The 81,023-nt window shown below is 42.8% G+C and carries 82 protein-coding genes, 3 tRNA genes, 1 rRNA gene, 1 other RNA gene, 2 riboswitches and 1 other annotated feature; of the genes, 7 read left to right on the top strand and 80 right to left on the bottom strand.

What is annotated here, in order from left to right; all coding sequences use genetic code 11:
• The 11 genes from BM195_RS15565 to BM195_RS15515 all read right to left on the bottom strand — a co-directional run.
• A 16S ribosomal RNA gene (locus tag BM195_RS15565) occupies positions 1 to 154 on the bottom strand; the annotation flags it as partial.
• 552 nt (positions 155 to 706) lie between these two features.
• Entirely contained in the window at positions 707 to 2,188 is a 1,482-nt protein-coding gene (lysS, locus tag BM195_RS15560) for a lysine--tRNA ligase (RefSeq protein WP_090240628.1), read from the bottom strand.
• A gap of 147 nt (positions 2,189 to 2,335) precedes the next feature.
• Complete coding sequence (gene dusB, locus BM195_RS15555; RefSeq protein WP_090240626.1) at positions 2,336 to 3,325, bottom strand: tRNA dihydrouridine synthase DusB; 990 nt, start codon at positions 3,323 to 3,325, stop codon at positions 2,336 to 2,338.
• 3 nt (positions 3,326 to 3,328) lie between these two features.
• Positions 3,329 to 3,556 carry a helix-turn-helix domain-containing protein gene (locus tag BM195_RS15550; RefSeq protein WP_090240624.1) on the bottom strand — a complete coding sequence of 76 codons (228 nt, stop codon included), beginning with the start codon at positions 3,554 to 3,556 and terminating at the stop codon, positions 3,329 to 3,331.
• Entirely contained in the window at positions 3,526 to 4,038 is a 513-nt protein-coding gene (gene folK, locus BM195_RS15545; protein WP_090240621.1) for a 2-amino-4-hydroxy-6-hydroxymethyldihydropteridine diphosphokinase, read from the bottom strand. The genes BM195_RS15550 and folK overlap by 31 nt, the downstream gene beginning before the upstream one ends.
• A complete protein-coding gene (folB, locus tag BM195_RS15540; protein WP_090240619.1) occupies positions 4,035 to 4,400 on the bottom strand; it encodes a dihydroneopterin aldolase in 366 nt (121 codons plus the stop codon). Before folB ends, folK begins: the two co-directional genes overlap by 4 nt.
• Positions 4,393 to 5,226, bottom strand: a complete 834-nt coding sequence (gene folP, locus BM195_RS15535; RefSeq protein WP_090240616.1) for a dihydropteroate synthase — start codon at positions 5,224 to 5,226, stop codon at positions 4,393 to 4,395. Before folP ends, folB begins: the two co-directional genes overlap by 8 nt.
• Before the next feature lie 101 nt (positions 5,227 to 5,327).
• Positions 5,328 to 6,254: a cysteine synthase A gene (gene cysK, locus BM195_RS15530; protein ID WP_090240614.1), complete on the bottom strand. Its 927-nt coding sequence runs from the start codon at positions 6,252 to 6,254 to the stop codon at positions 5,328 to 5,330.
• A 93-nt stretch (positions 6,255 to 6,347) separates the two neighbouring features.
• Positions 6,348 to 7,256 carry a peptidylprolyl isomerase gene (locus tag BM195_RS15525; RefSeq protein ID WP_090240612.1) on the bottom strand — a complete coding sequence of 303 codons (909 nt, stop codon included), beginning with the start codon at positions 7,254 to 7,256 and terminating at the stop codon, positions 6,348 to 6,350.
• 71 nt (positions 7,257 to 7,327) lie between these two features.
• On the bottom strand, positions 7,328 to 8,215 hold the full coding sequence (gene hslO, locus BM195_RS15520; RefSeq protein WP_090240610.1) for an Hsp33 family molecular chaperone HslO: 888 nt from the start codon (positions 8,213 to 8,215) through the stop codon (positions 7,328 to 7,330).
• A 34-nt stretch (positions 8,216 to 8,249) separates the two neighbouring features.
• Positions 8,250 to 9,032: a type III pantothenate kinase gene (locus tag BM195_RS15515; RefSeq protein WP_090240609.1), complete on the bottom strand. Its 783-nt coding sequence runs from the start codon at positions 9,030 to 9,032 to the stop codon at positions 8,250 to 8,252.
• A 162-nt stretch (positions 9,033 to 9,194) separates the two neighbouring features.
• Between BM195_RS15515 and BM195_RS18915 the strand changes: the two genes are divergently transcribed.
• A complete protein-coding gene (locus BM195_RS18915) occupies positions 9,195 to 9,323 on the top strand; it encodes a DUF3967 domain-containing protein (protein WP_139224013.1) in 129 nt (42 codons plus the stop codon).
• Between the two features lie 83 nt (positions 9,324 to 9,406).
• Here BM195_RS18915 and ftsH read toward each other — a convergent pair whose 3' ends face one another.
• The 6 genes from ftsH to spoIIE form a co-directional block, all read right to left on the bottom strand.
• Positions 9,407 to 11,443, bottom strand: coding sequence for an ATP-dependent zinc metalloprotease FtsH (ftsH, locus tag BM195_RS15510; protein WP_090240608.1), 2,037 nt, complete (start codon positions 11,441 to 11,443; stop codon positions 9,407 to 9,409).
• Between the two features lie 187 nt (positions 11,444 to 11,630).
• On the bottom strand, positions 11,631 to 12,179 hold the full coding sequence (gene hpt / locus BM195_RS15505) for a hypoxanthine phosphoribosyltransferase (protein ID WP_090240606.1): 549 nt from the start codon (positions 12,177 to 12,179) through the stop codon (positions 11,631 to 11,633).
• Between the two features lie 16 nt (positions 12,180 to 12,195).
• Positions 12,196 to 13,587 carry a tRNA lysidine(34) synthetase TilS gene (tilS, locus tag BM195_RS15500; RefSeq protein WP_090240604.1) on the bottom strand — a complete coding sequence of 464 codons (1,392 nt, stop codon included), beginning with the start codon at positions 13,585 to 13,587 and terminating at the stop codon, positions 12,196 to 12,198.
• 193 nt (positions 13,588 to 13,780) lie between these two features.
• The gene (locus BM195_RS15495) at positions 13,781 to 14,713 is read right to left on the bottom strand and encodes a protein kinase domain-containing protein (protein ID WP_244535782.1); all 933 of its coding nucleotides are present in this window, start codon (positions 14,711 to 14,713) and stop codon (positions 13,781 to 13,783) included.
• On the bottom strand, positions 14,682 to 15,446 hold the full coding sequence (locus BM195_RS15490) for a VWA domain-containing protein (protein ID WP_090240600.1): 765 nt from the start codon (positions 15,444 to 15,446) through the stop codon (positions 14,682 to 14,684). The genes BM195_RS15495 and BM195_RS15490 overlap by 32 nt, the downstream gene beginning before the upstream one ends.
• 149 nt (positions 15,447 to 15,595) lie before the next feature.
• Positions 15,596 to 18,046, bottom strand: coding sequence for a stage II sporulation protein E (gene spoIIE, locus BM195_RS15485; RefSeq protein WP_090240597.1), 2,451 nt, complete (start codon positions 18,044 to 18,046; stop codon positions 15,596 to 15,598).
• A 484-nt stretch (positions 18,047 to 18,530) separates the two neighbouring features.
• Between spoIIE and BM195_RS15480 the strand changes: the two genes are divergently transcribed.
• Positions 18,531 to 18,604 (top strand) — tRNA-Met (locus BM195_RS15480).
• 376 nt (positions 18,605 to 18,980) lie between these two features.
• Here BM195_RS15480 and BM195_RS15475 read toward each other — a convergent pair.
• The 25 genes from BM195_RS15475 to metG all read right to left on the bottom strand — a co-directional run bounded on the left by BM195_RS15475 (position 18,981) and on the right by metG (position 44,115).
• A complete protein-coding gene (locus BM195_RS15475; protein WP_090240591.1) occupies positions 18,981 to 19,361 on the bottom strand; it encodes a S1 domain-containing RNA-binding protein in 381 nt (126 codons plus the stop codon).
• 73 nt (positions 19,362 to 19,434) lie between these two features.
• Positions 19,435 to 19,815, bottom strand: a complete 381-nt coding sequence (locus tag BM195_RS15470; protein ID WP_090240588.1) for an FtsB family cell division protein — start codon at positions 19,813 to 19,815, stop codon at positions 19,435 to 19,437.
• Positions 19,816 to 19,822: 7 nt separating this feature from the next.
• A complete protein-coding gene (gene yabQ, locus BM195_RS15465; protein WP_090240585.1) occupies positions 19,823 to 20,422 on the bottom strand; it encodes a spore cortex biosynthesis protein YabQ in 600 nt (199 codons plus the stop codon).
• Positions 20,419 to 20,718, bottom strand: a complete 300-nt coding sequence (yabP, locus tag BM195_RS15460; RefSeq protein WP_090240583.1) for a sporulation protein YabP — start codon at positions 20,716 to 20,718, stop codon at positions 20,419 to 20,421. Before yabP ends, yabQ begins: the two co-directional genes overlap by 4 nt.
• A 55-nt stretch (positions 20,719 to 20,773) precedes the next feature.
• Positions 20,774 to 21,031, bottom strand: a complete 258-nt coding sequence (locus tag BM195_RS15455) for an RNA-binding S4 domain-containing protein (protein WP_090240581.1) — start codon at positions 21,029 to 21,031, stop codon at positions 20,774 to 20,776.
• 5 nt (positions 21,032 to 21,036) lie between these two features.
• Positions 21,037 to 22,488 carry a bifunctional methyltransferase/pyrophosphohydrolase YabN gene (gene yabN, locus BM195_RS15450; RefSeq protein WP_090240580.1) on the bottom strand — a complete coding sequence of 484 codons (1,452 nt, stop codon included), beginning with the start codon at positions 22,486 to 22,488 and terminating at the stop codon, positions 21,037 to 21,039.
• Positions 22,488 to 24,068 (bottom strand): putative polysaccharide biosynthesis protein, encoded by a 1,581-nt coding sequence (locus tag BM195_RS15445; protein WP_090240577.1) that lies wholly within the window; start codon positions 24,066 to 24,068, stop codon positions 22,488 to 22,490. Before BM195_RS15445 ends, yabN begins: the two co-directional genes overlap by 1 nt.
• Positions 24,069 to 25,116: 1,048 nt before the next feature.
• On the bottom strand, positions 25,117 to 25,653 hold the full coding sequence (gene spoVT, locus BM195_RS15440) for a stage V sporulation protein T (RefSeq protein WP_090240574.1): 537 nt from the start codon (positions 25,651 to 25,653) through the stop codon (positions 25,117 to 25,119).
• Positions 25,654 to 25,887: 234 nt separating this feature from the next.
• Positions 25,888 to 29,412 (bottom strand): transcription-repair coupling factor, encoded by a 3,525-nt coding sequence (gene mfd, locus BM195_RS15435; RefSeq protein WP_090240571.1) that lies wholly within the window; start codon positions 29,410 to 29,412, stop codon positions 25,888 to 25,890.
• Positions 29,413 to 29,499: 87 nt separating this feature from the next.
• Positions 29,500 to 29,730 (bottom strand): anti-sigma-F factor Fin, encoded by a 231-nt coding sequence (gene fin, locus BM195_RS15430; RefSeq protein ID WP_090240568.1) that lies wholly within the window; start codon positions 29,728 to 29,730, stop codon positions 29,500 to 29,502.
• Between the two features lie 74 nt (positions 29,731 to 29,804).
• A complete protein-coding gene (pth, locus tag BM195_RS15425) occupies positions 29,805 to 30,365 on the bottom strand; it encodes an aminoacyl-tRNA hydrolase (protein WP_090240566.1) in 561 nt (186 codons plus the stop codon).
• Between the two features lie 132 nt (positions 30,366 to 30,497).
• Complete coding sequence (locus tag BM195_RS15420) at positions 30,498 to 31,133, bottom strand: 50S ribosomal protein L25/general stress protein Ctc (RefSeq protein WP_090240563.1); 636 nt, start codon at positions 31,131 to 31,133, stop codon at positions 30,498 to 30,500.
• A 135-nt stretch (positions 31,134 to 31,268) separates the two neighbouring features.
• Complete coding sequence (locus BM195_RS15415) at positions 31,269 to 32,222, bottom strand: ribose-phosphate diphosphokinase (protein WP_090240560.1); 954 nt, start codon at positions 32,220 to 32,222, stop codon at positions 31,269 to 31,271.
• 15 nt (positions 32,223 to 32,237) lie between these two features.
• Positions 32,238 to 33,617 carry a bifunctional UDP-N-acetylglucosamine diphosphorylase/glucosamine-1-phosphate N-acetyltransferase GlmU gene (glmU, locus tag BM195_RS15410; protein WP_090240557.1) on the bottom strand — a complete coding sequence of 460 codons (1,380 nt, stop codon included), beginning with the start codon at positions 33,615 to 33,617 and terminating at the stop codon, positions 32,238 to 32,240.
• A gap of 221 nt (positions 33,618 to 33,838) precedes the next feature.
• A complete protein-coding gene (gene spoVG / locus BM195_RS15405; RefSeq protein WP_090240554.1) occupies positions 33,839 to 34,129 on the bottom strand; it encodes a septation regulator SpoVG in 291 nt (96 codons plus the stop codon).
• A gap of 192 nt (positions 34,130 to 34,321) precedes the next feature.
• Positions 34,322 to 35,140, bottom strand: a complete 819-nt coding sequence (purR, locus tag BM195_RS15400; protein WP_090240551.1) for a pur operon repressor — start codon at positions 35,138 to 35,140, stop codon at positions 34,322 to 34,324.
• Positions 35,141 to 35,209: 69 nt separating this feature from the next.
• Positions 35,210 to 36,067 (bottom strand): 4-(cytidine 5'-diphospho)-2-C-methyl-D-erythritol kinase, encoded by an 858-nt coding sequence (ispE, locus tag BM195_RS15395; RefSeq protein WP_090240549.1) that lies wholly within the window; start codon positions 36,065 to 36,067, stop codon positions 35,210 to 35,212.
• 211 nt (positions 36,068 to 36,278) lie between these two features.
• Entirely contained in the window at positions 36,279 to 36,446 is a 168-nt protein-coding gene (locus tag BM195_RS15390; protein ID WP_090240547.1) for a small, acid-soluble spore protein, alpha/beta type, read from the bottom strand.
• Between the two features lie 193 nt (positions 36,447 to 36,639).
• Positions 36,640 to 36,900, bottom strand: a complete 261-nt coding sequence (gene veg, locus BM195_RS15385) for a biofilm formation stimulator Veg (protein ID WP_090240544.1) — start codon at positions 36,898 to 36,900, stop codon at positions 36,640 to 36,642.
• Between the two features lie 215 nt (positions 36,901 to 37,115).
• Positions 37,116 to 37,988 (bottom strand): sporulation peptidase YabG, encoded by an 873-nt coding sequence (gene yabG / locus BM195_RS15380; RefSeq protein ID WP_090240541.1) that lies wholly within the window; start codon positions 37,986 to 37,988, stop codon positions 37,116 to 37,118.
• Between the two features lie 194 nt (positions 37,989 to 38,182).
• Complete coding sequence (gene rsmA, locus BM195_RS15375) at positions 38,183 to 39,064, bottom strand: 16S rRNA (adenine(1518)-N(6)/adenine(1519)-N(6))-dimethyltransferase RsmA (RefSeq protein WP_090240538.1); 882 nt, start codon at positions 39,062 to 39,064, stop codon at positions 38,183 to 38,185.
• Positions 39,054 to 39,623, bottom strand: a complete 570-nt coding sequence (rnmV, locus tag BM195_RS15370) for a ribonuclease M5 (protein WP_090240536.1) — start codon at positions 39,621 to 39,623, stop codon at positions 39,054 to 39,056. The genes rsmA and rnmV overlap by 11 nt, the downstream gene beginning before the upstream one ends.
• 184 nt (positions 39,624 to 39,807) lie before the next feature.
• Positions 39,808 to 41,013 (bottom strand): resuscitation-promoting factor, encoded by a 1,206-nt coding sequence (locus tag BM195_RS15365; protein ID WP_090240533.1) that lies wholly within the window; start codon positions 41,011 to 41,013, stop codon positions 39,808 to 39,810.
• Between the two features lie 240 nt (positions 41,014 to 41,253).
• Entirely contained in the window at positions 41,254 to 42,030 is a 777-nt protein-coding gene (locus tag BM195_RS15360) for a TatD family hydrolase (protein ID WP_090240530.1), read from the bottom strand.
• 126 nt (positions 42,031 to 42,156) lie between these two features.
• Positions 42,157 to 44,115 (bottom strand): methionine--tRNA ligase, encoded by a 1,959-nt coding sequence (metG, locus tag BM195_RS15355; RefSeq protein WP_090240527.1) that lies wholly within the window; start codon positions 44,113 to 44,115, stop codon positions 42,157 to 42,159.
• A gap of 322 nt (positions 44,116 to 44,437) precedes the next feature.
• Between metG and BM195_RS15350 the strand changes: the two genes are divergently transcribed.
• Positions 44,438 to 44,716 carry a transition state genes transcriptional regulator AbrB gene (locus BM195_RS15350; RefSeq protein WP_090240524.1) on the top strand — a complete coding sequence of 93 codons (279 nt, stop codon included), beginning with the start codon at positions 44,438 to 44,440 and terminating at the stop codon, positions 44,714 to 44,716.
• 210 nt (positions 44,717 to 44,926) lie between these two features.
• On the opposite strand, the gene rsmI is transcribed toward BM195_RS15350, so the two are convergent.
• The 23 genes from rsmI to tadA all read right to left on the bottom strand — a co-directional run bounded on the left by rsmI (position 44,927) and on the right by tadA (position 62,821).
• Positions 44,927 to 45,811 carry a 16S rRNA (cytidine(1402)-2'-O)-methyltransferase gene (rsmI, locus tag BM195_RS15345; RefSeq protein ID WP_090240521.1) on the bottom strand — a complete coding sequence of 295 codons (885 nt, stop codon included), beginning with the start codon at positions 45,809 to 45,811 and terminating at the stop codon, positions 44,927 to 44,929.
• Positions 45,789 to 46,082: a GIY-YIG nuclease family protein gene (locus tag BM195_RS15340; RefSeq protein WP_090240518.1), complete on the bottom strand. Its 294-nt coding sequence runs from the start codon at positions 46,080 to 46,082 to the stop codon at positions 45,789 to 45,791. Before BM195_RS15340 ends, rsmI begins: the two co-directional genes overlap by 23 nt.
• Complete coding sequence (locus tag BM195_RS15335) at positions 46,069 to 46,815, bottom strand: tRNA1(Val) (adenine(37)-N6)-methyltransferase (protein WP_090240515.1); 747 nt, start codon at positions 46,813 to 46,815, stop codon at positions 46,069 to 46,071. The genes BM195_RS15340 and BM195_RS15335 overlap by 14 nt, the downstream gene beginning before the upstream one ends.
• 68 nt (positions 46,816 to 46,883) lie before the next feature.
• Positions 46,884 to 47,228, bottom strand: coding sequence for a DNA replication initiation control protein YabA (gene yabA / locus BM195_RS15330; protein WP_090240513.1), 345 nt, complete (start codon positions 47,226 to 47,228; stop codon positions 46,884 to 46,886).
• Positions 47,229 to 47,242: 14 nt separating this feature from the next.
• Positions 47,243 to 48,070, bottom strand: coding sequence for a PSP1 domain-containing protein (locus BM195_RS15325; RefSeq protein ID WP_090240510.1), 828 nt, complete (start codon positions 48,068 to 48,070; stop codon positions 47,243 to 47,245).
• A gap of 4 nt (positions 48,071 to 48,074) precedes the next feature.
• A complete protein-coding gene (gene holB / locus BM195_RS15320) occupies positions 48,075 to 49,064 on the bottom strand; it encodes a DNA polymerase III subunit delta' (protein ID WP_090240507.1) in 990 nt (329 codons plus the stop codon).
• 18 nt (positions 49,065 to 49,082) lie between these two features.
• Complete coding sequence (locus tag BM195_RS15315) at positions 49,083 to 49,523, bottom strand: YaaR family protein (protein ID WP_090240504.1); 441 nt, start codon at positions 49,521 to 49,523, stop codon at positions 49,083 to 49,085.
• A 141-nt stretch (positions 49,524 to 49,664) separates the two neighbouring features.
• The gene (locus BM195_RS15310) at positions 49,665 to 49,994 is read right to left on the bottom strand and encodes a cyclic-di-AMP receptor (RefSeq protein ID WP_090240502.1); all 330 of its coding nucleotides are present in this window, start codon (positions 49,992 to 49,994) and stop codon (positions 49,665 to 49,667) included.
• Positions 49,991 to 50,641: a dTMP kinase gene (gene tmk / locus BM195_RS15305; protein ID WP_090240499.1), complete on the bottom strand. Its 651-nt coding sequence runs from the start codon at positions 50,639 to 50,641 to the stop codon at positions 49,991 to 49,993. The genes BM195_RS15310 and tmk overlap by 4 nt, the downstream gene beginning before the upstream one ends.
• Positions 50,642 to 50,656: 15 nt before the next feature.
• Positions 50,657 to 52,075, bottom strand: coding sequence for an aminotransferase class I/II-fold pyridoxal phosphate-dependent enzyme (locus tag BM195_RS15300; protein ID WP_090240496.1), 1,419 nt, complete (start codon positions 52,073 to 52,075; stop codon positions 50,657 to 50,659).
• A gap of 90 nt (positions 52,076 to 52,165) precedes the next feature.
• A complete protein-coding gene (locus tag BM195_RS15295; protein ID WP_090240493.1) occupies positions 52,166 to 52,357 on the bottom strand; it encodes a sigma factor G inhibitor Gin in 192 nt (63 codons plus the stop codon).
• A 147-nt stretch (positions 52,358 to 52,504) separates the two neighbouring features.
• Positions 52,505 to 52,771: a pro-sigmaK processing inhibitor BofA family protein gene (locus BM195_RS15290; protein ID WP_090240490.1), complete on the bottom strand. Its 267-nt coding sequence runs from the start codon at positions 52,769 to 52,771 to the stop codon at positions 52,505 to 52,507.
• A 71-nt stretch (positions 52,772 to 52,842) separates the two neighbouring features.
• On the bottom strand, positions 52,843 to 53,061 hold the full coding sequence (locus BM195_RS15285) for a YaaL family protein (RefSeq protein ID WP_090240487.1): 219 nt from the start codon (positions 53,059 to 53,061) through the stop codon (positions 52,843 to 52,845).
• 101 nt (positions 53,062 to 53,162) lie between these two features.
• Complete coding sequence (recR, locus tag BM195_RS15280; protein ID WP_090240484.1) at positions 53,163 to 53,759, bottom strand: recombination mediator RecR; 597 nt, start codon at positions 53,757 to 53,759, stop codon at positions 53,163 to 53,165.
• A gap of 362 nt (positions 53,760 to 54,121) precedes the next feature.
• Complete coding sequence (locus BM195_RS15275) at positions 54,122 to 54,439, bottom strand: YbaB/EbfC family nucleoid-associated protein (protein WP_090240481.1); 318 nt, start codon at positions 54,437 to 54,439, stop codon at positions 54,122 to 54,124.
• A 23-nt stretch (positions 54,440 to 54,462) separates the two neighbouring features.
• Positions 54,463 to 56,157, bottom strand: coding sequence for a DNA polymerase III subunit gamma/tau (gene dnaX / locus BM195_RS15270; RefSeq protein WP_090240639.1), 1,695 nt, complete (start codon positions 56,155 to 56,157; stop codon positions 54,463 to 54,465).
• 340 nt (positions 56,158 to 56,497) lie between these two features.
• Positions 56,498 to 57,601: an ABC transporter permease gene (locus BM195_RS15265; protein WP_090240478.1), complete on the bottom strand. Its 1,104-nt coding sequence runs from the start codon at positions 57,599 to 57,601 to the stop codon at positions 56,498 to 56,500.
• Positions 57,598 to 58,869 carry an ABC transporter permease gene (locus BM195_RS15260; protein ID WP_090240475.1) on the bottom strand — a complete coding sequence of 424 codons (1,272 nt, stop codon included), beginning with the start codon at positions 58,867 to 58,869 and terminating at the stop codon, positions 57,598 to 57,600. Before BM195_RS15260 ends, BM195_RS15265 begins: the two co-directional genes overlap by 4 nt.
• A 13-nt stretch (positions 58,870 to 58,882) precedes the next feature.
• Positions 58,883 to 59,815: an ABC transporter ATP-binding protein gene (locus tag BM195_RS15255; protein ID WP_090240472.1), complete on the bottom strand. Its 933-nt coding sequence runs from the start codon at positions 59,813 to 59,815 to the stop codon at positions 58,883 to 58,885.
• Between the two features lie 219 nt (positions 59,816 to 60,034).
• Complete coding sequence (locus BM195_RS15250) at positions 60,035 to 60,676, bottom strand: response regulator transcription factor (RefSeq protein ID WP_090240469.1); 642 nt, start codon at positions 60,674 to 60,676, stop codon at positions 60,035 to 60,037.
• Positions 60,677 to 60,689: 13 nt separating this feature from the next.
• On the bottom strand, positions 60,690 to 61,769 hold the full coding sequence (locus BM195_RS15245; protein ID WP_090240467.1) for a sensor histidine kinase: 1,080 nt from the start codon (positions 61,767 to 61,769) through the stop codon (positions 60,690 to 60,692).
• A 175-nt stretch (positions 61,770 to 61,944) separates the two neighbouring features.
• An RNA gene (gene ffs / locus BM195_RS15240) (signal recognition particle sRNA large type) lies at positions 61,945 to 62,210 on the bottom strand.
• Between the two features lie 146 nt (positions 62,211 to 62,356).
• Positions 62,357 to 62,821 (bottom strand): tRNA adenosine(34) deaminase TadA, encoded by a 465-nt coding sequence (tadA, locus tag BM195_RS15235; protein ID WP_090240464.1) that lies wholly within the window; start codon positions 62,819 to 62,821, stop codon positions 62,357 to 62,359.
• A 195-nt stretch (positions 62,822 to 63,016) separates the two neighbouring features.
• Here tadA and BM195_RS15230 point away from each other — a divergent pair, with 195 nt between their 5' ends.
• The gene (locus BM195_RS15230) at positions 63,017 to 64,306 is read left to right on the top strand and encodes a glycoside hydrolase family 18 protein (protein ID WP_090240461.1); all 1,290 of its coding nucleotides are present in this window, start codon (positions 63,017 to 63,019) and stop codon (positions 64,304 to 64,306) included.
• A gap of 46 nt (positions 64,307 to 64,352) precedes the next feature.
• Here BM195_RS15230 and BM195_RS15225 read toward each other — a convergent pair whose 3' ends face one another.
• The 4 genes from BM195_RS15225 to BM195_RS15210 form a co-directional block, all read right to left on the bottom strand.
• A complete protein-coding gene (locus BM195_RS15225) occupies positions 64,353 to 64,868 on the bottom strand; it encodes a type 1 glutamine amidotransferase domain-containing protein (RefSeq protein WP_090240459.1) in 516 nt (171 codons plus the stop codon).
• Positions 64,869 to 65,059: 191 nt separating this feature from the next.
• Positions 65,060 to 66,775 (bottom strand): acetate--CoA ligase, encoded by a 1,716-nt coding sequence (acsA, locus tag BM195_RS15220; RefSeq protein WP_090240457.1) that lies wholly within the window; start codon positions 66,773 to 66,775, stop codon positions 65,060 to 65,062.
• Between the two features lie 209 nt (positions 66,776 to 66,984).
• Positions 66,985 to 68,226, bottom strand: a complete 1,242-nt coding sequence (locus BM195_RS15215; protein ID WP_090240453.1) for a dicarboxylate/amino acid:cation symporter — start codon at positions 68,224 to 68,226, stop codon at positions 66,985 to 66,987.
• Between the two features lie 93 nt (positions 68,227 to 68,319).
• Positions 68,320 to 68,391 (bottom strand) — tRNA-Arg (locus BM195_RS15210).
• Between the two features lie 182 nt (positions 68,392 to 68,573).
• Here BM195_RS15210 and BM195_RS15205 point away from each other — a divergent pair.
• A complete protein-coding gene (locus tag BM195_RS15205) occupies positions 68,574 to 69,221 on the top strand; it encodes a deoxynucleoside kinase (RefSeq protein ID WP_090240635.1) in 648 nt (215 codons plus the stop codon).
• Positions 69,222 to 69,233: 12 nt separating this feature from the next.
• Positions 69,234 to 69,917, top strand: a complete 684-nt coding sequence (locus BM195_RS15200) for a deoxynucleoside kinase (protein WP_090240450.1) — start codon at positions 69,234 to 69,236, stop codon at positions 69,915 to 69,917.
• 530 nt (positions 69,918 to 70,447) lie between these two features.
• Here the strand turns inward: BM195_RS15200 and proC are convergent.
• The 11 genes from proC to BM195_RS15140 all read right to left on the bottom strand — a co-directional run bounded on the left by proC (position 70,448) and on the right by BM195_RS15140 (position 80,490).
• Positions 70,448 to 71,263, bottom strand: coding sequence for a pyrroline-5-carboxylate reductase (gene proC, locus BM195_RS15195; protein WP_090240448.1), 816 nt, complete (start codon positions 71,261 to 71,263; stop codon positions 70,448 to 70,450).
• A gap of 43 nt (positions 71,264 to 71,306) precedes the next feature.
• Positions 71,307 to 71,521 (bottom strand) — a binding site (T-box leader).
• A gap of 142 nt (positions 71,522 to 71,663) precedes the next feature.
• Positions 71,664 to 72,476, bottom strand: a complete 813-nt coding sequence (locus tag BM195_RS15190; RefSeq protein WP_090240444.1) for a hypothetical protein — start codon at positions 72,474 to 72,476, stop codon at positions 71,664 to 71,666.
• The gene (locus BM195_RS15185) at positions 72,466 to 72,969 is read right to left on the bottom strand and encodes an RNA polymerase sigma factor (RefSeq protein WP_090240440.1); all 504 of its coding nucleotides are present in this window, start codon (positions 72,967 to 72,969) and stop codon (positions 72,466 to 72,468) included. The genes BM195_RS15190 and BM195_RS15185 overlap by 11 nt, the downstream gene beginning before the upstream one ends.
• Before the next feature lie 405 nt (positions 72,970 to 73,374).
• Positions 73,375 to 73,467: transfer RNA gene (locus tag BM195_RS15180), tRNA-Ser, on the bottom strand.
• A gap of 277 nt (positions 73,468 to 73,744) precedes the next feature.
• Entirely contained in the window at positions 73,745 to 74,026 is a 282-nt protein-coding gene (locus BM195_RS15175) for a hypothetical protein (protein WP_090240437.1), read from the bottom strand.
• 390 nt (positions 74,027 to 74,416) lie between these two features.
• On the bottom strand, positions 74,417 to 75,631 hold the full coding sequence (locus BM195_RS15165) for a M20 family metallopeptidase (RefSeq protein ID WP_090240433.1): 1,215 nt from the start codon (positions 75,629 to 75,631) through the stop codon (positions 74,417 to 74,419).
• A gap of 166 nt (positions 75,632 to 75,797) precedes the next feature.
• Positions 75,798 to 76,607: a MetQ/NlpA family ABC transporter substrate-binding protein gene (locus BM195_RS15160; RefSeq protein ID WP_090240430.1), complete on the bottom strand. Its 810-nt coding sequence runs from the start codon at positions 76,605 to 76,607 to the stop codon at positions 75,798 to 75,800.
• Between the two features lie 43 nt (positions 76,608 to 76,650).
• Complete coding sequence (locus BM195_RS15155; RefSeq protein WP_090240428.1) at positions 76,651 to 77,301, bottom strand: methionine ABC transporter permease; 651 nt, start codon at positions 77,299 to 77,301, stop codon at positions 76,651 to 76,653.
• A complete protein-coding gene (locus BM195_RS15150; protein ID WP_090240425.1) occupies positions 77,291 to 78,322 on the bottom strand; it encodes a methionine ABC transporter ATP-binding protein in 1,032 nt (343 codons plus the stop codon). The genes BM195_RS15155 and BM195_RS15150 overlap by 11 nt, the downstream gene beginning before the upstream one ends.
• A gap of 70 nt (positions 78,323 to 78,392) precedes the next feature.
• A riboswitch (SAM riboswitch) is annotated at positions 78,393 to 78,497 on the bottom strand.
• An 81-nt stretch (positions 78,498 to 78,578) separates the two neighbouring features.
• Positions 78,579 to 78,684: riboswitch (SAM riboswitch) on the bottom strand.
• 76 nt (positions 78,685 to 78,760) lie between these two features.
• The gene (locus BM195_RS15145) at positions 78,761 to 80,128 is read right to left on the bottom strand and encodes an ammonium transporter (RefSeq protein ID WP_090240422.1); all 1,368 of its coding nucleotides are present in this window, start codon (positions 80,126 to 80,128) and stop codon (positions 78,761 to 78,763) included.
• A gap of 20 nt (positions 80,129 to 80,148) precedes the next feature.
• Positions 80,149 to 80,490 (bottom strand): P-II family nitrogen regulator, encoded by a 342-nt coding sequence (locus BM195_RS15140; protein WP_090240419.1) that lies wholly within the window; start codon positions 80,488 to 80,490, stop codon positions 80,149 to 80,151.
• 282 nt (positions 80,491 to 80,772) lie between these two features.
• Between BM195_RS15140 and BM195_RS15135 the strand changes: the two genes are divergently transcribed.
• A partial coding sequence (locus BM195_RS15135) for a hypothetical protein (RefSeq protein ID WP_139224010.1) occupies positions 80,773 to 81,023 on the top strand: 251 nt, incomplete at its 3' end.

Genomic DNA, 81,023 nt, shown 5'->3' with positions numbered 1-81,023 from the left:
TCTTACAGGCAGGTTGCCCACGTGTTACTCACCCGTCCGCCGCTCGTTCCACAAACGTCCATCCGAAGATTTCAGTTTGCTTCCCGCGCTCGACTTGCATGTATTAGGCACGCCGCCAGCGTTCGTCCTGAGCCAAGATCAAACTCTCCAATAAAGTTGTCATAAGACTGACACCGATCAGCCTTATCAATATCTCAGCTTCAAAAATTGATTCAGGGGGGCTAAGAAGCTCTCATCGGCATATAACCGATTTCTAGCTCCCTGCCTCTGACATCTGTTTAGGCATCTTTCTTGGTTGTTTTGTTCAGTTTTCAAAGAGCAAATTCAGTGCTACCTTCAAAAAAGCGACTTTATTAATATATCATCTTTCAATCACAAAGTCAATAACTTTTTTATCGATTTTGTTGTTGTCCGCATCTCTTTGCGCGACGAATTATAATTTATCATGATTTTTTCTCTAAATCAATAGGGTTAAAACAAAAAATAATTGGTTATTCCATCCAATTTTGGTGAAAAGCTGACAGATGAATTAGCATTTACTGTTCAATTCCAGCTCTAATTGGGTATAATCTTCCTCCAATACAACGGGGATGATCGGATCTCCCGGCTGAGCATCACAATAATTGCCTGCTACTTGATCACTGATATCAGGATAATCCGGTCAGAACTTCTATTCCCGATATTCTGACCGGGATTAATATGCCTGTTATTTATTGCGCATTTGCGGGAACAGCAGGACATCACGGATAGATGGGGAATTTGTCAGCAGCATTACCAGCCGATCAATACCTATTCCAAGCCCGCCTGTTGGAGGCATTCCGTATTCCAAAGCTTCCAGAAAGTCTTCATCCATCAAATGTGCCTCATCATTTCCTGCATCCCGTTCTTTTACTTGTGCTTCAAAACGTTCACGCTGATCAATCGGATCATTCAACTCACTAAAGGCATTCGCATGTTCGCGGCCAACAATAAACAATTCGAAACGATCGGTAAACCTCTCATCTTCTTCATTGCGCTTGGCAAGTGGCGAAATCTCTACCGGATGACCATAAATAAAGGTTGGCTGTACTAATTTGTCTTCAACTTTTTGTTCAAAGAATTCATTGAGAATATGACCATATGTCATATTTTCCTGAATTTCAACGCCATGTGCCCTAGCTAGTTCACGTGCTTGTTCATCACTCATTTTGGGCCATAAATCTACACCGGCAAATTCTTTTACTGCATCAGCTATATGCAGTCTTCTCCATTCTGGTTTCAAATTAATTTCCTCATCATCATACTGAATTTGCATACTGCCGAGTACTTCTTTAGCAATATGGGAAATGAGATTTTCCGTCAATGTCATGACATCATGAAAATCTGCGTATGCTTCATACAATTCCATCATGGTGAATTCCGGATTATGACGGGTAGACACCCCTTCATTCCGGAAGACTCGTCCGATTTCATACACTTTTTCCATACCACCGACAATCAATCGTTTCAAATGCAGTTCAATCGCGATCCGCATATATAAAGGGATTTCCAAGGCGTTGTGGTATGTTTCAAACGGACGGGCTGATGCTCCTCCTGGAATGCCGTGCATCATAGGTGTTTCCACCTCCAGGAAACCCTGTCCATCCAAATAGCGGCGCATCGACTGAATGATTTTACTGCGCAGGATAAATGTCTCTTTACTATTTGGATTGGTGATTAGATCCAGATAGCGCTGGCGATAACGCTGCTCAATATCTTTTAATCCATGATATTTTTCAGGGAGCGGGCGCAATGATTTCGTCAGTAAGGTGAATTCCATCGCTTTCACAGACAGCTCACCAACTTTTGTTTTAAACATAACACCTGTAACGCCGACAATATCCCCCATATCGGCAGATTTAAAAATTTCGTAGGTGTCCTCACCAATCATATCTTTCCGTACATAAATTTGAATTTGACCACTCAGATCCTGAACGTGGGCAAATCCAGCTTTCCCTTTTCCGCGCTTTGTCATCATACGGCCTGCAATCGTTACGTTGTCCGCTTTTTCTTCCAGTTCTTCCTTGGAAAACTGATCATACTTCACGACCAGATCCTCAGCTAGATGGGTTCTGTCAAATTTGTCTCCGAACGGCTTCACGTCTTTTTCCTGATAAAATGCAAGCTTTTCCCGCCGCACCCGCATATGGTCATTAAATTCTTCGGTCACAGTCATCACTCCATTTTATTCACCGGTTCCGATTTTATCGGGTAAAATATAAATCCCCACCAACTTCTGAGTGCAGGTTTTCGTTTATCATATAAAATCGGCGTTTCCGGACTTTGTAATTAAATTATAATATGATAAGAACTGAGATCAGGAAGCCCTGCTTGTGGCTTCCAATTCTTCCGCATATGAGTATAGAATATCAGTCAAACTTTCACGGGTATCCGTCTCATTTATTTGTCGGCGGACTTTTCCGTTTCCTTTCAGTCCTTTTAAGTACCATGCGGCATGTTTGCGCATTTCCATAATGGCAATCTTTTCACCTTTCAATTTAATCAGGCGCTCCATATGCAGCATGCAGACATCAATTTTTTCCCTCGGCGCAGGATTTGTCACCAGTTCACCGGATTCGAGATATTTAACAATCTGATAAATAATCCACGGATTGCCGAGTGCTGCACGTCCGATCATAATAGCATCCACTCCGCTCTCGTCGAGACGCTGTTTGGCAACTTGCGGACTGTCAATGTCACCATTGCCAATGACCGGAATATCCACTGCCTGCTTTACCTGTTTAATAATATCCCAGTCAGCATGTCCTTCATACATCTGTTTCCGGGTTCTGCCGTGCAGGCCTAATGCCTTCGCTCCGGCTTCCTCAATTGCCCTTGCGTTATCCAGTGCATAAATATGATTTTCATCCCAGCCTGTCCGCATTTTGACGGTGACCGGTTTATCGACATTGGCGACAACGGCTGATACCATGCGGTAAATTTTGTCCGGGTCGAGCAGCCATCTTGAACCTGCATCACATTTCGTGACTTTCGGTGCAGGGCATCCCATGTTGATATCGATGATACTTGCATTTGTATTCTGGTCCACAAACTGGGCGGCCTGCACCAACGAGTCCTTTTCGCCGCCAAATATCTGCAGACTCATTGGCATTTCATCTTCGTCAATGTAAAGCATGTTCATGGATTTTTCATTTTTATGATTAATCCCTTTATCACTAACCATTTCGGCGCAGACAAGTCCTGCACCAAATTCTTTAACCGTCAGACGGAAAGCATAGTTGGAAACGCCAGCCATAGGTGCCAGAACAACACGATTCGGGATGGTAATATCACCGATTTGAAACATTCGTTATTCCTCCTCCTTTTCCCTTAGGGGCTCACCCTTTAGTTCCTGTTTTGGTATACGTAATTGGACGGCTATTTGATCAAGCAGTTCATCTGCAGCAGGTTGTTCCCCTCGTTCGACATCACCGAGGTTCATGACCGGAATATCCAATTCCTTTGCCAGCCTCACCTGCGTATAGCCCTTTAATTTACGGTACGCTTTTATTCTCCTGCCGAGCCTTTCTCTATCCATAGCATTACACCCTCTATATCACTTTCGGGAAGTTCCTCTATATAATCCGATACTGTTTTATCCGCTGTCGGCATAGTTAATTTTGGTGCAATTTCACCCAGTGGAATAAGCACAAACGCCCGTTCAAGTATACGTGGATGTGGAAGCGTCAGTCGTTCTGTTTCTCTATTTTCCTGATTATATATTAAAATGTCAAGGTCAATCGTGCGCGGCCCAAAGCGGATTTCCCTTTTTCTGTCCAATTGTTGTTCGATACTTTGGCAAACATCCAGCAGTTCCAACGGAGAAAGGGAAGTATCCAATTCAACCACCATATTTAAAAAATCAGCCTGATCTGTATAACCGACAGGGATTGTTTGATAAATGGATGATCTTCGAATAACTGTCATTTGCTGATGCAGATTCAGTGCATGCAGGGCTTTTGACAGATATTCCTTCCGCGGTTCTATATTTGACCCTAAGGCAAGAAAGATATTTTTCATACGTTTCGCTCCCGGAAAATTTCCACTGCCACTGACTGGTAATGCCCTGGTATTGGCGGATCAGGCTTGGTAACCTTCAATTTACAGGCATCCAATAATTCAAATGAGCGGAACAATTCATCGGCAATTGCTTCGGCAACTGCTTCCACCAGATTTTTGGGTTCACCTTCCACAATCTCTTTGACAACATCGTAAACCTCCCCATAATCAATGGAGTCATTCATATCATCTGTACGGCTGGATTTTTTCAAATCAAGCATCAGATCTACATCAACCAAAAATCGTTGTCCAAGTTTGGTCTCTTCAGGAAACAGGCCGTGATACCCATAAAACGCCATTTGGTTCATTAAAATTTTATCCAAGATCTACCGCCCCCTGTTTCCCAAGCATGGCATCCATCATTTGCGCCAATTCGGTGTGCACTTTCACATGATGAACCCGGACAATTTGAACACCCTTTGCAATACCGAGGCAAGTTGTTGCACCAGTACCATTATCGCGCTCTGCGGCTGGAAGATCCAAAATTTTGCCGATAAATGACTTGCGGGATGTACCAAGCAGCATTGGGTATCCAAGATCCTGAAATTGCTCCAAGTGATTCATAACGGTCAAATTATCCGCAGACGTTTTGGCAAAACCAATACCAGGATCAAGCACTATGTTAGCCGGCGAAACGCCAGCTTTAAGTGCGATATCGATACTTTCCTGTAAATCTTGTTTCATATCGGCAATCAGTGATGTATAGTTTTGATTTGTCCGATTGTGCATTAAAATAATCGGGACATTGCTGACAGCAGCAACATGTGCTATTTCAGGCTCCCGTTTTGCACCCCAGACATCGTTTATAATTTCTGCCCCTGCCTTGATTGCCTGACGTGCCGTTTCTGCTTTATACGTGTCAATGGAAATCGGAATGTTCACCTTCTCCTTGACAGCCTGAATGATTGGCAAAACACGTTCAAGTTCCTCATCCAATGATATAGGGTCATGATCCGGACGTGTGGACTCACCCCCGATATCAATCATGTCAGCTCCCTGCTGTTCCATGAAGACAGCCTGTTCCACTGCCTGTTCAACAGTCGCATAATGACCACCATCCGAAAATGAATCAGGTGTCACGTTCAGTATCCCCATCACATGTGTCCGTTTATCCAAATGGAGTGTTTTGGAATCAGTTATTAATGGCATAGCGTACCCTCTTTCAAATCCATCATTATTTTCATCGTATCACAGCATTAAAAAAAGGACTAGCACCAAAACAACCGGTACCAATCCTTGCGTTACAGCAATCATTCTTCATCATATTGATAAAGCGGGGTGGATAGATAACGTTCACCATTATCCGGGATGACCGCAAGTACTTTTTTGCCTTCACCCAATTGTTTGGCCACTTTTTTAGCTGCGGCTACTGCTGCCCCGGCTGAAATTCCGCCCAAAACACCTTCATTTCTGGCGACTTCCCGTGATGTCTGAAAGGCTTCATCGTTGGAAATCCGGATCACTTCATCATAAACATCCGTATCCAGGATTTTAGGGACAAAACCTGCACCAAGTCCCTGAATCTTATGCGGTCCCGGGGAATCTCCGGAAAGAATAGCAGAATCATCAGGTTCAACAGCATAAAGTTTAATCCCGCTAAAGTGTTCCTTTAGAACGCTGCCAGCACCAGTGATTGTTCCGCCAGTGCCGATACCGGAAACGAATGCATCAAGCCCGTCATCCATCTGTTTAATAACTTCCTGGCCGGTTGTGCGTGCATGCACTTCCGTGTTCGCTTCATTATTAAATTGCTGTGGCATAAAATAGCCGTGCTCCTGCTGCAGTTCTTCGGCTTTTTTAATGGCACCTTTCATGGCATCTGCACCAGGTGTCAATACTAATTCAGCACCATATGCACGTAATAAATTACGGCGTTCCTGACTCATCGTATCCGGCATAACCAACACGGCCTTATAACCCTTTGCTGCAGCAACCATCGCCAGGCCAATACCTGTATTACCGCTTGTCGGTTCAATAATGGTATCTCCCTCTTCTAACTTGCCTTGCTTTTCAGCCGCTTCAATCATTGATAATGCAATACGGTCTTTTACCGAACTGCCCGGGTTCATGAATTCCAGTTTCAAATAAATCTCGGCACTATCACTGTCAACTGAGCGATTTAACTTCACAATTGGTGTTTCTCCAATGAGACCGGTAATATTATCGGCTACTCGCATCCTGATTCCTCCCAATTCCAAGTAATTTTATAGGATTTAAATATAATGTACGTTTAAACCAAAAAAATGTCAATCAAAATACACTAAAAATTTTCAGGATTCAGCCTTTCCATAAACCCAGTCCAAGTCCAGTTCATCCCATAATGATTCAGCAGACAATGACTGATCCAATTGATCCATTGCCATTTCCCGCTCCACATAAGGTTTTATCTCTTCATAATCAAATGTAATGGACGGCAGTCTGCGATGAAGATAAATAATTGATATTCCCTCATCACTCTGAAAAGGATCACTGTATGTATGCTCTTCCATATTTTCCAGTTTATCCAGATAACCGGCAGGCCAAAACTGGCTCGTATTCACTAAAAAACCCATATACCCGCCGTTATTTTTGGTTTCCTCATCTAACGAGTATTCCTGTGCCAGCAAATGAAACGAAGCGCCGTTATCAAGCTCTGTTATGATTTTTTCTGCTGTTTCAACATCGCTTACGACAATATGGGAGACTTCTGTAGATGCCTGGAAGTCATATTGATCCTGATAATCTTCATAATATGCCCGAACTTCTTCATCTGGTATGTTTGCATCAGCTGTCAGAAGCGCCTCCAGTTGATAGCGGTAAATAATATCTTCCCGCCATTCCTCTTCCTTTTGCTTTGTCTCTTCCTTTGTCATAGCCCTTTGCATGGTTGTTAACAGTGCTATTTCCCGGGCAATGATTTTATCATCGATGTTTACATTTTTCGTTTCAGCCAGCTGCTGTACCACCTGCTGATTGATGAGATTTTTCAGCTGTTCTTGTCCATGGTTTTCACGAAGCGATGTCATCCATTCTTCATACGAAATGGTTTCATTACCAACGGAAGCAACCGGCTCATTTTGATTAATGTCCCTGTCATGATGACCAAGCGATACCGCTCCATCCTGTTTCCAGAAAATAAGCGTGGCAATATTCGTGACAAGCAGAACTGCAATAATACCCCAGAGAAGTTTCTTGTCCATCAGGCGCTCCTTTCATACGATTGATCTATTGATTTGCTGATTTCTATAGGCGGCTGGACAAAAAATCCAGTTTATTTTCCTTCTTCATCCCGTGATTTAAGTGTTTCCAGCTCCTGTTCAGATAAATGATAAACTTCATTACAAAAATGGCATGTAGCCTCTGCACCATGATCTTCATCAATCATGTTTTGGATTTCCTCGTTGCCTAATCCAATGATGGCCTGCTGCACGCGTTCCTTGGAGCATTTACATTGAAAACGGATCGGCAAACGCCCGTGAATTGCTATTTCTTCATCTCCAAAAAGCCGTTCCAAAATCTGTTCAGGTGAATTTCCTTCCCTGATCAACGTTGAGATTTCGGGAAAGTCTTGAATTTTTTCTTCCAGACGGGTTATGACTTCCTCATCAGCATCAGGCATCACTTGTACGACAAAGCCACCGGAAGACAGTATGCTGTGATCAGGATTAACCAATACACCCGCGCCCACAGCGGAAGGAATTTGTTCAGAGTTCGCAAAATAATAGGTGAAATCTTCACCAATCTCACCGGACACAATCGGGACCTGCCCTGTAAAGTGTTCCTTCATCCCCAGATCCTTTACAACACTGAGATTTCCTTCTGTACCAACCGCCCGTGCTACATCAAGCTTACCATAAGCATTTAAATCAAAATCAACGTGCGAATTCGTGACATACCCGCGTACATCACCGGTCGCATCACTGTCGGCAATGATCGCGCCAATGGGCCCATTTCCTTCAATCTTGACGGTTAGCGAATCATCACCTTTCAGCATCGCTCCCATCATGGCGCTGATCGTAATCGTCCGCCCGAGAGCAGCTGAAGCAGTCGCCCACGTATCCTGTCTTCTCCGCGCTTCTCCGACTGTATTTGTCGAACTGATCGCATAAGCACGAACCTTCCCGCCGTATGTAGTTGCTTTTACCAGGTAATCCTTCATGGTGTATTTTCCAACTCCTTTAGCAATTCTGCGCTTAAGAATCTTTCATTTGCATGTTCTTTTGATAAATCAGATAAAGTCCTTTTAATGTCAAATATTTATCAGCATAATCAATGCTTTCGGATGCATCTGCAATTAAGGATGCCAGACCGCCAGTTGCTATGACTGCCGGTTCTGTCTGCACTTCCCGTTTCATCCGGTTCACAATCCCATCAACCTGTGCAACATATCCGTAAAAAACACCAGACTGCATGGCTTCCACTGTTGAATTGCCAATCACATTTTCCGGTGCCTGAATTTCAATCTTCGGCAGTTTTGAGGCTTTACTATTAAGAGCTTCCATTGATATCAGAATCCCGGGGGCAATCAACCCGCCTTGATAGGCTTTATCTTCATTAACATAACAGTATGTCGTTGCCGTTCCAAAATCAATGATAATCACTGGGGCGCCATACTCCTCAATGGCTCCCACTGCATTTACAATCCGGTCAGCACCGATTTCCTCCGGGTTCGGGTAAACCATTTTCAAATATGAATGCACTGAATCTTTGCCAATGACCATTGGTTCCAGATGAAAATATTTCGTGCACATTTTCTCCAATGCGAACATCATCGGTGGTACGACAGTGGAAATAATCACCCCGTCAATGTCCGAAAATGAAATATTCTCATGACCCAATAATGACTGTACGAGGACAGCAAATTCATCTTCTGTTTTATACCGGTCCGTTTTGATGCGCCATTCATGAATTAATGTATCATCCTTAAAAACACCAAGTACCGTGTTCGTGTTGCCTGCATCGAGCACAAAAAGCATTTATGACCAAACCTTCCTGTATACCTTTTCTATCTTTTAACTATAGCACAAAACTATGCTTCATAAAGAATAGAAAAACTTGAGTTTCAAAAAGAATGATGCTAAAAACCCGCGTTGACAAATCACCTTGTCGCACAAAAACATTTGATTATATTAGAACGAATGGAAACGCAAGAGCAACGACAGCAAGAAAGAGATCAAAAGCTAATGCAGACTTTAAATCAAAGTTTAGAGACACAAAAACAAATTGCAGCTGCAAAGCAACGGAAGTGGCAGCAATTTTGGCGGTGATACCTTACTAGCCAGCCCCATATTATTAATCAATATCAAAAAAGCCTCTCAATTTCATGAGAGGCTGCATGTATAGGAAGTTGTTAGTCTTTCTTATCATCCGAGTCAGAAGATGTATCCTGATTGTTTTCCGGTTCTTCCTGCTCTTTCTGTTTCCGTTTTTCTTCGGCCTTATCTTTGGCCTCTTCATATGATTCTGGGTGTGCTTCTTCATCATGCTTGGGCTGGATATTCACTTTTACATTATCGCTACTTTGATTTTCTGTTGTCTTATTCCTGTCTTGATCGCCCTCTTCAGGCTCAGGAAGGACACCATCTTCAAATAATGATTTAATTTGTTTTTTGTCCAGCGTTTCGACTTCAAGCAGGGTCTGTGCCATCAATTCCAGTTTATCCCTATGCTCGGTCAGAATGGATTTGGCACGATCATAGCAATAATTAATAAAGTTTTGCATTTCTTTATCAATTTCATGTGCAATCGCATCACTGTAATTCTGATCGTTCTGAATATCACGTCCGAGGAACACTTCCCCGCCGCCGCTTGTAAACTGCAATGGACCAATCTTGTCGCTCATACCGTATTCAGTAATCATTTTGCGTACAATGTTGGTTGCCTGCTGAAAGTCATTATGAGCGCCTGTGCTCACTTCACCAAACATAATTTCCTCAGCTACACGACCGCCTAATAAGCCGGTAATCTTATCGAACAGCTCAGGTTTCGTGATGAAGGACCGGTCTTCTTTCGGCAGCATGACGGCATAACCGCCTGCCTGACCGCGCGGGATAATGGTAACTTTATGGACTTCATCGGCATTTTCCAGTACCTTGCCGATGATGGTATGGCCGCTTTCATGATGGGCAACAATGTTACGTTCTTTCTCTGAAATAACCTTGCTCTTCTTGGCAGGACCGACAATAACCCGATCAATGGCTTCATCGACATCCACCATATCAATTTTATCCTTATCAAAACGTGCTGCCACAAGTGCTGCTTCATTCAGCAGGTTCTCCAGATCAGCACCGGAAAAGCCTGGTGTACGCATGGCGATGGTTTTGATATCAACCGTGTCATCCAGCGGTTTATCTTTTGCATGCACTTTCAATACTTCCTGACGACCTTTAACGTCCGGGCGGTTAACGGTAATTTGCCGGTCAAAACGTCCTGGACGCAAGAGTGCCGGGTCAAGAATATCCGGACGGTTTGTTGCAGCAATAATGATGATACCTTCATTGACACCAAATCCGTCCATTTCAACGAGTAACTGGTTCAATGTCTGCTCCCGTTCATCATGACCGCCACCGAGACCAGCGCCCCGCTGACGTCCGACTGCATCAATTTCATCTATAAATATGATACAGGGGGAGTTTTTCTTGGCATTTTCAAATAAGTCACGTACCCGGGATGCACCAACACCGACAAACATCTCAACGAAGTCTGAACCACTGATCGAGAAGAATGGTGTCCCGGCTTCCCCTGCAACTGCACGTGCCAGTAATGTTTTACCTGTCCCTGGAGGTCCTACAAGAAGCACTCCTTTAGGGATTTTTGCTCCAATTGACGAGAATTTGCGGGGATCCTTCAGAAAATCAACAACTTCAACAAGTTCCTGTTTTTCCTCGTCTGCTCCTGCAACATCTTTAAATCGGACCTTTTTATTATCTTCACTGACCATTTTCGCTTTACTCTTGCCAAAGTTCATCACACGGCCGCCACCGCCGCCTTGAGCCTGGCTGAGTATAAAGAAGAAAAACAGTCCCAATATAAGAAATGGTATAATCGTTGTCAGAAATGTGACCCATCCGCTTGGCTGTTCCTCTTCGGCTACGCTGAGCGAACTCTGGTCTGCAGCCTGTTCGGTAATTTGCGTGATAATATCTGACGTATCAGGTACCTGGGCAACAAATTCCTCGCCCCCGGACAGTGTTCCGGTGATACGCATGATGCCATTAGCAGGCTGCATCGTCATTTCATCGATTTCACCATTATTTAACACATTCATGAATTGCTGCACATCATACTGTTCTCTTTGTTCATTTTGTCCATTAAATACTCCTATGACGCCTATAACGACTAAGAATATCAGTAAATAAAATATGACATTTCGAAATATCCGGTTCATTCCTTACCTCCTCCCAAGCGGGAAAAACTACAAACAATAGTACCATATTCAAAAGTGCCAACACAACTAATTGTACTCACCATATCATGCCGATTAACACAAAAGCCGTGAACCATGAAAATGTCATGCATCATATGGAATTTATGATATATGATCAGTGGTTATGTCTTTTGTCTGCTCTTTTTGTTTACGTTTCTTCTCCACCATAAATTTCCGGTTTCAGCACTCCAATATATGGCAGGTTACGGTAGCGTTCTTCATAATCCAGCCCATAACCAACAACAAATTCGTTGGGCACTTCAAACCCGATCATATCAGCCTTGATATAGGATGTTCTTCCCGATGGTTTATCAAGCATCGTAACGATTTTAATGGAATTCGCTTTACGGTATTTAAATAAATCCACCAGATAGCTTAATGTCAGACCGCTGTCAATAATATCTTCAACAATCAGTAAATCGCGGCCCTCAACTTTTGTGTCCAAATCTTTTACAATTTTCACTTCGCCTGATGAGCGCATTTTGCCACCATAACTTGATACGTCCATAAAATCCATCTCAAGGTGTGTATGAATGTGCCGTAAAACATCTGACATGAACGGCATCGCTCCCTTTAAAACACCGACTGCCAAAGGGAATTTTCCATCGTATTCCTTCGTCAACTGTTCTCCAAGCTCGGCACATTTAGCGGCAATTTCATCTTCAGTTATCAATATTTTTTCAATATCGTTGTGCATGCTGCGCCTCCTATAATCAATTCCCTTTTCCGTAGCTTAATTCAATATAAGTACCAGTTTCAGTTTGCTTTGGCGGCAAACCCTTTTTTAAACCGGCCAGCCATAGGATTTCATCATTATTATCAGTTATAACCGGCCATGTATCCCTTTCATTTAATGGAATTTTAGCATCAATAAAAATATCCTTCAGTTTTTTACTTCCACTTAATCCCGTCCATCTCATCCGATCGCCGGGTTTTCGCGTCCTTATGTGCAAGGGCAGCGCCACAGCGTCTTTATGACAAATATACGTCATTTTACCCTGTTTATCCGGTTGACTGGTGAAATCCGCTGAGATGGTCATCCCGTTCGGCAGCACCGTTTCTCCGGGAATTTCCATCATCATATGATAAGAAAGAGATTGAGACTGATGGTCAGGGAAGTAAAAGGATATATTCTGATACGATCTTTTCAGCTTCAAATGATCAGGAAAATCAATCTCAACATTGCCATGATCAGCTTCCAGCATGGCAAAAAATTGTTCTTCATGTACATATGAAATATTTTGCGGATATTCATGGTACAGATAATTTAATACTAGATGAAAGGCTCGCCTTTGTAAAGAACGCGGATAGGTCTTAAAAATATGCATGTTAAAGCAAATCCCGGCTTGTAGTTGACCGAATGAAACAACCTGTTCAACCATCTTTTCAGCTTCTTGCTTCAGGAATGCCTCGTCTTCCTGAAGTGATAGGCTTAAATGCCGAATCGTCTGATGCAAATTCCGGTTCTTTGTTTTTAATAATGGGAGTACTTTGTTCCGGTAATAGTTTCTTGTATATGTATTTTCGTCATTGGATGGATCACGCCTTGGTGTTATCGCCTTTTCCTCACAATATTTTTCGATGGTTTCTTTGGTTACACATAAAAAAGGCCGAATGATTTTTCCCGATGCAAAATCCCGTTCTAATGGCATCCCCGCCAGTGACTTCAAAGTGGCAGAATGTACAAGTCCCATCAGCATTGACTCCGCCTGGTCATCACCATGATGTCCAAGTGCAAGGTAATCCGCCTGATATATGTGCATCTGTTCGGCAAAAAATTGATAGCGAAGTTCTCTTGCGGCAGCCTGTGTCCCGATATGCCTTTTCGGTTTGTAAGTTGGTACATCCAATGAAGTCCCGATAAATTCAATATCCCATTTTTGACAGGTTTGTTTAACATAATCGAGATCTTCCAGCGATTCCTCCCCCCGAAGCTGATGATCAGCAGATACTGCAATCAGCCGTAAATTCCACTCTGACCGGATACTTTCCAAAAAATGAAGCAATGCCATGGAATCCGGGCCGCCTGAAACAGCTATTAAGACAGTTGAATGTTCTTTTATCAGTTGGTGGCTCTGAATAAATGCACGAACTGTATGATCCATCGCAATTCCTTTCTATTAGGAAGGACTTAGGATTAACCCTCATCTTTCCGGGCCGAGTGTCAAAAATTTGATTTGAGAGAATCGGCGAATTAACCGATCTCAACATTAATCATTTACCACAAAGTTATGGATTGCTCACTATATTCTATCATAACTTTCTAATATGACAAAGTGTCATGATGCCTTTAAAAATTTATGGCAGCAGTAATGAAGAAAGGTAATAGAATAAGGCAATTAGAGCAATGCCGCCACCTTCTAAAAGCGGAGCTCCGCTGAAACTGAAACGACTTGGCCGGTTGTCTGCCCTGCCCGGGGTTCCGGCAGCATGAATCGTGTGCAATAATTCATTCCGCATTTGGGAGGCCGACTGATACTTGCCCAGAAGCGCCTTTTTCAGGCACTCTCTGTACACACGAAGCTGCCTGGCATCATGCAGTTTTCTCAAAAGGGTTGCCTTTGGGTTAGATCCTTTTTCAAACCGTTTGGGATAATATATATTTAAAAACACCATCACAAATGCAAATAAATCATAGCTTGGTTCTGCACGCCTTGAACCCATTCCCCAGTAACCACGGTCATAAAACTCCGTGTACTCCTTGATGGCCCTGCCTATTTGTGTTGTACCACCAACATCTATCCAGCGTACTTTCGGCGGCTGCTTGAGCACGATAAGGTTTTCGGACTTCAAATCGCCGAACACCCATCCCGCTTGATGGAGATGTTCAAGATCATCGAGTAACTGCAGCATAAAGATACCCACCCATTCATAGCCATGCCTGCTGACAAAATGACCTAACGGTTCCCCTTGCAAGTATTCCATCACATAGAATGAATACTTACGATTCCGTGATATTTCCCAATCATCTACATCAAGCAATGAAGGTCCAAGACGACTGCCTTGGACCTTCTGCAATGACTTCAGAACATTTACTTCCACCGTCATGGATGTTGAGTTTTCACTGATTTTCAAGGCTGCATATTTACCATTTCGTTCACACAAATAGACCGTACCGACTGCACCATTACCAAGTTTCTGTTTCATCACATAACGGTGCTGATGCCACTTCCCGGTAATGGCAGTCCCTGGTCTCAGATTAATATCCTGCTTCTTCCACGCCTGGTTCATCTTCATCCCTCAAGTTTCTAAACAAGCCTTTCTTGCCAAACTGATACATGGCTTCCTTGATCGCTGGTCCGGTTGGTGTTATTCCGCCGCTTGTTAGTTTGGGGAATATAGTGGAGATTGAATCAAGCTTAGGTGACCAATCCGAAACTTTCTCAATATCTTTGCGCTTTGCAGGAAAATTGTAAATACAAAATCGATTTCGCCCAATGCGGGCGTTCAAACTGATCGACAAGTCAATTAATGCTTCTTTAACAGTCGGCAGCTTATCATGCATGCTTGCACTTGTATCTGTCAGAACAAGCACCTCCAGATCACATGTCTCACCCATATCTTCCACAACTTCCATAATTTCGCCTCGTTTTTCGGGTTCAATTTCTTCAAGACTCTGATCTGGTCCAAGTATCTGTTTCAGTTCCTGATTAACAAAGCCTTGCAATGTCTGTGTCATCGCCTGTTTGGTAACCGTTTGGACAGTCTGTGATAAGGACTGTTTATAAACGATTTGACTAATACCGCCGCCGGACAGTGCAATATCCTCTACTTCCTGCAACCCCTCAGGCTGTTCTGTCTGATCATCATCAAGAATTCCGATTACATTGACGGTTATCCCTTGCTGCTTCGCGAGTGCGGCTGTCACTGCCGGATCTTCACCCTTGTTGGAACAGCCATCGGTAATTAATAAAATCTGTTTTAACGTCCCTTTTTTCACCTGACATACCTCCCTTTCATCCATTACCATCCTCACCACAATCGCTGTATAATATACGTACACGGGCCGACAAAAACGAAAGCAGCCCGATTAATGCCACTCCTTGCGGCAACACCGAGCTGCTTGTAACCCTTAAAGCATTGTATCTTTTATCAAAACACTTCCAGAAATGTTCACTGTGCCTGATCCGGATATACTGGAATAGATGTCCATTGCGGTGAATTTTTCGTAACCTTGGCCACCACCACCGTCATATCATCTTCAATGGCCCCTGCTCTCGTCCGGACAACTTCCTCCAATAATAAATCAGCCATCTCCTGTGGATCGTTCGTCTTCATATTCCGGATCTTCCGTTTAAGCCATATATCTGTATTTTCAACATGTTTCGGGCCGTCCAGAATACCATCACTCATCATGATTAGAATATCCCCCGATTTCAATTGTTCTCCGACGATATCAACATCAAATTCCTGAATAATGCCCATTGGCAAATTACTTGCTTCTACGTTTATGATCTCGTCACCTCTCTTTATCAGACTCGGTGTAGAACCAATTTTCAAAAATCTGACAAACGCATTATGCAGATTGATCACCGCAAGATCCAATGTTGCATACATTTCATCCGTTGTTCTTAATGACAAAATGGAATTAATTGATTTGATGGCAACACTTTCCGGAATTCCAGTCTGCAAAATCTGCTGCAGCAACCGTAATGTCTCTTCACTTTCCTCGTTTGCCCGCCGGCCGTTTCCCATTCCATCACTGATCGCCATCGCGTATTTGCCTTCCCCAAGTTCAATCGTCCGATAGCTGTCGCCTGATACTAGACCGCCACCTTTTGCTGCATTGGCAATCCCCGCGTCAACAACATATTCTTTTGCAGACCCAAATAACAATTGACAATAGCCATTCGGAAATGGCGATACCTCTTCTTTTTTTACAATAATCATTTCATTTAAAATATCAGATAAAACCGGAGCAATCAGCTTTGAACCTTCCCCGCGGTAATCATAAAAGGACAGTGTCATCTCAATATCGACATTCCCTTTTTCAAGCCGGTAAATGTCCAGTTTTTCCAGAACAATTCCCATATTTTTTAGTGTGTTCATGATTTGCATTTCCTGCTTTTCATGATGCTGGCGTTCCTTGAGAATTTCATTTGCGAAATCATCCATAACCTCAGAAACACCCTGTAATTGATCGGCAACAAAGCGTTTGCTTTCCATTACCTGCTTCTTCAGCTTTTTATTGGCCTCAAAAAACGAAATTTCGTCTTTCATCGTATCCAAAACTTTTTTTGATTTGACACAATGATTTTCAAAGTCGCGCACTGATTTTCGATTCGGCTCCTTCCCCTCGGCAAGATCATCCTTTAAATTCTCCATTAATGAATATGTTTTATCAAATTGCTGCTGCCAGCACCGCTCTTTCATAAAACAGGACTGGCACGTTCTTTCGGTCACCTGACTTAGAAAATAATCTGTCTCGCGTCTCGCACTCACAGTATCTTCTTTCATTTCTTCTGCCGCGGAAAAACTTTTCGACAGCGCTTCAAATACATTGGAAAATTGTTCAACACGTTTGGCCGTTACATTGCGAACTTTTTGCAAGTATTGCTCCTGTTCATGCGTATGTTCTTCGGTTCCCGGAATGTACCGGGACAATTTTTTAATCCAACTGGACGGTGTCATCAGAAAAAATGCAATCGCAAGCAACGTTTCCATAATGGACGGTATAATGCCCGCTGCATCAGCATAAATCGCAACCAGGAATGTCCCGACCAAAAGTCCAATACTGACACCGATCTTGTTGCCTTCTTTGAGAAGTCCCCCCAACAGGCCGGAAAAAGCAAGCAAACTCATCTGATAAAGATTGGCGACATTGGCAAGTGACAAAATAAGCCCGGCTACAACGCCTACCGTTGACCCGATCGCTGCTCCGCCGACAAATGCAAGCAGTAAAACGAAATACCTTGAGAAGACCTGTTCAACCGAAGCATTGTACACTTCCCAGCCGATCGTTCCAGTTAAAATGGATGCAATCAGTATAATCATGCAAACAATTTCTTCATTTTTTAATCCGGGTTTAAAACGTTTTGGTGATAATAATGGAATACTCTGCATAAAGATTAATACCAGGACAGTTCCCAAGACCCCTTCTACCAGGATAAGCATCCATTCATAGGACGACAGCTGACCCCAAATAGAATAGATAAACAGTCTGGGTGCTACTGTTGAAAAGAATACAAAAAGCGGTATCAGCACTTGCTGCTTTTGGACATGTTTAAAGATACCGCCCAGAATAACAAATGAAATCATCGCTAATGCAATAAAGATCCCGTGTGTAAGAGAAAAACTCAATGCCCCAGCCAAAACAGCAAGCATCACTTTTACAGCTTTCTCCCTATGTATTAACCAGACCGCAGCTAAAAAAGCAATCGCAAATGGAGAAACAACCGATAGGATGACTGCTCGTCCTAGCAAAAAACCGACAAGAAAAAATAGCCATCCTTTGTCAAATAGTAATGTTTTCATCTGTGCGGAAAACTTCATGCGGAGTTTTTCCAACAGCCCCTGACTTACACCCAGCGCTTTGGAATCCACTCCCGAAACCGTATTCATCATTCAATACCACTCCCTCTTGCCAAATATTAAAACACATGATGTATTCTTTTTTTGTCAAAACAACAGGGTAAATCCAAAAAATCGTTCGACTGGTTTCTGAGTGGACAAGCGATTTTCTACAATTGACTTCACATTATGTTTAGTGATGTCATCTTTTTGTGGAGGAACAACTGTTGAAAAATGCTGCTTTCTAAATGTTTGAGACCAAAAACATTTTAGAAAAACTGAGCAGTCTGGATACACGTAGACCCCTGCGGAAGCATGGCTAAAGTGAACCCCCATAGCGGACATTAAGGAACAAAGGCTGACAACGTCTCCCGTTGACCAACATCGTGTTCGCCCGAGCTCACGGGTCACCCAAAGGTGCGCGAACTGTATTCAGGCTGCGGGTGAAATAACAACAATCTTTAAAAAAAGGGCCCTGAAAAATAATCGTTGACACATCTTTATTGCTGTTGTATTATATTCCTTGTGACTGAAAATCGGCGGTGTAGCTCAGCTGGCGAGAGCGTACGGTTCATACCCGTGAGGTCGGGGGTTCGATCCCCTCCGCCGCCATTTAAGCAACAAAGGAAATCGGCTATTTCGCCGATTTCCTTTGTTATATCTGATAGTTTTATTAAAAGTGTTGTTATGAAAAAATGGCTGATACACGAATCCGCTGCAGGCAGGATATGCTCGTCGCATTTGCAAGCTATTCGGTGAGGCATACGCTCCTCGCAATTCGCATCTTACTCGGAGGACGTTTCGCTCGTCACTTTCCGCGGGTGACGCTTCAGCCTCTTCCTGAGAGCACGTGTATGTCAACGGTGTGTTCATAGCACCAGGACTTCATTAAAAAAGTCAATACAAAAGCAGGTGCCACGTTGAGACATGGCACCTGCTTTTTCATTTATGGTGAATTTATTATCAATTGTTCATAGACAGCAAACTGCTATCCTCTTTTAGCACCTCGACCTCCGCGTTTGGATTCCGTGTGCTTTTTCAAAGAGGCTAACCGGTCTTCCGAATCTTTAAGAAATTTGTTCATTTTCGATTCAAACGATTCTGTACGCTGACGATTCCGCTGACGTGGCGGTCTGTCTTTCGCTTTTTTGATGGACAGTCCAATCTTACCATCCTTTTCGACATTAAGCACTTTGACCGTTACCTCGTCACCGACGCTCAAATGTTCGTTAATGTCTTTCACATAATTATCAGCAACCTCACTAATATGGACAAGACCTGTTTTTCCTTCCTCAATTTCGACAAAGGCCCCAAAATTAGTGATACCGGTTACCTTTCCCTGCAGCTTGCTGCCTACTTCGATTGACATAAAAAAAGTGCTCCTCCTTAGATTTTTGAAAAGTATACTTCCTATATATTATAGCCAGTCTTGTAAAAGTGTGTCAATAAGAGGGGTCCTCATCAGGGATTTTAAAAATTAATTCGCCTTCTTTTGAGAAAAAGTAATTCGTTCGAGCAATATCCAATACATATTCCTCATTATTCAACAGTTTAATCTCTTCCTTTAAATTCTGTTCCTCTTTTTCAAGTGTGGCCATCTCGCTCTGCAGTTGTTCATATTGCTCTTCTTTTTCCTCATGAAGTGCACGCTGGTTTATATGGTAGGTCACCAGACTGCCAAAAGCTATTGCAGCCACAATTGAAAATAAAACAAGGCGGCGCACCAAACGCTGTTTTTTTCTTTTTTGTCTCTCTATGTAGGCATCATACTGCTGCATATAATTCGAATCTAATCTTGTAACGTTTTTTTTCTTTAAAGGCACTGGGCGTCTACCTCCTCTTAGACATCCAATCATTAATCCATTTCTTACATGTATTCTCTATTGTACTATAAAATCCTGCAATTTTGTGTAAATTCCTTTGAATATTTTGAGGAAGCATACGAAAAATCAGTCGAAGCAGCCAAAATACCGGGACAAAAACAATTTTAAAGCTGTACCGAAGCAGGTTCCACAGTGTATTTGCTGTAAACATTATGATGGTCATCAACAATTGAATGATAAACTTTATCGGCGTAACAATCGTAACCCTGACCATATTTTGCAGGAACCGGTAAACCTTGACCATCATTCTGATCAAGTATTCCAGCATACGTTTATACAGGTTAGCAGCTAAAACCTGGTACATGGAAAAACCCAGTAAAATGGCGATAAACACGTAGAAGCGCAACTCACCGCTATTTGCCAGGAACAACACATAATATAAGAGCATTGTCTGGGTCATCCAAAAGCTAATTTCCATGAAGTATTTCAGAAATACCCGCTGCTTCCAATAGATGGAGAGACGCCGGAATGTATCTAAGGCCATCCCCAAATAAAATCCGCCGGTGATCATGGAAATCATTGTGATGAATTGGACATTCAACGTCATTTGAAGAGCTTGCTAAAGAATCCTTTAGCTTTCTCCTGGTGATGTTCATCGACATAGGAAAGCTCGTACACTTTGCCTTTGATTGTAACCAGACCTTCACCTACATCCAGGTTTTTTAACTGTAAATTTTGCCCGCGGATAATTAAATAGCCCATGACCGTCTCCAGCAAAAACGCTTCATTGTCAAAACTGTCTACTTCTTTTACACCGGTTATCTCCAGATTTTTTCGGTTATTTACTTTTACGGTATGGTCCTGCTGCGAGCGTTTAACGGGATCTTGCTCATAATAATTCATACACTTCGCCCTCCTTATCACTATTACTTTATGATAGAAGGGACAAGTATAGAACCTAATTCACTTTCTCTTCACTGATCACTTTATATAAGTTTTGCGCTTCATCTTTCTTCACCGCTTCTTTTAATGCGATCACTTCAATCGTCACAATTTTCTGGCCAAATCTGATCACCAGTTCATCACCAATGGATAATACGGTTGAAGCTTTCGCCGGGTTTCCATTAATAGTGATCCGTCCCTGACCGGCCACTTCTTTCGCTAGAGTCCTTCGTTTAATGAGTCTTGAATTTTTCAGGAATTTATCCAGACGCAATTCTATCACTCTCTTCTTTTAGCTTGATTCCAATAATCATCCATTTGTTCAAGGGAAGTTTGTCTGATGTCTTTCCCCTGTTTCTGCAATTGTTTTTCAATGTAAGAAAACCTGGAAATGAATTTCTGATTCGTCTGATTCAGAGCGAGTTCCGGATTTACCTTATAATACCGTGATATGTTAGCCAGTACAAATAATACATCGCCAAGTTCTTTTTCAATTTCAGGCTGTTCTCCGTTGTCAACCGCTTCATGTACTTCTTCCATCTCTTCCTGGAGTTTGTTCCATATATCATGGACATCCTCCCAGCCGAACCCGACTTTGGCTGCCTGCTTCTGCAGTTTAAAGGCCTTTGCCAACCCCGGCAGTCCAGCAGGTATTCCATCTAATACAGATTCTCGCTGATCACCCTTTTCTTCCTGTTTCAATTCATCCCACGTCGCGTAAACAGTATCTACAGAATCGGCTGATCGGTCGGCAAAAACATGCGGGTGCCGATGAACCATTTTATCCGTAATCGAACGAATGACATCTTCAACGGTAAAATAACCATTATCCTCGCCAATCTGACTATGGAGCATCACCTGAAGCAGTATGTCGCCCAGTTCTTCCACAATACCGTCATCATCTTGTTCGTCAATAGCTTCAATCAGTTCATAAATTTCTTCAATGGCATATTCCCTTAATGTTTCATTGGTTTGGGCACGATCCCATGGACAGCCATCAGGTCCTCTTAAGGTCGCAATCACTTCACGCAGCCGTGTAAATGTATGGTGGAGCATATCATCACGGACAGGAGGAATATAAACGGAGATCAGATTATGAACATCCGGAAAAACATGGTCCAATTCCTCCAGATGGACATCGATGATTTTTTCCTGTTCACCGCCGGCCGCCTCTACGATTTTTACAGGATAATCCGGCGGCAAGTCCTCCAGTAAAGCAAGTTTCACATTTGACGCGATCAGCCGATCATATACCTGACTGAAAATAATGTGGTGGCGATAATCAATCTGATTGCGGTCAAAGTCAAGCCCGTCGACAAATTGAAACCCGTCAATCGGATCCATTTTAAGTGATGTGAACAAGGCATCAAGATAGCTTTGTCCGCCAGCGATCTCAACCGGAACATCCGCCTGATCCAATAACAGCTGCACGGTCTTTTCAGCAAGCATCGGATGGCCTGGTACAGCATATACGACTGTCTGTTTCTCTGCTTTTTCCAGCAGTGTATCGGTAATATGCTGATACACATCCTCAAACCGTTTCTTCGCTTCATATATTTGATCAAATGCTGTGAAAGATATGCCTTCCTTCTTTAACTGTTTTACGACCGGATGATCAGCCGTACGAACGTATAAGGCAGTACCATGATTGATTAATTTCTTATAAATGCCAAGTGATAATTGATCCAAATCCCCGGCACCGAGCCCGATAACTTCGATTGAATTGCTCATTATCCTTCCCTCTCTTTATGTATTCGAATCAAAGCCCCAGCAAATGGAAGCATGGATAGCTCTTTTTCGGTAAAAGCTTTCAGCCTTAACAGCAGCACTAAATAAATAAATGCTCCACCGACCGTCAAGAACATAACATAGAAAAACAAACCGGATCTTGATGCGACAGGCCCAACCAAGTGATCCATACCCCATAAAAAGACGATCATTACTGTTATAGCAATGATAAGAGCAGACCCGTTCACATGCTTTTTCATATGATAATCAGGCAGCTTCTGTTTTAATCCGGCAACCATCAATACAGTAAAAACAGTTAAACTGAGCACAGTCGCTAAAGCTCCCCCAGTAATCCCAAATAATGGAACCAGCAATTGATTACTAATCCACTTCAGGAAAAAAGCAATCACGACAAATCCGGCTGTCCGTTTCATATAACCAAGCCCCTGAAGGATAGAGGCGGCTGTTATACCGATGGAACTGAGGAAAATAGCGATAGCCAGTATTCTTAAGGTGTTTGTCCCATCATCACTTTGAAAGAGCAATCGATTGGTTTCCGGAAAAATCATGATCAGTCCGACTGTCGCACCAACTGCCAAATAAAAACTGATCAGCATGGCACTATAGATAGAATGATAAAGCGTCTGGGCATCGTACTTCAACTTTTCACCCGATATCGCCGGCATTAAAGCTAGTGCAAATGATGATCCCAAAACGGTTCCGAGCTGGATAAGCGGCTGTCCGCGGTCAAAGACTCCTTTTGCCTTCATTGCCTCATCCCTGGAAAGTCCATGTTCCTGTAAGGCCGGGATGAGTGTGAACGTATCGGCAAATTGAATCATAATCAGCACCATATGAATGAAAGCCGCCGCTCCCCCTAATACAAGCAATGTTTTCACATAGTAGTGCCAGGGAATTGTAAATCGCTGTTTTTCTGCCGGCTTGTACCGAATAAAGAAAAACAGGAGGATAACAATTGCGGTCAGTATGCCTGTGAACGATGCGATCACTGCAGCTTGCCCAACGGTATATATTTTTTCCGATTGCGTATAAATCCAAACCGCAGCGGCAATAATCAGCATCACGCGCGTAAATTGCTCGCCAATTTGTGAATAAGCTGTCGGCTGCATGAGCTGCATCCCCTGAAACACTCCGCGCATTAAGGCAGAAAAAGGAATAAGCAAAAAGGTAAAGGCAGCCAGTTTATATGTTTGCTTCAAGTTGGGATCGCCTGCCCATACAGCTATTTCCTCTGCGTTAAAAAATAAAAACAGAAAAGCACCTCCAGCCAGGGAACTGAGCAGCAGAAACAATGGCATGTAAAAACACCTTAGCGAAAGGCTTTTACCCTGTGCTTTTAATTCGGCTGTCATTTTGGATATAGCTGAAGGAAAACCATATAAAGCTAAAATCGCGGTGATACCCAGAAATGGATATACCTGCTGATAAACATAAAATCCCAGATCCCCTGTCAAATTTTGCAGCGGAATCCGGTAACCTGCACTTAACAGCTTGCTGATCACTCCCGCTAATGTCAGCAATAAAGCACCTTTCACCAGTCTGTTATGCTCGTTTCCGTCCATCCTAAACGCCTTTCTTAGAAACTCAGGATCAGCCTCGTTTTTCCAGAGGTCTGATACGGAAGTAATCGGTGAATCAGCCGATTACTCATAAAACCCCGATTCTAATAATAAGAATATATCCCATTATAGCATAGGTGCAGTATTTCCATGAAATTCCCATTCCCTGTTATAACTACACTAATCCCGGAAACGAAAAAAGAGATTGGGACATAATTAAAACTTTCCACGCTAAAGACGAACGACTACAGGGCAGGAAGTGCTGCATTTGACTTTTCAACAGTCACATCCTTATTCATCGTTGATAACGACTGCGAAAGCGTGACAATTTGTCGGGGTGCAGCCTTCCTTCCATTCTTATTTTAGTGATTGCTATCATTCGCTCCGGCAGCATACTGCGCTTTCCATCGGCACGGCCTCAGCCTCCTCGGAAAGCAAAGACCTCTTCCTGCGGGGTCTTCGGCTCGTGCTGTTCCCATAATAGGAGTCTCCGTATGCTGCCTCCGCTCATGTTGGGGTGCTGATTGTTGGAAGAAAAGGACTGATGGAACGATATTCATTGAACTTGCTGTCACCTGATGAGAACACGATTCTAAGCTGCGGAAAAATGCGACACGCCTGAGGGAACAGCGCGAGGCAAAGTTACCTGAGGCCGTGCCCCCGGAAAGGGTGATTTTTCCGCAGCGACCATCATGCACTCACCAACAAAAGCATGGAAGCAAGCAAATCTAAGACCAAGTAATTTCTCAGTTTGATGGATCATGCGCAACAAATGTTCAACAATACCTCAAAAGATACATCCGAACTGCTCCCATCATAGTGGAATCATCGTTCGGATGTATCTTTGGCTAATATCCTTTTGTCTCAGCCTCTTTTTTGCTTGAATATCAGAAAGTACCAATCATGGCCGGGCCGATTTTATGGCTGTCGCCTTGTCTTTTCAGCAGTTACGAATCAGATAACGGAAATCGGCGAATAGCCTATTTAATGGTGCGAATGCCGATTTTTTCCAAAGCTGCGGTTTTAATCATAAGAAGACCTTGCAGATTGATCATTCCATTTGCTTAGCCAAAAAGCCTGAAGCAGTCTGGATTGCTTTTTGTTCCACATTGCTCAGTTTATCGCCTTCTTTGGAAAACAGCATGACACAACCAATCGGGTCACCGTTGGCAATAATCGGACTGATGCAATAAGAATCAAGCTGCTCCTCCTGCCCCTTGACCAGCTCAACTGTCGATGTTTCCGTTTCATAAGTCATGGTACGGTCTTCCATCGTCTTTTCCGGCTGTGAACCGATACTTTTATTTAAATAATCTTTTTTGGACTCGCCAGCCACAGCAATAATCTCATCGCGGTCACAAATGAAAACCGGGTAGTTGAGCGAATCAAACAATGCTTCCGCGTACTCTTTAGCAAAAGAGCTCAGCTCATTTATTGGAGAATATTTTTTTAAGATCACTTCGCCTTCCCGGTCAACAAATATTTCTAATGGATCACCTTCACGAATACGTAACGTTCGTCTGATTTCTTTCGGGATAACGACCCTTCCTAAATCATCAATGCGACGTACAATTCCTGTTGCCTTCATCTGTATGGAGCCTCACTTTCTGAGATGATTGTATCTGGTGTATGTATTTTCAGTGGTTTCCTCCATGAGAAAAAAACACCAGTTGTGAGTTTAGTATGAATCATCCTGAAAGAACTATACATGATTGAAAAAACTCGGCAAGCCTTTCGTTTTTGCAGAAGCCACAGGTTAGAAGCCGGGTTGGGGAGTGAAATTGGCAAATAGCCGATTTCACGATCCTTGCAATCATAAAGATCAGTTATCCCGGTTGACGTCAGCTAACTGGCTGATAAAGTTTTCGAGTATTTCATATCGCTGATGCTTGGTATCACGCGTCCATTTAAACAGTACCTTTAATTTATTGCCTTCTGTTCCAAGCTGTATTTCCCGCCCGAACTGGTTGGCCAGGTCAAATAATTTGGATCCATCGACTTCCTGGCTGCGATTCTCGGTCACAAGTATTTCGATTTTACCCGGCTTTTCGCTGATGGATTCCACTTGCTGCTGCTGTGCCTGCCGTTTCATAGAAGAGACAATGAACAAGTTCGCCACTTCTGCAGGGTAGTCACCAAAACGGTCAATTAATTCATCTTTAAGCTCCCCGATATCATCAGACGAGGAAATCGACTGGAACTGTTTATACATATCAATTTTTTGTTTTTCGTCTTTAATGTAAGATTCCGGGATATAGGCGTCAATTGCCAGCGATAGTTCTGGTTCAAATGTTTCGATTTCATCCAGTTGTTTACCTGATTTACGTGCATCGATGGCATCTTTAAGCATTTGTGAATACATATCAAACCCGACTGAATCAATAAAGCCATGCTGCTGAGCACCGAGCAGATTTCCGGCACCCCTGATGGACAAGTCACGCATGGCAATCTTAAATCCGGATCCGAGTTCAGTAAACTCTTTAATCGCTTCGAGTCTTTTTTCCGCAACTTCGCTCAGCACTTTATCCTGATGATAGGTGAAATAGGCGTAAGCAACCCGATTGGACCGTCCAACCCTTCCTCTTAACTGGTAAAGCTGACTGAGCCCCATCCGGTCTGCCTGATTGACGATTAATGTATTGACATTCGGAATATCAACACCTGTTTCAATAATGGTCGTGCTGACCAGAACATCATACTCACCTTCCAAAAAGGCAAAAATGATATTTTCCAGTTCCGTCTCATTCATCTGACCATGGGCGACAGCTATTCGGACGTCATCAACGAGCATACCAAGATCACGTGCCATTTTATCAATATTTTCCACCTGGTTATGGAGGAAAAACACTTGGCCTCCACGTGACATTTCACGTTCAATGGCCTCGCGTACAAAAATAGGATTGTATTCCATCACATAGGTCTGGATTGGAAAGCGATTTTCCGGCGGCGTTTCAATCACCGATAAATCACGGACTCCCAGCATCGACATATGCAATGTTCTTGGGATTGGTGTTGCCGTCAATGTGAGAACATCAACATTTGTCTTCAGCTGTTTAATTTTTTCCTTATGTTTGACACCAAACCGCTGCTCTTCATCCACGACCAAGAGCCCCAAATCACGGTAAGTTACATCTTTTGATAATAAACGATGGGTCCCGATCACAATGTCAACCTGTCCTTTTCGAATGCCTTCAATCGTTTCTTTTTGCTGGTTTCTCGTTCGGAACCTGCTCAGCATACTTATCGTAACAGCTTGATCCTGAAACCTTTCCCGGATCGTTTCAAAGTGCTGCTGTGCCAGAATAGTAGTCGGTACCAGTATGGCGACTTGTTTTCCGTCTGCCACTGCTTTAAAAGCAGCACGGATGGCTACTTCTGTCTTCCCATACCCAACATCCCCGCAAAGCAGTCGATCCATCGGGCGTTCCCTTTCCATATCTGCTTTGATTTCAGCAATACAACGCAGCTGATCCTCGGTTTCTTCATACTGAAAAGCTGCCTCGAATTCACGCTGCATTTCCGTTTCTTCACTGAATGCATACCCTTTTCTGGCTTCACGCTCAGCGTACAATTTAATCAGATCATCCGCAATGTCCTCTACATTGGATTGTACTTTCCGTTTAGTTTTGGCCCATTCACTGCCGCCCAATTTGTGCATCTTGGGCTCTTTGCCTTCAGAAGCAACAAATTTCTGGACAAGTTCGATCTGGTCAATGGGGACATACAATTTATCATCACCGGAATATTTGATCAGCATAAAATCCTTATGCAAATCATTCATTTCCAGTGTTTCAATCCCCAAATATTTACCAATTCCATGATGCGCATGAACAACGTAATCGCCAACTTTTAATTCCTGATAATTTTTGATCCGTTCTGCATTGGAAATTTTCTGTTTTTTTCGCGGGCGTTTTGTTTTCTTTTTAAACAATTCATTTTCGGTGATCAATACGAGCTTATGCATAGGGAATTCAATACCATTGCTAATATTGCCCACCGTTATGGTTGGTCGTCTTACGGGCAGCGTCAGCTCATGCGCAACATCCGCTTCTATCTCGTAATCCATGAAGATGGAGTGAATCTTTTCAGCCCGTTTTTCATTCGGTGCCAGAACTACGACCGAAAAATCACCTTTCTCCCAACGTTTTAATTCATTTTTGAACAGATGCATCTGCCCGTGAAATTCCTGCATCGTTCTTGTGGATAAATTTACGATATTTTGCGGATGGGTATTGGGAATATGCCGCAAGAACACGGACATATAGATACGTTGATGGGAGATATTCTCCCACACTGTATTCCAGTCAAATGAAAAATGACTGTTCCGCACCATTTTATTCGCTTCCAGCAGACTGCTGTACCATTCAGCCTCTTCTGCATCAAGACTGGTTGCTGTTTCCTGAATCCTGCTCACTTCATCAAGAATAATTAAGCCGTCAGACGGCAAATAGTCTAGTAAACTAGCGGGATTGCTATAGAGGAAGCCGATATATTTATACATTTCCTGAAAGTGCTCTAAATTTTTCAGACGTTCAATATCATGCTCAATAGCTTCAGCCAATGTTTCTTTTTCTTCCTGGGAATTTACCTTTTGCAACGATTCAGCTAAAGCTTTTTCCAGCCGTTGAGCTGCCGTCAGCCTATCTTCTTCAGTCAGCAGCATTTCAGTGGCAGGACCAATCGTCATGACAGACTGTTTATCCAATGAACGCTGACTGTCTGCATCAAAAAACCGTATAGAATCTATTTCATCATCAAATAATTCGATACGTACCGGATGTGTTTCGGTAACCGGATAAATATCAATAATGCCGCCGCGGCGGCTGAATTCACCTGGTGCCGTAACCATTGAAACGCGTTCATAACCCATATCTATCAAAAATGATAGGTATGTATCCAGATCAATTTTTTCACCGATTTGAAAAATCAACTGGTATTTTCGCCAGTAATCTGTTGGAGGCAGCATCCGTTTTAATGCCGCTGCAGGCGCAATTAATATACCGGATTTCTTTTGTGACCATTCCGTTAAAGCCTCAATCCGCTGACCTCTCAGTTCTGGACTGGCAATGGCAATTTCCGATGCGATCAGCTCATTTACAGGATATAAGTAGACATGTTCTTCTCCTGTAAATGCGGCTAAGTCATCATACAGCTGCTGTGCTTGTGTCAGATGGTGTGTCACAAGCAAAACAGGTCTTTCCAGTGATTCATTTATAATCGATACAAAAAGACTTCTGGCGGATCCCGACAGCCCTGCTATCAGCTGTTCATTCATTCCACCGGAAACACCATTTATAACTGAATCTATATCTTCTTTCGATCGTAAAAAATCGTGAATTCCGTTCATTTTTTCCCACCTGTTTACGTGCAAAAATGCCTTGATTATCATTTCGTCGGTTAGGATAACCAAAGCTTTTTTACTTAATATATTACGTTATTGTATAAAGTAGTCCAATTCATGGTAATGTGGATGGCTGCCAAGTGATGCTTCACAGCTTTCACATATGGATTTGATCTGTATATCACCATTCGGTTCATAGCTAATCATATCACGTTTATCCTCAGATGATAATTGATCCCATCCAAGCATTGACGTATCAACCATTTGCTGATCCAGCTTACCAATCTCCTGTCCGCAATGTCTGCATTTATAGACAATTGGCATAAAACTCCTCCTCGAATAAACATCGGGTATCCTAAAGTTTATCCGAAAAGCCTGATTTTATACTATATGCAGCCTTAACTGTTAAATTCATTCATGACTTCAGCAAACGGCTTTTGCAGCCACGTTTCACATGCGTCAGCACTTTTTTTGATACCAGACTCGACGTCATCCTGCTGTTCGCTGGAAAATGACTGTAACACATAATCGACAACAGGTATGGCAGCAGCCGGTCTTCCTATACCGATTCGCAATCGTTTAAATTCTTTTGTGCCCAAATGATCAATGATTGAACGGATGCCATTATGCCCGCCATGACCTCCCTTTTGCCGTAAACGTATTTTTCCTGCCGGCAGATCGAGGTCATCATAAATGACAAGTACATTTTCAGGAGCAATCTGATAAAAGTCCATTACCGGGCGAACCGATTCACCGGAAAGGTTCATGAATGTCTGTGGCTTCAAAAGGATTACCTTTTCACCATCACTTGTTTCAACAGTTGACCGACCTTTGAATTTATCCTTTTTTAATTTCCAGCGGTGACGACCGGCTAGTTCATCAATAACCATAAAACCGATATTATGACGGGTCTTGCTATATTTTCTCCCTGGATTGCCCAGGCCAACGACACACTTCATTTGACTACTTCCTTTATGGTATTTTTGATAATAGTTGTACTGCGTTTTACGCGTTTTAATACAACCTTACAATGAACCAAAACCCTCCTAATATTTGTGACTAGGAGGGTTTTTATTTAGATGCTTGTCTTTCTATTCGCTTTTCTCTTCATCATCTGAAGAATCCACCAATTCAGGTTCAGCATTTTCATCCGGTGCTTCTTCAATGTCATCCATTGTATCTGGTGGAACAACTGTCGCGATTGTCGTATCTTCTTCTTCAAGAATTTCGTAGCTGTCTGCTTTAGGCAAATCACCAACCGTTATGGTATCTCCAATGCCCAATTGTGCAACATCAACAGTAATCACCTCTGGGATATCAGCCGGTTTTGCCCGAACCTGCAATTCGTATAATGGCTGCTGCAATACACCGCCATCCTTAACACCGACAGGCTCTCCTTCCAAGTTAAGAGATACCGACACATCCATGTCCTCAGCCATGTTGACAATGTAGAAATCAGCATGGATCAGTTCATCTTTCAGCGGATCCATCTGGTATTCATGAAGCATCACATCAACAGGCTTCTCATGCTCAATATCAAGTGAGATGATAGCATTTCTGCCTTCATCGCGTACGGTTTTTACCAATTCAATACTATTGACGGAGATAGCCTTGGATTCTTTATCCTTCCCATAAACAACCGATGGGACATCTCCATTTTCCCTGATCTGTTTTGTTGCAGATTTTGTAAGGTCTTCCCTTTTTGCAGCCTTTAATGTTACAGCCATCCTTATCATCCTCCATTATTTAAAAACTCTGCTATGAGGTTTATTATCATAAATGCTTTTTTACAGTAACATTTCTATTAAAACATACTTTATTCCTTAACACAAAATACAGAACCGAACGTATACGTGCCCTTTTCAGTCAAACAAGAGGCTGACCGATTTCAGTTCATGGACACGTGTGATTGCCTCGCCAATCAGCGGTGCCACCGATAACTCTGTGACCTTATGTCCCCTTTTCTCTTCAGAAAGAGGAATCGAATTGGTAACAACCAATTCCTTAATTTTTGAATCGTTTATTCGCTGGAGCGCTGGTCCTGATAAAACAGGGTGTGTACAGCATGCATAAACTTCCTTGGCACCATTTTCTACCAATGCGTTAGCTGCCAGTGTAATCGTACCTGCTGTGTCGATAATATCATCAATAAGAATCGCTGTCTTCCCTTCAATATTTCCAACGATATTCATAACTTCTGAAACGTTCGGTCGCGGACGGCGTTTATCAATAATTCCAATTGGGGCCTTTAGATAATCTGCCATTTTCCTTGCGCGCGTCACACCACCGTGATCGGGAGAAACAACAATGATATCATCAAAATTCTTCTCTTCAAAATAATTCGCTAAAATGGGCACACCTTGCAAGTGATCGATTGGCACATTAAAGAAGCCCTGGATTTGCGGAGCATGCAAATCAAGTGTAATAACTCGGTCAGCACCAGCTGTTTCCAAGAGGTCGGCTACTAGTTTAGATGTGATCGGTTCCCTTGAACGCGCTTTACGGTCTTGCCGGGCATATCCGTAGTATGGCATCACAATATTGATGGACCTTGCTGAGGCACGTTTCAGAGCATCAATCATAATGAGAAGTTCCATCATGTGTTTATTGACCGGTGAGGAAGTGGATTGAACGACATAGATATCACAGCCGCGTACACTTTCATCAATACTGATCTGAATCTCACCGTCACTAAAAGCGGAAACCGTACATTTTCCCAGTGTGGTTCCAATGTGGTTTGCAATGTCTTCAGCCAATTTCCGATTCGAATTTAACGAGAATACCTTCAACAATGGATCCTTGTAGTCAGATGCCATGAAATAAACCCTCCGTTAGTCCTTTTTTTGATTTCTGATTCTTGATGCATATCCTTCTTTATTCGCTTGTCTTGCACGGGCGATGGATAATGAATCTTCAGGTACATTTTTCGTGATAGTAGAGCCTGCAGCAATATAGGAGCCTTCCCCAACGGTTACCGGTGCGACTAAATTGGAATTGCAGCCAATAAACGCATCGTCTTCAATCGTTGTCAGATACTTATTCTTCCCATCATAATTAACGGTAATCGTCCCGCAGCCGATATTCACATTGCTGCCCACCTCGGCATCCCCAATGTAGCTTAAGTGGGATACTTTGCTTTTATCACCTATCGAGGACTTTTTCACTTCAACAAAATTACCGATTTTCGCTTCATTGCCAATCGATGCTTCCGGCCGTATATGGGCGTACGGACCTGCCTGTACCCGCTCACCTACATGACTGTTCTTGGCAACACTCTGTCTGATAACACTTGCCTTCCCGACAAAACAATTATCAATCTCCGTATGCGGTCCTATTTCAGCATCTGTACGAATGGTCGTCTCGCCTTTTAGGATGGAGCCCGGGTGAATCAACACATCCGGTTCAATAACCACATCCGGACCGATATAAGTATTGTCCGGATCTATCAGTGTTACGCCGTTTCGCATATGCTTATCATTAATGCGTCTTTTCAGCGTCTTTTCGGCATGAGCCAATGCTGCCCGATCGTTGATACCTAATGTTTCCTCAAAGTCAGATGTCTGAAACGCACAGATTTTTTCGGCACGATTTTGAAGAATTTCAATTACATCCGGCAAATAGTATTCACCTTGGGCATTATCATTTGAAACATATTGTAACGCATCGAAAAGTGCTTTGTTATCAAAGCAGTATGTCCCCGTATTGATTTCATCAACTAACAGTTCGCTGTCATTAGCATCCTTCTGCTCAACAATCCGCTTCACTTCATTTTGTTCATCACGAATAACTCTGCCATATCCTGATGGATTCGGGGCTTTTGCAGTTAAAATGGTTGCTTTGGCCCCTTCTTGTTCGTGATAGTCGAAAAGTGCCCGATATGTATCACTTGTAATTAATGGCGTATCGCCGCAAACCACAATCGTTGTACCGTTCTGATTTGTCAGAAGATCTTCCGCCTGCAATACAGCATGACCTGTGCCTAATTGTTCTTCCTGTAAAACCATTTGACTGTCATCACCAATATATTCAGCAACCTTTTCGGCACCATGACCTACGATCGTAACCATTTCATCAAGTTTCACCGGTTTTAATTGTTCGATGACATGCTGCACCATCGGACGGCCTAACACTGGATGAAGTACTTTATATAATTTCGACTTCATTCTAGTTCCTTTTCCTGCAGCTAAAACCACTGCAAAACGTTTCACCATGAAGAATCCTCCATTCCATTTGTCCATTATGAATATATCTTAAAAATAGGTTAATTTCAACAGATTTAATGTTTGGAGGAAGAAGAAAAACCTGGTATGAAAGGTTAGAGTTCAGTTCAATGGAAATCGGCAAATCAGCAGAATGCAGGTGGGGAAGTCATCAAAAAAGACAAAAAAAGAAGGCTAACCTGTTGCAGATTAGACCTCTTGTTGATCGCTATTCAGGATGCACCAGCCTCTTCGTATTTTTCCTCTGTCTCCCCGGCACGATGGTATTCTTCCAATACTGCATCCTGAATCTTACCGCGGGTATTAGAATTGATAGGATGAGCTATATCTCTGAACTCACCATCAGGGGTACGCTTGGAAGGCATAGCCACAAACAACCCATTATTGCCATCGATCACGCGAATATCATGAACGACAAACTCCTCATCCATGGTAATCGAGGCAATTGCTCGCATTCTCCCCTCTGTGTTCACGCGGCGTAATCTAACGTCGGTAACTTCCATGATGTTTCACCACCTTTTCCCTTTTGAACTTATTTACCATAATTCAACAAAAGAATGAGAAATCCTGCCTATTCAACAAAAAAATTTTAGAAAATATTGCCTTCTTAGAAAAAATGGTTACCATCACGTATGTATTCATTTCTCTTACCAGATTACCCGCTTAGACATGAGGGGATTCCCGACAATGTCGCCTTATGAACGATCAGCAACATTTCCGGGATGGACTTCAATCGTTTTTTGTTTCATATCCACATTCGTAATTTTCACCAGCGATGTGTAATTTTCCACCACACGTTCATCTTCCTCATCGTCTGCTTCTGCCAGTACACCGATAGCCTGTACATTTGCATTGAATTCGTTCAATAAACTGATCATTCCGTTGATGGTTCCGCCAGCTTTCATAAAGTCATCGATGATACAAACGTTGGCATTGTCGTGTAAACTCCGTTTGGGCAGAACCATTGTCTGGATTTTCCGTGATGATCCGGAAACATAATTAATACTGACCGATGATCCTTCTGTTACTCTCGGATCACGCCTTACGATGACAACTGGAACATTCAGAACAGAAGCCACTGCATAAGCAAGCGGGATTCCCTTGGTTGCCACAGTCATGATCACATCAATTTCCAAATTCGAAAATGCCGAGGCTAATACACGACCTATTTTGTTGACCATTCTCGGATCACCTAAAATATCACTCATATATAAGTAACCACCGGGCAGGATACGGGCAGGATCCTCCATTGTGGTACAAAGCTCAGCAATAAACCTATTTCCATTTTCCATGGAATATCCGGGGATGAAGCTTACCCCCCCTGAAGCTCCGGGAAGTGTCTGTAAATGCCCGATTCCTTCCTCCTGCATCACCCGATCCACGATTGCCAGGTCTTCACTGACGGAGGATTTCGCCGCACCATATTTATCGCTGAAATACGGTAAAGATGTATGTTCCTTAGGGTTTTCCAAAAAGTAATTGGTTAACGATACTAAACGATCACTTCTTTTCATATGCCACCTCTAATTAATCCCGAATGTTTTAACTAAATATACCATTAATATACGTTTCTAATCAAGGTTTTAGCGGCGATCAAGCAGCTGCACAATATAAACTTCACTGCAAAAACCTTTTAACCCGTTGTAAATTCGTCTGGCTTTGCTGAAATGTCGGGTAAAGCCTGCAACAGTTGGACCGCTCCCGCTCATAACTGCACCGGATGCCCCCGTTTGAAGCATTTTGTCTTTAATCTGTTTTACTTCAGGGTATAAAGGAAACGTCACACTCTCCAATGCATTGCCGATATGATGGCACAATTTCTCAAAGTCCTTTTCCTCCAGGCAGCGAATAACTGCATCTGTAGGCGGGTGGTGAAGTGTTTCCATGTTAACTCTGGGAAAAATATGTCTGGTGGAAATACCGATACTCGGTTTTGCTAGCACAACATAGCAGGAAGGCGGTGAAGCCAGTGTGCGAATTTTCTCGCCATGGCCTGTCCCGAGTGCGGTGGTTCCTGCAATACAAAAAGGAACATCAGATCCGAGAACTGCTCCCAATTCTACCAATTCATCCATCGAAGCACCTGCTGACCACATCCGATTAAGACCGCGCAGTACAGCGGCTGCATCACTGCTTCCACCGCCAAGCCCGGCTGATACGGGAATGTTTTTTTGAATATTTATTCGAACGCCTTGATGGAGTTGATATCTGTTTTTAAAAGCAAGCGCAGCCTTATAGGCGAGATTACGCTCATCATTTGGAACATATTGATTATCAGTGGAAACCTCTATTCTGTTTTCATCAAGCGTATGTAACTCAATTCGATCGGCTAAATCGACAGTTGTCATAATCATTTCCACTTCATGAAATCCATCTTCACGCTTTCCCAAAACATCGAGAGATAAATTAATTTTTGCCGGCGCCCGTTCAAATAAAACCATCTCAATCACCCACTCTAAACGAAAAAGGGATTGTATACATTTTCCGAAATGTAAAACTTACAGCAAATTGTATCATATTGACACGCTCGTAGCGACCTTAAGCGGTAATTTCAGTCTTTCCCTCAATTTTCAGGCTCAGATGCTGACAGGGTGAATTCAGGTTTACGTTCTTATCGCGAAAAAGGGCAAACCCACTTAAGGGTCTGCCCCATTACTTCATGTTTTGCTCGGCCATTTCAATGGCACGTTTCACCATATTTCCGGCATCTTTAGCTCTAATGCCGCCCCAGCCTTCCTGCTGTACTGTGTCGTAAAAACCTAACTCTTTGGCAATTTCCTCTTTCAATTGATCCGACATTGCTCCACCGCGTCTGGCCATGAAAGAAACATCCCCTTTCAATAAAGAGTGCTTACGACACGATTAGTTTATGTATATGGGTCGAGAGTAACACCCGTTATATGTATACAAAAAAGGAAATATTTAATTTCAAAGAATAGGTATGCCGCCGCATATTTTCTCCATTAACATCCTAAACTTAAAATAGGGAAAAACAAAAGCAGCAAACATTGGTTTACTGCTCGGCCATTACTGCTTTTTCATTCTGAAAGCTTAACTCCACTGTCTCGGTTAATACGTCGGCATAGCTGTATGAAACACGTTCGAATGCATTTTCGTCCTGATCCAATTCAACAATAAAAACGGAAGGATATGTTTCCGCCAATATACCGCAGCGTTCAATTGTTTTCCGTCTGCCACCGTTTGCTTTTAAGCGCAGCCGCTCGCCGACATGGCATTCAAGACCTTGCTTAATTTCGATCAATGTTTTAGCCACTATACTCCACCTCACTCAATACAATAATAGCATATGCTTGTATAACAGTCAAATAAAACATTATATTATACCAGCATAGCTTTTTTCATGTCAACAAACAAAATTGGCTTTCTACCTTTATTATTACAATTTGTTAACAAATTATGTATAGTATAGAGGTAAGAAATCGGAGGTCGGAAGTAGATGGAACCAGCTAAATGGTTGCTGATTCCATTTCATTCAGTATCACTGTCTTCCGGAATGTAAGGCATTCCAGTGCGCAAAAGTCCCTTCGTCTCCACTCCGCCCATTCCCTTTTCACCCGTTAGTGTGTTGCGCAATGCATCCCATACACCGACTTTTTCCATAAATGGCGTATAAGCGATTTTCGCCGCAATATAAACCGGATCCAGTGCATGAATGTTAATACGTGAGGGAGAGCTTGCAAAATTCGCTCCAGCCCGGATCAGCGACTCAAAATGAGATTGACACGCACCTGCAAATATGACCAGTTCATCCAAACGCGGGTTTTTTTGCCTGATGACCTGAACCGTTTCTGCAAAGTACTTCGAATGACGATAGGCACGGAGCTCACTTTTTGTTCCTTTATTTCTGGAAAAGGCATCATGACCCGTTATTACGATAATATTCGGCTGAATATTGTCCACGAGGGAACCAATTTCGTGCGGCATTTCCTTTTCATGGACATAGACACCATGTACCTCAAGCCCTACCCGGTTATATAGCTCAGTACATTTTCTGAGATAGGTACGGTCACCATCCACATGCAGCACTTTTGCCGGTAATTGAAATAATCCAACAGTATGCTGATATCCATTGCCTGACTGATAATCGCGCTTTTCTTTCATGAGCTGATAATCCTGCCGAAATAGCCGGTAAGAAAATTCCTCCTGTTCTTTCCCTTTTTGTTTCCGTTTCTTCAAATCCCGTTCCCTGATATACACCAAATCATCCAAAGGGGCATCCGCTGCAAGCCGAATGTCTTCTCCGTGCAATATAGCTGTTTCCCCGGTAATGGATGCAATACGGAATAGCAAATCGTGTTGATATGACTTTCGTGTTACGCGTTCACCTGTTGAAAAGCTCATAAAGCCACCTCACTGCCGCTGTACGGATAAAAAATAATCCTCTACCTATAGACTATGAGGGTACGGGCGTTACTGTGCTTATACCTATAGAAGAAGTCAGTGGTAAGGTGTTCGAGGCCAGACCAGGACAAACGGGGAAAGAACCATTCGAACTAAAAAAAAAGCTACTGCACACGTCTGCAATAGCTGTTTGATTAACATTCAAGCTCGCGAAAAAATGTATTCGCTAACACGGCAAACTCTTCCATCGTCAGGGATTCACCGCGTCTTGCTTCATTAATACCGGCTTTTCGAAGTATGTTTGAAACCGTTTCTTTATCAGCTGACGATTTAAAATGGCTGATCAGGTTATTTCGCAATGTTTTCCGCCGTTGTGCAAAACATGCCTGTACCATATTAAAAAAATAATCTTCATCATCCACCTGAACTGGAGCACTTTCTCTTCTGATTAGTTTTAATACACTGGAATCAACGTTTGGTGGTGGCATGAAGGCACTTTTTGCAACGTTCATGACGACTTCTGCCTGTGTATAATACTGTATGGCTATAGACAGCGAACCGTAACTTTTACGATTTGGCTTTGCGGCCATCCGTTCAGCGACTTCTTTTTGAATCATGACCGTAAAACTGGTCACCGGTAAGTTTGCACGCAACAACTTCATCAAAATGGGTGTTGTGATGTAATACGGGAGGTTTGCAACAACATGAATGGGCTGATCAGGTTTAAAATAAGCTTTTAGCATATCATTTACATCCGCATCCAGAACATCCTGATGAATTACCTGAATATTATCGTATGCTGCCAGCGTGTCATCCAGGATAGGCAATAAGCGCTGATCAATCTCATAGGCTATCACCTTGTCTGCATGAACTGCCAGCTGTTCAGTCAAAGCACCAATCCCGGGACCAATTTCAATAGCACCTGCCCGCTTATCGATACCGGCCTTTTGCATGATGTTATTCAGGATATTGACATCGATGATAAAATTCTGCCCTAAACTTCTTTTGAAAGAAAACCCATGTTTCTCAAGTATTTCTCTTGTCCGTTTAGGTGTGGCAATCCATTTAACATTCATCATTTTCCTCCTGCATGACTTGACTTATGGCATCGTCGAATTGGTCTTTCGTAATTTGGAACATGTTGAGACGTTTCAGCAACTGTTTACCGTTTGCATGCCCGATTTGCAGCAATTCGCCGAGACGATCCCGTTTGGCACTTGCCTTTGAACCGCCGATCAGACCCGCAGCAATCAGGTCTTCCTTGGTGATCTCAGCATATTCATCTTCAGATAACGAATAAACGCCTTGAAGCGCATCCCGAATCGCCTTAATCGATGCATGTTCAATGCCAAGACTTTTATGATCAGGATTTTTAGCACGGGCAGCATCACGTGGCAAAAATGCATGCTTGCAGCCGGGGACTGCCTGATTGATCATATGACGGATACGATTCCCAGGATAATCCGGATCGGTAAAGATAATGACACCGCGTTTAGCTTGTGCGTGCCTAATCTGTTTTATGACGGTATCATTGACTGCAGATCCATTTGTCTCGATGGTATCTGCATCAACGGCCTGACGAATTTTGGCTGTGTCGTCGCGTCCTTCCACAACGATAACTTCTTTAATTTTCATACGCATTTCCTCATCTCATAAAGTGAAACTTCATTCTGTGGGGGCTTTTCCCCACTGAATGTTAGTTGAACAGAATCGGGGATTTAGGCAGTTAGCCGCCGTTTTTGGGCAGGTTACTGACCATTATATGCGGGAATTAAAATACTCCTGCCACTATCCCATGGCAGGAGTATTATATCATATTTTAATCAAGAACTTTGACCTTGACTGTTTTCCGTCCAAAACTCTCGGCTTCACTTTTTGATTTAAAATGAAGATCGATACGGTTTCCGCCTATATGCCCGCCGGTATCCCCAGCAATAGCATTTCCATATCCTTCAACCCATACTTTCGTGCCTAACGGAATGACATTGGGATCGACCGAAACTACTTTCGGATTTTCTTTTAAATTGATGCCTGTAGCGGTATATCCGCTGCCATCGCAGCCAAGACAGTCAGCGCTGTAAGCAGTCGCATTCATGTACAGGACTTTTTCGCTTTCAGTATCGTTGTTATTGCTTTCATTTGATAACGTTTGAAGGTTCTGTTCTTTTTCTTTCGTACCGATTGCCACAATACGTTTCTTGCTTTCCTGTTTCACTTCTTCTTCAATCAGCTCGCGGCTGACTTCTTCCCCATTTTCTTTCTTTATTTCAAACGTTTTGATAAGTACCCCTTCCTGGCCTTCAGCAATTACTTTTTCTTTTCCTTTTTCCAGGTTGTCATCTTTACGTTCCTCGACTTGATAGTCAATCGTTTCCTTTACTTCGTCCGTTACCTTGTCAACACGCGTAATGGTGATCGGAGTATCTTTGTTAACTTCTTTTTCCTCTCCCGGCTTTAATTTGTCTGAATCATCCCAGGAGAAATCGTTTGCTTTCAGGATATCTGCAACCTTTCCTCCGGTCGTCCAGACATCTGTCTCTTCACCACCATCATTAATGGTTACCTCAAAAGCCTTATCAATCGTATAGGTCATACTGCCCTCAATGGAAGCATCTTTTTCATGTGATGTGTCATCATGCTCTGAAACACTGATACCCGCTTCGGTTAGAAATTCCTCAATCGTATCCGCAGTTGTATAGTGATCGGCCTTTTCGCCATCTATCACAACGGTAATTTGATTAGCTGCCTCGTATGTAATATGCATACCATCTTTTATTTCTTCATCTATGTCATGTGATAATTCATCGTGTTCGGAGTAGGTGATCTCTAACTCAGCAAGCAGTTCTTTGACAGTTTCTGCGTGTGTCTGAATGGTTTGCTCTTCTCCATTCTTGTTCATAACGACTTCTGCTTTGGTTGTCTCAGCAATCATAAATCCCGATAAAACAATGAGTGCCAGTAAACCAACTGCGGACAGAACCCACTGCCAGGCTGACTTCGGCAAAAGATTTGTGAAAATTTTCATCTCTTTTTGCCTCCTTTCACCGCGACTCTGATTATAGTAACAGCTCTATGCAATTACAACGAAAATTCGTTTACGGTTCATTTACAATTGGATTACAAGTAGTAACGATCGTATGACAAACCCTCTCTCCCCTGATATGCCAGCGTTTCAAGTATTAAAAAATGAGACCGGTCATGTTACCAGTCTCATCATCATCGTCTTTATTTGCGTTACCGTATTACCGAAGATGAATGACATATTTCACGCCTTTTCATCGATTTTAAAGAAAGTAAAAGCATTTTCTGTCGTAACCCGACTAAGCTCCTCGAATGATATACCACGCAGTTCCGCAATTTTTTCAGCAACCAGTTTGACATATGCCGGCTCGTTGCGTTTTCCCCGATTTGGGTGTGGTGCCAGAAATGGCGCGTCGGTTTCAACCAGCAGCCGGTCAAGCGGTACTTCAACCGCTGCATCTTTTGGCATGGTGGCGTTTTTGAACGTAACCGGCCCACCGAGTGAAATATAGAAGTTCATATCCAAAAATGTCTGCACATATTCGGCTGAATCATTGTAGCAATGCATGATGCCACCGACTTCTTTGGCATCCTCTTCCTGTAATACGTTCATAATATCTTCCGTTGCTTCCCTGTTATGGATGATAATCGGCATATTGACTTTTTTAGCCAAGGCGATTTGCTTGCGGAATACTTCCTTCTGTACATCTTTTGGGGACTTGTCCCAATGATAGTCCAAGCCCATTTCGCCAATCGCCACGACTCTTGGATGATTTGTGAGCTCCTCAATCCAGGCCAAGTCATCGTCTGTCATATCCACAGCATCAACCGGATGCCAGCCAACTGCCGCATAAATGGTATCATGTTGTTCGGCAATTTCAATCGCAAGCGGAATCGTTTTACGATCAAAACCGATAACGACCATATAGTTTATACCGGTATCAAATGCGCGCTGAATAGTCTCCTCCCGATCCTCCAGAAATTGATCGGCATTTAAATGCACGTGTGTATCAAATAACATAGTGTCACTCCTTATCAGAAAAACTTAGCAACCTCGTTTTTCAGAGGCCGAATGCCGGAAATGCCGGAAGTCAGCATAGAAGAAAATAGAAGAAATCGGCTATTCACCGATTTCAAACTTATTCATTCACTTTACAACAGAGCCGTTCGAGAGTGTCTGTTCAACAGAGGTCAGAACGAGCTGTCCATTGTTATCTTCACCGCAAAGAATCATTCCCTCTGACATTTCTCCGCGCAGTTTGACAGGTTTCAGGTTTGTCACACAGATGACTTTTTTACCCGCCAGTTCTTCAGGTTTGTAATGCTCGGCTATCCCCGACACAACCTGTCTTTCATCGGTACCAACGTCAAGCTGAAGCTTCAGTAATTTATCGGCGCCTTTGACCGGCTCCGCTTTTAAAACCTCCGCAACACGCATATCCAGTTTCATAAAATCATCAATCGCGACCTCTTCTTTTTGCTCCGGTATTTGTGTTTTTGCTTTCTTTTTCTCCTGTGCCGGTTTTTGCATCATCGCTTTAATCGCCTGAACTTCTTTATCAACATCAAGCCGAGGGAAGATCGGTTTACCCTTTTGTACGTCAGTACCTGCCTTAATGCTGCCATTTTCACGAACACTGTCCCATTCCTTCAGCGATTCAGCGGTGATTCCGAGCTGTCTGAAAATCTCTGCAGGGGCTTCCGTCAAGAACGGCTGCAATATAATCGCAATCTTGCGCAATGATTCAGCAAGATGGGCCATCACATTGCCGAGACGTTCTTTGTTGGCATCATCTTTTGACAGTTTCCACGGTTCTGTTTCGTCAATGTATTTATTGGTACGGCTGATCATTTGCCACAGTGAGGACAAAGCTACCGAAAATTGCATATCATCCATAGCTTCCTCTATTTTTTCAATCGTATCCTGCTGCAGGTTCTCCAGTGACTGTTCAATTTCCGTTTCAGCCGCAATATATTCCGGCACTTTACCGTCAAAATATTTACTGATCATGGCTATAGTACGATTCAGCAAGTTACCAAGATCATTTGCCAGATCATAATTCGTCCGCTCAACAAACCCTTCCGGTGTGAATACACCATCCGAACCAAACGGAACTTCACGCAGCAGATAATAACGCAATGCATCTAGTCCGTAAACGTCAATTAATTGAACAGGATCAACAACATTTCCTTTTGACTTCGACATTTTGCCGTCCTTCATCAGAATCCAGCCATGGGAAAATACTTTTTTCGGCAATGGCAGATCCAATGCCATCAGCATAATCGGCCAGTAGATCGTATGGAAACGGACAATTTCCTTGCTCATCAGATGGACATCAGCCGGCCAGAACTTCCGGTACAATGAATCGTCATCCGTGCTATAGCCCAATGCCGTAATATAATTGGTCAAGGCATCAATCCAGACATAAATGACATGTTTCGGATCGCCGGGAACTTTAATGCCCCAGTCAAATGTAGTGCGTGATACTGCTAAATCCTCCAAACCCGGCTTAAGAAAATTGTTCAGCATTTCATTTTTGCGGGTTTCCGGCTGGATAAACGCTGGATTTTCCTCATAAAATGCCAGAAGCCGGTCCACATATTTGCTCATTTTAAAGAAATACGATTCCTCTTTTACCTTCTCAACAGTGCCCCCGCAATCCGGGCAATGACCGTCATCAAGCTGACGTTCCGTAAAAAAGGATTCGCACGATGTACAGTACCAGCCTTCATATTCATCCAGATAAATATCACCTTGTTTTACCAGCTGATCAAAAATTTGTGCCACCACTTTTTTATGCCGTTCCTCGGTTGTCCGGATGAAATCATCATTTGTTATCTTCAGTTTCTTCCAAAGATCCTGAATGCCACTGACAATCTCATCGACATATTCCTGTGGCTCCATGCCTTTTTCATCGGCTTTTCGCTGGATTTTTTGACCATGTTCATCCGTTCCAGTCAAGTACATGACATCATACCCGCGTAAACGTTTATAGCGGGCCATCGCATCACCGGCAACTGTTGAATACGCATGGCCTATGTGCAGATTGCCACTTGGATAATAGATCGGTGTTGTTATATAAAATGTGTTTTTTTCATTTGGCATTGACTTACCTCCTCTATCATTATTTCTATTGTAGCCATTTTAAAATAAGTTTGCCAATTACAGACTGTTACACACGTTCCCGGTCCGTAAAAAGCTCACCGATGGAAGTTTCACATTATTTCTGATAGAAGTCATTTTACCAAAAAACATGCCATTTGTTTAGTTAATCCAATTTTCGAATTTATTTTTACTTTCTTCGCATTTTTATTGACACCTGTGATGAAGGTTGGTACTATATTCCATAAGTAAGTGTCGAAACATGCCGAAAAATTTTAGAACGATGGCTTGTTGCATCAAACCATCAGAGGGGAGAAATGAAAATATGAAATCTACCGGAATTGTGCGGAAGGTTGATGAACTTGGACGTGTTGTCCTTCCGATTGAATTACGACGTACGCTAGATATCAACGAGAAAGATGCCCTGGAAATTTATATTGATGATGACAAAGTTGTATTGAAAAAGTACACGCCGAGTATGACTTGTCAAATTACCGGGGAAACGTCTGATGACAATTTGTCATTAGCAAACGGCAGAGTTGTTCTCAGCCCAGAGGGAGCAGAACAACTCATTACAGAAATTCAATCACGATTAAACAAATAGCACCATGAAAAACATAACCGGAGAAACGGCTGACGCATTGCTTCTACCGATGCCAGCCGTTTTTTATGTTAAGCTGATTTCGTATCATTTGTTGCTATTGCCGCAGTATCCCAATAAACGTGCGCGTCGCGTTGCAGGTTATTTCGGTGAAGCCTCGTTATTCGACGCTTGCTCAGTGGATGTCCCCCCGTCGCTTTCAGCGGACAAGCCTCAACGCTCCTGCTGATCAATATGGAATGCCTGATAGACATCACGTTTGGGCATATGACGGTCTGCTGCCACACGTTTGATGGCCTCTTTACTGGAAAGATCGGCTTCATTTATGTAATAGGTAACGTGCTCAACAATCGAGAAGCTGCTCCACCAAAGATCATTTTCCTGTACCGATTCGCTTGATGTTCCTGCAATCACCAGACAAAATTCACCTTTCAATTCTGCTGTTTCCGCCCATACCATTATCTCCTCGACAGTCCCACGTGCATACTCCTCGAATTTTTTAGTCAATTCGCGCGCCACAGCGATTTGACGATTACCAAGATGCACGTGCAGCATTTGTAACGTATCTTTTATTCTGTAAGGGGATTCATACAGCAGCAATGTCGCACGCATTGACTTTAACCGACCCAGTTCGGCTTCCTTTTCTTTTTTTTTGCGCGGTAAAAATCCGTAAAACAAAAATTCATCTGCAGGCAATCCTGAACCGACCAGTGCGCATAACGCAGCATTCGCCCCCGGCATGACAACAATCGCAACATCTGCCGCAATTGCCTCTTGAACCAGCTCATAGCCTGGATCCGAAATAGCAGGCATGCCCGCATCACTGACAAGGGCGATGGATTCTCCCTTTTCCAGACGTGCAAGCAGTTCCTCACCGCGTTTTTCCTTATTATGTTCATGATAGCTAACAAGCGGGGTCGTGATTTCAAAATGATTGAGCAGTTTCTTCGTATTCCTAGTATCTTCCGCAGCAATGACAGAAACTTCCGTTAGTGTTTTCAGTGCACGGAATGTGATATCCTCTAGATTCCCAATGGGTGTCGGCACAACATAAACCGTTTGTTGCGCCTGCCCGCTAAAGCTCTTTTGTATGTTCATATTGCATCACTTCTTTCAACTTATCCCGGATTAATTGGGCCTTTCCTTTGCGGGTAAGCTGCTTGATCTGATGTTCTCGCTGCAAAGCTTCTTCTTTTGTCGGGAATTGTTCCATAAAAACGACTTGAAACGGTCCACGTCCGCGTGTGTACTTGGCACCTTTGCCTTCCTCGTGCATCTTGACACGATGCTCCAAATCATTTGTATAGCCGGTATAAAGCGTATTGTCAGCACACTTTAACATATAAACGATATGTTCATGGTTTTCCATAAATGATTCCCTCAGCTTCCGTCGTATAAGTATTGTCATCATTGTAAATGTATAAAGGCGGCAAAATCGTCAAAGCAGCTCTACCATCCCGGATCCCTTCAATCAAAATCATATTGGCATCCCGTCCATGTTTGGGATAGACAAACTGAAGACGTTTTGGCTCAATTTTATGTTGCCGAAATAACGTCATAATATCCACCAGCCTGCCAGGTCGATGAACCATGGCAACTTTTCCGCCAGGCCGCACATGCAGTTTACATGCTTTCATGACATCCTCCAAAGTGCTGTAAACTTCATGCCGTGCTATCGTTAAATGCTCATTTTGATTATGTTCCGTCTTGGCGGGTGTTGGAAAATATGGCGGATTACAGGTAACGACATCAAACGTACTGTGGCCCAGCACTTCCTTCATTTCCTTTAAATCACCATGAATCATGGTTAAGCGATTTTCCAAACCGTTCAGTTCTACGCTGCGCTTCGCCATATCAGCAAGCCGCTCCTGTATTTCCACACCTGTCATCGAAGCGTTCGTCCGGCGCGATAACAACAATGGTATCACACCATTACCGGTACATAGATCAAGAATCTTTCCTCTTTTGACCGGGACATACGCAAAGTGAGCAAGCAATACAGCATCAAGGGAAAAAGCAAACACTTCAGAACTCTGAATAATATGCATATTGTTTTCTGCAAGTAAGTAATCCAGCCGTTCACCATCATATAGTTGTACCATTTTTTCGTTTCATCCTAATCTGTGATACGAAAGCTGTCTCTACGGGATAGAGACAGCTCCACAATCCATTATTTTGTTTTGTTAAGAAATTGCAGACAAAATAAGCAATCCTCTTCTCGCCTTGGGGTTCCAAAATGCACATTGCAAATATGAAAACCTTCTTCATAGAGTCGTGCCAGATTATCATAGCCCTCTCCGGGTATGCTATGGGACTCCTTTACCACTTCATTTTCCTGAAAATCATCATCAGCCTGCTCCAGACGACCGCGCAAATGGTGATTTTCCATTTCCAGGCGGTGTTTTTCTTCTAAAAGGTTACTTAATTTGTCCTTCAAATCACCAAGTTGTTCATATAGTTCACCGATTTGTGTTTCCATGTCGGATACCTGATCGAAAATTTGTCTTTTGGACACGCTATTTCACCCCACTATTCTGTGGCTTGCGCTGTAATAATCCCCTCATCTATCATTTCGTCTAATGTATATTCAATCACACGTTCATTTTCCGGTATCTCAATATGAATAATCCGTTCCAGAATGTTCAAACCGGTTACTTTTCCTTCACCGTATGGCGTATTGATTTCTTCGCCAATATCAGGCAATACACGTTTTGCCTCTTCATAGTCATCATTTTCATATTTCAGGCAGCACATAAGCCTTCCACACAATCCGGAAATTTTCGCAGGGTTAAGTGACAGATTCTGATCTTTTGCCATTTTAATAGACACCGGTTCAAAGTCTCCAAGAAATGTTGAACAGCAGAGCATTCTGCCACAAGGACCGATTCCGCCCAGCATCTTCGCTTCATCGCGTACACCAATCTGCCTAAGCTCAATCCGGGTTTTAAACGCTGCTGCCAGATCTTTCACCAAATTACGGAAATCCACCCGTCCATCTGCCGTAAAGTAAAAAATGATCTTATTGCGGTCAAACGTATATTCAACATTCACCAGATTCATATCCAGATTATGTTCTTTAATTTTCCTGGTGCATGCTTCCAGTGCCTGATCAGCAAGCTCCTGGTTTTCAACAACTGTCAATTTGTCGTTTTCATCTGCCACGCGAATAACTTTTTTAAGTGGAAGAACAACATCTTCCTCGTCGACTTGCTTATTCGTAATGACAGTTTTTCCGAACTCAATACCGCGGACTGTTTCCACAACAACATAGTCGTCAACATCTATATTATTGTTCCCAGGATCAAAATAATATATTTTACCCGCTTTTTTAAAACGGACTCCTACTACTTCAATCATTCAATCACCCCTGTATTTGAATGGTGAGCTGCTCCATCACAAGTGTCGGATGGACGTTTTGCCTGAGTTTCCGTTTTGCATCAAGCAGTTTATTCAATATGTCAAGCAATTTTTCCTGTGAGAAGAACATCACCAGATTTTCGACTCTCGGATCATCCTTTGCAAAAACAACCATCGCTTCTTCCTTGCCAATATGACAGTAAAGTATATCTTTAAAGGCCAGCAACAGCATATCCAGTCCCATTTCCTGCTGCGAGCGTTCCTTGAAATGTGGCATCCACTCTTGATGGATAAACAAAAAAACGTCATTCGGATTCATTGAAAACGTTTCTATTAATTGTACCATTACCTTTCGAGCCTTCGCAAACCACTCATCTTCACACAAGGAAATCGCTTCAACCAAATGATTGGTCAAGGCACTCAATAATACGGCGTTTGACCGGGAAACACCATTGGCAACCAACTGCTCCCGGAAAGCTGCCGAATTTAGTGGCTTTAAGTCAATCGCCTGACAGCGGGAGCGGATGGTCGGAAGAATCGATGAACTGTTTTCAGTCATGAGGATGGCAGTCGTTTTCTGTGCTGGTTCTTCCAAAAACTTTAAAATACGGTTAGCCGCATTCGATGTCAAGGTGTCGGCACCTTTCACCACATATACCTTTTGATCGGATTCCAATCCCGAATACGTAAACTCTTTTTGAAGATGTTCAATCTGCTCTTTTCGGATCGATTGCCCATCAGGTTCAACCCAATGCACATCAGGATGGTTACCCGATTCAATCCGCTTGCATGCATGGCATTCCTGGCAAGGTTCAGCACCAGATCGATGATTGCAAAAAAGAGCCTTTGCGAGTAATAACGCAATAGCCTCTTTTCCAGTACCGCGTTCCCCCTGCAGCAAATAAGCATGTGAAATACGGTCTTTTTGAATGCTGCTGGTTATCATTTTGCTTGCCAGTGGCTGGTTTTCAGCTATTTCAGACCACGTTTTCATTTCTTTCCCTCTTTTTGATTACGTATATAAATTGACCAAAAGGCCTTTAATCTCTCCAATAAGCCCAAGCAAATCCACAGTCTTCTTTTCCTCATTCATCATTTCTTCAGTTAACGCCACCAGCTTTTCGTCCACCTCTTTGACAATGGAAAGTTTTTGACTATTTCCATCCATGCTGAAGTTACGTGATTTTTGTAGCGCTAATCCGTTGTATACAGTCTCCTGTAAAAAACGCTTAACCATTTGTTTGAACTTAACCAGGTCACGTACAGATCGAAAACGAGCAAGTTTGTCACCCTGCACCGTAATATTGTTCATAAGCTGGCGGATTTCCTGCTGTTTTAATTGACGTGTTTGGGACTGAACCATTTCATTAAATGAGGAACGGCCTTCTTGAGGTGTCCGTTGCGCCTTTGCTGCTGTTTCCATTTGTGCTTGTAATTCCGGGTTCACTTTCATCAGATCAGCCCCTTAACAGATGTCAGCGTTTAGAAGTCAGATTGGGATTGAAATCGGCGACTTAGCCGATTTCCTTACTTGGATAGCCGCTTTCGCTTCTGTAGTCCAGCATTGCGGCTTGTTTCGCCATGCTTTTGTTCCTTAAAACTGCATAAATTGTTCGATTGGAAGAATAAATACAGTTGCACCGCCGACTTCGACCTTGACCGGTTTTGGAATATACGAATCGGCATTTCCGCCCATTGGTGAAATTGGTGCTACCATTTGTTCACGCTTGGAGCAATTATCCCGGATGACATTCAGTGCCTGATCGACATATTGATCCTCACAGCCAATCATCAGTGTGGTGTTCCCTTCTTTTAAAAACCCGCCAGTTGTTGCAAGCTTGGTTATTTTGAAGTTTTCTTCGCCCAATGCATCAAGCAGGCGATTGGTGTCTTTGTCCTGAACAACTGCAATGAGTAACTTCACGGCTTCTCATCCTCCTTTACATTTTTTAAATAGGAAACGATATGTTGCAATGCGTCTGCTTCAACTTGTTCAAATGACTGGTCCGCATTAATGACCCTGATGCGTTCCGGAAAAGTTGAAACAATCCGTTGATACGCTTCATAAACCTGTTGATGAAACCGGATGTTTTCCAGATCGAGGCGATTCCTCTCCCGTTCTTCATTTGCTGTGATACGAGCGAGCCCCTTTTCCGGTTTAACATCCAAAAAAAGGGTCAAATCCGGCATCACACCCTGAATGGCAAACTGATTAACCGAAAACACTTCTTCCATACCGAGTCCTCTGGCAAATCCCTGATAAGCAAGACTGCTGTCAACAAACCGGTCACATAATACGATTTTCCCTTCATGAAGAGCGGGGAGAACTTTCTCGGTCAAATGCTGTCTTCTGGCAGCTGCATACAATAAAGCTTCGGTTCGTCCGTCCATTGCTGTGTGCGCCTGGTCAAGAATGATTTCACGAATTCTTTCTGCTATTTCAATTCCTCCGGGTTCCCGGGTTGTCATGACATGATAGCCGAAATCTGCAAGCTTTTTTTCAGTTGATTTTAGAATGGATGACTTACCAGATCCCTCGCCACCCTCGAATGTAATAAAATATCCTTCCAATTATGGCTGCTCCCTTTATGGAAAAACGTTGATTCCATGTTGTTTGATATGGCGGTGCTGCAACGCAACACCCTGCTGCATGAGCTGTTCTACTGTTCGGATATGTCTGCGGGTAATCTGCTCGCCCCTTAGGATGAACGGTATTCCGGGCGGATATGGCGTAATAGCCTCTGCCGCAAAATATCCAGCCGCTTGCCGGAGAGGAACCTGTGTCATATGTCGCACTTTCATTGCTGAATAATCCAAATCAAGTTCCGTAATCCGTTCTTTAAATAAATTGCTTATATCTATTATAGCATGTTTCTTCGTAATTTTTAATTGTGCGGTAATCCGTCTGACGGCATTTTTTACGTGACTGGTTTCTATATAAGGGGCAAGACCATATATCAGTAAAAGCTGGTTATGGGTGGAAAGCTCCGGATAAATATCCTCCTGTTCAAATAATCCGGCCAGCACATTCCCAGTAATGCCCGGTTTTGCCTGCAACGTCACTTTCAGCGGATCATCTGCCGGCAGAATTGCCCAGCAATCACTTGAATCCAGTATTTCTTTTACCTGCTCAATGCTGTTTAATATCCGTGCCCATTCATTTTCAGTTAATCCAGCCAAAAATGCACGGGCTAAATCGAGCGACACCATAATGGGATATGACGGACTGCTTGACTGGATCATCTGCAGATAATGCCGGATCCGGCTGCTGGAAATCCGCGTTGACCGAACATGCAAATATGCTCCCATCGTCATCGCCGGTGCCATTTTATGGGCTGACTGAACAACCGCATCTGCCCCCAGTGCAAGTGCAGAATCAGGAAAATTTTTGTTCAGTGAAAAATGGACTCCATGTGCCTCATCAATCAGTACTGGTATATGATATTCATGGATAAGTTCAATGATTTCCCTGAGCGCAAATGTTTTCCCAAAATAATCAGGATATGTCAGCACGACAGCTTTGGCATCCGGATGCTGATTTAATGCTGTTTTGATTGTTTCCGGGTCCGGCGCTGTAAAGCGATCAACAGTATCATCAAATGCTGGTGCCATAAAAACGGGCCTGGCACCACTCAATTCCAGTCCATTGAAAACGGATTTATGGCTGTTCCGCTGTACAATGATTTTTTCACCGGCCGAACACGCAGCCAGAATCATGGCGAGATTTCCTGCTGTGCTGCCGCCGACAAGAAAATATGTATGGTCAGCCCCGAAAAACGCCGCGGCCAACTCCTGTGCTTCATGGATAACACCTCGAGGGGCATGCAAGTCATCCAAGCCAGAAAGCTCTGTCATATCTAAAGGCAAAACGGACTCGAAGAACGCCCGGGCCTTTTCCGGAAAAATCTTGCCGTTTTTATGCCCTGGAACATGGAAAGAATCGGAGGATTTTTCGGAAAACTGTTTCAGTGCATCATATAATGGGGTTTTTTTCTGGTCACTCATCAACATCCGTCCTCTTTTGCCAGTCTACCTCTCTTATCATAATCCATTAAAAAAGGCCGCTGCAAAACATTCGCAGCAGACCGTCCGTGATTAGGAATATAGTGTTGGTTGATTCATATTTTTTAATTTTTGCAGATAGTAGCGATATTTTTCCTCTCTTGGTTCTGTGTGAATCATGTTCTTTTCACATTCACAACAAATAAATAGTTTGTATAAATGAATGCCCCGTTCTTTCTCTTCTTCACAAATACCGCACCGTTCGGTTATCATTTTTTGTTCCATGTCCCCACCTCCGTTAGCTTAGTATCTCCTAATCTAACGAATTTTATACACTAAAGTCTTGTAATCATTGAAACTTTTTTCCATTAAAAGTATATGTTCACAAAGCTTATTTCTTTACACTTTTTAGCTGAAGGCAAGAACATATTTTTACGGTATAATAAATAAATGAATGGCGGCAAGCGAGGCCAGTCCAAACAAGCCTAAAAATCCGGATACAATGACTGTAAATAAATTAATAGGAATGTGCAATCCAATCGCTCCACCGAACACGTTAAAGAAGAACAAAAACAATATACCAATCCCTAATTTGACACTGCTGTTTGCGATAAAGCGCATTGGCTTAACAGGAGCACCCACAAATAATAGAATGACGATTAACGCAACCATGATCGAAATAACCAGTGTCGAGCTCAAGCCGAATCACTCCTTTTCCTTGTCCCTTTCTATTTACATATGAAAGGACAAGCAAAAAAAGAACTTGAAATCTATTTATGATACCGGATTGCGCTAATTTTTCGCCGTCTTGCTTCCCGTAATAAAAATAAATACTTAGCTTGTGCGAGGTCCTGTTTATAAAAGCCATCCGCTGTCGGCTCAATGCTCTTTTCCACAATGGATTGGATTTGTTTCCATTCATGCTCGATTGTGAACAGCGAATTCAATAATTGCTCATCCACTTCCCGTTTTCTCTTTTTTCTCCCCATATTGTCACCTAACTTTAGAGAAACTTGTCTTCTCGCTCAGGATGGCAAAAGAACCTGTTTTTCTTATACTTTCTTCTCTAAACAGGCTGATAACTGAAGTGCTAGAGGTCTCTCCTGCCTTCCAATGCTTTAGACAGCGTCACTTCATCTGCATATTCCAGATCACCGCCAACCGGCAGCCCATGGGCAATCCGGCTTGTTTTAATACCTGATGGCTTCACAAGACGCGAAATATACATCGCTGTGGCCTCTCCCTCAATATTCGGATTGGTGGCCAGAATCAGCTCCTCTACCTCTTCATCTTTCAGCCTGTTGATCAGATCAGGTACATTGATATCCTCAGGACCTATTCCGTCCATCGGGGAAATCGCGCCGTGCAATACATGGTATTTTCCGCTGTATTCTTTCATTTTTTCCATGGCGATAACATCTTTTGGATCCTGCACAACACAGATGACAGAGCCATCTCTTGAAGTATCCTGGCAAATGGCACATGGATCCTGATCGGTAATATGACCGCACGTTGAACAATGTGTTAACTCGCGTTTTGCATTCACAAGTGATTTGGCAAAATCCATTACGTCGTCATCTTTCATATTTAACACAAAAAATGCCAGTCGGACAGCGGTTTTAGGACCGATCCCAGGCAATTTTGTGAAACTGTCAATCAGTTTGGAAATCGGTTCCGGATAATACATCGTTATGCCTCCTATTGGAAGAACTCACGTCTCGCCCTTCGTTTTACAGCGAGTGCCGGAGTTCTTCCTCCAGGCTCTTTTCGTAAAGATTGTTGTTATTGAATTCGCAGCCTGAATACATTACGCGCATCGTATAAGCTCGGACCAACACAATGTTGGTCACAAAAACGTTGCCACTCGACGTGGCGCTTTGCCTTTGTATGTCCGCTACGGTTTTCCACTCTGGCCGCCGTTCCCGTTGAGTCTACATGTATTCAGACTACTCAGAGTTTCTAATACACTTTTCATCATTATTTCAAAAGCAACAAACTTTTAGAAAACAACCTTCTATAAGGTTAACACCATCATTTTTCTTCCTGACATTAGAACATTCCACCAGGTAGATTCATGCCCTGCGTGAATTGTCCCATCGTTTCATTTGTTTTGTCTTCAATTTGCTGGATGACATCATTTGTGGCGGTCAGAATAAGATCCTGCAGCATGTCGATATCATCTGGATCGACCACTTCTTCTGAGATTTGCACATCGGTGATTTCTTTTTTGCCATTGGCAACGACGGTAATCATACCGCCCCCGGATGATGCCTCAAATGTCATCTCATGCAGTTCTTCCTGGGCTTTCATCATTTTCTTTTGCATCTTTTGCATCTGTTTCATCATATTATTCATGTTTCCTTTCATGAAAAACGCCTCCTTAAAATAATCTATTGATCGTGAATTTCCAGCAGTTCATCTCCGACCAGTTTCCTCGCCTCTTCCACCAGCGGCTCCTCCTGCTGACCCTCTTCTTTAGTTGCTGATTGTTCTTGCCTGCTGATATATTCATTGCGCAATTCCTGCCAATGACTAACCGGAATCGGGATAATGGTCCATTTTCTGCCGGTAACACTTGTCAGCACTGATTCAACCGTATCCTGGTTATCCAAAAACAGTGAACAATGAATCTCATATTTAAATTGAACAACGAGTGCCCCACTTGACGCGGCTGCAGGCTTGCTGTCCTGTATTGTAGCATGTGCAGGGGGACTTGTCGATTTCAGTTTATCTAAAAATGAGGCCCATTGTGACTGCACTTCTTTCAACATCGGTTTTTCCGCTGCATCAAGAACACCACGGATTTTCTCATATGGTATATTGTAACTGTTTTTGCCAGCTCTTGGTTTCTGCCGTCTTGGTTCTGGCGCCGGTGCTTGCTGTTTTACGGGGTAAGGAGATTCCTTCAAGGCAGCCAATTCCTTTTCCAGCTGCTCAAGTCTGCCTGCCAGCCTTGTAACAGTTTCAGAGTCAGCGGGATTCTCTGCTTCCTCTTTCCGGGTGCCTTTATTGGTGATCGTTAGAATGGCAATTTCGATAAATACTTTCGGGCTGGTTGTCCATTTGATCTCCTGCTGGCATTGATTAAGGTGGGTCATTGCACTTTGAATCCAATCTTCTGAAACAGTTCCCGCAAGTTGTTTGAAGTCTTCATCAGCCATTGCCCGCTCCAAAATGCCCTCAAGCGTGGGAGCGCTTTTGTACAGCAATAAATCACGCAAGAAATAAATCAGGTCATAAACAAAACGTGCCGGGTCCTTGCCGTTCTGGATCAGTTCATCAAGTAATGACAACGCCTTTTGTACATCTTGATCATGCATTGCCTGCACAATCTCTGTCAGAATGCCCTGCGCCACACCACCCGTAACTGCGAGGACATCTTCCAGCTTTACCCGTTCATCGCTGTATGAAATCGCTTGATCAAGAATACTTAAAGCATCCCGCATACCACCCTCAGCAGCAAGTGCAACAGTTTCCAGTGCCTCATCCGAAACAGCTATTTGTTCAGCTTCAATAACTGTCCGCATCCGCTCAGCAATGGACTTGTTTGAGATCGGTTTGAAGTCAAAACGCTGGCACCTTGAAGCTACTGTCAGCGGAATTTTATACGGTTCTGTCGTCGCCAGAATAAAGACAACATGCCTTGGTGGCTCCTCCAGCGTTTTCAGCAGTGCATTGAACGCATTTGTTGAAATCATGTGCACCTCGTCTATAATGTACACTTTATATGGAACTGAGCTGGCGGCATATTTTACTTTATCACGTATCTCACGGATATCCTCGACACTTGTGTTCGATGCTGCGTCCATCTCGATAATATCAGAAATCGAACCGTCCTGAATGCCGCGGCAGGATGCACATTCATTACATGGTTCTTTTACAGGGGCTTGTTCACAATTGATGGTCTTGGCAAAAATCTTCGCGGCACTTGTTTTCCCTGTTCCCCGTGGACCGGAAAAAATATACGCATGTGAAAATTTTTCCTGGACAATCGCATTTTGCAGTGTTTTTGTTATATGAGTCTGTCCGACAACATCCTGAAACGTTTTCGGTCTCCATACGCGGTATAGTGCCTGATAGGTCATAATGAATGTTTCCCCTTTATCCCGGTGCAATCGTCCGTAAGACTCCCTCCACAGGAACATGAAATGAACCAAATATGTTCAGGTGGGGTTAACGGAAGCTGACACCCCGATTCGTTCCATTAACCATCGGTGGGGCGGCTAAGTCCCTGCGTCCTGTCGCAACGTCGGCACTAGCACGTCCTGTGCGTCGAAACGCTCCACTGATGGAAGTTTCACTTCATATATTCTATCTAAATTATACTCGATTTTATGGTTGAATGTGAACCAATACAAAAAATTCATGACAAGCGTGTTGAAAATAATGGAGGGATTGACCGCATCATGCAGTCAATCCCCTCTTTCATACATGCCTTCTTTCCATCAGATGAATACCGAGGCCAGTGAATACAACGCCCATTAACAGCAGAATACTAATCGGATACAGCAGTTCTTCCAGCGGATAATCGTAAACGGCAATACCATTTAGCATTTCCATGCCATACGTCAGTGGGTTGATTTTGGACAAAGCAAGCAAGAATTCAGATTCCACAATTTCAATTGGCCAAAAGGCGCCGCCAATCATTGCCATACTTACCGAAACAATCGGTAACGCCGCGTTAAACTGCTGTGCGTTTTTAACGATTGCCGTGATCAGAATGGACAAAGCCACAATTGCAAATACATACGGAACCAGAAGAAGCAAAATATCCGCAAATTTCCCATTAAAATCAACACCAACCCAATAACGGAAAACAAAGAAAATGATCAACACCTGCAAGTAGCCTTCAAAAAAACTGTAAACCAGGTTAGCTGCATACATCTCCCACTTTCGTACAGGAGACAGTATCATCCGATCCCATACACCATCCTTTTTATCCGTCAAAATCGGCAATACATTATAGCCGATTGTATAAATCACAAAAAATAGTGTAAAGCCAAACAGCGTATGAAAAACAAAGACATTAGAGCTGCTGACATTGCTCATATGAATAGAAAACACTGGAGATTCCATGGATGACTCCAATTCTTCCAGGATATTTTCACTATCCACATCACCCGAAGCACGTGCAGCTTCCAAAATTTGTTCCTGCTGCTGTTCTTTCGCATAAGCTCTACGAATCGTTTGTTCAATCATACTGGCATTCGGCGAGTCCACCCCGACGATGATTTGAAAATCATCTTCCCGGAGAATAACTCCAAGCTCTGCTGCCCCATTTGATACATCTTCCAGCATGTCTTCCTCATTTACCCAGTTAAACGTAAAACCCTCTGTTTCATCCAAAACCTCACCTATCAAAGAATCCCTTACGTCATCATCCTCTGCATAGACAGGAATATTGATGTTTGCCATCGAACCAGAGCTCCCGATAATCAGGGCAAAACCGATTGACATGATGGTAAAAATAATAAATATAAAGGGGTTGCGGATAAACATTTTCAACTTCGAAAGTAAAATTCCGATCATGCTGACATCCCCCTTTTCGGAAAACTGAGCGCTGCCAGAATAATAGCAACCATTGCAAAAATTCCAAGGAATAAGACATGATGCCAAACTTCCGGAATCCCATCCCCTCTTAAAATCGTTAGATAGGCAGACATGCCGGCTCCATTAGGCGTAAAATTACCAATTTTCCGGAAGAATTCCGATGTTTCGCCAATCGGGAAAAAGCTTCCGCCTATAAATGCCATGATGGTTACTATAATTCCGGAGAAAAAATTGGTGATTAATTCCGAATTAAATCGGTAGCTTATGGCTGTAAGTAGCACAGCAATCCCGCCTACTGCCATCGCATAAGCTAATGTAACCGTGAAAAATGCCATGATATCTGGCCACGATACGCCAAAAAACAGCCAGGCAAAACCATAAACAATCAATAAATGGAGAAAGCTGAGAAGCATACCTGATAGCAACACACCCGTAAAATACACCCAGCGTGACATATTGCCCAAAATGACACGATCAAAAACATGAATCTTTTTCTCCAAAAATGCCATCGATCCAATAGTAGAAGCAAGGAACAGCACATTCATAACCACCATACCAACAGCATAGTACGCTTTGGCTGTTACCGGGCTTTTTTGATCAACAGACGTTGTATCTCCTGTTATCGATTCTTCATCCAGTTCAACCGCACCCATGTTCATGCCATTTTTGCTTAAAAATGTGCCTAAAGTGAGTTGTTCCTGATATTGCTGTATGATGCCTTTTACGATGGATCCCCCGATTTCCTGCGTTTCATTTCGTGAAATCTTCAATTCAGGCTGTACCGGTTTATCAAGCACGATATATTCAAGCATGTCATACGAGAAGTTTTCGGGAACTTCAATTACAGCGGTATACGTATCATCATTCAACAGTTCATCATGTTCTGATGGCGCTGCTTCATGAACATCAACCATATTTTCCAGGTCATCATTGCCAAAAACGTCTTCCTTTAACGTTCTTACCGGCATCAATCCATCAATACTTGCCTGCGTCCCTTCGACGGCCTCAGGAGGAAGGGCATTCTCATTCTCTATTGAATTCATAAAACGATTAACCTGTTCTTCTTCATCGCCATGCTCAACAACGGCAATCTTGACATCAATGGCAGAAGGTTCTCCATTCATAGTGCCGGCAAGAGCAGTACCGAGTATGGCGATTAATATAATGGGGAGGCCAACGAGCAAAAGCAACTGCACAGGGTTTCTGAGCAACGTAAGTCCTTGTTTTTTCATGATTTGCCAGATCATATGCGTTCTCCCCCTAATCCCGAAGCGCCCGCCCTGTCAGATGAAGAAAGACATCTTCCAGGGTTGGGTTTTGGACATTGACTGAATTCAGCTCCAATTCAGCTTCATCCGCCAGACTTATTAATTTCGGGAACATATTTACCTCTTTCGGAACTGTAATGACTACCTCACTCTCACCTGCAATTACCTGATTGATCGTCGGGTTCTCCTGCAGCATCGCAATAAAACGGTCATTCAGCCGATTCGTTTTGATTGAGATTGTTTTCTCAGCAGAAAGAATCTGCTTAATTTCCTCTTTTGTTCCTGATGCAATCAAATTCCCCTGATCCATAATGTAGATCCGATCACACAGAAGCTCCACCTCTTCCATGTAGTGGCTCGTGTACAAAACGGTCATCTGTCTTTCCTCGTTCAGCCGTTTGACGGTCTCTAGAATATAATTCCGCGATTGGGGATCAATGCCAACTGCCGGTTCATCCATGATCATCAACGCGGGATCATGCAGCATGGCAACGCCAATATTCAAACGCCGCTTCATCCCACCGGAAAATTTAGCCACCACTTGTTTACGCCGATCAATCAGCCCGATTTGTTCCAGGACTTCATCAATTTTCCGTTTTAATTCGGTACCTTTTAACCGGTAAATCCTCCCGAAAAATTGCAGATTCTCTTCTGCTGTCAGATCATCATAAAGTGCAATTTCCTGTGGTACCATGCCGACGATTTTTCGTAAGGGTGCAGGGTTTTTCAAAATACTCTTGTTGTTAAACCGTACATCTCCTCTGGTAGGTTCCACCAATGATGACATCATTGAAATAGCCGTTGATTTTCCAGCCCCATTCGGTCCGAGCAGCCCGACAATTTCACCTTTTTCAATAAACATATTCAATTTTTTGACTGCTTCATTTTGTTTGAATCTTTTTGTTAAATCCACCAGTTCAATCATTTTCTTGCCTCCTCTGCTGTTTAGTTTACGCTGATTGACCGTGCTGCGCATACTGTCTGGAGTCACTAAATTTCTTATCAGAACGTGACGGAGGTCATTTTTAATAACGTCAAAAGTTATCTATGATGGTGGACCTTATACACGAAAGGCTATTACCGTCATATATCCGGCAATAGCCTTCATACTTTTATGAACCGTGATTACTCATCGATTGACCTTTTAATCATCAGCAATATGATGCTTAACCGCATAAATGGCCAATTGCGTCCGGTCGCGTAAACCGGTTTTTTGTAAAATCTGTGTAAGATAATTTTTTATGGTACCGATCGATAAATAAAGCTCCTCGGCCATTTCCTTATTTGTTCGCCCCTCCCCAACAAGCCTCGTGATCGCTAATTCCCGCTGTGAAAGAGGAACATCCGGAGCCGGCTCGTTTTCTGAGCGTTGAAGCAGACGTGGCATCACTTTAGCGGCGACTTCCTCATGAATGGTCATACCACCTTGCATACAGCTGTATACGGCATCGATTAATTTTTCGGATTCAGACGTTTTCAGCAAAAAACCATTTGCCCCTTCTTTCAGCGCCTCAACAGCATACTCATCATCATTGAACGTCGTCAATATCAAAATTTTAATATCCGGCCATCGCTGTTTTATTTTTCTGGTCGCTTCAATGCCGTTCATGACCGGCATTCTGATATCCATCATAATAAAGTCGATAATATGTCTTTCCACAATCGCAATGGCGTCTTCTCCATTTTCAGCTTCCTGGACCACACTTATATGGTCATCCTGCTCCAAAATAGCCTTGAGCCCCTGCCTGACAATGGCCTGATCCTCAACAAGCAGCACTTGCCACATCATCCTCACCTCTTTACGAACCTGGTATTGTCCCCTTAACCACAAACGTTTCATCTGTTTGGTATACATCAAGAAATCCTTCAACTTCTTCTACCCGTTTTTGCATATTCGTCAGTCCGAATCCATATGCCAATGGTTTGGCATCATGAATCGCATTGGTAATTTCAAAGGAAATGGCCCCCGCTGCGGATTTCCCCAGTGTTACATGAACTTCTCTGGACTGGGCATGCCGCATCGCATTCGTCAGTGCTTCCTGAATAACACGGTACAAAATAATGCTTTTCTCATTGGAGAGTGGAACCGATAGAATCCCTTGCTTGATTGTAAACTGAACAAGAAGATGACTTTCTGCTTCCAGCTTGCGAATCAGGTGTACCACTGTCGCAATCCCTTCCTGTTCATCTGTTTTAAGGGCTTTTACCGCCTGTCGTGTTTCTTCCAGGCTTTCGTTTGCCATCTGTTTTAAGGTCGTATATCCAGGATGCTTCGTTTCAATCGCCAGCGTTTCGAGTTTCATAATCAGCGCAGTCAGACGGTGTCCAACCGAATCATGGATGTCTCTGGCAATTTTTGTCCGTTCTTCCAATCTGGCATTCTGTTCTGCAGCCAGATTCATCCGTTTCAGGTTTCTATATTCACCTAAAAGCTGGTCATAAATTTCCCTTTGTTCGCGCCGTTCATCAGTCATATGATTTAGTTTCAGCACTAAAAAGGAAAAAAGAAGACTGATGATAATCGTTTCAAGCAAATGTCCGTTGTTTAACCATATGAGTGACAATGATAATAAGATATTCATGGCCAAATAGAAAGGGACCATTTCTTTCATTAAACTTATCGCTGCTTCCATCGTAATAAACAGCAAAAGCAGCAATGAAAGTGAGCTGTTATCCGTCAGCAGGCAACCATGAATAAATACGATGCAAGAAAGCATGCTATAAAGGAATAAAAGCCTTCTTTTGACAGACAGGAAAAAATAAATGGCAAGAGATAGGGCAAACAACGTAATACTTAATGGTATATTGATACTATCCAACAGAATGATCAATAACCAAAATGTCACAAACACAGTGAACCGCAAACTAAATATTTTCAACTGTACTCCCGCTTTCTTATGGTTTTCTATCAAAAGGTTCCACGATCAACACATGCCGACCTATTCCTACCAAAGGAATATCAAAAAATACGTATAATTAAAAATATTACTTTGTTAAAAAAACTGCATCAACTGTCTCTTTTGACATTGATGCAGTCATTCCTCACTATGTATACCGTGCACCCATTGTTGATCAGACATCCCTAAGCGTTACTCAAGTTCATGGCTCGGCTCAGGCTTCCCTGCGGCACACAAGAATGACCACTTACTGCTGCTTCCTTCCGGATCTGACAGGGTTTATGGGTTCCTGTTGCGCAGGACCTGGGCGTCAACACCAATCTCTTAAGGCAGACCTTAAAAACGTCCAACCTCGAATGGGAATTCAGCCCCGCTTTAGCGGATTGCGAGTACAGGGCACCGCTACCTCCCCGCTTAGCACGGCAATAATTATTATACTGACTATCCGCGTAAAATGCAATGATAATCATGAAGTGGATACAATTTACAGTTCATTTATTGTCCAGCATGAATTCGCTGATAGACGGCCAAATTTCACTGATAATGCATCAGCTGCCAGTGATCGATCCCTATTTCTTTTTGCGCTCCCGCAGATCCCGGAAAAAATGCGTCAGCAACGCGCTGCACTCAGCCTGTAAAACACCACCGGAAACACCCGTCTGATGATTGAACCGCTCATCTTCCAACAAATTCATTAAGGTCCCTGCACAACCTGCTTTCGGGTCAGGGGCACCAAACACGACCCGTTTAATCCGTGACTGCACAATCGCACCGGCACACATTGGACAGGGTTCCAGCGTTACATACAATGTACATTCTTCAAGCCGCCAGCTGCCGATCTGACGATTAGCGTTGGCAATCGCCATAACCTCTGCATGTGATAACGTTGTCTGGGACGTTTCCCGGACATTGAATCCGCTTGCAATCACTTCATCCTGATAAACGATGACCGCCCCGATAGGCACTTCATTCAATTCCTGTGCCTTTTCCGCCTGTCCGATGGCTTCCCGCATATATGTGACATCATCTGCCATTTAAACACCCCGCAGCGTTTGAAATATATATTATTATATCACGCGTATTATAAAAAATTGTATGGCATCCAAAGAAAAATCTGAAATCACGGTGCACGCCATCTGATGTATTGTGTTGTGAATGCCAATCCAAGGTATATCTTCCTCCTATCTATCATAATGTGTAAAGAGGACTGATTTAAGGGAGGGATTTTTTTGCAAATACATGTTGTACAACAAGGAGATACACTATATAATATCGCCGATACATATGGTACTACACCGACCAATTTAATAGATGCCAATGAATTGGATGCACCCAATAACCTTGTTGTCGGCCAGACACTCGTCATTCCGATCGTAGGACAATTTTATGTTGTACAGCAGGGTGACAGTTTATTTTCGATTGCCCAACAATTTGGACTATCTGCTGAGCAATTGGCACAGGCAAACAACATACCTGTTGAGGGCACTCTGTCTGTCGGAACCCGATTATATATTCCGGAACAGCCAAAACCGGAAATCACGGCAAATGCCTATATCGAACCTACGGGGGATGAAGTTTCCCAAACGTTAGTCAATGCTGCAGCTAAAGCAGCTCCATACCTCACTTATCTCGCACCATTCAGTTATGAAGTCGGCCGAGATGGAACCCTCACAGCACCACCGCTGGATAATTTCGTTCAAATTGCCGAAAACAACAATGCGTCTCTGATGCTCGTTGTAACCAATCTGGAAGAAGGTGAATTCAGCCAGGAACTTGGACATATCATTGTTACTGTCCAAGCAGTACAAAACACGCTGCTGGACAATATCGTCAATACAGCAAATGAAGTTGGATTCAATGACGTCCATTTTGACTTTGAATTTTTGTCGCCGGAAGACCGTGAAGCCTACAATAATTTTTTACGGAGGGCAAAGCAGCGATTATCAGAAGAAGGTTTGCTCATGTCCACTGCCCTGGCCCCCAAAACAAGTGCAGAGCAGACAGGGGAGTGGTATGAGGCCCATGATTATGCAGCCCATGGAGAAATTGCCGACTTTGTTGTTCTGATGACGTATGAATGGGGGTACAGCTACGGTCCGCCATTAGCCGTATCACCAATAAATGAAGTGCGGGATGTTGTCAATTTTGCATTAAGTGTCATGCCTGCCAATAAAATTTTACTCGGACAAAATCTTTATGGCTATGATTGGACACTCCCATACGTAGAAGGAGGGGAACCTGCTGAAGCCATCAGTCCCCAGGAAGCCATCACAAGAGCACGTGAGCATAATGTTGCCATCGAATTTGACACAGAAGCACAAGCACCCTTCTATACGTATACAGATGCTCAAGGAAATAATCATGAAGTATGGTTTGAGGATGCCCGATCCATTCAGGCAAAATTTGATATGATGAAGGAATTGGGACTTCTGGGAATCAGCTACTGGAAATTAGGGTTGGCATTTCCGCAAAATTGGCTACTGCTGCAGGATAATTTCACCGTAAGGAAATTAGATTAAACCAATCCCCCCCTCAACGCTATGACACGATTGGGGGGGCCATATACTAGCTTAATAGTTTGATCGATTCACGGTTAAAGGCAGGCAGATCATCAGGCTGGCGGCTTGTGACCAGCTGATTGCCGCATACGACAACTTCTTCATCCTGTACATCGGCACCTGCATATGCCATGTCCACTTGAATGGATTTAAATCCGGTTGCTTTACGTCCTTCCAATGATTTCGCTGTAATCAGCAGCTGCGGACCGTGACAGATGGCAAATACCGGCTTGTCAGCATCCATGAAATGTTTGGTAAACTTGACAAATCGTTCATCCGCACGTAATTGATCCGGGGAGAAGCCGCCCGGTATAAACAGCGCGTCAAATTCATCCGGTGTCACGTTATCAATTGATTCATCTATTGCAACCGTTGTTTCATTGTTCTTGCCTGTCACGTCTTTACCTTTCTCATTTTCAACGGTTACGACCTCATGCCCGGCATCTCTGAAAGCCTTGGCCGGATCTGTATATTCCACATCTTCAAACATATTTGTTATAACGGTTGCTATTTTTTTAGCCATATAAGCTCACTCCTTTAAGAAAGTTATATGAGAATGTACCCTTTGAAAGGTATCCTGAAACTTGATTCATATTCATTGTAGAACGATTGCTCGCTTCCAGCCAAACATTCAGCTCAGGCAAAATTTATCGTATTTTTGTAAAAAACAGGCTTTCACGACGTGCTGTCTGATGAAAGCCTGTTTTTATAATATTATTCTTCTAATGTAGATGTATCTCCCGTTGGCAATCCAAGCTCCCAGGACTTCAGGAGACGGCGCATGATTTTTCCACTGCGCGTTTTTGGAATCGCATCTTTTATTTCCAGCTCACGAGGTGCAGCATGAGCACTAAGACCGGTTTTAACAAACTGACGTATATCTTCAAGCAATTCCTCTGAATCCTCATAGCCTTCATTCAACGTGATAAACGCTTTAATAATTTCCCCGCGTTCCGGATCCGGTTTTCCGATAACGCCTGCTTCTGCAACAGCCGGGTGTTCAATCAGCTTACTTTCCACCTCAAACGGCCCGACACGCTCACCGGATGTATTAATGACATCATCCAGACGCCCCTGGAACCAGAAATAACCGTCCTCATCTTTATAAGCACTGTCGCCAGATACATACCAGCCATTGACAAAATAGCTTTCAAACTTTTCCGGACGCTTCCAGATTTGGCGCATCATTGACGGCCATCCCCTTTTGATTGCCAGATTGCCCATTTGATTTGGAGGCAGTTCATTTCCTTCATTGTCAACGATCGATGCCTCAATTCCCGGAAGCGGTTTACCCATTGATCCTGGGCGAATTTCCAGTGATGGCAGGTTTACAATAAGCTGTGCACCTGTTTCAGTCATCCACCACGTATCATGAATTCTAAGGTCAAATGCCTTGAGTCCCCACGTAATGACTTCCGGATTCAACGGTTCCCCGACACTCATGACATGACGCAATGATGAGAGGTCATACTTTTTCACGACATCTTCACCGGCACTGACCAGCTTCCGGAGCGCCGTTGGTGCTGTATACCAGACTGATACATTATATTTATCAATGGTACCATACCAGTCGTCCGGACTAAATCGGCCGCCGCGAATGACATTGGTAACACCATGAAGCCATGGAGCAAAAATGCCATAACTTGTTCCAGTTACCCAGCCCGGATCAGCTGTACACCAATAAACATCATCTTCTCGTAAATCCAATACCCATTCAGCTGTTGCATAATGCTGGATCATCGCATTATGAACGTGATAAACGCCTTTCGGTTTGCCGGTAGAACCTGATGTATAATGAATGAGCATACCATCCCCAAGAGCAACCCATTCAATATCAAAATCAGTTGATGCTGCTTTCATTTCACTGTCATAATCAATATATTTATCAGATGTTTCATTGTTCCCGCCGACAAGCACAATTTTTTCAAGATCAGGCAAATCTTCTTGCGGAACTCGCTCCAATAATTCAGGCGTGGTGATCAGCATACTTGCTTCACTGTCCTGCAAACGGTCACGGACAGCCTGCTCCATAAATGCTTCAAATAACGGTCCGGCAATAGCACCTGTTTTTAAGATCCCGAAGAATGCTGCATAAAACTCAGGGCTTCTCGGAAGGAAAAGAAATATACGGTCTCCTTTCTGAACCCCGTGTTTTTTCAGTACATTTGCAAATTGATTGCTTTGCCTGCGTAATGCATCAAACGTTACGTTTTCCTCACGATCAGGTGACGAATACAATAACGCAGCTTTATCCTTTTTATTGGGATCTTCCGCATGGCGATCAACTGCCTCATATGCCATATTAACTTTTCCTGTAGTATTCCAGCTGAAATGTTTTTTCACATCTTCCCAAGAAAACTTCTCGCGCATACTTTCGTAGTTTTGCAGATTAAACTTACCATCCTGTGCGGGTATACGCTGCATATCCATTCCTATCACCCCATCTTAAAATTTGTAATCGGTTGCAAAACCGCTCACTAAAAGTTACGTTATAATTGTATTAAATATACAATTATATAAAGTTTTATAAACATTTTGCCAACTATCAACTATTTTAGAACATTTTGTGACAATTTTAAAGTGTTTTACGCTGAAGGAATTAAAAACACCCTTGCGTCAGCATCACGCAAGGGTGTAAATTACACTTTTTCATTAGCCTGGACTGGTTGTGTATCCTTCCGTTTTTCTCTTTCAGATATAATATAAGCACATGCAGCGTCACCTGTAATATTCAAGGATGTTCGCAGCATATCCAACAGGCGGTCCACCCCAATAATCAGTGCAATTCCTTCTGTTGGGAGCCCAACCTGATTTAATACCATGGCCAGCATCACCAGCCCGACACCCGGAACACCGGCTGTCCCGATACTTGCCAGTGTCGCAGTAAGAATAACCATGACAATATCTGTGAAACCTAAATCGATCGCATACACTTGCGAAATAAACACGGTTGCAACAGCCTGCATAATGCCTGTTCCGTCCATATTGATGGTCGCACCGAGCGGCTGGACAAAACTGCTGACGGATTTTCTGACGCCAAGTTTTTCCTGGGCCATCCTCATGGAAACAGGAAGCGTGGCACTGGAGCTTGACGTACTGAAGGCAACAGACATGGCAGGGAAAAATGCTTTATAAAATGTCAAAGGATTCCCTTTGCCGACTCCCCAAATGGCCAGACTGTACGTCAATGCACCATGAAGCAGCAAACCTAAAATAACGGCAACCATATACATCAGCATCGAACCCAATGCATCAAGCCCCGCACCGCCGAGAGCCGAGGCAATCAAAGCGAAAGCGCCGTATGGAGCAGTTTTCATAACCAGATTAACTAAAAATAGCAAAATTTCATTTGCCTCTTCAAATAAATGATGAATGCGTTTTGTTTTATCACCTAAAACAGCAAGGGCAACACCAATGAAAATAGCAAAAGCAATAATTTGCAGCATATCACCACTGCTCATAGCATCAATCGGATTTTCCGGAATAATATTAATCAATGTTTCTATAACCGGTGGAGGCGTTTGTTCTTCATATTCTGTATCACCAATATTAAAATCGCCTCCGGTACCAGGCTCCAGCAAATAGCCGATGCCAATACCAATCAATAAGGCAATAGCTGTCGTAACAAGATAAAAAGTAATCGTCTGCACGCCTATCTTGCCCAGTTTCACCGGATCACTCAGACCTGCCGTTCCCAATACAATCGATACAAATACAATTGGAACAACCAGCATCATAATCAAATTCAAAAACAGCTGACCAACAGGATGTAACACATATTGATCAGCAACAGAAAAGACTTCTGATGGCGCAAAGCTTAAACCGACACCGGTCATAACACCTAACACAAGAGCAATCAGGATTTTCTTTGTCAAATTCATGCTGCATGTTCCTTTCTTGATGAGATTTTTTTAAAGCCGTATGTTAGAAAATGCATTCAGAAATGGATGGTTGGCAATTGGAATTATGAGGCACGCCCCCGGCAGGAATCGAACCTGCGCACACGGCTTAGGAGGCCGTTGCTCTATCCCCTGAGCTACGGGGGCACGTAAAATAGGACTTGTCCAATTAAAAGAGAGAGATACCGAAAGTGAAAAAAGGCACAATCAATATTATACAAAAATTCCAGCTAAATGAAAAGTGGATTTTGATTTTACATGGAACTGCTCTTTTTTGTATGCTACAATTAGTATTTGTTGACTATAATCGCCTGATTGGAGGGAAAGTTATGCTGGAGGCCCCGTTCATTGCAATCGAAGGACCAATCGGAATCGGAAAAACATCACTTGCCAAAAAACTTTCTGTCCATTTTAATTTCCACCTGTTAAAAGAAATCGTTGAAGAAAACCCATTCCTTGGAAAATTTTACGATAATATTGAGGAATGGAGCTTTCAAACGGAAATGTTCTTTCTTTGCAATCGTTATAAACAGCTGGAGGATATTGAACAAAAATATCTGAATCAGAATAAAGCAGTCATCGCTGACTATCATATCTTCAAAAACATGATTTTTGCCAAACGTACACTGCCGGACGATAAATTTAACAAGTATGAACAAATTTACCATATATTAACAAAAGACATGCCTGTGCCGAATATCATGATTTACTTGCATGCCAGTCTTGATACCATATTGGATCGGATCCGACTACGCGGAAGAGATATTGAACAGAATATTAAGCCATCCTATCTGGCACAGCTCATACAAGATTATGAAGACTATATGAATGAATTTGAAGTGCTTCACCCGGATATACCCGTTATCCGAATCAATGGGGATAAAACAGATTTTGTAAAATATCAGAAGGATCTTGAGCACATTATCAGTCTAGTGGAACAGCAGCTGTGCAGCCACAAGGCAGTATCCAAACCATAAAGGGGAACAAAAATGAATTTACGTGAGAAATACCAGATTCCAAACGACAGCATTATTACAGTCGCCGGTACAGTCGGAGTCGGGAAATCAACTATGACAAAAGCATTAGCTAACACACTTAATTTTAAAACGTCTTTTGAAAAGGTCGATGCCAATCCATATCTTGGGAAGTTTTACGATGATTTCGAACGCTGGAGCTTCCATCTGCAAGTTTATTTTCTGGCCGAACGTTTTAAGGAACAAAAAAAGATTTTCGAATATGGCGGCGGGTTTATTCAAGACCGTTCGATTTATGAAGATACAGGCATTTTCGCTAAAATGCATTATGAGAATGGAACGATGTCCAAAACAGATTATGAAACATATACAAACCTGTTTGAAGCCATGGTGATGACGCCGTATTTCCCACACCCTGATTTATTAATTTATCTAGAAGGTTCATTTGATAAAATACTGGAGCGGATTCAAAACCGCGGCCGGGAAATGGAAAAAAGTACACCCATTTCCTATTGGGAAGAACTGTATAAACGCTATGAGGAATGGATTAACAACTTTAACGCATGCCCGATTTTGCGTGTCGATATTTCGGATTATGATTTATTTGAGCAAGACGAATCCATTGAACCAGTTCTGGAAAAAATCGGTCATTTCATCCAGCAATCACGAAAATGGAAAACACGGGAACTGATAAAATAAAAAAACTGCTCCATCGCAGAAGACGTACTTATGCCGGCACTGGTGATTAATGTGCTGAATTTAGCCGGCCTTTTGCAGGAAATTAAACGAATCTGTGTAAAGTGACGGAGCATACGGCCGTTACTTTGCAGTTTCGTTTAATTTCCCCCACCATATTTATAATCAGTACGCTACACGATCATTGATCGCCTCAACCAGTTCTTCCTATGAACAATCGTTTCAATCCAGTTGAACTATCATATTTAATCGCCCTCTCATCTGCGCGATTTTAGAACAAAGCGAGATGCCATAAAGTGTTTGGAGCGTTCTTGATTGCGCTTCCCGAGAATCTTTACTGGCTTATAGAAACAAACGACGTTGCAACATTTTTGATAAGATACATGTCAAAACATATCGAACTCAAGCCATTCAAAGCCATTCATCACGATATTCGAGCAGATATAATTTAACCCTTCAACAGTTTTATTTTTAAAAACATCTCTATCGTTCAACACTTTCATTGAAAAAGGAATTGATATGATCGCTTATTCCTATAGCTTCTTCCCTAATTCAATTGAACGGTTCCGTGCACGTTCCACACATGTCATGATCGTTTCCTGGAACTTATGTTCAGTGAGTGATTCAAGTCCAGCCTGAGTTGTCCCGCCCGGGCTTGTAATATTTTCACGAAGCTTGGCCGGATCCAAGCCGGATGTTTTGAGCATTTCTCCGGCTCCAACGATTGTTTGCGTGATCAGATTATGCGCTGTATCTTGATCCAATCCAGCTTTCACTGCGGCTGCTTGCATTGCTTCGACTAAATAATACACATATGCCGGGCCGCTTCCCGATATGGCGGTAACCGTATGCATATCATCCTCAAGTACCTCTGTTGCTGTACCGATCGTATTAAAAAGCTCCATCGCCGTTTCCAGATGTTTTTCTGCAGCAAATTTCCCCCGGGTAATAGCTGTAGCAGATTGTCCCACTGCAGATGATGTATTTGGCATTGCACGAACAACCGGCACCTTTTTGCCGATCAATTGTGAAATAATATCGGTTGAAACACCTGCTACCACAGAGATAACCAGCTGGTCCGTATTCAAGTAATCGCCAATGGAACTGGCAGCTGCTTTTACATCATAAGGTTTCACCGCAATGACGATCATATCTGCGCCGTCGATTATTTCCCTGACATCGTCTGTCTTTTGAACGGCATACTGTTTTTCAAGAAACGCCAATCGTTCTTGATCCGACTTATTCGTGACATAAATCTGTTCTTTCGGTAAAAAGCCACTGTTTAATATACCAGTCAAGATTGATTCAGCCATTGATCCGGCACCGATAAATCCCAGTTTTTCACCCATCTTCATCTCTCCTTTAAATTAAAAAACACCCGAATCGATCCTGTAAAAGGACGGATTGGGGTGTTTTCCGTGGTACCACCTTCATTGACATGTTTGACATGCCCACTCTTTATGATAACGCAGGAAGACTGCGGTCAGGGTTAATCTGACAACTCCGAGGCAGGTTTCACAAAAGCTATAGCCGATGGAATCTTTCAGCCGGTGAATTCCACTCTCTTGCGGAAAGCGTTTTGCTACTGACCTCTTCTTCGTTTAAAAAGTTATTTAAAGAATCATTCCAGTACAGATGCAAGGATCATATTTGTTCATGCACTTACCTGTATTTTATGTAATATACCGGCTAGTATTCCCAATGTCAAGTATAAAAACGAGGCTTTCACCTGTAAGCCTCGTTGTCTCTTTATTGACTGATTGATTCTCTTAAAGCCTGGAGCCTTGATCCCATCCCGTCACCTGCAGCGATTACATATTCATATTGAATGACTAATACATTCTCCTCAATTTGATAAACGTAATATCCTTGAGGCGGGGATGAAAAATGCTGCCCGATCCCGTGATACGGATTTTCTTCACCGGGTGGTGTTTCAGCTGACTCTTCCGTCTCGCTGGCATCCCCGCTATAGTCGGATTGTACATCGGAAACAACGTCATCCAAGCTGACATCTTCTATAACTTCCAGCCTGATCCAGGCATTATCATCATCGCTGTAATGTCTGACGGCCCCCTCATCAATGGTATAATTGCCGAGAAATTCATCCATTTGATAGTAAATGCCATATGGCTCAAGTGAATAGTTGGTGACCGTCGTCTCTTTTTCCGTACCTTCCAGCATAATCGTTTGGGTTTCTGTTCCTTGTTCACTAACCGATATTTGTTGTGATGCTGTGTCATCCGTGTCTCCTTCTTGTCCGCTGTCAGCAGCTTCTTTGCCTGTATCACCTGTATTTGCTTTATTTTCCGGTTGATCATGATCATCTGCCGGCAGAACGGATTGATTGCTGTTAATCGTATTCACCAGAAGCACGCCGCATATAAATAAAACAGCAGCAGTTGAAAACCAGATAGCTGATTGCTTTAATTTTTTTCGCTTGCGCTTCTTCTTCGCATGTTTTCTAATTGCATTTTTCATCGATTCTTTTTTTTGAGGGTCTAATGAAACAGATGTTTTCAATTCTTTTAACTCCTTTTGTAATTCGTCCTCGTTAAAATTCATAATCGCCCTCCTTTACTTTTCCTTTTAAAGCTTTTAATGCTCGATGAAATGTTACGCGCACCTTTGTATCATGCCATTGTAAAATACTGGCTGTTTCGGCAACCGATAATTCTTCAATACCCCGCAATATAACGACGTCCTGATAATCCTGTTTCAGTTTTGAAATGGCCTGATGCAATTGATGTTTGGTTTCATTAGCCAGCTGCTTTTCTTCTGGTGATATATCTGTTCGATCATCATACGTTTTGATTAATTTACGCCAATCCTGTCGTTTCCTTTTTCGTGCCTCATCAATGGCCAGATTACGTGCAATTGATATGAGCCATGTTTTAGGACTGGAGTCTCCTTTAAACGAATCATACCGATCAATCGCCTTTATAAAAACTTCCTGCACTAAATCTTCCACATCAGGAGTGGACATGTAATAGACAAGAAACTTATATATATCATCACTATAAGAATCAAACCAGTCCGTAATTAATTCCTCATCCATCCTGCAGCCTCCTTTTATCAGGATTTCTTAATGATGTCCTTTGTTCATTAGACGATGTTATTAATCAAATATTACAGTTTTACTCAAAAATCAGCCATATAAAAACACTGCCATTCATAGCTTAGATATGCATGCCTCTATTAAAAGACTCTTTTCATAAAGATTGTGTTATTAAACCCGCAGCCTGAATACACAAGTATCGTCGTGCTGCAAGTTGTTTCGATGCAGCATGCACTCCTCGCAACTCGAAGCTATTCGGTATAAGTATGACTCGTTGCTTTCCGCAAGTGATCCGTATGCTCGAGCAAACATGATACATGATGTTACTCACATAGCCAAATAAAAAAACCGCTACTAATGTAACGGTTTGGTGGTTTTATCTCCAACTTATGCGATTTAATTAAATGGAGGAGGTAGAGGGATTCGAACCCCCGCGCGGTTTGACCCGCCTGTCGGTTTTCAAGACCGATCCCTTCAGCCAGACTTGGGTATACCTCCATGCGACAAGATATAATATACTATAGTATAAATATCTTGTCAATCCCGGTGAAAAATTTTGAGTGAGTCAATTTTTTGCGGGAAGTTTCTCTCGACCTTTGAATTTCTTTTTGATTGTTGATGTAAAGACGCGGTTATTTTCTTACCTGCGGCCCGTATACACTCCGCTTTCCGCGGGTGGCTGGTGAGCCTCCTCGTGCTGGCGCACTACGGGGTCTCACCGATGCCTTTCCTCCCGCTGGAGTCTGCGTGTATACGGGCCGCTTAGTGTATAAATCTATTTTTGGGAGTGGAGGCCAGCTAATCCACGCAAAGCCTGTGCTGTATTGCTGCTTAGCTCCTTACCCCACAGTACAAGCATGCTGCCTATCACAGCTCCTACAGACTGTCCTGTCTTTTGTTTCAGTAATTGTTTGAGCGAAACCTTTTCTTCCCGAGATTCGTCATTCTGATAATCACTTGTTGTGAAATCAAGCGCCTCTTCCAATGTTCCATCAAACCGGTGAATAATGGATCTCGTCATAGCCTCAAGGCCGTCCACAGACCAGCTATAACCCATTTTCTTCAGGCGCCTGGAAAAGAAGTTCATGTTGGAGTTCGGCGGAACCCATCGGACGCATCCAATCCGTCTCTACGCCCTTTTCCTACAGTCTCTCACGATAACCCCTGATGGCTTCTTGATTATCTAAAATAAACATGCGCAATTCGGCAATGTCATCTTTCTTATCGTCGTCTATCTCCGCCTTCTCTGCCTCAGCGATAGCGGTTGATAAAGATGCCGGATGAGGAATTCCACCTTTTGTTTGGTTTTTCGACGAATCTATTCTATCAAAGGTGAGAGTTCCTTTGTTGTGTGATACAAAGGACGTCAACTTTCAAAATGTTCGATTTAATATATCTCTTCCCGTAAATATTTTACTTATACAAAAATTTTTATGTGTATTATTTCCTATTGATGAGCGGGCTCTGTCCGCTCCAAAAACTCCTGGTAAATCCCATCATAAACCGATCTGTTCCTTAAAAGTTCCAGTATGGTCAAAGCGACTGCCTTTGCACCCGTTATAAGTGCCTGATCTCCTTTTTCAGACCGCGCCGCTTCTCTAAATACATCCGTATGTCCTACTAGATCAGTCGGACCTATTTTAATATGAGGATGAATCGTCGGGACAACTTGGCTGACATTTCCTGCGTCTGTTGATCCCAGAGCCGTTCTTTCCACTGTATTAACTGTTTCACCCAACCCTTCGATGACTTCTTTAAATACATGATCGAAGCGTTTGTTAACAATAAAGTTATCGACTTCATTTTGGAACGGCGTTATGTTGACAGTCGCTCCGGTTGCCGATGCAGCGCCATTTGCAATTCCCTTCACTTTTTCCGTTACATCGTTTAAGACCGTCCTGGTTGCTGCCCGTATAAAAAATCTCGCTTTCGCATATTCCGGAACGATGTTGGGTGCATCACCACCATTGCTTATAACGCCATGAATCCTGACATCAGACGGTAAATGCTGACGTAACGCATTAATCCCGTTAAACAGTTGGATAACCCCATCCAGCGCATTGATTCCTTTTTCTGGATGGGCTGATGCATGTGCGGATTGGCCAAAAAATTCAAAATCAAGCGGATCGACGGCTAGAGTTGGACTGGTCAGATTCGTTTCATTTCCGGGATGAAGCATTACAGCAGCGTCAATATTCTCCAATAAACCTGCCTTCACAAAACTTCCTTTCGCACTGCCATTTGGACCGCCTTCTTCTGCAGGTGTTCCAAGCACAATAAGTTCCCCGCCAATTTCATCAATGACCTTACTTAAAGCAACAGCTGCAGCAACACTTGTTGTTCCAATCATGTTATGTCCACATGCATGACCTAGCCCCGGCAGCGCATCATACTCAGCTAATAAACCGATTCTAAGCCCTTCTTTTTCACCTTTTCGTTGCGCCAGGAATGCTGTTTCATGACCAGCAACACCTGTTTCAATCGTGAAACCTTCTTTAAAAAGGATATCCGTTAATAATTGTGATGCAAAATATTCTTCATTCCCGATTTCCGGATTATCATGAATTGCATGACTTGTTTTCACGTATTGTTCTTGATGCGCTTCAATGTTTCCAGAAATCATATTTTTCATCTCAGCTAATCTGCTTGCTGTAATTGTCATCCAATCACCCCATCATATTATTTTTGGAAACTTTTTTCGTTGTGCATCGAGCAGCCAGAATTCACAAGTGAAAGCAATAAACTTTTAGCAAAGTTATTTGGAAAAACCCGCTTTCACACCAAATCCTCATAGTGAGAGCCTTAGTGTTTAACGTTACAAAAAATGCTTACCAGCCAATTTTGTCCAGCGATACGAAAGTGGGTATCTGATTTCCCTCGTATTCTTCTTCAATTAATGCCTTCACATCATCTGATTGGTAAATATCAGCCAATTGCTGCAGCACTTCGTTATCTTTGTCTTCTTCATTAACAGCGATAATATTGATATAAGGTGTTGCTGTTTCATTTTCATGAAAAATGGAATCATCTAATGGGCTGAATCCTGCATCAACGGCAATTCCATTATTAACAATGGAAGCAGCTACATCCGGCAAAACACGCGGCGTTTGAGCCGCTACAAGTGTTTCAAACTGCAAATTCTTAGGGTTATCCACAATCTTGTCTAAAGAGCCATTGCCATCAAAGTCTTCCTCTAATTCAATCAATCCTGCTTCCTGCAACAGCAGCAGCCCGCGTCCCATATTGGTTGCTTCTTTAGGCAGGGCAATGGTCGCCCCTTCCGGCAGTTCTTCTGGTGAATCGTATTTTTCAGAGTAAAGCCCCATTGGTGCTATGACGGTTGTAGCAATTGGAGCTAGATCCAGATCATGTTCTTCGATAAATGCATCAAAGTAGGATACTGTTTGAAAGGCATTCGCATCAAGCTCTCCTTCAGCCAGTGCCAGATTCGGCTGCACGTAATCCGAAAAACGAACAATCTCAACGTTAATGCCTTCTTCCTTTGCTTTTTCGGCAACAAAATCCCAAACCGTTGTGTCGGAGCCACTAATTCCCACCTTTACGGTTGACTCACTGTTACAAGCACTCACAATGACTATTAAGCCGATAAGTAATACTAAAAATCCAAATTTCTTCATGTTGTTTTTCTCTCCTTTTAACGATAACTTTCCGCTCCTGATTTTAGCGCCGTCTGACTTTTCTGGATAATATATTTCCCGCCGTTTGCAATCCTTGTACCATGACAACAAGAATGGCTACGGTAATTATCATCACGATCGTGTCAAATCGCTGATAGCCATAAGTAATAGCTAAATCGCCAAGTCCGCCGCCGCCAATTGCACCAGCCATAGCTGAGGCACCAATCAGCCCAATCGTTGCAATAGTTAATCCTAATAAAAGAGAGCTTAATGCCTCTGGTATCAGGAATCGCATGATAATTTGCCGTGGTGTTGCGCCCATTGCCTGCGCAGCTTCCATAACACCAGGATCAACTTCAAGCAGCGAGTTTTCAATTAATCTGGCAATGTATGGCCCTGAAAAAAGCACCATAGGTACAATAGCAGCTGCCGTCCCGATTGACGTTCCAACAAGCAATCGGGTAAACGGGATTACAGCAACCATCAAAATAATAAAAGGTATCGATCGAAATACGTTGACAATGGCATTCAGCACATTAAAAACCGCTGCATTCTCCCACAAATGTCCTTTACGTGTGACAACCAGCAAAATACCCAACGTTAAACCAATTACAGTTGCAAAAAGCAGTGAAATAGCGACCATTGTAATGGTTTCGCCTAATGCTGCCAGAATTTGATTCCAGTCAACCAGCATCTTCTAGCACCTCCTTGACGGTTACTTCCTGTTGATTGATATCCATGATAACCCGATTAATCTCTTTTGCGTCACCTTCGAATTTCACAATCAAATTGCCAAAAGGTGTTCCCTGCAGCTCCGTTATACTGCCAAATAAGACATTCACTTCCACATCAAAACGTTTAGCTATTTGGGAAAGCAGCGGCGCTCCAGCAGAATCACCAACAAATACAATGCGATAAATCCGGTTAGTAGATGATTGTGATTGTATTAATTGATGAACGGATTCTGGTATGTCATCTTGCATCACTGTACTGACAAAATCATGTGCAATTTCTGTTTTTGGCTGTGCAAAAACCTCAAAAACAGATCCTGATTCGATGACTTTCCCCTGATCTAGAACAGCTACCTTATCGCAAATCTCCCGAATAACACCCATTTCATGCGTAATGATTAAAATCGTAATGTTATACGCCTGATTAATTCTTTTTAAAAGCTTTAAAATGGATTCTGTCGTTTGCGGATCCAGTGCTGACGTTGCTTCATCACATAATAAGACAGATGGCTGAGTTGCCAATGCCCGGGCAATGCCTACGCGTTGTTTTTGGCCGCCCGACAGCTGGTCCGGGTAATCAGCCGCCTTATCACGGAGACCAACGAATTCTAATAGCTCATATACGCGTTGTTCCACTTCTTTTTTTGATTGCTTCATGAGCAATAATGGCATGGCTACGTTCGTAAAAACGGTTTTCGAATTAAGCAAATTGAAATGCTGAAAAATCATTCCGATATGCCGTTTTGCCTCCCGCAGTTCCTTAGGCGAAAGACACTGCAGGTTCTGATTATTTACAATAACGTTTCCCGAAGTTGGCCGCTCGAGTAAATTCACACAACGCACCAGTGAACTTTTGCCTGCACCACTGAAACCGATAACACCATATATCTCGCCTTCCTCAATATGCAGATCAACCTCATCTAATGCCTTTACTTGCTGTCCTGCACTTTCGTAAATCTTCGTCACGTTTTCAAACGTAATCAATGATACCCACTCCTTCAAATATAAAAATGCCTCTCCTTAATCGATAAGAAGAGGCATTTCCGCATACCTCTTCTTATCTATCAAGCCTTGTTGCCTGCTGGATTTGGCACAGTACTTAAAAAAGTCCGCTGCCGAGGTTTCACAGGGCCAGTCCCTCCACCTCTCTGGATAAGAAGTTCAGATATATTCAGTTGTTAAAAATTAGAAATCTCTTCCTATAATGAAATAAGAAGAGATTTAAGAAACGTGCACACTCTTCTTATTTTCAAGCGAATGCTTGCTGGAATTGGCACAGTACTTTGTTATAAAGTCCGCTGCCGAGGTTTCACAGGGCCATGTCCCTCCACCTCTCTGAATAAGAAGTTCGATTATTTAATTTAATATGATTTAAACTTTACTACCGTTATAACATTTTGTCAATTGTTTTTTACGCAGTTTTCATATTTTTTCTTCTGCATTTGAACCAGACAAGCTATTTAAACGGTCAGCCAGTGCCAGTTTACCATCTACAGTCTCTTGATTATTCGATAAAATAACCTCTTTTAGCTCATAAGCGTTGGATCCGTGCTCCGTAAAGTCAAGACCGGCAATTTCTTCTTTTTGTGATACACGAATCGGAGCGAAACGTGTTGCAACAAATAAGAAAGTCCCCATCACAGCCATTGTCCAGACAATTACGGCAATAACACCTGCCAATTGTACAAACAACTGGGAGGGCCCCGCTCCATAAAAAAGACCATTGGTTGTCGAGAACAGGCCGACTGCAACCGTTCCCCAGATACCGCAGATACCATGCACTGTAATAGCGCCTACAGGATCGTCAATCCGCAATTTAACATCCAGAAAGTGAATACCTTCCACTAACACAACACCTGAAATGATACCGACGAGTATGGAACCCCCAAGTGATATTTCTGCACAGCCGGCTGTGATACCAACAAGGCCAGCCAATACACCGTTGAGTGATAACGATCCATCTACACGATTAAAGCGGAGTTTCGTATATAAAACCGTGGATATCAGTGCTGCCGACGTTGACAGCAGCGTGGTACCTATAACCATCGGCACTAATTCAGGATCAGCCGCCAGTGAGCTTCCACCATTGAAGCCGAACCAGCCAAGCCAAAGAATGAATACCCCCAGTGCTCCCAGCGGAATATTATGACCTGGTATAACATTGACTTTCTTACCGCTATATTTTCCAAGACGCGGTCCCAGAAACAATACAGCTGTTAAAGCACCGATAGCACCAGTCAGATGAACAACTGTCGAACCGGCAAAATCACTGAATCCAAGTGCTGTCAGCCAGCCATCACCCTGCCAAATCCAGTGGCCGACTACCGGATAGATAAAGGCCGTCATGACAGCGACCATCATGACATAACTGCTTAATTTCATACGCTCTGCAACAGCGCCCGAAATAATCGTGGCTGCTGTGGCAACAAACATTGCCTGAAATACAAAGAAACCAATGTCCTCAACGCCACTTAGCATAAAACCATCACTGCCTATCAGCGAAACCGAGGATGTACCGAACATCAGCCCATAGCCGACAAGAAAAAAAAGAATGGCAGCAAGACTAATGGTAATAAAGTTCTTCATCAGAATATTGAGGGCGTTTTTTGCCCTCGTAAACCCTGATTCAACCATCGCAAATCCTGCATGCATGAAGAATACCAAAAAGGCAGCCATCATCACCCATACTGTATCAACAGACAGCTGAAGTGACTCAGTTGTCGGTGCTGCATATACCCTTGAGGTAAGTGACAAAAAAAGAAACGATAAAAAGGCAATTTTTTTAATCATACATGATCCTCCTTTAAATGTTAGAGTACCGCTTGTTCCCCCCGCTCACCTGTACGAATGCGAATCGTTTGCTCAATCGGAGATATAAAGATTTTTCCGTCGCCAACATCTCCTGTGCTGCAAGTTTTAATCATTAGATCAATAATTTTTTCTAATTGATCTTCATCCGCAACAATTTCCACTTTGATCTTAGGAAGCAGTTCAACCTTGAACGTTGTACCACGAAAAATCCCTGTGCCACCTTTTTGTTTTCCGGTTCCTGCTGCTTCCGTTATGGTCATACCACCGATTCCAATATCCGATAGTTTATCACGGAGTAACTGAATCCTTTCCGGACGAATGATCGCTTCAATTTTTTTCATATGTTTCAAACACCTCTCAAAAAATATGTTAACTTTCTTAACATAAAAAGTTATATTATTTATCATAATGGTTGAAAGTAAAAAATTCAAGCCCTATTTTTTGAAAATTTTTATAAAAACGCTTACATTTTGTGTGTTCTGTCTGTTTCACAAGGACAAAAGGATATAAGCCAAAGATAAATCCGAACGACGATTCCACTATGATTGGAAAAAACTGATATGCTCCCTTCTAAGTAGGCAGATAAAAAAATAAAATCTGCTACTTTGAGGGGAGTTATTTTTATGCCAAGAAAGAATTATACGATTGAATTTAAACAAATAGTATTGGATGCATATGAACATAAAGGTTTTAGCTTAAGAGGTATTTATCAAAAGTATGGTGTACATCATACAGCGCTTATGGATTGGAAGAAATCCGTAACCAAATATGGATGGAAAGGTTTAAAGAGAACCTCTTCTAAGAAGAAAGTGTATACAAAAAAAGTGAAGTTGGCAGCTATTTCTGATTATCTAGCCAAACACTACTCACTTAA

Origin of the sequence: Lentibacillus halodurans (assembly GCF_900112045.1) — a bacterium.
GTDB classification, from domain to species: Bacteria; Bacillota; Bacilli; order Bacillales; family Amphibacillaceae; genus Lentibacillus; species Lentibacillus halodurans.
The sequence above is the reverse complement of the archived record's forward strand: the minus strand, read 5'-3'. Positions and strand labels throughout refer to the sequence as shown.

Coding starts and splice junctions, on each gene's coding strand:
- yabQ (WP_090240585.1), bottom strand. CDS start 20,422: ATGACGTTGAATGTCCAATTCATCACAATGATTTCCATGATCACCGGC.
- BM195_RS18915 (WP_139224013.1), top strand. CDS start 9,195: ATGGAAACGCAAGAGCAACGACAGCAAGAAAGAGATCAAAAGCTAATG.
- proC (WP_090240448.1), bottom strand. CDS start 71,263: ATGGGTGAAAAACTGGGATTTATCGGTGCCGGATCAATGGCTGAATCA.
- cysK (WP_090240614.1), bottom strand. CDS start 6,254: ATGCGAGTAGCCGATAATATTACCGGTCTCATTGGAGAAACACCAATT.
- BM195_RS15255 (WP_090240472.1), bottom strand. CDS start 59,815: ATGATTGAACTGGTGGATTTAACAAAAAGATTCAAACAAAATGAAGCA.
- dnaX (WP_090240639.1), bottom strand. CDS start 56,157: ATGACCTATCAGGCACTATACCGCGTATGGAGACCGAAAACGTTTCAG.
- BM195_RS15285 (WP_090240487.1), bottom strand. CDS start 53,061: ATGGGGAGAAAAAAGAGAAAACGGGAAGTGGATGAGCAATTATTGAAT.
- BM195_RS15260 (WP_090240475.1), bottom strand. CDS start 58,869: ATGATCTGGCAAATCATGAAAAAACAAGGACTTACGTTGCTCAGAAAC.
- BM195_RS15415 (WP_090240560.1), bottom strand. CDS start 32,222: ATGGCATCTGACTACAAGGATCCATTGTTGAAGGTATTCTCGTTAAAT.
- BM195_RS15200 (WP_090240450.1), top strand. CDS start 69,234: ATGAATTTACGTGAGAAATACCAGATTCCAAACGACAGCATTATTACA.
- BM195_RS15525 (WP_090240612.1), bottom strand. CDS start 7,256: ATGGACAAGAAACTTCTCTGGGGTATTATTGCAGTTCTGCTTGTCACG.
- spoVG (WP_090240554.1), bottom strand. CDS start 34,129: ATGGAAGTTACCGACGTTAGATTACGCCGCGTGAACACAGAGGGGAGA.
- BM195_RS15275 (WP_090240481.1), bottom strand. CDS start 54,439: ATGAAAGGAAACATGAATAATATGATGAAACAGATGCAAAAGATGCAA.
- folK (WP_090240621.1), bottom strand. CDS start 4,038: ATGAAAAATATCTTTCTTGCCTTAGGGTCAAATATAGAACCGCGGAAG.
- BM195_RS15335 (WP_090240515.1), bottom strand. CDS start 46,815: ATGGTACAACTATATGATGGTGAACGGCTGGATTACTTACTTGCAGAA.
- BM195_RS15340 (WP_090240518.1), bottom strand. CDS start 46,082: ATGGAAAACCATGAACATATCGTTTATATGTTAAAGTGTGCTGACAAT.
- acsA (WP_090240457.1), bottom strand. CDS start 66,775: ATGGATATGCAGCGTATACCCGCACAGGATGGTAAGTTTAATCTGCAA.
- recR (WP_090240484.1), bottom strand. CDS start 53,759: ATGTATTATCCGGAACCGATTTCCAAACTGATTGACAGTTTCACAAAA.
- BM195_RS15160 (WP_090240430.1), bottom strand. CDS start 76,607: ATGAAGAAATTTGGATTTTTAGTATTACTTATCGGCTTAATAGTCATT.
- BM195_RS15315 (WP_090240504.1), bottom strand. CDS start 49,523: ATGAAAGTGAACCCGGAATTACAAGCACAAATGGAAACAGCAGCAAAG.
- BM195_RS15145 (WP_090240422.1), bottom strand. CDS start 80,128: ATGATTAAAAAAATTGCCTTTTTATCGTTTCTTTTTTTGTCACTTACC.
- ftsH (WP_090240608.1), bottom strand. CDS start 11,443: ATGAACCGGATATTTCGAAATGTCATATTTTATTTACTGATATTCTTA.
- glmU (WP_090240557.1), bottom strand. CDS start 33,617: ATGGTGAAACGTTTTGCAGTGGTTTTAGCTGCAGGAAAAGGAACTAGA.
- BM195_RS15515 (WP_090240609.1), bottom strand. CDS start 9,032: ATGCTTTTTGTGCTCGATGCAGGCAACACGAACACGGTACTTGGTGTT.
- BM195_RS15445 (WP_090240577.1), bottom strand. CDS start 24,068: ATGGACGGAAACGAGCATAACAGACTGGTGAAAGGTGCTTTATTGCTG.
- BM195_RS15420 (WP_090240563.1), bottom strand. CDS start 31,133: ATGGCTGTAACATTAAAGGCTGCAAAAAGGGAAGACCTTACAAAATCT.
- spoVT (WP_090240574.1), bottom strand. CDS start 25,653: ATGAAGGCAACAGGAATTGTACGTCGCATTGATGATTTAGGAAGGGTC.
- BM195_RS15185 (WP_090240440.1), bottom strand. CDS start 72,969: ATGGATGAGGAATTAATTACGGACTGGTTTGATTCTTATAGTGATGAT.
- hslO (WP_090240610.1), bottom strand. CDS start 8,215: ATGAAGGATTACCTGGTAAAAGCAACTACATACGGCGGGAAGGTTCGT.
- BM195_RS15475 (WP_090240591.1), bottom strand. CDS start 19,361: ATGTCAATCGAAGTAGGCAGCAAGCTGCAGGGAAAGGTAACCGGTATC.
- pth (WP_090240566.1), bottom strand. CDS start 30,365: ATGAAGTGTGTCGTTGGCCTGGGCAATCCAGGGAGAAAATATAGCAAG.
- rsmA (WP_090240538.1), bottom strand. CDS start 39,064: ATGAATGTTAAATGGATTGCCACACCTAAACGGACAAGAGAAATACTT.
- BM195_RS15250 (WP_090240469.1), bottom strand. CDS start 60,676: ATGTGGCAAGTGCTGCTTGTTGAGGATCAGGCCATTGTCAGGCAGGGG.
- BM195_RS15225 (WP_090240459.1), bottom strand. CDS start 64,868: ATGGCTAAAAAAATAGCAACCGTTATAACAAATATGTTTGAAGATGTG.
- BM195_RS15365 (WP_090240533.1), bottom strand. CDS start 41,013: ATGAAAATTTTCACAAATCTTTTGCCGAAGTCAGCCTGGCAGTGGGTT.
- BM195_RS15390 (WP_090240547.1), bottom strand. CDS start 36,446: ATGGCCAGACGCGGTGGAGCAATGTCGGATCAATTGAAAGAGGAAATT.
- BM195_RS15190 (WP_090240444.1), bottom strand. CDS start 72,476: ATGAATTTTAACGAGGACGAATTACAAAAGGAGTTAAAAGAATTGAAA.
- BM195_RS15550 (WP_090240624.1), bottom strand. CDS start 3,556: ATGGATAGAGAAAGGCTCGGCAGGAGAATAAAAGCGTACCGTAAATTA.
- tadA (WP_090240464.1), bottom strand. CDS start 62,821: ATGGCAGATGATGTCACATATATGCGGGAAGCCATCGGACAGGCGGAA.
- rsmI (WP_090240521.1), bottom strand. CDS start 45,811: ATGAACATACAAAAGAGCTTTAGCGGGCAGGCGCAACAAACGGTTTAT.
- BM195_RS15140 (WP_090240419.1), bottom strand. CDS start 80,490: ATGAAAAAAATTGAAGCGATCATTCGTCCGGAAAGGATTCAGTTACTC.
- BM195_RS15295 (WP_090240493.1), bottom strand. CDS start 52,357: ATGGAACAAAAAATGATAACCGAACGGTGCGGTATTTGTGAAGAAGAG.
- BM195_RS15490 (WP_090240600.1), bottom strand. CDS start 15,446: ATGGATGAAAGGGAGGTATGTCAGGTGAAAAAAGGGACGTTAAAACAG.
- BM195_RS15155 (WP_090240428.1), bottom strand. CDS start 77,301: ATGCTGGTTGACTGGAATCAAATTCTGGCAGCATTAGGCGAAACCATT.
- fin (WP_090240568.1), bottom strand. CDS start 29,730: ATGCCAATTGTCTATAAATGCAGACATTGCGGACAGGAGATTGGTAAG.
- BM195_RS15265 (WP_090240478.1), bottom strand. CDS start 57,601: ATGATCGGAATTTTACTTTCGAAGTTGAAAATGTTTATCCGCAACCCC.
- BM195_RS15215 (WP_090240453.1), bottom strand. CDS start 68,226: ATGAATTTGACAAAGAAAATCCTGATTGCTCTTGTGTTAGGTGTTATG.
- BM195_RS15325 (WP_090240510.1), bottom strand. CDS start 48,070: ATGATTGAAGTAGTAGGAGTCCGTTTTAAAAAAGCGGGTAAAATATAT.
- ispE (WP_090240549.1), bottom strand. CDS start 36,067: ATGGTTTTATTTGAACGGGCGCCGGCAAAAATTAATTTATCTCTCGAT.
- BM195_RS15350 (WP_090240524.1), top strand. CDS start 44,438: ATGAAATCTACCGGAATTGTGCGGAAGGTTGATGAACTTGGACGTGTT.
- yabN (WP_090240580.1), bottom strand. CDS start 22,488: ATGAGCAATTCAATCGAAGTTATCGGGCTCGGTGCCGGGGATTTGGAT.
- holB (WP_090240507.1), bottom strand. CDS start 49,064: ATGAAAACGTGGTCTGAAATAGCTGAAAACCAGCCACTGGCAAGCAAA.
- dusB (WP_090240626.1), bottom strand. CDS start 3,325: ATGTTTCAAATCGGTGATATTACCATCCCGAATCGTGTTGTTCTGGCA.
- BM195_RS15175 (WP_090240437.1), bottom strand. CDS start 74,026: ATGGGTTATAGCTGGTCTGTGGACGGCCTTGAGGCTATGACGAGATCC.
- BM195_RS15495 (WP_244535782.1), bottom strand. CDS start 14,713: ATGAACCAGGCGTGGAAGAAGCAGGATATTAATCTGAGACCAGGGACT.
- purR (WP_090240551.1), bottom strand. CDS start 35,140: ATGAAAAGAAGTGATCGTTTAGTATCGTTAACCAATTACTTTTTGGAA.
- BM195_RS15205 (WP_090240635.1), top strand. CDS start 68,574: ATGCTGGAGGCCCCGTTCATTGCAATCGAAGGACCAATCGGAATCGGA.
- BM195_RS15360 (WP_090240530.1), bottom strand. CDS start 42,030: ATGTTATTTGATACACACGTGCATTTAAATGCCGATCAATTTCTGGAG.
- metG (WP_090240527.1), bottom strand. CDS start 44,115: ATGCCAAATGAAAAAAACACATTTTATATAACAACACCGATCTATTAT.
- BM195_RS15300 (WP_090240496.1), bottom strand. CDS start 52,075: ATGAGTGACCAGAAAAAAACCCCATTATATGATGCACTGAAACAGTTT.
- tilS (WP_090240604.1), bottom strand. CDS start 13,587: ATGGATCATACAGTTCGTGCATTTATTCAGAGCCACCAACTGATAAAA.
- rnmV (WP_090240536.1), bottom strand. CDS start 39,623: ATGAAAATTAAAGAAGTTATCGTTGTGGAAGGACGCGACGACACAGCC.
- spoIIE (WP_090240597.1), bottom strand. CDS start 18,046: ATGATGAATACGGTTTCGGGAGTGGATTCCAAAGCGCTGGGTGTAAGT.
- yabG (WP_090240541.1), bottom strand. CDS start 37,988: ATGAGCTTTTCAACAGGTGAACGCGTAACACGAAAGTCATATCAACAC.
- folP (WP_090240616.1), bottom strand. CDS start 5,226: ATGCCATTAATAACTGATTCCAAAACACTCCATTTGGATAAACGGACA.
- mfd (WP_090240571.1), bottom strand. CDS start 29,412: ATGAACGGAATTCACGATTTTTTACGATCGAAAGAAGATATAGATTCA.
- hpt (WP_090240606.1), bottom strand. CDS start 12,179: ATGCACAACGATATTGAAAAAATATTGATAACTGAAGATGAAATTGCC.
- yabP (WP_090240583.1), bottom strand. CDS start 20,718: ATGAATTATTATGAGCAAGATCCCGTTAAACGCTCGCAGCAGGACCAT.
- BM195_RS15165 (WP_090240433.1), bottom strand. CDS start 75,631: ATGACAATTACAGCAAGCAGATTAGCTGAGATGAAAAATATGATTTCT.